101 protein-coding genes, 3 tRNA genes and 3 rRNA genes (2 of these 107 cut by a window edge) are annotated in these 115,343 nt (G+C 69.6%); 53 read left to right on the forward strand and 54 right to left on the reverse strand.

What is annotated here, in order from left to right; genetic code table 11:
- Positions 1-246 carry the 3' end of a DUF885 domain-containing protein gene (locus CLT68_RS05420; protein WP_088950624.1) on the forward strand. It extends 1,425 nt beyond the left edge of the window, so the window shows 246 of its 1,671 coding nt (coding positions 1,426-1,671); the start codon falls outside the window, past its left edge; it ends in the stop codon at positions 244-246.
- 73 nt (positions 247-319) lie between these two features.
- Here CLT68_RS05420 and CLT68_RS05425 read toward each other — a convergent pair whose 3' ends face one another.
- Both CLT68_RS05425 and CLT68_RS05430 read right to left on the reverse strand, forming a co-directional pair.
- On the reverse strand, positions 320-1,966 hold the full coding sequence (locus CLT68_RS05425) for a DUF6114 domain-containing protein (protein WP_099849249.1): 1,647 nt from the start codon (positions 1,964-1,966) through the stop codon (positions 320-322).
- A gap of 77 nt (positions 1,967-2,043) precedes the next feature.
- Positions 2,044-2,658, reverse strand: a complete 615-nt coding sequence (locus tag CLT68_RS05430) for a DUF6230 family protein (protein ID WP_099849250.1) — start codon at positions 2,656-2,658, stop codon at positions 2,044-2,046.
- A 400-nt stretch (positions 2,659-3,058) separates the two neighbouring features.
- Between CLT68_RS05430 and CLT68_RS05435 the strand changes: the two genes are divergently transcribed.
- Positions 3,059-3,823 carry a class I SAM-dependent methyltransferase gene (locus CLT68_RS05435; protein ID WP_099849252.1) on the forward strand — a complete coding sequence of 255 codons (765 nt, stop codon included), beginning with the start codon at positions 3,059-3,061 and terminating at the stop codon, positions 3,821-3,823.
- 52 nt (positions 3,824-3,875) lie between these two features.
- On the opposite strand, the gene pgfA is transcribed toward CLT68_RS05435, so the two are convergent.
- Positions 3,876-5,081: a cell envelope lipid trafficking protein PgfA gene (gene pgfA / locus CLT68_RS05440; RefSeq protein WP_099849254.1), complete on the reverse strand. Its 1,206-nt coding sequence runs from the start codon at positions 5,079-5,081 to the stop codon at positions 3,876-3,878.
- Positions 5,082-5,193: 112 nt separating this feature from the next.
- Between pgfA and CLT68_RS05445 the strand changes: the two genes are divergently transcribed.
- Both CLT68_RS05445 and CLT68_RS05450 read left to right on the forward strand, forming a co-directional pair.
- Positions 5,194-6,459 carry an acyltransferase family protein gene (locus CLT68_RS05445; RefSeq protein ID WP_099849256.1) on the forward strand — a complete coding sequence of 422 codons (1,266 nt, stop codon included), beginning with the start codon at positions 5,194-5,196 and terminating at the stop codon, positions 6,457-6,459.
- Between the two features lie 116 nt (positions 6,460-6,575).
- Positions 6,576-7,754, forward strand: coding sequence for a glycosyltransferase family 4 protein (locus CLT68_RS05450; protein WP_099856819.1), 1,179 nt, complete (start codon positions 6,576-6,578; stop codon positions 7,752-7,754).
- Here the strand turns inward: CLT68_RS05450 and CLT68_RS05455 are convergent.
- Genes CLT68_RS05455 through CLT68_RS05465 form a run of 3 tightly spaced genes read right to left on the reverse strand, consistent with a single transcriptional unit; the run spans position 7,739 to position 11,556 of the window.
- Positions 7,739-7,933 carry a hypothetical protein gene (locus CLT68_RS05455; RefSeq protein WP_030328187.1) on the reverse strand — a complete coding sequence of 65 codons (195 nt, stop codon included), beginning with the start codon at positions 7,931-7,933 and terminating at the stop codon, positions 7,739-7,741. The genes CLT68_RS05450 and CLT68_RS05455 overlap by 16 nt on opposite strands.
- Positions 7,934-7,968: 35 nt before the next feature.
- A complete protein-coding gene (locus CLT68_RS05460; protein ID WP_099849258.1) occupies positions 7,969-9,678 on the reverse strand; it encodes an MmpA family trehalose lipid delivery protein in 1,710 nt (569 codons plus the stop codon).
- Complete coding sequence (locus tag CLT68_RS05465; RefSeq protein ID WP_486482413.1) at positions 9,679-11,556, reverse strand: hypothetical protein; 1,878 nt, start codon at positions 11,554-11,556, stop codon at positions 9,679-9,681.
- Positions 11,557-11,723: 167 nt separating this feature from the next.
- Here CLT68_RS05465 and CLT68_RS05470 point away from each other — a divergent pair, with 167 nt between their 5' ends.
- A complete protein-coding gene (locus tag CLT68_RS05470) occupies positions 11,724-16,052 on the forward strand; it encodes an alpha-(1->3)-arabinofuranosyltransferase (protein ID WP_099849261.1) in 4,329 nt (1,442 codons plus the stop codon).
- Positions 16,049-17,290, forward strand: coding sequence for a polysaccharide biosynthesis protein (locus CLT68_RS05475; protein ID WP_099849263.1), 1,242 nt, complete (start codon positions 16,049-16,051; stop codon positions 17,288-17,290). Before CLT68_RS05470 ends, CLT68_RS05475 begins: the two co-directional genes overlap by 4 nt.
- On the opposite strand, the gene nudC is transcribed toward CLT68_RS05475, so the two are convergent.
- Positions 17,287-18,204, reverse strand: a complete 918-nt coding sequence (nudC, locus tag CLT68_RS05480) for an NAD(+) diphosphatase (RefSeq protein ID WP_486482080.1) — start codon at positions 18,202-18,204, stop codon at positions 17,287-17,289. The two genes, CLT68_RS05475 and nudC, sit on opposite strands and share 4 nt — an antisense overlap.
- A gap of 181 nt (positions 18,205-18,385) precedes the next feature.
- Here nudC and CLT68_RS05485 point away from each other — a divergent pair, with 181 nt between their 5' ends.
- Positions 18,386-20,206: a VanW family protein gene (locus CLT68_RS05485; RefSeq protein ID WP_099849264.1), complete on the forward strand. Its 1,821-nt coding sequence runs from the start codon at positions 18,386-18,388 to the stop codon at positions 20,204-20,206.
- 492 nt (positions 20,207-20,698) lie between these two features.
- Here the strand turns inward: CLT68_RS05485 and rrf are convergent.
- The 4 genes from rrf to CLT68_RS05505 form a co-directional block, all read right to left on the reverse strand.
- A 5S ribosomal RNA gene (gene rrf, locus CLT68_RS05490) occupies positions 20,699-20,815 on the reverse strand.
- Positions 20,816-20,906: 91 nt separating this feature from the next.
- Positions 20,907-24,017: ribosomal RNA gene (locus tag CLT68_RS05495) — 23S ribosomal RNA — on the reverse strand.
- 382 nt (positions 24,018-24,399) lie between these two features.
- Positions 24,400-25,916 (reverse strand): 16S ribosomal RNA (locus CLT68_RS05500).
- The 16S, 23S and 5S rRNA genes sit together here, the layout of an rRNA operon.
- A 712-nt stretch (positions 25,917-26,628) precedes the next feature.
- Positions 26,629-26,883, reverse strand: a complete 255-nt coding sequence (locus CLT68_RS05505; protein ID WP_099849266.1) for an SCO4848 family membrane protein — start codon at positions 26,881-26,883, stop codon at positions 26,629-26,631.
- A 146-nt stretch (positions 26,884-27,029) separates the two neighbouring features.
- Between CLT68_RS05505 and CLT68_RS05510 the strand changes: the two genes are divergently transcribed.
- From CLT68_RS05510 to CLT68_RS05535, 6 genes are all read left to right on the forward strand, one after another.
- Positions 27,030-27,500, forward strand: a complete 471-nt coding sequence (locus CLT68_RS05510; protein ID WP_099849268.1) for a PRC-barrel domain-containing protein — start codon at positions 27,030-27,032, stop codon at positions 27,498-27,500.
- A 272-nt stretch (positions 27,501-27,772) separates the two neighbouring features.
- Positions 27,773-28,831 carry a tryptophan--tRNA ligase gene (trpS, locus tag CLT68_RS05515; protein ID WP_099849270.1) on the forward strand — a complete coding sequence of 353 codons (1,059 nt, stop codon included), beginning with the start codon at positions 27,773-27,775 and terminating at the stop codon, positions 28,829-28,831.
- A gap of 59 nt (positions 28,832-28,890) precedes the next feature.
- Positions 28,891-30,090, forward strand: coding sequence for a low temperature requirement protein A (locus tag CLT68_RS05520; protein WP_099849272.1), 1,200 nt, complete (start codon positions 28,891-28,893; stop codon positions 30,088-30,090).
- A 100-nt stretch (positions 30,091-30,190) separates the two neighbouring features.
- Positions 30,191-30,547: a YciI family protein gene (locus tag CLT68_RS05525; protein WP_099849273.1), complete on the forward strand. Its 357-nt coding sequence runs from the start codon at positions 30,191-30,193 to the stop codon at positions 30,545-30,547.
- Between the two features lie 2 nt (positions 30,548-30,549).
- A complete protein-coding gene (locus CLT68_RS05530; protein WP_099849275.1) occupies positions 30,550-31,806 on the forward strand; it encodes a sigma-70 family RNA polymerase sigma factor in 1,257 nt (418 codons plus the stop codon).
- A 39-nt stretch (positions 31,807-31,845) separates the two neighbouring features.
- Entirely contained in the window at positions 31,846-32,436 is a 591-nt protein-coding gene (locus tag CLT68_RS05535) for an HAD family hydrolase (RefSeq protein ID WP_099849277.1), read from the forward strand.
- A 4-nt stretch (positions 32,437-32,440) separates the two neighbouring features.
- On the opposite strand, the gene CLT68_RS05540 is transcribed toward CLT68_RS05535, so the two are convergent.
- Complete coding sequence (locus CLT68_RS05540; RefSeq protein WP_199176992.1) at positions 32,441-33,412, reverse strand: NADP-dependent oxidoreductase; 972 nt, start codon at positions 33,410-33,412, stop codon at positions 32,441-32,443.
- A 225-nt stretch (positions 33,413-33,637) separates the two neighbouring features.
- On the opposite strand from CLT68_RS05540, the gene CLT68_RS05545 reads away from it, so the two are divergent.
- A complete protein-coding gene (locus CLT68_RS05545) occupies positions 33,638-34,333 on the forward strand; it encodes a YoaK family protein (RefSeq protein WP_099849281.1) in 696 nt (231 codons plus the stop codon).
- A 12-nt stretch (positions 34,334-34,345) separates the two neighbouring features.
- Here CLT68_RS05545 and CLT68_RS05550 read toward each other — a convergent pair whose 3' ends face one another.
- The 3 genes from CLT68_RS05550 to CLT68_RS05560 all read right to left on the reverse strand — a co-directional run bounded on the left by CLT68_RS05550 (position 34,346) and on the right by CLT68_RS05560 (position 39,004).
- The gene (locus tag CLT68_RS05550) at positions 34,346-35,413 is read right to left on the reverse strand and encodes a WxL protein peptidoglycan domain-containing protein (protein ID WP_099849283.1); all 1,068 of its coding nucleotides are present in this window, start codon (positions 35,411-35,413) and stop codon (positions 34,346-34,348) included.
- 90 nt (positions 35,414-35,503) lie between these two features.
- Positions 35,504-37,477 carry a purple acid phosphatase family protein gene (locus tag CLT68_RS05555; protein ID WP_099849285.1) on the reverse strand — a complete coding sequence of 658 codons (1,974 nt, stop codon included), beginning with the start codon at positions 37,475-37,477 and terminating at the stop codon, positions 35,504-35,506.
- 144 nt (positions 37,478-37,621) lie between these two features.
- Positions 37,622-39,004, reverse strand: a complete 1,383-nt coding sequence (locus CLT68_RS05560; protein ID WP_486482081.1) for a HupE/UreJ family protein — start codon at positions 39,002-39,004, stop codon at positions 37,622-37,624.
- A gap of 17 nt (positions 39,005-39,021) precedes the next feature.
- Between CLT68_RS05560 and CLT68_RS05565 the strand changes: the two genes are divergently transcribed.
- Positions 39,022-39,684 (forward strand): type 1 periplasmic-binding domain-containing protein, encoded by a 663-nt coding sequence (locus CLT68_RS05565; RefSeq protein ID WP_088950647.1) that lies wholly within the window; start codon positions 39,022-39,024, stop codon positions 39,682-39,684.
- A gap of 53 nt (positions 39,685-39,737) precedes the next feature.
- Here the strand turns inward: CLT68_RS05565 and CLT68_RS05570 are convergent, their stop codons facing one another.
- On the reverse strand, positions 39,738-41,405 hold the full coding sequence (locus CLT68_RS05570) for a glucuronyl esterase domain-containing protein (RefSeq protein ID WP_099849289.1): 1,668 nt from the start codon (positions 41,403-41,405) through the stop codon (positions 39,738-39,740).
- A 501-nt stretch (positions 41,406-41,906) separates the two neighbouring features.
- On the reverse strand, positions 41,907-42,662 hold the full coding sequence (locus tag CLT68_RS05575; protein WP_099849290.1) for an SDR family oxidoreductase: 756 nt from the start codon (positions 42,660-42,662) through the stop codon (positions 41,907-41,909).
- Between the two features lie 344 nt (positions 42,663-43,006).
- Here CLT68_RS05575 and CLT68_RS05580 point away from each other — a divergent pair, with 344 nt between their 5' ends.
- The 8 genes from CLT68_RS05580 (at position 43,007) to CLT68_RS05615 (ending at position 49,956) form a co-directional block, all read left to right on the forward strand.
- The gene (locus tag CLT68_RS05580) at positions 43,007-44,494 is read left to right on the forward strand and encodes a DHA2 family efflux MFS transporter permease subunit (RefSeq protein WP_099849292.1); all 1,488 of its coding nucleotides are present in this window, start codon (positions 43,007-43,009) and stop codon (positions 44,492-44,494) included.
- A gap of 116 nt (positions 44,495-44,610) precedes the next feature.
- Complete coding sequence (locus CLT68_RS05585) at positions 44,611-45,210, forward strand: class I SAM-dependent methyltransferase (protein WP_099849294.1); 600 nt, start codon at positions 44,611-44,613, stop codon at positions 45,208-45,210.
- A gap of 153 nt (positions 45,211-45,363) precedes the next feature.
- Positions 45,364-45,699: a hypothetical protein gene (locus CLT68_RS05590; RefSeq protein WP_088950652.1), complete on the forward strand. Its 336-nt coding sequence runs from the start codon at positions 45,364-45,366 to the stop codon at positions 45,697-45,699.
- Positions 45,700-45,720: 21 nt separating this feature from the next.
- Positions 45,721-46,026 carry a pore-forming ESAT-6 family protein gene (locus CLT68_RS05595; protein WP_088950653.1) on the forward strand — a complete coding sequence of 102 codons (306 nt, stop codon included), beginning with the start codon at positions 45,721-45,723 and terminating at the stop codon, positions 46,024-46,026.
- A 37-nt stretch (positions 46,027-46,063) separates the two neighbouring features.
- Positions 46,064-46,423: a DUF6507 family protein gene (locus CLT68_RS05600; RefSeq protein WP_088950654.1), complete on the forward strand. Its 360-nt coding sequence runs from the start codon at positions 46,064-46,066 to the stop codon at positions 46,421-46,423.
- Entirely contained in the window at positions 46,420-48,828 is a 2,409-nt protein-coding gene (locus CLT68_RS05605) for a hypothetical protein (protein ID WP_099849296.1), read from the forward strand. Before CLT68_RS05600 ends, CLT68_RS05605 begins: the two co-directional genes overlap by 4 nt.
- Positions 48,825-49,520 carry a hypothetical protein gene (locus CLT68_RS05610; RefSeq protein ID WP_099849297.1) on the forward strand — a complete coding sequence of 232 codons (696 nt, stop codon included), beginning with the start codon at positions 48,825-48,827 and terminating at the stop codon, positions 49,518-49,520. The genes CLT68_RS05605 and CLT68_RS05610 overlap by 4 nt, the downstream gene beginning before the upstream one ends.
- A gap of 100 nt (positions 49,521-49,620) precedes the next feature.
- Complete coding sequence (locus tag CLT68_RS05615) at positions 49,621-49,956, forward strand: hypothetical protein (RefSeq protein ID WP_099849299.1); 336 nt, start codon at positions 49,621-49,623, stop codon at positions 49,954-49,956.
- 39 nt (positions 49,957-49,995) lie between these two features.
- On the opposite strand, the gene CLT68_RS05620 is transcribed toward CLT68_RS05615, so the two are convergent.
- On the reverse strand, positions 49,996-50,331 hold the full coding sequence (locus CLT68_RS05620) for a hypothetical protein (RefSeq protein WP_143743132.1): 336 nt from the start codon (positions 50,329-50,331) through the stop codon (positions 49,996-49,998).
- Between the two features lie 72 nt (positions 50,332-50,403).
- Positions 50,404-51,111 carry a DUF899 family protein gene (locus CLT68_RS05625; protein WP_099849302.1) on the reverse strand — a complete coding sequence of 236 codons (708 nt, stop codon included), beginning with the start codon at positions 51,109-51,111 and terminating at the stop codon, positions 50,404-50,406.
- 136 nt (positions 51,112-51,247) lie between these two features.
- Here CLT68_RS05625 and CLT68_RS05630 point away from each other — a divergent pair, with 136 nt between their 5' ends.
- The gene (locus CLT68_RS05630) at positions 51,248-52,177 is read left to right on the forward strand and encodes an RNA polymerase subunit sigma-70 (protein ID WP_099849304.1); all 930 of its coding nucleotides are present in this window, start codon (positions 51,248-51,250) and stop codon (positions 52,175-52,177) included.
- Positions 52,178-52,263: 86 nt separating this feature from the next.
- Here CLT68_RS05630 and CLT68_RS05635 read toward each other — a convergent pair whose 3' ends face one another.
- From CLT68_RS05635 to CLT68_RS05665, 7 genes are all read right to left on the reverse strand, one after another.
- A complete protein-coding gene (locus CLT68_RS05635) occupies positions 52,264-53,229 on the reverse strand; it encodes a DUF6177 family protein (protein WP_199176993.1) in 966 nt (321 codons plus the stop codon).
- Positions 53,226-53,585: a hypothetical protein gene (locus tag CLT68_RS05640; protein ID WP_099849307.1), complete on the reverse strand. Its 360-nt coding sequence runs from the start codon at positions 53,583-53,585 to the stop codon at positions 53,226-53,228. Before CLT68_RS05640 ends, CLT68_RS05635 begins: the two co-directional genes overlap by 4 nt.
- Complete coding sequence (gene eccCa, locus CLT68_RS05645) at positions 53,585-57,544, reverse strand: type VII secretion protein EccCa (RefSeq protein ID WP_099849308.1); 3,960 nt, start codon at positions 57,542-57,544, stop codon at positions 53,585-53,587. The genes CLT68_RS05640 and eccCa overlap by 1 nt, the downstream gene beginning before the upstream one ends.
- Before the next feature lie 15 nt (positions 57,545-57,559).
- Positions 57,560-58,363 (reverse strand): nucleotide-binding protein, encoded by an 804-nt coding sequence (locus tag CLT68_RS05650; protein WP_199176994.1) that lies wholly within the window; start codon positions 58,361-58,363, stop codon positions 57,560-57,562.
- Between the two features lie 295 nt (positions 58,364-58,658).
- Positions 58,659-59,984: a type VII secretion integral membrane protein EccD gene (eccD, locus tag CLT68_RS05655; RefSeq protein WP_099849311.1), complete on the reverse strand. Its 1,326-nt coding sequence runs from the start codon at positions 59,982-59,984 to the stop codon at positions 58,659-58,661.
- Entirely contained in the window at positions 59,981-60,235 is a 255-nt protein-coding gene (locus tag CLT68_RS05660) for a hypothetical protein (protein WP_088950666.1), read from the reverse strand. Before CLT68_RS05660 ends, eccD begins: the two co-directional genes overlap by 4 nt.
- 155 nt (positions 60,236-60,390) lie before the next feature.
- Positions 60,391-61,932, reverse strand: a complete 1,542-nt coding sequence (locus tag CLT68_RS05665) for a non-reducing end alpha-L-arabinofuranosidase family hydrolase (RefSeq protein WP_099849313.1) — start codon at positions 61,930-61,932, stop codon at positions 60,391-60,393.
- A 638-nt stretch (positions 61,933-62,570) separates the two neighbouring features.
- On the opposite strand from CLT68_RS05665, the gene CLT68_RS05670 reads away from it, so the two are divergent.
- Positions 62,571-63,338 carry a class I SAM-dependent methyltransferase gene (locus tag CLT68_RS05670; RefSeq protein ID WP_099849315.1) on the forward strand — a complete coding sequence of 256 codons (768 nt, stop codon included), beginning with the start codon at positions 62,571-62,573 and terminating at the stop codon, positions 63,336-63,338.
- 9 nt (positions 63,339-63,347) lie between these two features.
- Here the strand turns inward: CLT68_RS05670 and CLT68_RS05675 are convergent, their stop codons facing one another.
- The 5 genes from CLT68_RS05675 to CLT68_RS05695 all read right to left on the reverse strand — a co-directional run bounded on the left by CLT68_RS05675 (position 63,348) and on the right by CLT68_RS05695 (position 66,867).
- Complete coding sequence (locus tag CLT68_RS05675) at positions 63,348-64,565, reverse strand: MFS transporter (RefSeq protein WP_486482082.1); 1,218 nt, start codon at positions 64,563-64,565, stop codon at positions 63,348-63,350.
- 201 nt (positions 64,566-64,766) lie between these two features.
- Complete coding sequence (locus CLT68_RS05680; RefSeq protein ID WP_143743133.1) at positions 64,767-64,964, reverse strand: hypothetical protein; 198 nt, start codon at positions 64,962-64,964, stop codon at positions 64,767-64,769.
- Between the two features lie 27 nt (positions 64,965-64,991).
- Positions 64,992-65,381 (reverse strand): hypothetical protein, encoded by a 390-nt coding sequence (locus CLT68_RS05685; RefSeq protein WP_099849320.1) that lies wholly within the window; start codon positions 65,379-65,381, stop codon positions 64,992-64,994.
- 140 nt (positions 65,382-65,521) lie between these two features.
- Positions 65,522-66,022, reverse strand: a complete 501-nt coding sequence (locus CLT68_RS05690; RefSeq protein WP_486482083.1) for an anthrone oxygenase family protein — start codon at positions 66,020-66,022, stop codon at positions 65,522-65,524.
- Complete coding sequence (locus tag CLT68_RS05695; RefSeq protein WP_099849321.1) at positions 66,019-66,867, reverse strand: NAD(P)H-binding protein; 849 nt, start codon at positions 66,865-66,867, stop codon at positions 66,019-66,021. The genes CLT68_RS05690 and CLT68_RS05695 overlap by 4 nt, the downstream gene beginning before the upstream one ends.
- A 72-nt stretch (positions 66,868-66,939) precedes the next feature.
- Here CLT68_RS05695 and CLT68_RS05700 point away from each other — a divergent pair, with 72 nt between their 5' ends.
- The 4 genes from CLT68_RS05700 (at position 66,940) to CLT68_RS05715 (ending at position 70,820) form a co-directional block, all read left to right on the forward strand.
- Entirely contained in the window at positions 66,940-67,878 is a 939-nt protein-coding gene (locus tag CLT68_RS05700; protein WP_099849322.1) for an AraC family transcriptional regulator, read from the forward strand.
- Between the two features lie 91 nt (positions 67,879-67,969).
- Complete coding sequence (locus tag CLT68_RS05705; RefSeq protein ID WP_099849323.1) at positions 67,970-68,440, forward strand: TspO/MBR family protein; 471 nt, start codon at positions 67,970-67,972, stop codon at positions 68,438-68,440.
- Positions 68,441-69,352: 912 nt separating this feature from the next.
- Positions 69,353-70,102, forward strand: coding sequence for a helix-turn-helix domain-containing protein (locus CLT68_RS05710; RefSeq protein WP_486482084.1), 750 nt, complete (start codon positions 69,353-69,355; stop codon positions 70,100-70,102).
- A gap of 58 nt (positions 70,103-70,160) precedes the next feature.
- Positions 70,161-70,820: a dihydrofolate reductase family protein gene (locus CLT68_RS05715; protein ID WP_099849324.1), complete on the forward strand. Its 660-nt coding sequence runs from the start codon at positions 70,161-70,163 to the stop codon at positions 70,818-70,820.
- Between the two features lie 79 nt (positions 70,821-70,899).
- Here CLT68_RS05715 and CLT68_RS05720 read toward each other — a convergent pair whose 3' ends face one another.
- Positions 70,900-71,511 (reverse strand): TetR/AcrR family transcriptional regulator, encoded by a 612-nt coding sequence (locus tag CLT68_RS05720; protein ID WP_099849325.1) that lies wholly within the window; start codon positions 71,509-71,511, stop codon positions 70,900-70,902.
- A 211-nt stretch (positions 71,512-71,722) separates the two neighbouring features.
- Here CLT68_RS05720 and CLT68_RS05725 point away from each other — a divergent pair, with 211 nt between their 5' ends.
- From CLT68_RS05725 to CLT68_RS05735, 3 genes are read left to right on the forward strand one after another with little or no spacing between them, the layout of a single operon-like run.
- Positions 71,723-72,325, forward strand: coding sequence for an NAD(P)-binding domain-containing protein (locus CLT68_RS05725; protein ID WP_099849327.1), 603 nt, complete (start codon positions 71,723-71,725; stop codon positions 72,323-72,325).
- Between the two features lie 26 nt (positions 72,326-72,351).
- Positions 72,352-73,332, forward strand: a complete 981-nt coding sequence (locus CLT68_RS05730) for an alcohol dehydrogenase catalytic domain-containing protein (protein WP_099849328.1) — start codon at positions 72,352-72,354, stop codon at positions 73,330-73,332.
- A 34-nt stretch (positions 73,333-73,366) separates the two neighbouring features.
- The gene (locus CLT68_RS05735) at positions 73,367-74,275 is read left to right on the forward strand and encodes an NmrA family NAD(P)-binding protein (RefSeq protein ID WP_099849330.1); all 909 of its coding nucleotides are present in this window, start codon (positions 73,367-73,369) and stop codon (positions 74,273-74,275) included.
- Between the two features lie 77 nt (positions 74,276-74,352).
- On the opposite strand, the gene CLT68_RS05740 is transcribed toward CLT68_RS05735, so the two are convergent.
- Positions 74,353-74,428: transfer RNA gene (locus CLT68_RS05740), tRNA-Arg, on the reverse strand.
- Positions 74,429-74,463: 35 nt separating this feature from the next.
- Positions 74,464-74,554 (reverse strand) — tRNA-Ser (locus CLT68_RS05745).
- Positions 74,555-74,699: 145 nt separating this feature from the next.
- Between CLT68_RS05745 and CLT68_RS33665 the strand changes: the two genes are divergently transcribed.
- Positions 74,700-76,040 (forward strand): hypothetical protein, encoded by a 1,341-nt coding sequence (locus tag CLT68_RS33665; protein WP_486482085.1) that lies wholly within the window; start codon positions 74,700-74,702, stop codon positions 76,038-76,040.
- A 4-nt stretch (positions 76,041-76,044) separates the two neighbouring features.
- Here the strand turns inward: CLT68_RS33665 and CLT68_RS05755 are convergent, their stop codons facing one another.
- A complete protein-coding gene (locus CLT68_RS05755) occupies positions 76,045-76,815 on the reverse strand; it encodes a CPBP family intramembrane glutamic endopeptidase (RefSeq protein ID WP_088950679.1) in 771 nt (256 codons plus the stop codon).
- A gap of 145 nt (positions 76,816-76,960) precedes the next feature.
- Between CLT68_RS05755 and CLT68_RS05760 the strand changes: the two genes are divergently transcribed.
- A complete protein-coding gene (locus CLT68_RS05760) occupies positions 76,961-78,076 on the forward strand; it encodes a globin domain-containing protein (protein ID WP_099849332.1) in 1,116 nt (371 codons plus the stop codon).
- Positions 78,077-78,144: 68 nt separating this feature from the next.
- On the opposite strand, the gene CLT68_RS05765 is transcribed toward CLT68_RS05760, so the two are convergent.
- Positions 78,145-79,674 (reverse strand): peptide deformylase, encoded by a 1,530-nt coding sequence (locus CLT68_RS05765; RefSeq protein WP_099849334.1) that lies wholly within the window; start codon positions 79,672-79,674, stop codon positions 78,145-78,147.
- 331 nt (positions 79,675-80,005) lie between these two features.
- Between CLT68_RS05765 and CLT68_RS05770 the strand changes: the two genes are divergently transcribed.
- Complete coding sequence (locus CLT68_RS05770) at positions 80,006-80,782, forward strand: hypothetical protein (RefSeq protein WP_099856829.1); 777 nt, start codon at positions 80,006-80,008, stop codon at positions 80,780-80,782.
- 6 nt (positions 80,783-80,788) lie between these two features.
- On the opposite strand, the gene CLT68_RS05775 is transcribed toward CLT68_RS05770, so the two are convergent.
- The gene (locus CLT68_RS05775; protein WP_486482086.1) at positions 80,789-82,618 is read right to left on the reverse strand and encodes a DUF6311 domain-containing protein; all 1,830 of its coding nucleotides are present in this window, start codon (positions 82,616-82,618) and stop codon (positions 80,789-80,791) included.
- Positions 82,619-82,831: 213 nt separating this feature from the next.
- On the opposite strand from CLT68_RS05775, the gene CLT68_RS05780 reads away from it, so the two are divergent.
- Positions 82,832-83,542, forward strand: a complete 711-nt coding sequence (locus CLT68_RS05780) for a class I SAM-dependent methyltransferase (protein WP_088950682.1) — start codon at positions 82,832-82,834, stop codon at positions 83,540-83,542.
- A gap of 63 nt (positions 83,543-83,605) precedes the next feature.
- Here the strand turns inward: CLT68_RS05780 and CLT68_RS05785 are convergent, their stop codons facing one another.
- On the reverse strand, positions 83,606-84,148 hold the full coding sequence (locus CLT68_RS05785; protein ID WP_099849336.1) for a YbhB/YbcL family Raf kinase inhibitor-like protein: 543 nt from the start codon (positions 84,146-84,148) through the stop codon (positions 83,606-83,608).
- Positions 84,149-84,291: 143 nt separating this feature from the next.
- Here CLT68_RS05785 and CLT68_RS32800 point away from each other — a divergent pair, with 143 nt between their 5' ends.
- Positions 84,292-84,447 carry a hypothetical protein gene (locus CLT68_RS32800; protein ID WP_158240864.1) on the forward strand — a complete coding sequence of 52 codons (156 nt, stop codon included), beginning with the start codon at positions 84,292-84,294 and terminating at the stop codon, positions 84,445-84,447.
- A 51-nt stretch (positions 84,448-84,498) separates the two neighbouring features.
- Entirely contained in the window at positions 84,499-85,683 is a 1,185-nt protein-coding gene (locus CLT68_RS05790) for a low temperature requirement protein A (RefSeq protein WP_099849337.1), read from the forward strand.
- A 92-nt stretch (positions 85,684-85,775) separates the two neighbouring features.
- Here CLT68_RS05790 and CLT68_RS05795 read toward each other — a convergent pair.
- Positions 85,776-85,865, reverse strand: a tRNA-Ser gene (locus CLT68_RS05795).
- 163 nt (positions 85,866-86,028) lie between these two features.
- Between CLT68_RS05795 and CLT68_RS05800 the strand changes: the two genes are divergently transcribed.
- Positions 86,029-87,003, forward strand: coding sequence for an NAD(P)H-quinone oxidoreductase (locus CLT68_RS05800; protein WP_099849339.1), 975 nt, complete (start codon positions 86,029-86,031; stop codon positions 87,001-87,003).
- A 10-nt stretch (positions 87,004-87,013) separates the two neighbouring features.
- On the opposite strand, the gene soxR is transcribed toward CLT68_RS05800, so the two are convergent.
- Positions 87,014-87,487, reverse strand: a complete 474-nt coding sequence (gene soxR / locus CLT68_RS05805; protein WP_088950686.1) for a redox-sensitive transcriptional activator SoxR — start codon at positions 87,485-87,487, stop codon at positions 87,014-87,016.
- A 47-nt stretch (positions 87,488-87,534) separates the two neighbouring features.
- Between soxR and CLT68_RS05810 the strand changes: the two genes are divergently transcribed.
- Both CLT68_RS05810 and CLT68_RS05815 read left to right on the forward strand, forming a co-directional pair.
- Positions 87,535-88,230: a hypothetical protein gene (locus tag CLT68_RS05810; RefSeq protein ID WP_099849341.1), complete on the forward strand. Its 696-nt coding sequence runs from the start codon at positions 87,535-87,537 to the stop codon at positions 88,228-88,230.
- 5 nt (positions 88,231-88,235) lie between these two features.
- Complete coding sequence (locus tag CLT68_RS05815; protein ID WP_088952087.1) at positions 88,236-89,129, forward strand: transketolase family protein; 894 nt, start codon at positions 88,236-88,238, stop codon at positions 89,127-89,129.
- Here the strand turns inward: CLT68_RS05815 and CLT68_RS05820 are convergent.
- On the reverse strand, positions 89,115-89,822 hold the full coding sequence (locus CLT68_RS05820; protein WP_088952086.1) for a glycosyltransferase family 2 protein: 708 nt from the start codon (positions 89,820-89,822) through the stop codon (positions 89,115-89,117). The genes CLT68_RS05815 and CLT68_RS05820 overlap by 15 nt on opposite strands.
- A 126-nt stretch (positions 89,823-89,948) precedes the next feature.
- On the opposite strand from CLT68_RS05820, the gene CLT68_RS05825 reads away from it, so the two are divergent.
- Both CLT68_RS05825 and CLT68_RS05830 read left to right on the forward strand, forming a co-directional pair.
- Entirely contained in the window at positions 89,949-92,207 is a 2,259-nt protein-coding gene (locus CLT68_RS05825) for a phospholipid carrier-dependent glycosyltransferase (RefSeq protein ID WP_199176995.1), read from the forward strand.
- Positions 92,208-92,371: 164 nt separating this feature from the next.
- Entirely contained in the window at positions 92,372-93,973 is a 1,602-nt protein-coding gene (locus CLT68_RS05830; RefSeq protein WP_099849343.1) for a ricin-type beta-trefoil lectin domain protein, read from the forward strand.
- A 39-nt stretch (positions 93,974-94,012) separates the two neighbouring features.
- On the opposite strand, the gene CLT68_RS05835 is transcribed toward CLT68_RS05830, so the two are convergent.
- From CLT68_RS05835 to CLT68_RS05860, 6 genes are all read right to left on the reverse strand, one after another.
- Positions 94,013-94,612, reverse strand: coding sequence for a hypothetical protein (locus tag CLT68_RS05835; protein WP_099849344.1), 600 nt, complete (start codon positions 94,610-94,612; stop codon positions 94,013-94,015).
- Between the two features lie 55 nt (positions 94,613-94,667).
- Positions 94,668-96,134 (reverse strand): sensor histidine kinase, encoded by a 1,467-nt coding sequence (locus tag CLT68_RS05840; RefSeq protein WP_486482087.1) that lies wholly within the window; start codon positions 96,132-96,134, stop codon positions 94,668-94,670.
- Positions 96,127-96,819: a response regulator transcription factor gene (locus tag CLT68_RS05845; RefSeq protein ID WP_099849348.1), complete on the reverse strand. Its 693-nt coding sequence runs from the start codon at positions 96,817-96,819 to the stop codon at positions 96,127-96,129. The genes CLT68_RS05840 and CLT68_RS05845 overlap by 8 nt, the downstream gene beginning before the upstream one ends.
- 85 nt (positions 96,820-96,904) lie before the next feature.
- Positions 96,905-97,417 carry a hypothetical protein gene (locus tag CLT68_RS05850; protein ID WP_088950692.1) on the reverse strand — a complete coding sequence of 171 codons (513 nt, stop codon included), beginning with the start codon at positions 97,415-97,417 and terminating at the stop codon, positions 96,905-96,907.
- A 111-nt stretch (positions 97,418-97,528) separates the two neighbouring features.
- Complete coding sequence (locus CLT68_RS05855; protein WP_099849349.1) at positions 97,529-98,542, reverse strand: phosphotransferase; 1,014 nt, start codon at positions 98,540-98,542, stop codon at positions 97,529-97,531.
- A 56-nt stretch (positions 98,543-98,598) separates the two neighbouring features.
- On the reverse strand, positions 98,599-99,771 hold the full coding sequence (locus CLT68_RS05860; RefSeq protein WP_088950694.1) for a thiolase family protein: 1,173 nt from the start codon (positions 99,769-99,771) through the stop codon (positions 98,599-98,601).
- 76 nt (positions 99,772-99,847) lie between these two features.
- On the opposite strand from CLT68_RS05860, the gene CLT68_RS05865 reads away from it, so the two are divergent.
- Complete coding sequence (locus CLT68_RS05865; RefSeq protein WP_099849350.1) at positions 99,848-100,312, forward strand: PH domain-containing protein; 465 nt, start codon at positions 99,848-99,850, stop codon at positions 100,310-100,312.
- A gap of 4 nt (positions 100,313-100,316) precedes the next feature.
- Here the strand turns inward: CLT68_RS05865 and CLT68_RS05870 are convergent, their stop codons facing one another.
- Both CLT68_RS05870 and CLT68_RS05875 read right to left on the reverse strand, forming a co-directional pair.
- A complete protein-coding gene (locus CLT68_RS05870; protein ID WP_099849352.1) occupies positions 100,317-101,228 on the reverse strand; it encodes a rhomboid family intramembrane serine protease in 912 nt (303 codons plus the stop codon).
- Between the two features lie 100 nt (positions 101,229-101,328).
- Complete coding sequence (locus CLT68_RS05875; protein WP_088950697.1) at positions 101,329-101,859, reverse strand: peptidylprolyl isomerase; 531 nt, start codon at positions 101,857-101,859, stop codon at positions 101,329-101,331.
- An 84-nt stretch (positions 101,860-101,943) separates the two neighbouring features.
- On the opposite strand from CLT68_RS05875, the gene CLT68_RS05880 reads away from it, so the two are divergent.
- Complete coding sequence (locus CLT68_RS05880; protein ID WP_099849354.1) at positions 101,944-102,756, forward strand: hypothetical protein; 813 nt, start codon at positions 101,944-101,946, stop codon at positions 102,754-102,756.
- Positions 102,757-102,859: 103 nt separating this feature from the next.
- On the opposite strand, the gene corA is transcribed toward CLT68_RS05880, so the two are convergent.
- The 4 genes from corA to CLT68_RS05900 all read right to left on the reverse strand — a co-directional run bounded on the left by corA (position 102,860) and on the right by CLT68_RS05900 (position 106,490).
- Positions 102,860-104,005, reverse strand: a complete 1,146-nt coding sequence (corA, locus tag CLT68_RS05885; protein WP_099849355.1) for a magnesium/cobalt transporter CorA — start codon at positions 104,003-104,005, stop codon at positions 102,860-102,862.
- Between the two features lie 323 nt (positions 104,006-104,328).
- Complete coding sequence (locus tag CLT68_RS05890; protein WP_088950700.1) at positions 104,329-105,423, reverse strand: aminotransferase-like domain-containing protein; 1,095 nt, start codon at positions 105,421-105,423, stop codon at positions 104,329-104,331.
- 106 nt (positions 105,424-105,529) lie between these two features.
- Complete coding sequence (locus CLT68_RS05895) at positions 105,530-105,988, reverse strand: ester cyclase (protein ID WP_099849357.1); 459 nt, start codon at positions 105,986-105,988, stop codon at positions 105,530-105,532.
- A 106-nt stretch (positions 105,989-106,094) separates the two neighbouring features.
- On the reverse strand, positions 106,095-106,490 hold the full coding sequence (locus CLT68_RS05900) for a CBS domain-containing protein (RefSeq protein ID WP_088950701.1): 396 nt from the start codon (positions 106,488-106,490) through the stop codon (positions 106,095-106,097).
- Positions 106,491-106,603: 113 nt separating this feature from the next.
- Here CLT68_RS05900 and CLT68_RS05905 point away from each other — a divergent pair, with 113 nt between their 5' ends.
- The 5 genes from CLT68_RS05905 (at position 106,604) to CLT68_RS05925 (ending at position 110,380) form a co-directional block, all read left to right on the forward strand.
- Positions 106,604-107,053 (forward strand): NUDIX hydrolase, encoded by a 450-nt coding sequence (locus CLT68_RS05905; RefSeq protein ID WP_172862130.1) that lies wholly within the window; start codon positions 106,604-106,606, stop codon positions 107,051-107,053.
- Positions 107,050-107,817, forward strand: coding sequence for a hypothetical protein (locus CLT68_RS05910; RefSeq protein WP_099849359.1), 768 nt, complete (start codon positions 107,050-107,052; stop codon positions 107,815-107,817). Before CLT68_RS05905 ends, CLT68_RS05910 begins: the two co-directional genes overlap by 4 nt.
- Before the next feature lie 79 nt (positions 107,818-107,896).
- The gene (locus CLT68_RS05915; protein WP_088950704.1) at positions 107,897-108,628 is read left to right on the forward strand and encodes a phosphocholine cytidylyltransferase family protein; all 732 of its coding nucleotides are present in this window, start codon (positions 107,897-107,899) and stop codon (positions 108,626-108,628) included.
- Entirely contained in the window at positions 108,616-109,683 is a 1,068-nt protein-coding gene (locus tag CLT68_RS05920; RefSeq protein ID WP_099849361.1) for an iron-containing alcohol dehydrogenase family protein, read from the forward strand. Before CLT68_RS05915 ends, CLT68_RS05920 begins: the two co-directional genes overlap by 13 nt.
- Complete coding sequence (locus CLT68_RS05925) at positions 109,658-110,380, forward strand: CDP-alcohol phosphatidyltransferase family protein (RefSeq protein ID WP_088950706.1); 723 nt, start codon at positions 109,658-109,660, stop codon at positions 110,378-110,380. Before CLT68_RS05920 ends, CLT68_RS05925 begins: the two co-directional genes overlap by 26 nt.
- A gap of 340 nt (positions 110,381-110,720) precedes the next feature.
- Here the strand turns inward: CLT68_RS05925 and CLT68_RS05930 are convergent, their stop codons facing one another.
- Positions 110,721-111,992 carry a glycosyltransferase gene (locus CLT68_RS05930; RefSeq protein ID WP_099849362.1) on the reverse strand — a complete coding sequence of 424 codons (1,272 nt, stop codon included), beginning with the start codon at positions 111,990-111,992 and terminating at the stop codon, positions 110,721-110,723.
- Positions 111,993-112,156: 164 nt separating this feature from the next.
- On the opposite strand from CLT68_RS05930, the gene CLT68_RS05935 reads away from it, so the two are divergent.
- The 3 genes from CLT68_RS05935 to CLT68_RS05945 all read left to right on the forward strand — a co-directional run.
- Positions 112,157-113,017 (forward strand): Fpg/Nei family DNA glycosylase, encoded by an 861-nt coding sequence (locus CLT68_RS05935; RefSeq protein WP_088950708.1) that lies wholly within the window; start codon positions 112,157-112,159, stop codon positions 113,015-113,017.
- Between the two features lie 264 nt (positions 113,018-113,281).
- Positions 113,282-114,853, forward strand: a complete 1,572-nt coding sequence (locus tag CLT68_RS05940) for a sugar transferase (RefSeq protein ID WP_199177208.1) — start codon at positions 113,282-113,284, stop codon at positions 114,851-114,853.
- Positions 114,854-114,891: 38 nt separating this feature from the next.
- A protein-coding gene (locus CLT68_RS05945; RefSeq protein WP_099849366.1) for a histidine kinase crosses the window boundary here: on the forward strand, positions 114,892-115,343 show its beginning. 775 nt of this gene lie beyond the right edge of the window; only the first 452 of its 1,227 coding nucleotides appear in the window; it begins with the start codon at positions 114,892-114,894; its stop codon lies beyond the right edge, outside the window.

Genomic DNA, 115,343 nt, shown 5'->3' on the forward strand with positions numbered 1-115,343 from the left:
TGGGAGTTCATGCGGGCGCACTGCCGGGTGCCGGACGAGAACCTGCGCTTCGAGCTGAACCGCTACCTGGGTTGGCCGGGGCAGGCCCCGTCGTACAAGGTCGGTGAGCGGATCTGGCTCCAGGCCCGCGAGGACGCCAAGGCCCGCAAGGGCGCGGATTTCGACCTTCGCGAGTTCCACCGGCAGGCGTTGGACCTGGGCGCGCTGGGCCTCGACCCGCTGCGCCGGGCGCTGGCCCGGCTCTGAGCCGCTGACGGTTCCGGGTGCTGGCGGTACGAACGAGCCGCAGCACCCGGAGCCATCGGGGCGGATGTGTCGTTCAGCCGAGGGCAAGCGCCAACGACGGCCGGGCGGTCAGCGTGTCACTGGTGACGTACGCCAGGTCCATGACCGGGTCGGTGAACGTGATCGAGATCGGCAGGGTGACCGGGATCCCGTCCGGCAACGGCAGGTCCGGCGTCAGGGTGAGCTTGATGCCGAGCAGCTTGCCGACGAACCGGGTGGAGTAGAAGGCCACGTCACCGCGGACGGTCAGCCGGTCGGTCTTGTACCGCTGGGTGCGCCCGTCGGGGCCGTCGGCGACCAGCAGGAAGTCGTCGGTCACCGCCTCCCGCATGCTGAACTTCAGCACCTTGAGGCTGCCCTTCTCGGTCTGCAGCTCGGTGGTCCCGTCGAACCGCAGCCCGGTCATGGTGACCTTGGAACCGGTGAGCTTGGACGGGGTCTGGCCCACCATTGGCAGACTCGGGTCGGCGGCGATGCGGGGCAGCGGTTTGCCCGGCTCCGCTTTGTCTGGCTTGTCGGGTGTCGTGGCCCCGGGCTTGCCCGACCCGCCCGGTTTCGGTGACGGGCAGGCCGTGGAGCCGGGACGGGCCGTCGGCGTGACTGTCGGCTTCGCCGACGCGCTGGCGGTCGGGGTAGCCGACGGCGTCGCTGTCTTCTCGCTGCGTCCACCGGTGAACAGGTCCCCGATGCCGTCCAGGATGTCGGTGATGATGTTGCCGTCCCGCTCCGGGCTGGCGCTCGGTGTCGGGGTCGGCGTCCCGGTGGGAGTGGTGGGGCTGGGCGACGGCGTGACGGAGCGGGACGGGCTCGGGCAGGCGGTCGCGGCGGGCCGGGTCGGCGCTGCCTGCACCGCTCTGGGCTGGGTGGCCAGGCCGGCCGCAGCGAGGCCCAGCACCAGCAGCGCAACTCCGAACACCCGCGGATCAGCGGAACGTCCCGGCCACTCGGGGGGTGCGCCCGCGTCGGTCGCGCCGCCCGCCGGGCGATCCACCCGTTCGTCGGCCGCGTCGGCCTGCTCGACTCCGATCCGCTCCGTGTCGACCCGCTCGACTCCGATCCGCTCCGTGTCGAGCCGCTCGACTCCGCTCTGTTCGGCGTGGCCCTGACCCGCGTCCGCCTGACCCGCGTCCGCCTGATCCGCGTCCGCCTGATCCGCGTCCGCCTGATCCGCGCCAGGCTGATCCGCCTCCGCCTGGCCCGCATCGACCTGGTCGGCGAGGGGCAGGTCGGTGTCGGACAGATCGGTGTCGGACAGATCGGTGTCGGACAGGTCGGCGGCGGCTGGCGCGGGTCGGATCGGGGTCCAGGCGAACGCGAGCGCGCTGCCGACGATGCCGAGCAGCAGACCGACGAAGAAGCCGCCGAGGTTGAGCCCGATCAGCGAGTAGACCGTTGTGACCGCCGCGACGACCGAGTAGAACAGCCGCTGCGCCGGGCTCAACCAGAGCAGCAGGGCGCAGGTCACCAGGATGACCGGGATCAGGAGCGAGAGCAGACCGGTGGCTCCGCTGTGGAAGCTCAGGCCGTTGATCGTCATCCGGGTGGAGGCGAACATCGCCACCCCGGCCAGGGCGATGAAGAGGCCACCCCAGAACGGTCGGCTCCGCTGCCAGCGGCGGAAGGTCTGCCACGCCTGGGCCGTGCCGCCGGGCCGGGTGTGGGACGCGTTGGCGGTTGTCACGTACTCCTCCTGGCGGAGCGGGGACGGGGACGGGGACGTGGCCTGCGGTGGTCGGCCACCGCGGGCCCCGGCTCACCTCAGAAGCACTCCTTGCCCTTGGCGTCGTCGCCCACGTTGACCTTCAACCGGAGTCCGACCAGGTTGAAGGTGGCCGCCGTGGTGTACCGGGACACCTGCTGCAGGTTCGTGATGGTGACGTGGTCGGAGTTCTGGCCGAACGAACCCTTCTGCGCCGTCGCGTTCAGGTCGGTCGCGTCCCGGCCAATCTTGATGTTGGTGAACGTCGCGTTGCCGTCGAGCGAGTCCATGGCGATCAGCAGGTCCTTGGCCCGGGCAGGCTCCTTGCCCTCACCGGCGTTGATGGTGAGAACCACAGGCAGGCCAGGCAGGTCAGAGCGGATGGACTGGCAGAGGTTGTAGAGCTCTGCGCTGCTGATCTCGGCGACGGCGATCGGGTGGGTCCTGCCGTCCTCACCCTTCTCGCGCACGACGCCGCCGTACTGCTTGAAGCCGTCGCCCTCAAGGCGGGCCGCGCCGATCTTGAACGTCTGCCCGGACACGGTGACGTCGGACGCGATGGCGCCGGTCGACATGCCGAACAGGATGGCGCCGACTGCGGCGGTGGCGGGGACCGCCATGGCGACGAACCGCCGCCACCGGGTACGACCCTGATCCTCAAACCGATCCTGCACGGGTTCCTCCTCAGGAAGCCGGTCCCGGACTGGCGGCCCCGCACCGGGCCCGTCATGTGTTACCGGCGGGTAACGATCGAGCCTGATCGTGCACCCGTTGCGGCGCGGCTCACAACCCCCTGGCCATCCAGCGGCAACACGAGGGCGACTCAACAGCAGGCCGCCGTCACGAATCGTGGAATTATCGGTGTGGACAGAAACCTCGGTAGGCGACAAAGGCGACATAGCCATGCCCCCCAACAACGGAGAGTGGCAGGGCATCGATGAATTACAATTAGGTAACGGATGTAAAGCACGCAATCGCGGAGAGCCGTTCGGCTCCTCCCTCTCGTCCGAACATCCAGGCGATCCCGGAAACAGCGGGACCCCACCGGACGGCCGGAGGTCCTAGGGTTTCGACGTGCAACTGAACGACGTGCGACGCGACTGGACCAAGCTCGGAGCTGAAGATCCGCTCTGGGCCGTACTCGTTGAGCCCGGCAAACGCGGCGGACGGTGGGACGTGGAGGAGTTCCTGGCCACGGGCCGCACCGACGTCGAGGGGACGTCCGGCCAACTTCGCCAACTCGGCCTGCCCACCCGCTGGGAGCGGGTGCTCGACTTCGGCTGCGGCGTCGGGCGACTGTCTCAGGCACTCGCCCCACACGCGGACGAGGTCGTCGGTGTGGACATAGCTCCGACCATGCTGGAGGCCGCCCGGCGACTCAACCGGAGCGCCGAGAACATCCGGTTCGTCCTCAACGACGCACCGGACCTGAGCCAGTTTCCCGACGGCCACTTCGACCTGGTCTACAGCGCCCTGGTGTTGCAACACCTGCCGCGCCCCGCCATCGATCACTATCTGGCCGAGTTCCTGCGCGTGTTGCGGCCAGGCGGCATTGCCGTCCTGGGGCTGCCAACCGAGCCGGGGCGTACGGCCAGGGGCATCGTCTGGCATCTGGCGCCGTCTCGCCTGATCAGCTGGGCACAGTGCCACCTGCTCAATTATCCGGCGCCGATGAAAATGACTGTCGTGCCACACGCCGACATGGTGCGGCTCATGGCCGCACATGGCGGGGACATCGTCGGGCAGTGGCGCGATCTGCTGTACAGCGAAGACTGGGTCTGCATGCGGTACGCGGTACGCCGCGCAGGGCATCCGAGGCAGGAGCCGCTCCACGACTGAGGGGTGGGCCGCATCGCGGCCCACCCCTCAGTCGTGCTTCCTGTCGTACCCGTTAGCGCTGCTCCACCTCGCCGTGCGCCGGGCGCTGGGCCGGCACCGTCGGGTCCTCGGACTTCCAGTTCGTCGACGCCGGCGGGATCTCGTCGGTCAGTGGACCGCCTGCGGGCTCGGTCCTGGGCTGCTCGGCGGTTTCCGCGTCGCGCACCGGTTCCTGGTCCACCCGGGTCTGAGTCGGGTCGGCACCGGGTGCCACAGCCGGGTCGGCGCGGTGCCGAGCGGCACCGTCGTTGGTCCGCGTCACCAGCCATACGCCGACGACCAGGGCGATCAGACCAAGGACACCGGCGGCGATCGGGCCCCAGAAACTGATCAGGCCGATCTTGAAGCGGTTGTCCTTGACCGTCTCGACACTGCGGCTGACCGTGTCGTCGTTGTAGTTGAAGTCCGCGTCGAGCAGCACCGTGGCGGTGCCGGTGTCTGGGCGCAGCTCCTTGTTCTGCTGTTCCCGGACGTTCACGTAGGAGCCCGTCACCGGGTCGATCCAGAGCGTACGGGTGTTGCTGTAGACGATCTGGCCGCTGGTGGCGCCGGGGGCGAACCGGCCCAGAAGCGGCTTGAGGCTCGCCTCCGGGGTGTTCAGCACCTCGTTCTCGATCCGCTGCTCGAAGCGGTACGCCTCGATGCCCTTGATCTTTTCCGTGCCGATGAACTTCGCCGGGACGGCCCGCTTCAGGTCACGGTCGAAAACCTGGTAGTCCCGCTTGCCGGTGCCGAACGGGAACTTGTAGATCTGGCCGGAGTAATTCACGTTCCCGACCGGAGTCTGCTCCGCGCCGCTCTCGTTGAGCCACTGCTCCTTCCACGGGGCGGCCGCACCGGAGATCCGGTAGAGGGCCAACTCGGTGCTGTACTGGCTGACCACGTCCGGGGTGTCGGCACGCCTGACCGTCTGGTAGACGTCCCAGATCACCGCGTCGCCCTTGAGTTCCTTGGGTAGCCGGTCCCTCGTGTCGTCCGGCTGAGGAATGACCTCGACGCTGGAGACGAGGTCACCTTGCAGGACCTCGATGCTCACCGACTCGCCGACGCGAGTGATCTTCAGGAACTTGGCGTTCTTTGCCTCCGCGACGGACGTCGTTGGTTCAAGATCATAAGGGAGCTTGGTCACGGAGGGGGCCACATAGAACGGCAGCCCAGCCGCGAAGACCAGCAACAAAACACCGAGCCCGAATAGCGCGGCGCCCACGCGAAGCTTCACTCATCCTCCTGTAACCTGCCGCCCTACGACCTGTTGTCCGGGGCACCCGATCCTTAACATGGCGGGAGGTTACTCCCCGGTCACCTTCGAAAGCGACCCCCTGGATGTCCAGATGTCCACAGCCGCCGCGCCAATAGTTCCGCAGACTTCGGTAACCGATCGACTCCCCGCCCTCGATGCGCTGCGAGCAATCGGCGCCGTGGCGGTCGTCGGTCACCACGTCGGGTTCCAGACCGCCGCCACCATGAACACCACGTGGGGCGGCTGGCTGGCCCGGCTCGACGTCGGCGTTGCCATCTTCTTCGTGCTCTCCGGATTCCTGTTGTTCCGACCGTGGGCCCTGAACGCCGCGACGGGACAGGCCCGACCGCGGGCCGGGCGGTACCTCTGGCGGCGGGCCCTACGAATCCTGCCGGCCTACTGGCTGGCCGTGCTGGTCTGCCTGTTCGTCCTGCCGCAGAATCGGCCGGCGTCCGCCGGTGACTGGATTCGCCACCTCACCTTCACCCAGATCTACGGGCCTGGCCAGTTGCGCTCCGGGCTCAGCCAGACCTGGAGTCTCGCCACCGAAGTCGCGTTCTACCTGATCCTGCCGCTGGTCGCCGTGCTCGCTGTTGGTCGGTCATGGCGTCCCGTCCGAACCGTCGTGATCGTCTGCGGGGGTTTGTTGGTGACCGCGGGATGGCTCGCCCTGATGGGGATCGGCTGGCTCGACAACGGCCTGCACACCATGTGGCTCCCCTCGTACGCGGCCTGGTTCGGCGCAGGGATGGCCCTGGCGGCGGCGCACGTCGCCCTGCGCACCGGGACCGCGCCCGCCGTATTCCGCGTCCTGGACGACCTCGCCTCCGCGCCGATTGCCTGCTGGGCAGCGGCGGTCGGGCTGATGGCGATCGCGACGACGCCCATCGCCGGACCCCGCGACCTCGCCGGTCCGACAGCCGCCGAGTTCGCGGTCAAGCTGGCCCTGTACCTCGCGATCGCGTCGCTGATCCTGATCCCGGTGGCCTTCGGCGGGCCAACGCGGGTGAAGGAGGCCTTCGGTGCCCAGTCCGCCCGATGGCTCGGCACCGTCTCGTACGGACTGTTCCTGTGGCACCCGCTGGTCATCGAACTCATCTACCTGATCGACGACCGACCGCTCTTCACCGGCGGGCTGTTCAACATCTTCGTACTCACCATGGTCTTCGGCCTGGTGTACGCCGCCGTCAGCTACTACGGCGTCGAGCGGCCCCTGCAGGTCCTCGGATCGCAGCGTCGGAACCGACGGGCCGGGCGCGGGCAGGCATCCGATACGCCCGCCGTCGATGTGGCCGCACCGGCCCGCACGGCGCCGACAGTCCCGGCGGGTACGCCGACGCCCACGGTCGGCGCGTAGCGCAGCCGATCAGCGCTGCCCCACCTGGGCATTGCCGGGCCGGCACCCCAACCCCTAGTGTGACGCGCGTCCCTAAATTACTTGAGAGTAGGGTTCGCGTGGAGCGTCGCTTCGGCATGCCCGGACACGTGCTGTTCCTCAACTGGCGAGACACCCGTAACCCCGAGGGTGGCGGTTCCGAGGTGTACGTGGAACGGATCGCCGCCGAGTTGGTGGCGCGCGGTTTCCGCGCCACCCTCTTCTGCGCCGCCCACAGCGAGGCACCCGGCGACGAGATCAACGAGGCGGGCGTCCGGCTGGTGCGGCGCGGCGGCAGACACACCGTCTACCTCTGGGCGGCGCTCAGCTACCTGGTCGGCGCGCTGGGCGTGGGCCCGCTGTCAAACCGTCGGGGCGGCCGGCCCGACATCCTGGTCGACGTCTGCAACGGATTGCCGTTCCTCTCCCCGCTGTGGGCACGGCGACCGGTGGTCAAGCTGATCCACCACGTGCATCGCGAGCAGTGGCCGGTGGTCCTTCCGCGGTGGGCCGCCCGGTTCGGCTGGTGGGTCGAGTCGTCGCTCGCCGTACGCGTCTACCGGCGGTGCCGGTACGTCACCGTCTCCGAGGCCACCCGCCGAGAGTTGGCCGTGCTGGGCGTACCGCCGGAGCAGGTCGCCGTGGTGCACAACGGCACCCCGGCGCTGCCCCGCACCGACGCCGAGCGGGCGCCGTTCCCGCTTCTGGTGACGCTGAATCGGCTGGTGCCACACAAGCGGGTCGAGGTGGCGTTGCGGGCGGTCGCGGCCCTCGCCGACGAGCTGCCCCAGCTGCGGCTGGTCGTCGCCGGCCAGGGCTGGTGGGAGTCGCACCTGCGCGAGCTTGCCGCGGAGCTGGACATCACCGAGCGGGTGGATTTCCGGGGCTTCGTGACGGAGGAGGAGAAAGCGGCTCTGCTCGCCTCCGCCTGGGTTGCCCTGACCCCGTCACTGAAGGAGGGCTGGGGTCTGACGATTGTCGAGGCGGGTTCCGCGGGCACGCCAACGGTCGCGTTCCGGGAAGCGGGTGGAGTCGCCGAAGCTGTCGTCGACGGGCGCACCGGCCTGCTGGCCGACGACATCGACGATTACCTGGCGAAGGTGCGCACGCTTCTGCACGAAGACGAAATGCGGCGAGAGATGGGGGCGCAGGCCCGGAAGCACGCGGCGAGCTTCACCTGGCAGGCCGCGGGTGGGCACTTCGCGGACCTGCTCAACGGTGTGGAGTCGCCCCGCCCAGTGCAGCAGCGGGGCGAGCCGTCCTACCTGTCGCCGTAGACCTCGGGGGCGTACGGGTCCTTCTTTCCGGCACGCTTGGCCGCTTCCGAAACACTCTTGGCCTCGTTGGCCGCCTCTTTGTCGGTGGCGGTCGCGGCGGCCGAGAGCCCGCCAAGGGCCAGGATCCCCAGCAACGCCGCCACCATGCCGGAGACGACCAGGGTCAGAGCTCTACGCATGCCAATCCTCCAATGGCGAGACGTGCGAGCGGACGTTACCACGCGGTAGGGCGCCGGTGTAGTGCCGAAATGGCAGCAGCCATAACCACCAGAAGGGCAGCGACGAGCGCCATCACGACTGCCCACGCGCCATGTCCAGGGGGGTCCGATTCAGGATGAACAGCGGGATTTCGGTAGAGAGTGAGAAACGGTCCCTCGTGGACGGTTTCGAGATCACGAAGGGTCGCCGGGCCGACCTCGCTGGGCCCTTGGTGCTGCACCACCACCCAGCGCACGCCGGTGGCCGAGACGGGCCGCCCTTCGGCCAACACCCGGCGCACCTCGCGGATCCGTGGATTCTCCCCGGCCACCGCGACATCGCCGACCCGGAGTGTGTCGTCGGTCAGCACCGTCCCCGGCAGATAGCGCGGCAATGGATCCAGGACGACACGTCCCGGGTTCCACGGGAAGGCCCGGTAGGCGGACAGCGGCAGCGCGAGGATCTCCCCCGGCTCGCCGGCCACCCGCTCGGCGACCGCCTGCCAGTCCGCCGGATAGCTCACCGGACGAAGCCGGCCGGCACCGCCGTAGGCGAGGTCCGGCATGACGGCCACCGGCAGGAGCAGCAGGCCGACCAGAACCACCCCCGCCACCTCCCGGTCGATCCTGGCCACCAGCCGCTCGGCGCCCAACGCGACACACACCACCAGCAGCAGGGCGTACGGGGCCAGGAACTTCTGGCCGTCTCGAAGCAGCCCCGCGCCCGGCAGGTGCACCACCGCCCAACGCAGCGCGGCGGCCCCGCCGGGGAGCACCCCGAGGGCAGCGAGGAGGAAGGCGATCCCGGCGAGCACCGCCAGCCGCACCGCCGTACCCGGGGACAGCCGGCGCCGCAGCAGGCCGGCACCGACACCGGCCAGGATCAGCAGGATCAGGGTCGCCAGCGGCACCAGCGGTGCCGCGCGACTGGAGGGAGTCGCCTGTGCGCTCCAGACGCCACCCGTACCCGCGAGCGCCACCAGCGGGCCAGCCCAATTCTCCGAACGCGCCGCGAACGCCGCCACCCCCGCCGAATCGGATGACCCGCCAGCACCGGTGACCAGGGCGGCGGTCACCCAGGGGGCGTTGAGTAACGCGACGCCGCCCACCACGAGCGCCGACCGGCGAAGGCGCGTCCGGTCCGACACCAGCAGGATCACCGTGCCCAACGCGATCAACCCGCCGGTCGGGGTGATCGCGGCGGGAGCGGCGGCGAGAACCACCCGAGCGAGCGCGCCATCACGACCCGCCCGCAGGTCCAGCGCCGCCCGGACCAACCAGGGCAGCGCGGCGTACGCGAGCAGCAGCCCCCACTGTCCGATCAGCAGCCGCTCGGCAAGGTAGGGCGTCCACGCGTACGCCACCGCGGCGAGCAACCGGACCGCGAGCCGTTCGGTCGGCACCAGACGGCCGGCGCCGACCGCGGCCAGGAGAACCGCCCCACCGAGCGCCACCCGCTGCACCGCCCAGCCCGGCACGAGCTGGGTCACCAGGGACATCACTGCGTCCATCGGCACCGCCCGGGGCAGAGTCTGCGCCGGGGCGACGAGATCCCAACTCAGCGGCTGCCGGGGTACGAACACCATGTCGTACAGCAGCGCGTAGCCGGGTGCCGCAAGCGGGGCCAGCACCAGCACCGTGACGACCGCCGCAACGGCGTACAGCGGCAGCGTGTCGCGCACCCACCGCGCCGGCGGGGCGCCGACGCCGGTGGTCTGCTCAACCATTCACGGTGCCGGCACCGCGCGGCCGACGGTGATCAGTTGGGTGCACACCCTGACCTCCGAGGTGCTCACGGTGACCTCGACGGCGTCCCCAGCCCCCTCCAGCAGGAAGAACACGTCGTTCAGCCCGCGCTTCAGAGTGATTACCCGGACGGCGTCCCCGAGACGGAAGATTGCCGTCGAGTCGCCCGAACTGACGTAGCCGAAATGGACCGCGTACGGCCACTCCTCCAGGTACCCGTCCAACGGGATTCGGGCGGGCCGACCACCCTCCGCCAGGTGCCCGCAGCCGGGCACCGTCCCCGGCACGATCTTCCGCCCCTGCACCACGACCGGACGGATCCGGCCGAAGTCGTCGAACATGAACGGTTTCTCGGCCTCCGCCACGAAGGTGGGCCGACGCTCGGCCGGGCGGAAGAAGTGCGACTGGAGATTGTCCGGCCAGAAGTAGCCGGCGATGACGCGGTCCGGGACGGTGGTTTCCAGGAAGACGGTGCCCGGCGCAGCGGCGGCAAGCTCGATCTGCGTCGTCGCGAGGTAGTCCCGCCCGTACTTGGTGCTCCAGTTGTCCCCGAAACGGGCCGTGCTCCACAGAGTGCCCACCCCGATGGTGGCCAGGACGACAATTATCGAGACCAGGCCGACCGCGAAGGCACCCGGCTCCCGCAGAACGGTCGGCACCGGCCACGCGGACACGTCGTCCTCATCGGCGTCCTTCGTCCCCAACAGGGCCGCGCCGACACAGATCGCGGCGACCAGCACCACGTCGGCGACGTACCGGGGGATGATGCCCACCAACGTGCCGAGCGGCCCACCGAGGCGGGTCACGGCGAAGAGCGCGGCGACCAGCCCGAGGTAGCACGCGAGCAGCAGCCAGGCCCGCCGGGCCGACGGGCGCCGCCGCGCGGTGATCACGATGAGAGCCCCCAGCACCGCCCAGGACAGCCACTTGGCGATGTCGTACGGGTTCACGGCCGGAGGACCGTCACCGGCGTACGCCCAACGCCAGGGGCCTCCGAGCAGACCCGGAACGACGGTTTCGCCGACCAGGTCACCGAGGAATTTGAGGACCTGACCGATGGATGTGGGTTCGTCCAGCTCGCGGGCGGGACGGGTCAGATAGAACGCCAGGTACGCCCCGGACAGCGCACCGAGCGCCAGCCACGCCGGCCAGTGTCGGCGGACCGTCGTCACCAGGCTGCGCCAGGCACCACCCGACGTGAAGAGAAAGACGGTCAGCAGGAACAGCAGCGGCACGATCAGCAGGGACTTGGTGTCGAAGAGCAGGCCGAACACCACCCACAGGACGACCGCCACGAGGTGCCGCAGTCGACCGGTCCGCACGTACCAGACCTGGGCCGTCGCCGCCATGACCAGGGCCAACTGCATCGGCAGCACGAGCAGCCCGACCAGCCACAGCGAGGAGACCTCAAGCGTCAGCGGGCTGAACACGAACAGGCACAGCGGGATGAGCAGCCCCCAGCCTGGCCGGAGCAGATGGCGCAGCAACCGGTAGACGGCGAACCCGGTCGCCGCCTGGCCGACCGCCAGCAGAAGCACCCAGGGCCAGGTGACAAAGCCCGCCACCCGCACCATCGCCCACGCCACCAGCAGGCCGCCGGGCATGAGGTGGTTGTTGAAGGTACGCAGGAGGTAGTCCGCGTCCAGCCGGGTGTCGAGAACCTGGGCAGCAATGACGAACTCGTCCTGCGAGAACCAGCCACGGGTGGCGAGGCCGGCGCGCCAGGCGACGGACACGACGATGAGGGCGAACGCTACCGCGCGGACACGGTCGGCACGGAACCATCGCCCGATCGGCCCCGGCCGGTCGCCCTCGGACGCGACGCCTTCCGGATGCGTCTCGACCTCAGCTTCTGGCATTGACATGGTCGGCAGCCTGCCACACGCTTACACGCCGTGGGGGTGGCCGTTCTCCCGATAACGCCACCGCAGCACCCCTGGTGGCCCGTCCGTGCCCGACCCGGATAACGTCGCGCGACGGTCGTCGGTTGCAGGTGCGCGTCCGGCTGGCGAAGACAGGAGCCGAAATGCGTGCAGAGGTGACCAATGATGCCGCTCCGGGGTCCAGCCGTGCCCGGCACACGGCCCGACGGTTTCGGCACCTGACCATTTGCATCGCTCTCACCGCCCTCGCCTTTCAGCAGGCCCCGGGTCTGGTCGTCCCCGACACCAAGATCGACCTGAGCGTCAACCCCGCCGGGTGGCTGCTCCGCTCGCTGCACCTCTGGGACCCCACCGGCACGTTCGGTCAGCTACAGAACCAGGCGTACGGATATCTCTGGCCGATGGGCCCGTTCTTCCTGCTCGGATCGGAACTCGGCCTCGCGCCGTGGGTGGTCCAGCGGCTGTGGTGGGCGCTGATCTTCTGTGTCGCCTACCTGGGAGTGGTAAGGCTGTCGGGCAGGCTGGGCATCGGCACACCCGCCGGACGCATGATCGCCGGTGTCGCCTTCGCGCTGTCACCCCGCATCCTCACCCAGCTCGGCTGGGCCTCGGTGGAGTCCTGGCCCAGCGCCATCGCCCCCTGGGTGCTCATCCCGCTGGTGGGCCTCGCCCGCGGCACCCCCCTGCGGCGCGCCGTCGCCGGGTCGGCCGTCGCCGTCGCCTGCGCCGGTGGAGTCAACGCCACAGCCGTGGCCGCGGTTGTGCCACTCGCCCTGCTCTGGCTCGCCACCCTCCAGCCCTTACGCCGCCGCGTCACCGCCATCGCCGCCTGGTGTGGCGCGGTGGCGCTGGCCACGGCGTGGTGGTTGGTTCCGCTGCTGGTTCTGGGGCGGTACAGCCCGCCCTTCCTGGACTACATCGAGACCGCCCGGAACACGACCAGCGTCACCGACGCGGTGACGACGCTCCGCGGCGCCTCCTACTGGCTCGCCTACGTGGCCTCCCCGTTCGGGCCGAACCTTCCGGCCGGCGCACGACTCGCCAACGAGGCGCTACTGGTCGCCGCGACCCTGGTGGTCGCCGCCCTCGGTGTCCTCGGGCTGTCCCGACGCGGGATGCCGCACCGCCGGTTCCTCATCACCGGTCTGGTGCTGGGCGCCGCGCTCGTCGGTCTGGGGCACGTCGGTGACCTGCCGAACCTCCTCGCCGGCCCTCAGCGGGAGTTCCTCGACGGCGTCGGTGCCCCCCTGCGCAACGTGCACAAGTTCGACGTCCTGCTCCGCCTGCCCCTGGCCCTGGGCATGGCGCACCTGATCGGCCTGGCCGTCCGCGCGGCACGCACCGCGCCCGAGCAGCACCGCCCACGAACGGTCGCACGGGCCTGGCTCACGGCCGGCGTGGCCATGGTCGCCGTGACGGCGGTTGCCACGCCCGCGCTCGCCGGCGGTCTCGCCACGCCAGGCGGCGTCAAGGCGGTGCCCGGCTACTGGCATGAGGCCACCGACTGGCTCGACGCGAACACCGGGCGCGGGCGGGTACTCGTCGTACCCGGGGCGCGCTTCCCCTCGTACGACTGGGGCAACACCACCGATGAGATGACCCAGCCGCTGCTGAACAGCCGGTGGGCGGTACGCAACTCCATCCCCTTCACCCCACCGACCACGATCCGGCTGCTGGACGCGATCGAGTCGACACTCGCCACCGGCGCCGGCTCGACCGGGCTGGCCGACCTGCTCGCCCGGTCCGGGATCAGCCACGTCCTGTTCCGCGCCGACCTTGACCACGGCCGCTCCGACACGGCCCGCCCGGCAGTGGTCCGCCAGGCACTGGATCGCTCACCCGGGTTGACCCGCGTCACCTCCTTCGGCCCCCTGCGCGGCGGGCCGTCGTCCCAGGACGAGTTCCGCGACCAAGGGCTCGACGTGTCCGTCCGGGCATTGGAGGTCTACCGGGTCGACCGGCCAGTCGAGCCGGTGGTCGCATACGACCGTGACGACGTGAGCACCGTGGTGGGAGGCCCCGAATCGCTCCTCGACCTCGCCGCGGCAGGGCAGCTCGGCGCGGCGCCAACGGTCCTGGCGGGCGACGCGGCGGCTGCCGGCGTTGCCGGCCCGGTCGCGATGACCGACGGGCTGCGCAGGCGGGACGTGTCGTTCGGCCGATCGCGCGACAACGCCTCCCAGACTCTCACCGCCGATGACACCTTCGAGGTGACGGCACCCGCTCACGACTACCTGCCCGAGTGGGGGGCGCAGCAGTTGACCGTCGCCCGTTTCGAGGGCATCAGCGCGATTCGCGCGTCGACCGCCCGTTCGCAGGTGGACTCCCCCGGCGGCGCCCGCCCTGAGCACCAGCCTTACGCGGCGATGGACGGCAAACCCGAAACCTCCTGGCAGTCCGCGCCGTACTCGCCCAGCGACCGCCAGTGGGTCGAGGTTGGTCTCGCCAACCCGACACGGGTCACCCGGGTCGAGGTTTGGTTCGACCTGAAGGCCGACACCCTGCCCACGACGGTGACCGTCACCGCCGGGTACGAGAGCCGCACCGTCGAACAGTTCAGCGATCACATGGTCTTCGAACTGCCCGGCGTCCATGTCACCCGCGCGGTCCAGATCTCGATCGACGACACTTACGACCTCCGCCCGCTCGGTAACGGATCGGTGGGCATCGCCGAGATCAAGATTCCCGGCGTCCAGACGAGCCGGACCCTTGTCCTTCCCGCCGCACCGGCCACCGATCGGCCGGCGACCGTCGTCGTGTCGGCGGCGCCCACCACGCCGGCCTGCTTCTCCGTCGACGGCCATCCTCGCTGCTCCACCGACGCCGTACGCGGTTCTGAGGACGCCTCCACCATCGACCGGACCCTCACCCTGCCCGCCGCCGGCACGTACGACGCCAAGCTGTGGGCGCGGCCGACGGCCGGCCCGGATCTGGACAACGTCCTCGACAAGCTGGTGGCCGACGCACAGCCGCTGCGCCTCACCGCGCAGGTCACCGCCTCATCAACGGCCGTTGCCGACCCGACCGGTCGGGCCGGCGCGGCGTTCGACGGGGACCCGACCACCAGCTGGTCACCGGCGGTCAGCGACGAGGCACCGATCCTTCGCCTCAAGTGGCTCAAGCCGCAGACCATCACCGGGCTCCGGTTCTCCGTAGACGACGAAACAGCCGCCACCCGCCTCGGAAGTGTGCGGGTGGTCGGCGACGGCGGTTTCCGAAGCAGCCTGCTCGGCGACGACGGGCTCCTTCGCCTGGACCCGCCGATGCGGACCGACGAAATCACCATTCAGTTCCTCGACAAGCCGTCCGCCACCAGCACGGACCCGTACAAGCTGCGGTTGCCGGAAAAGCTGCCCGTCGCGGTCGGCGAGGTGACCGTGCTGCCCGGAGCGCCCATCGTCAAATCGCGCCTCGACGCACCCGTGACACTGGCCTGCGGGTCGGGTCCGACGCTGCAGATCGGCGCGTCCCGGGTGACCACCACGCTCCGCGGCACACTCCGCGACCTGCTCGAACTGCGCGAGATGCCGGTCGAACCATGCGGGCGGGCCACGCCCCGACAGCTTGACCTGGGTCGCGGCGAGCACCGCCTCGTGACCACACCGAGCAATCTCTCCTCGCCGACTCGGGTCGCCCTGGTGCCGCGGACGTCCACGCCGACCCCGGCGGCGGTCGCCAGCGCCATCGAGGTCGGCTCCTGGGCAGCCACCGAACGACGCGTACGGGTGGCCGGCCACCCCGTCGACCGCGTACTCGCCGTGCGGGAGAACACCAACACGGGCTGGGAGGCGACCATCGGCGGGCGGACGCTGAAGCCGCTGGTGGTGGACGGATGGCAGCAGGGCTGGATTCTTCCCGCCGGCACCTCCGGGGAGGTGGTACTCCGCTTCGCCCCGGACACGACCTACCGAGCGGGCCTTCTGCTCGGCGGCATCCTGCTGGCGGTGGTGGTCCTCCTCGCGGTGCTGCCCGCCCGGCAGCCCACCGCGCGCACCTCGTCGACCGCCGTACCGCGAGGCCGTCGTCGGGTCACCCGATCCCTGCCGCTGCTGGCCGTCGGCGCCGCCGCGCTGGTGCTGTCGAGCGGACTCATCGGCGGCCTGTTGGTCGCGGCTGGCTTCATGCTGGCGGTACCCGGCCCTCGCCGCCTGCCCTGGACAGCCGACCCACGCCGGGCCAGGACGATCAGACGGGCCGTCGAGACGTGGCTCCCCGGCGCGCTCGTCCTGCTCGCCGGGTGGGCCTACCTCGAGTCGACGCAACGGAACACCAACGCCCTGCTGCAACTCGCGATCGTCGTCGCCCTGGGCGCTCTCTGGCTTTCCACCGCCGCCCGGCGACGACCCGTACGCCGAGTCACGCCGACTCCGGCGGCCCCAGCCGTTCCGGCGGAACCGGATCCGGCGGTCGCGGAGGCACCGATGCGGAACACGACCGACGGGCACCACCCGGCCCTGTCCGACATCACGTGAGCGCCCGGCGACCCGGCCGTCCGGAGGAGACCGCGGAGCCGGAGCCGACCGGCGGACGGGCCAACGGACTGGGCGCGGCGGGAGTCGGTGTCACCCTGGCCGGCGTCCTCGTCAACGGCCTGGCCTACCTGGTTCCGGTGTTGGCCGCCCGGCGGCTCGACCCGGCCGACCTCAGCGCACTCGCAACCGCCCTCGGCCTGGTGGCCATCGTCAGCGTGCCAGGGCTCGGTCTGCAACTGGCCGTCGCCGTGCACCACGCCCGGCACGGAACCTCCGACACCCGGCGGCTCACCGCAGTCACGGCCGCCGTGTGCGCCGGGAGCCTCATCGCGGCGACGCCACTGCTGGTCGCCGCTCTTGACCTCCCGGTCGAGGTGCCCGCACTGCTGGCGGTCACCACGGCGGCGATCGTGCTCTCCGCCCGCTCCCTGGGGGAGTTGCAGGGCAGCCAGCGCTTCCTGCGACTCGCCACCGGGATGGCCCTGCTCGCCGTGGGCCGCTACGGCGGCGTGATCGCCGGGCTGCTGCTCGGCGCGGGACTGACCGGAGCGCTGGCAGTCGGCGCGCTGACCGTGGCGCTCGCTCCGGCGGTGCTGGCCCGACTCGCCCGCGCACCCGGACGACCGTCCACCGCACCACGGCTGACCACCGCTCAGGTGGTCGCCGGCTGCGGCGCGACCCTGGCGATGCTCGTCGTCTCCTACGCCGATCTGCTCCTGGCCCGGCAACTACTTCCCCCGTCGGGTTCCGCGGCGTACTCGGTCGGCACGGTCCTGAGCAAGGGCGCGCTCTGGGCACCCCAGGTTGCCGCCGTCCTCGCCCTGCCGCGTCTCGCCCGCGGTGACCGCCGCAGCCGCACGGTGGCGCTCACGGTGACGGGTACCTGCGGCCTGGTGCTGGTGCTCGCGTCGACCCTCGCCGGAGGGCTGGCCTTCCGCCTCGCCGGTGGACCCGTCTACGCCCACCTCGGCCGGTACGCGCCGCTCTTCGCTGCGATCGGCGCGCTCTACGCGGTGGTGTTCGTGTTACTCAACGACCGCCTCGCAGCCGGTGCGCGGTGGGCCGCGGCACCGCTGTGGGTGGGCACGGCCGGCCTGGTGACCGTCGCGGCGACGATACGGCCACGCACCGTCGCCGATCTCCTCCTCGCGGCTCTGGGCACCGCCATCGTCACCACTCTGATCATGGCGGTGACCGCCCGTCGACCAACCGGAGCACCAGCGATCGGGCCGGGCTAGCTCTCCACGAGCCAGTCACTCAGAAGGCGGTGGTCGATGGCGTCCACCCGACCGAGGCTCCGGCCGGAGGCCATCCGGTCCCGCAGCTCAGCCCTGGTGAACCAACGCGCCTCCAGCAACTCCTCGCCGTCGACGCGCACCTCCTCGGACGTGGCGGTGGCCCGGAAGCCCACCATCAGGCCGGCAGGGAACGGCCACGCCTGCGACCCCTGGTAGGTCACCTCGGTGACGGTCACGCCCGCCTCCTCGGCCATCTCCCGACGGACCGCGTCCTCCAGGCTCTCGCCGACCTCGACGAACCCGGCCAGCGTCGAGTACGCGTCCTCCGGCGCACCCGCGTGCCTGGCCAGCAGACACCGCCCCGGTGGGCCGGGCGCCTCGATCAACACGATGACCGCCGGTTCGATCCGGGGAAACAGGATCCGCCCGCACTCACCGCCGGTGCAGGTCCGCAGGTGCCCGCCCCCACCGGCGACGGCCGCCGCACCGCAGGTCCCGCAGTACCGCTGCTGCCGGTGCCAGTGCAGCAACCCCCTGCCGTACGCCTGGACGGCCGCGTCGCCTGGTTTCAGGCGCCCGACCATTGTCCGTACGTCGACGGACCGCGTCGCACCGGCCATCTCGACGGCGGCCCGCTCGGGAAGCCCGGACAGGTCAGCGGCGAACACGGCCGCGTCCCCGTCGAGCCCCAGGAAGACGGTCTCACCGGCGGCGGACCGGACGAGCGACGCGCGCTCGGCGGTGAGCCGGACCGGCCCGTCCCCGTCGACGAGACAGCGGTCCCGCCACATGGGCAGCACCACCGTGGTCGGCTCGGTGAGCAGCGCACTCATCCGGGCCGGATCGGTGCGCAACGGGCCCGCCCGGTCCAGCCAGCCGCCCCCGTACGCCAACACCCGTTCCGCTGTGTCCACCCGGTCACCGTGCCACGTCTGCGCTTCGACACCGGCAGCACCCCCGGGCCAGCGCGACACGCCGGGAGACACGCGGTAGCTGGGTCTGGTGGGCGTAGCCGCCAAGGACGGCCGCGCATTCGTTACCGTAGGTGCCTCCGGGAGGGGAAACTCCCGCGGCACCCTGGCGATCGAGGTTGCAGTGACGCTGTACGGCGAAAAGAGTCCACCCGCCGACGACCGGCCCACCGTGCAGGTCACCGCGGTCACCTGGCCGGACGACGGACCGGCGGCCGGGCCGGCGCCCGTCCCTGGCAAGCCGGAGGGCGGCCCGCGCCGCCCCGGCCGGATGCGGATGCTGCTCGCCGCTGGCGTCACCGGTGGTGTGTTCGCTGCTGTCGCGGGTGCCGGCGCCTGGGCGTACGCCGGGGACGTTCCCCGCGGCACCAGCGTGCTCGGCACTGAGCTGGGCGGCCGGAGCCGCGCGGACGCCGACCGGGAGTTGCGGGCGGAGCTGGAGCGGCGGGCGGCAGCGCTCGCCAAACCGCTGACGGTCACCGTCGACGGACGCACCGCCGAGATCAACCCGGCCGACGTGGGGCTCGCCGTCGACGTGCCGGCGACCGTCGCGGCAGCGGCTGAGGCCGACGCGCACCCGGTCAGCCGGCTGGTCGGCTCCCGCACTGTCGAACCGGTGGTCACCGTCGACGCGGGCCGGCTGGACGACGCGCTCCGCAAGGTGCTCGGCGACCAGGCCCAGGGCATGACGATGCCGGCGATCAGCTACCAGGGCACCACGCCGAAGGTGGTGCAGCCCAAACCGGGGTTGGCCCTGGATCCGCAGCGGTCCGCCGAGGTGGTCCGTGCCGCCTGGCTGGCCGGAAACCCGGTCACCGTGCCCCTGGTGGAGAGCCACCCGGCGACCACGCCGGAGGAGTTGGACAAGCTGGTCACCGAGCTGGCGAAGCCGGCGGTCGCCGCGCCGGTCACCCTGCGCACCGACAAGGGTTCGGTGAAGGTCCCGCCCGCCGCCATCGCGAAGAGCCTGCGGTTCACCGCCGACAAGACCGGCAAGCTGACGCCGTCGGTGGACGTCAAGCGGCTGCGGGCGGCGCTCGGCGATGACCTGAACGCTGTCGAGGTCCCGGCGAAGGACGCCACCGTGACCATCGCCGGTGGCCGTCCCACCATCACCGAAGGGCGTTCCGGCCAGCAGCTGGACACGGCGACCCTGGGCACCGAGCTGCTGGCGGTGCTGCCGAAGTCGGAGGGTCGTGAGGTGACCGGCGAGCTGAAGCCGACGCCACCGGAGCTGACCGCGGAGAAGCTGACCAGCCTGGGCATCAAGGAGCGGGTGTCCACCTTCACCACCCGATTCACCGGTGGTCTGGCCTCGTCGCGTAGCCAGAACATCGCCACCATCGCCAAGGACGTGGACGGCACGGTCGTCCTACCCGGAAAGACGTTCTCCCTGAACGGTCACACCGGCGAACGCGGTTACGCACAGGGCTACCGGGACGCCCCGGTCATCCTGAACGGCAAACTGGTGCCGGGCGTCGGCGGTGGCACCTCACAGTTCACCACCACGCTGTTCAACGCGACCTACTACGCCGGGTTGGAGGACGTCGAGCACAAGCCGCACTCGTACTGGTTCGACAGGTACCCGGCGGTCATCGAGTCGACGATCTTCTGGCCGGACCTGGACTTCAAGTTCCGCAACAACACCGATTACGGCGTTCTGATCGACACCTCGTACACGTCGAGCACGATCACGGTGTCGATCTGGAGCACGAAGATCTACGACAGCGTGAAGACGGAGTACGGGCCGCGTCGCAACATCACCACGCCGAAGCTGATCCACCTGGAGCCCGGCCCCTCGTGCATCGCGACCAACGGCATCAACGGCTTCACGCAGGACGCCTTCCGGGTCATCAAGAAGGGTGGCGCGGTGGTCAAGCGGGAGAAGTTCACCTGGCGCTACGACGCGGAGCCCCGCTACGTCTGCGGGCCGAAGCCCTCCTGACGCCTCACCTGCTCTGAGGTTCCGCCGAGCCTGACGTCTCGCCCGCTGAGGTCTCGCCCGCTGAGGTCTCGCCCGCTGAGGTCTCGTCCGCGCTGAGGTCTTACTCGCCGGCGTCACGGCCCTGGCCGTGGCGCCGGCCACCCTGCGGGCGGCATCGGCACCACCCCGTGCGTCCTGCACTCGGATCTCGGCACTCGGATCTCGGCACGGAACCGGTGTGCGGCGGGATGCCACATCTCCTCGAACGGCCCATGACCTAACCACCGATACCGCGCCGAAGCACCCGGGACGCCAGCCACCACAGGATCCTCAGGATCGCTGCCAGGCCGCGAGGACGTTGACCGACTCAGGACACCGAAACCGCGGTATCCGGGGGCCTGATACCCCGATTTCACGAAAACCGAGTCGATCATCGGCCGCGAGACCACGCAAAACCATGGGGGAAACGCAGAAAGGGCCACCCGGTAACGGGTGACCCTTTCTGGAAAGATTGTCCGGCGGCGTCCTACTCTCCCACACCCTCACGAGTGCAGTACCATCGGCGCTGGAGGGCTTAGCTTCCGGGTTCGGAATGTAACCGGGCGTTTCCCCTCCGCCATGACCGCCGTAACTCTATCGACATGTCAAACAACACCAACACCAACATGTGTGGTCTGTTGTTCGTTTATCGAGAGTTGCACAGTGGACGCGTAGCAGCTTAGTAGTCAAGTCCTCGGCCTATTAGTACCGGTCAACTGAACCCGTTACCGGGCTTACATTTCCGGCCTATCAACCCAGTCGTCTAGCTGGGGGCCTTACCCCACCAAGGTGGGTGGGATACCTCATCTTGAAGCAGGCTTCCCGCTTAGATGCTTTCAGCGGTTATCCCTTCCGAACGTAGCTAACCAGCCGTGCCCTTGGCAGGACAACTGGCACACCAGAGGTTCGTCCGTCCCGGTCCTCTCGTACTAGGGACAGCCCTTCTCAAGTATCCTACGCGCACGGCGGATAGGGACCGAACTGTCTCACGACGTTCTAAACCCAGCTCGCGTACCGCTTTAATGGGCGAACAGCCCAACCCTTGGGACCTGCTACAGCCCCAGGATGCGACGAGCCGACATCGAGGTGCCAAACCATCCCGTCGATATGGACTCTTGGGGAAGATCAGCCTGTTATCCCCGGGGTACCTTTTATCCGTTGAGCGACACCGCTTCCACTCGCAAGTGCCGGATCACTAGTCCCGACTTTCGTCCCTGCTCGACCTGTCAGTCTCACAGTCAAGCTCCCTTGTGTACTTGCACTCAACACCTGATTGCCAACCAGGCTGAGGGAACCTTTGGGCGCCTCCGTTACCTTTTAGGAGGCAACCGCCCCAGTTAAACTACCCACCAGACACTGTCCCTGAACCGGATAACGGTCCGAAGTTAGATACCCAAATCAACCAGAGTGGTATTTCAAGATTGCCTCCACCCATACTGGCGTATGGACTTCACCGGCTCCCACCTATCCTACACAAGCTAATTCGAGTACCAATGTCAAGCTATAGTAAAGGTCCCGGGGTCTTTCCGTCCTGCCGCGCGTAACGAGCATCTTTACTCGTACTGCAATTTCGCCGGGCCTGTGGTTGAGACAGTGGGGAAGTCGTTACGCCATTCGTGCAGGTCGGAACTTACCCGACAAGGAATTTCGCTACCTTAGGATGGTTATAGTTACCACCGCCGTTTACTGGCGCTTAAGTTCTCCGCTTCGCCCCGAAGAGCTAACAGGTCCCCTTAACGTTCCAGCACCGGGCAGGCGTCAGTCCATATACATCGAATTACTTCTTCGCATGGACCTGTGTTTTTAGTAAACAGTCGCTTCCCCCTGCTCTCTGCGGCCATACAACGCTCCACCCGCGCGGGGCTTCACGTCTCCGGCCCCCCTTCTCCCTAAGTTACGGGGGCAATTTGCCGAGTTCCTTAACCACAGTTCGCCCGATCGCCTCGGTATTCTCTACCTGACCACCTGTGTCGGTTTGGGGTACGGGCCGCTAAGAACTCGCTAGAGGCTTTTCTCGGCAGCATAGGATCACTGACTTCACCTGAATCGGCTCGGCATCACGTCTCAGCCTTAAATGTGTTGCGGATTTGCCTACAACACGGCCTACACGCTTACCCCGGCACAACCACCGGCCGGGCTCAGCTACCTTCCTGCGTCACCCCATCGCTTGACTACTACCCATCAGGTTCCCAGCCTCCCCGACATCCGTCCGAAGACATCAGTCAGTTCAGGTGGTTAGCACAACGAGGTTCATCAGGGACGCTCTTTCGCGGGTACGGGAATATCAACCCGTTGTCCATCGACTACGCCTCTCGGCCTCGCCTTAGGTCCCGACTCACCCAGGGCGGATTAGCCTGGCCCTGGAACCCTTGGTCATCCGGCGGAAGGGTTTCTCACCCTTCTTTCGCTACTCATGCCTGCATTCTCACTCGTGCCGCGTCCACAACTGGGTCACCCCGCTGCTTCACTCGCGGCACGACGCTCCCCTACCCATCCACACACCTGCACAAGGAATCAAGTCCAAGCGAGGTTAAAATGTGAATGCCACAGCTTCGGCGGTGTGCTTGAGCCCCGCTACATTGTCGGCGCGGAACCACTTGACCAGTGAGCTATTACGCACTCTTTAAAGGGTGGCTGCTTCTAAGCCAACCTCCTGGTTGTCTATGCGACCCCACATCCTTTTCCACTTAGCACACGCTTAGGGGCCTTAGCTGGTGATCTGGGCTGTTTCCCTCTCGACTACGAAGCTTATCCCCCGCAGTCTCACTGCCGCGCTCTCACTTACCGGCATTCGGAGTTTGGCTGATTTCGGTAAGCTTGTGGGCCCCCTAGACCATCCAGTGCTCTACCTCCGGCAAGAAACACGCGACGCTGCACCTAAATGCATTTCGGGGAGAACCAGCTATCACGGAGTTTGATTGGCCTTTCACCCCTAACCACAGGTCATCCCCCAATTTTTCAACATTGGTGGGTTCGGCCCTCCACGCGGTCTTACCCGCGCTTCAGCCTGCCCATGGCTAGATCACTCCGCTTCGGGTCTAGGACACGCGACTGAATCGCCCTATTCAGACTCGCTTTCGCTACGGCTCCCCCACACGGGTTAACCTCGCCACATGCCACTAACTCGCAGGCTCATTCTTCAAAAGGCACGCCGTCACCCCGCAAGGCTCCGACGGATTGTAGGCGAACGGTTTCAGGTACTATTTCACTCCCCTCCCGGGGTACTTTTCACCATTCCCTCACGGTACTTGTCCGCTATCGGTCACCAGGAAGTATTTAGGCTTACCAGGTGGTCCTGGCAGATTCACGGCAGATTTCAGGGGTCCGCCGCTACTCGGGAACACCCACAGAAGGTCAGCAACTTTCACCTACCGGACTTTCACCGTCTACGGTCAGCCATTCCAGACTGTTCGACTAGCCACTAACTTTGTAACTTCTCGAACAAGTGTCAGCTTGTTCAGCAGGGTCCCACAACCCCGACCACGCAACCCCTGACAGGTATCACACGCAGCCGGTTTAGCCTCGATCCGCTTTCGCTCGCCACTACTCACGGAATCACTAAATTGTTTTCTCTTCCTACGGGTACTGAGATGTTTCACTTCCCCGCGTTCCCTCCACACACCCTATGTGTTCAGGTGTGGGTGACACCACATGACTGGTGCCAGGTTTCCCCATTCGGACACCCTGGGATCACAGCTTGGTTGACAGCTCCCCCAGGCCTATCGCGGCCTCCCACGTCCTTCATCGGCTCCTGGTGCCAAGGCATTCACCGTTCGCCCTTGACAACTTGACCACAAAGATGCTCGCGTCCACTGTGCAATTCTCAACAAACGACCAACCCACAACCCGATCCGCCCCACACCAAACCCAGCCCTTCAGGACCAGCGGTATGTGGGGCCAGGCCATGCCTGGCAGACTCCCAGCCCCCACACCGGAGGGCTGGCCAAGTCTCTGAAACAACAACCAATGGTTGTTCCTTCAGGACCCAACAGGGTGCTCACATTCTCCCCCAGCCGCACCAACAGCAACCATTCCCACCACCGAAGTGGCTGTACTAGGCGCCGCCGGCCGTTGCCAGGGCAAAACTTGCCAGTGTCTCCGCCATCTGAGCACCCCACCACCACAGTCGGGCAGTGCGGGCTCCTTACCGACTTTCGTCGGAAGGTGCTCCTTAGAAAGGAGGTGATCCAGCCGCACCTTCCGGTACGGCTACCTTGTTACGACTTCGTCCCAATCGCCAGCCCCACCTTCGACGGCTCCCTCCCACAAGGGGTTGGGCCACCGGCTTCGGGTGTTGCCGACTTTCGTGACGTGACGGGCGGTGTGTACAAGGCCCGGGAACGTATTCACCGCAGCGTTGCTGATCTGCGATTACTAGCGACTCCGACTTCACGGGGTCGAGTTGCAGACCCCGATCCGAACTGAGACCGGCTTTTTGGGATTCGCTCCACCTCGCGGTATCGCAGCCCATTGTACCGGCCATTGTAGCATGCGTGAAGCCCTGGACATAAGGGGCATGATGACTTGACGTCATCCCCACCTTCCTCCGAGTTGACCCCGGCAGTCTTCGATGAGTCCCCGCCATAACGCGCTGGCAACATCGAACGAGGGTTGCGCTCGTTGCGGGACTTAACCCAACATCTCACGACACGAGCTGACGACAGCCATGCACCACCTGTGACCGCCCCCGAAGGACCTCACATCTCTGTGAGTTTTGCGGCCATGTCAAACCCAGGTAAGGTTCTTCGCGTTGCATCGAATTAATCCGCATGCTCCGCCGCTTGTGCGGGCCCCCGTCAATTCCTTTGAGTTTTAGCCTTGCGGCCGTACTCCCCAGGCGGGGCGCTTAATGCGTTAGCTGCGGCACAGGAAACCGGAGAGGTCCCCCACACCTAGCGCCCAACGTTTACAGCGTGGACTACCAGGGTATCTAATCCTGTTCGCTCCCCACGCTTTCGCTCCTCAGCGTCAGTATCGGCCCAGAGACCCGCCTTCGCCACCGGTGTTCCTCCTGATATCTGCGCATTTCACCGCTACACCAGGAATTCCAGTCTCCCCTACCGAACTCTAGCCTGCCCGTATCGACCGCAGGCTTGGGGTTGAGCCCCAAGTTTTCACGGTCGACGCGACAAGCCGCCTACGAGCTCTTTACGCCCAATAAATCCGGACAACGCTCGCACCCTACGTCTTACCGCGGCTGCTGGCACGTAGTTGGCCGGTGCTTCTTCTGCAGGTACCGTCACTCTCGCTTCGTCCCTGCTGAAAGAGGTTTACAACCCGAAGGCCGTCATCCCTCACGCGGCGTCGCTGCATCAGGCTTCCGCCCATTGTGCAATATTCCCCACTGCTGCCTCCCGTAGGAGTCTGGGCCGTGTCTCAGTCCCAGTGTGGCCGGTCGCCCTCTCAGGCCGGCTACCCGTCGTCGCCTTGGTAGGCCATCACCCCACCAACAAGCTGATAGGCCGCGAGCCCATCCCAAGCCGAAAAACTTTCCACCCCCAGCCATGCGGCCGGAAGTCCTATTCGGTATTAGCCCCCGTTTCCGAGGGTTATCCCAAAGCTTGGGGCAGGTTGCTCACGTGTTACTCACCCGTTCGCCGCTCGAGTACCCCGAAGGGCCTTTCCGCTCGACTTGCATGTGTTAAGCACGCCGCCAGCGTTCGTCCTGAGCCAGGATCAAACTCTCCAACAAAAAATTAGTTGAACAGCATCCTGACAACAAACAAATGTTGCCAAAGGAAATCCCAACCAGCCAGCAAAAACTGACCAGTCCGGGGTATAAATCATAATTGGCACTGGCTTTACAAGCACCCTGTTGAGTTCTCAAAGAACAACCACACACCGACCAGAAGCCCCACCTCAGCGGAACCCCAACCGGGGCTTTTCGTTCTGTGTCCCCGCCGCTCTCGCGCCGGGCACTTTTACTACGTTACCTCACCGTCTTCGCCGTGTCAAACCGTGTGTCCCGGTCTGTCATGCTTCGTACGGGTTGGCACCGGCGCACTCACGCAGCAGCGGACCGCTGCGTCAGGTCGTCGGATTTGGCAGAACCGGCCGCTGCGGTTTCCCGCAGTCTCGCCCGGTGCCCTGCCGGTCGTGAACCTTACCCGGTCGGCTTCGCCGCACCAAATCCGCCTCGCGGCCGATCCGGCAAGCCCCGCCCGGACCGTGTCCCGCAGGAGCGAACCCCTGCTTGACCCGGTTGCCAACTCGTTCCGGGCCCTCAGGACTTCGTCCCGTTTGCCCCGTTCGCGCTGACAGAGAGAAAGTTACGCGTCCCCGGGTTTGATCGTCAAATCCACGGGTAGCGGCGCGCGTCACATTCGCGTCGTCGACCGATAGCCGAGCTCGGACCGAGGCCCGATCCGTTCTGCGACAGCCGCTGTCACCGGGAGGCGGGCAGGTCAGGCCGATTGCCGCCGACGAGCGGCGAACCAGGCGCGGATGCCGAGGACACCGACCGTCGTGCCGATGGCGAGAGAGGCCGCGATCAGCAGTGCGTGCACCCACAGGAAGCTGGTGGCGGCGCCGTCGGCGACAGTGCCGGACGCCCAGGACCGGGGGTCCTGCCAGATGGCGATCGCGAACCTCGGCCAGATCACCCAGGTCCAGATCCCGACCCCGACCAGGAAGACAGCCCAACCTCGCGACAGCACCATGGCAGCCGAGTATGCCAGCGCACCTGTTCACCTGGCCTATCAGCACAGACACGCAAGCACTGGGGGCGACCCGGTCTGTTTCCGACGGCAGCGGGATGGGCACTTCGAAACAGGACAGCTGAGGACCGTCCCCCCGGAGGTGCCCCATGCAACCCTCGATCTTCAATCCCTGGGCCTGGCGTGACCCGTCCGCCCTGGCCGGCGGATACACGCAGACCACCCCCTCGGTCACCCCGCCCGACGACCAGGACGGCGGGCACGACGGTCCGGACGCTCCCGGCCCCGGCACGCCTGTGGACCTGGTGGGCTACCAGGTCCAGGCGAGTGACGGGCGGATCGGCACCATCGACGAGGCGAGCAACGAGGCGGATGCCGGCTACCTGGTGGTGGACACCGGGCCCTGGATCTTCGGCCAGAAGGTGCTGCTGCCCGCCGGCACTGTGGAGCGGGTGGATCACCAGGAACGCGTCGTGCACGTCGACCGGACCAAGGAACAGATCAAGGACGCACCGCCGTTCGATGCGGATCCGGCCGACCCGGAATACCGGGAGCGCGTCGGCAGCTACTACGCCGGCGGTCACCTTCCCCCGCCCGGGGCTGTCCCGCGGGTAATGTGAGGCCGTGGTCCGGATGGGCAGCTGCGCGTCGGAGGCGGTCGACAAGGTCGACGGCCTCCCGCTCGGTGCGGTGCCCAGGATCCCGACCAGCTCCGGCGACGGCCGTGAGCAACTTCTGAACGTCCTCCGTGCCGGTGGTCTGCGATACCGCGCCGGCGCGCGATGGCGGACGGCTCGCTGAGCCGATCCCGCTGACCGAGGGGGCCTGAACATCGGCCCCACTCGGCGCGCGCCCACGCGTCACCAACCTCGGATACGAGAGGCACCCCACCATGTCCGTCGCACGAATGCTCACCGGCGACCGGCCCACCGGCCGCCTTCATCTCGGTCACTACGTCGGCAGCATCGCCAACCGGGTGCGGCTGCACCGACGCTACGAGAGCTTCTTCATCATCGCCGACCTGCACATGCTCACCACGCGCAACCGCCGCGAGGACATCGACCAGGTCTCCGGCAACGCCCGGGAGATGGTCACCGACATCCTCGCCGCCGGCGTCGAGCCGGAGAGCGCCACGTTCTACCTCCAGTCGGCCATCCCGGAGGTCGGCGACCTCAACACCCTCCTACAGAACCTGGTGACCGTCCCCCGGCTGGAACGGGTGCCGTCGCTCAAGGACATGGCCCGCGACGCTGGCAAGGAGGAGATGCCGTACGGGCTGCTGGGTTATCCGGTGCTCCAGGCCGCGGACATCCTCTGCGTGAAGGGCGAGGTGGTCCCGGTCGGTCGGGACAACGCCGCGCACGTCGAGGTGACCCGGGAGATCGCGCGCCGGTTCAACCATCTCTACGGGCCGGTCTTCCCGGTGCCCGAGCTGATCCCGGCGGACACACCGAGCCTGGTGGGCACCGACGGCGCGGCCAAGATGAGCAAGAGCCGGGGCAACTCGATCGCGCTCTCCGACGATGCCGCCACCGTGCGTCGGAAGGTGCTCGGCATGTACACCGATCCCAGCCGGGTACGGGCCGACGTGCCGGGCACGGTGGAGGGCAACCCGGTGTTCGCGTACCACGGGGTCTTCAATCCGGACCGCGACGAGGTTGCCGACCTGGCCCGGCGTTACCGGGCCGGGCAGGTGGGTGATGTGGAGGTCAAGGAACGGCTCGTGGCCGCGCTGGAAGGGTTCCTGGCGCCGATCCGGCAGCGCCGGGCCGAGATCGAGGCCGACCGGGGGTTGGTCGACCGGCTGATCGTCGAGGGCACCGAGCGGACCCGCCTGGAGGTACGCCAGACCTTGATCGAGGTACGCCGGGCGATGGGGCTGACCGGCGCGTACCAGCAGGTGCGGCGGCGGGCCGAGCGGAGCCGGCGGCGGACCGACGCCTCGGCCTGAGGTCGGCGCCCGGCGGGAAGAGCGGATGAACCCGCGACCGACCTGGGCAGAATGCCAGGATGAGGGGGATTTTCGACGAGCGTCCGGTGCGGGCTGCGGAGACGCACCGGACCACGATGTTCGAAATCTTCTTCGACCTGGTCTTCGTCTTCGCGCTCACCCGGGTCATCACGTTCATGGCCGGGTCGCCGACCGCGCTGACCCTGGCTCAGGGGCTGCTCCTCCTCCTGCTGCTGCTCTACTCCTGGGGGCCGTACACCTGGGTGGGAAACCTGGTCCGCGCGGACGTCGGCCTGGTCCGCGCGGCGACCCTGGTCGCAATGGCGGCGATCTTCGTGGTCGCGCTGGTGCTGCCGGACGCGTGGAAACAGGGTCCGGGGTTCCTGGACGCCCCGCTTGCCCTCACCCTGGCCTACGTGGTCGGCCGGGCGGTGCAGCTCGTGGTCCTGTTCTGGGTGAGCGCGACGAACCCGCCACTGCGCTCGACGCTGCGCTTCTTCACCGTGCCGGTGGTGCTGGCGTGGCTCCCGCTGGTCGGCGGCGCGCTGCTCGGCGGCGCGGCTCAGACGGCGCTCTGGACGGTCGCGCTGCTGGTGGACATCGGCGGCGCCCGGATCGCCTCTGCCTTCCGTCCGTGGCAACTGCGCAGCGTGGACCACTTCACCGAGCGGTTCGGCCTGGTGCTCATCATCGCGCTGGGCGAGTCGCTGATCTCCGCCGGTGCGGGGCCACGGACGATGGCACCCGTCGGTGCGGCGGTGGTGGCCGCGCTGCTCGGCCTCACCAGCACTGTCTGCCTGTGGTGGCTCTACTTCGAGCGGCTGGCGCCCGCCGCGAGGAAGGCCGTCAGCGATGTGCCGGATGAGCGACGGGCCGGCGTGGCCGGCGACGCGTACGGCATCGGGCACTCACCGCTGATCATCGGTGCGATCTACGTCGCGCTCGGCATCGAGGAGGTGATCAGCCAACTCAGCGAGGAGTCCGGTCATTCCGACCCGCTGGGCTGGGAAGCGGCCACCGCGCTCTACGGTGGCGCAGCCGTCTACCTGATCAGCAGGCTCGTGTTCCGCCGGCTGACCGTGCGCGTCGTCCACCCGACGCAGGTCGTCGCCGCGCTCCTGCCTCTGGCCCTGCTGCCGATCGGCCGGTCCCTGCCTCCGCTGGCGGCGCTCGCCCTGCTGACCGTCTTCCTGATCGGGGTCACCTGGTTCGAGCGGTGGGTCGATCAACACGACTGGGCACAGCCGCGCCACGCGTGAACTCCGGCCCGGAAAAAACCTGACGTGCCGTGTCGACATCCCCGTGGGTCGTTCGTCGTCATGCTGTACGGCGACACGCCGCACCGAGAGGAGCCGAAACATGAAGTACATGCTGCTGTTCATGAGCCCCATGGTCGACGGTGAGGTCGTCGACAACGGGTGCAGTTTCGAGGACTGGATCCGCTACGACCGGGAGATGAAGGACGCCGGGGTCTGGGTCTCCGGGCACCCCTTGCAGGACCTGACCACCTGCACGACAGTGCAGGTGGGCCCGGATGGCGAGCGCACGATCACCGACGGGCCGTTCGCCGAGACCCGCGAGCTGCTCGGCGGGTACGACGTCATCGACGTGCCGGACCTCGACGCCGCGCTGGACTGGGCGGCCCGCAGTCCCGGGGCCATCGGCACCGGGTCGGTCCAGGTCCGTCCGATCTTCGAGATCGACATGCAGGCCTGACCGTGCCGGACGAGAGGGCAGCAGTCGGGTCGTCCGTGGAGGCGGTGTTCCGGGAGGAACGCGGCCGACTGCTCGCCTCGCTCGTGCGCCGCTTCGGTGACCTCGACCTGGCCGAGGAGGTCGCCTCCGAGGCCATCGAGGCGGCCCTGGTGCACTGGCCGACCGACGGCGTCCCGAGCCGGCCGGGTGCCTGGCTGCTCACCACGGCGCGGCGTCGAGCCGTGGACCGGCTGCGTCGCGACCGGGTGCTGGCGACGCGGCTCGCCGTCCTCCGGGCGGAGGCCGAGCGGGCCGACCACGCCCCACCCGCGGACGCGGACCGTGACCTGCCCGACGACCGGCTGGCACTCTTCTTCACCTGCGCACACCCGGCCCTGGCCGCGCAGGACCGGGGAGCACTCACCCTGCGGTTCCTCGCCGGCCTCACCACGGCCGAGGTCGCGCGGGCCTTCCTCGTGCCACCGGCGACCATGGCCCAACGGCTGGTCCGGGCCAAGCGCAAGATCCGGGACGCCCGCATCCCGTTCCGGGTGCCTGGCGACGACGAGCTGCCCGGTCGACTGCCCACAGTGCTTCAGGCCGTCTACTCGGTCTTCACCGAGGGGTACGCCGCCAGCTCCGGCCCGGATCTGCAACGGATCGACCTGGCCGAGGAGGCCATCCGGCTGGGCCGGATCCTGCGTCGGCTGCTGCCCGCGGAGCGGGAGGTCGCCGGGCTGCTCGGCCTGATGCTGCTCGTCCATGCCCGACGTGACGCGCGTACCGGGCCGGATGGCGCCATGGTCCTTCTCGACGACCAGGATCGCGGACGCTGGGATCGCCCCATGATCGAGGAGGGGCGGGAGCTGGTGGTGGTCGCGCTGACCGGCCCGGAGCCCGGCCCGTACGGCGTGCAGGCCGCCATCGCCGCGCTGCACGACGAGGCCGCCGACGTGGCCAGCACCGACTGGCCGCAGGTGGTGGCCCTCTACGACGTCCTACTCAGCCTGGTGCCCTCACCGGTCGTCGCGCTGAACCGGGCCGCCGCGGTGGCGATGCGGGACGGGCCGGAGGCGGGGCTCGCCCTGCTCGACGAGTTGGCCGACGAGCCGCGGCTGCGCGGCCACCATCCCTATCCGGCGGCGCGGGCCGACCTGCTGCGCCGCCTCGGCAGATACGACGAGGCCGCGGCGGCGTACCGCAGCGCGTTGGCGCTGGTCGGCACGGAACCGGAGCGAGCGTTCCTGCTCCGCCAGCTGGAAGCCGTCACGAGCCCGTGAGCGGAGCTCGATGGCCGGCGCGCGCTGTACCCTTCCCCGGTGACTCTGCCTCTGCCTCCCGGTGAGTTCGCCGCGTACCTGTTCGACTGCGACGGCACGATCGTCGACTCGATGCCGCTGCACTACGTGGCCTGGCAGCGGGCTCTGGGCGAGTGGGGCTGCGAGTTCCCGGAGGACCTCTTCTACGCCTGGGGCGGCCGGCCGACGGCCGACATCATCGTCGCCCTCAACGAGCAGCAGGGTCTGAGCATGCCGGTGGCGACGGTCGTCGAGCGCCGGGAGAGCTACTACGAGGAGCTGCTGCCGCAGCTCGCGGCCGTGCCCGAGGTGCTGGCGCACATCCACGACGCGCACCGGCGGGTCCCGTTCGCCGTCGTCTCCGGCAGCACCCGCGCCTCGGTCACCGCCTCCCTCGACGCGCTCGGTCTGCTGGACCGGTTCGACGTGCTGGTCTGCGCCGACGACTACACGCGGGCCAAGCCCGACCCGCAGGCATTCCTGCTCGCGGCGGAACACCTCGGCGTAGCGCCCGAGTCGTGCCTGGTCTTCGAGGACACCGACCTGGGCATCCAGGCCGCGACCGCGGCCGGCATGGCATCGGTACGCGTGCCGCAACAGCGCATGCCCTGAGGTCTCAGGCCACCGTCAGCAGGAGCTTGCCGGCGTAGGAGGTCTCCAGGCGCTGGTGCGCGTCCCGCACCTTGCCCAGCGGGAACTTCTCCGCGACGTGCACCACGAAAGGCCCGGCCTCGATGAGTTCGTTGAGGCGCTGCAACTGTCGAGGGCTCGATTCGCCGTCGTAGGCCCGCACCGTGACGCCCGGCCGTTCCTGCGGCTCCGGCCGCACCCCGTGGGCGAACGCGACAACCCCGCCGTCGGCCAGCGCCTCGGTGAGCCGGTCGAGGGTCGCACCGCCGGCCATCGCCAGGATGGCCTTCACCCCGTCCGGCGCCGCGTCCCGGATCCGAGCCAGCACGTCGGTCATGTCGCCGTGGCCGTCGAGGGAAACGTCGGCGCCGAGCCGGGTCACCAGGGCGACGCCGTCCGCACCGGATGCCACGGCGATCACGTTCAGTCCCTGCCGTTTGGCCAGCTGCACGGCCAGGTGTCCCTGACCGCCGCTCGCGCCGAAGATCAGCAACCAGTCGCCGGCCGACAGGCTGACGGTGTCGAGCCCGGCCAGCGCGGTCAGCGCGTCGGTGGACATGGCGCCGGCGTGCTCCGCCGGCACGCCATCGGGCACCCTGGCCGCGTACTGCGCCTTGACTGCCGCGTACTCGGCGTAGAAGCCGCCCTTCGGCCGGGTGGTGGCGGAGACGTAGACCAGGTCGCCGACAGCGACGTTGGACACCTTGCTGCCGGCCGAGATGACGGTGCCGGCACCGTCGGAGCCGGGCACGATCGGAAGGGCAGAGCCCTCCGGTACGAGCACACCCTGCCGCTCGTACACGTCCCACACCCCCACGCCGGCGCTCCAGACCTTGATCAGCACCTCGTCGTCGGCGATCTCGGGGATCGGCAACTTGCGGAGGGTGATCACCTCCGGCCCACCGAAATCGTCCAGGGCCGCGGCCTGCATCCGCTCTGGCACATCCCCGTCAACCATGTGGATTCTCCTCCCGTGCCGGCGTCACCGTCGCAGCATGCCGGCTCGGGGACAGACGTGACCCCGGTGCCGGGTGCCGTTCACCCACAAGGGCGACCGTCCGCTCGCGGGGTTCCCCGACGGGCGTAGTCGGGACGGGCGTGGGAATGGCTGCGTGCCCGGAGGCGGCCGACGAGGGGCGGGCGCGGCCGTCGCGCCGGAACGCAACCGACCGGAAGGAGCACCGTGCGCGCTCCTTCGACGCGGGCCACGGCCTGGCTCCTGGTGACGTTGGCCGCGGCTTCCGGCTGTATCGACGTGATCTGCCTGACCAGGCTCAACGGGTACTTCGCCAGCGTGGTCACCGGCAACCTGGTGCACTTCGGCCACGCGCTCGCCACGGCGGACGCCCGCTCGTTGATGGGTGCCGTGGTGGCGGTCGGTGGTTACGCGGTGGGGGTGGCAGCCGCCACGCTGCCGCTGCGTCGCACCCCACCGGGGTGGAACGGCCGTACCGCCGTGGTGACCTCGGCGGAGGCGGTCCTGCTGCTCGGTTTCACCGTGGGCTGGTTCGCCTGCTCGGCCCGTCCCGGGTACGGCTTCGGGCTGGTGCTGCTGGGGATGGCCGCCGTGTCGAGCGGCATCCAGAGCGTGATCACCGTAGGTGCCGGTGTGAAGGGCGCGTCGACCACCTATCTGACCGGCTCGCTGACCGAGCTGGTCCGACGTCGCATCGTCGACCCGCACCGGTTCGCCGACGTGGGTGGCGTCGGCCGATTGGCCGGGCTGGTGCTCGGCGCCGCGCTCGGCACGGTGCTGCTGCGCACCGCCCCTACCTGGGCACCGGCGCTGGCGGCGGTGCTGGTGATCGCGGTGATCGCGGTCGCCGTCGGTCTGACCCGCCGCGCGAGCGCCGCCGGCGACCACCGCCAGCGGCGCTGACGACAGCTGGGATCAGGACGTCTGCGGCTCCTGGCCGCGCAGCGCCTGCGCTACGGCGTCGCGCACCCGGGCGTCCTCGCGCACCTTGCGCTGCGTCCGGTTGCGGCGCCGATACAGGTACGCCCCGACGAGCGCGGCGACCAGGACGACGAGCGCCAGCACCAACGTCCACGGCAGGGCCCAGCCGTGCGCGGTGACCGTGACCGGCTTGAGTGAGGTGGTGGAGCCCGACGCGTCGGTGAGCAGCGGCGTGAGGGTCGCGGTCGCGGCCAGCGAGATGGCAGGGGCGACGCCGTGCACGGGCACCGTCACGTTCCAGCTCTCACCCGGAAGCAGCTCCGGCGGCGCGGCGATGTCCCTGGCCCGTACCCGAAGCAACCCGAACGGGCCCGAGACCGACACCGCCTGCTGCCCGGACAGGGCGGCGTTGCCGACGTTGTGCACCTTGTAGGTGATGGTGGCGTCGCCCTTGCCGAACGGGTTGGCCGAGCCGGCGTACGTCACGTGCAGGTCCTCGATCGCGAGGTTCGGCTTCAGCTCACCGCCGACCCGCAACTTGATCCGGATGCCGAGGCGCCGGTCGACGTTGATGCCCTCGGCCTGGTCGGCCTGCGTGAGCGCGGTGAGGATGCCGCCGACGTAATCACCGGGCGTGGCGTTGTCCGGAACGCCGATCGTGAAGGGGACCTGCGCGGTCTTCCCGGGCTGGATCACGACACTGTCGGCTTTCGCCTTCACCCAGGCACCGACCGCGATGGACTTCTTGTCCTTGGTGAGCAGGTCGAGCTGGCCCGCGTCGGTCGTGAAGCCGTCGGCTGCGTACACGGCCAGGGTCAGCGGCGACGGGCCGCGGTTGGCCACGACCATGGCGTCCTCGACGGCGCCACCGGGATTGACGTTGTAGCTGTAGCTGGACCGGGCTTCGCCGTAGCCGTTGGAGGCCGTCCGGACCGTCCAGGCGACGTTGCCGTCCGCCGCCGAGGCGGGGCCGGCACCGACACCGACGGCCGCGACGGCGGCGAGCAGGGAGAGCGCGGTGGTACGAAGGACTGTCTTCCAGCGCGTTACGGACGGATACATGTCGGTTCCTTGAGGTGATCTTGGGAGGGGTGGCACATGGGTGGCGGGGCAGGCCCCGAAGGTGCCTACCCCGCCGAGTGGAACGTCCGGTCAGCTGCTCAGGGCAGTGATCGTGAGGGTGGTGCGGTAGCTGCCCTTCGCGATGCTGTCCGGGATCTTCAGGTCCAGGTCAGCGCCGAGCTTGGCACCGCCCCGGGGGTGCCCCTGCGCGGCCGCGCCGAGCCCGCTGGAGACCGAGAGGCCCTTGCCCTGGTCGTCGTAGGACGACAGGATCGGCGCCCCGGCCTCGGCGCCCGCGCCGCCGTCGAGCACGTACGGGGTCCAGCCCAGGTAGGAGCCGGAGAACTTCTTCTCGGCGTCCTGGAAGTCGCCGACGTTGGCCGAGATCGACCACGGGGCGAGCGAGCGGCGGCTGTCCGAGACGAGGATCGGGTTGATCTTGCCGGTCGCCTCGAAGAAGGTGCCGTCGCGCTCCTGCGCGGTACCCAGGTCGACCAGACGGTTGTAGCCGTCGATCGTCCAGCCGAACTCGCCCGGAGCCGGGTTCGGCACGTTGACCTGGATGGCCTGGCCGTCACCCTGGAACGGGTGCACCGTCACGTTGTCGACGATCGAGCCAACCGGCTGGCCGTCCGGGGTGTTGACGCAGGAGAGGCCCTTCTCCACCGCCGCGTTCGGCGCCGCGCAGGTGCCGCTGCGGACGTTCGCGAGGACCAGCTTGTCGCCGCGGACCTGCACCTTGACGTAGCTGCGGACGTGCTCCTGGTTCTGCACGGAGTTGTACCAGTACTTGTTCGGGTCCAGCGGGTCCGGGCCGTTGCCGCGGATGCCGGTGCCGGTGTTGTCCGGCTTCTTGATGTCGTAGTACTTCGAGCCGGAGGCCGAGTTGGCCGTCACGTAGATGACGCCACCCGGGCCGGGGAACACGTCGGCGGAACCCGGCTTCTCGGCCGGGTTCTCCTTCTGGCCGTTCTTGATGGAGTAGCTGCGGGTGTAGCTGTGGTCGTGGCCCTGGAGCACCATGTCGACGCCGAGGTTGGAGAACGCGGTGGTGAAGTCCTCCCGCCGCTGCTTGTTGTCGGTGTCGGTCGCGTGGCTGGCCGGCGAGTAGATGGAGTGGTGGTAGACCAGCACCTTCCACTTGGCCTCGGAGCCGTGCTTGTTGATGACGTCGGTGACGTACGCGACGTGCGCCGCGTCGCCGCCGGCGGAGCCGTCCGCCGGGTTGACGTAGCTGTTGCTGTTCAGGTCGATGAACAGCACGTCCTTGTGGATGAACCAGTAGTCGCCGCCGGACCGCGTCGCCTGGTCCCCGTTGTAGTACGCAGACGAGCGGTCGGTGTTCGGGGTGAAGTGGTGCTGCTCGTACGACTTGCCACCGACGTCGTGGTTGCCGATGGTGGCCACGAGGGGGATCTGGCGCAGCTGGTCGGGGGCCAGGAACGAGGTCCACTGCCCCTCGTCGTTGGCGCTCTCGACGTGGTCGCCGGCGGACACCAGCAGCTCGGCGTTCGGGTTGGCCGCGGTGGCCACCTTCAGGGTGTCCTCCCAGCCGGCCTGGTCCTTCAGCCGGTCGCCGGAGGAGCCGATCTGGGGGTCGCCGAAGAACAGGAAGTCGTAGTCGCCCTCGAAGTCCTGCGTCTTGAAGGCGTACGTCGGGGACCAGCTGCCCTCGGCGCCGACCCGGTACGAGTAGGCCGTCTTCTCGCGCAGGTTGCTGATCGTGGCGTGCCGGTTGAAGCCGGTGGTGGAGGTGTTCGCCGCACCGACGGCGTCGAAGCTGACCGCGCCGGCCGGGAACTCACCGTTGACGATCTCGGCGGTCGGGGCGAGCTGGATCTTCTGCGCGGTGTCGGCCGAGGAATACCAGCTCACGATGCGCTGGGTCTCGTTGGCGCCGACGCCGAGGACCACGCTGCTGATCGTGGTGGACTCGGCCGCACTCGCGGTGGCCAGCAGGCCACTGCCGAGGGCCGCGCCCATTCCCAGGAAGCCGGCTGCGACCCCGGCCACCAGACTCCGCCGCACGAGCCCGGAGGCCCGTGTCGAGGTCTTCAATGTCATCGACATTGTTCCCTTTTCAAATAGAGGAATGGATTGTGCCTTCACCCCACGCTGGGGAAGCAGATCCACGCTTTCGCCGCCTGATGAACCAACCATGAACGTGATCTTGCGAAAGACTGCACTTCACGAACTACTTAGCTCTACTCATGATCCAGAAATGCGCTGGACAAACCAGACCAGCCCCATAATGGACACGCCCGCAGAAACAACCCCGGTCGCCCAGAGGCCGGCTTTCGGCGCACGGCGGCGCAGCACGAACAGCAGCGGAAAGACGGCGGCGATAATCGTCAACTGAACGACCTCGATGCCGACGTTGAACACCAGCAGCGACCACAGCAGGGTCCACGACCACGCCTCGTCGATGCCCAACGCGCCGGCGAAGCCCAGACCGTGCACCAGGCCGAAGCAGAACACCACCCCGAGGCGGATCCAGCCCGCTCGGTCGAGGCTGAAGTGACCGGCCCCGGCCGTATCCAGGTCGGCCGCGTGCGCACCGCGCTGCCAGATCCCCCACAGGTGCCAGCCGGCGACGACGGCGATCGACAACGCGATGACCGGCTCCACGATCGCCGCCGGCACCTCGACCAGGCCGAGCGCGGCGAGCATGAACGTCACCGAGTGCGCCAGGGTGAAGCTGGTGGCCGCGAGCACGATCTCCCGGAGCCGCCGCGACCCCGCGATCAACGCCAGCAGGAACAGGATGTGGTCGATCCCGGTCAGCAGATGCTCGGCGCCCAGGAGGAAGAACTCGCCGAACCGCTCGTACCAGGCCTGCCCGGTGGAGAAGGTCGGGTGGTCGGCGTCGAGCGCCGCACTGCCCGACCGGCCGTCGATCTCGTACGTGACGATCGTCTTGGTGTCCTTGACGTAGCCCTCGCCATCGGGGAAGAGACCGCTGCGCACCTCGTGCTCGTCGCCCCGCTCAGGGCAGGTCCAGTCCAGCAGCAGATCCGCGTACGGCACGCCCTCGCGCTCGCCGATCGACGCGTCGCCCACCTCCGCCGGTCGGCAGGCCGCGCTCCCCGACGTGACCGAGAAGCGGTCGGCGACGTACGCGAGGACCGTCGAGGCATGGCTCTTCAGGGCCGCCGCCTGGGCGGTGGTGTCACCCGCCTCGAACGCGGCCGTTCCCGCCTGGAAGAGCGGATCGGCGTCAGCGGAATCGGCGGCGGACACCACGAGAAGGTCGTATTCGAGCTTCAACGCCGTACGGATGTGACCCTCGTCTCCGGCGGATATTTTCGCGTACACGGTCGACGAAAAGCCGTGCGCGGACGCGGTTCCGGCGCCCAGAAAAGGAATCACCGCTGCGACGATCCCGACAGCGGCGACGATTACGGTACGGCGGACGCGCCCTGACATGCGACTCCCTCGGTTGGCCAGTGCACGTTGCACGGCGCGGGTGAACACCAGCCCGCGGGCCGACGAACCGCCGGAAAACAAAGACCCCGAGCGCCCACCCACGGATAGTTGGCGCCCAGAATTGCGATAGGAATAGGAAGACGTACGCGCGTTTTCCGCCACCACCCGAAAGGACGATCGCCTTGCGCCCCCCGCTCCGGGCCGTTGCCATGCTGGCCGCGACCGTCGCCCTGATCACCGGCTGCGACTCCGGCGACGACTGGTCACAGCCACACCCCGAGCCCGCCGCCATCGGCACTCTCGGCCCAGGATTCGTCGCCCCCTCCACCACACCCGCTCCGGAGGCGACGATCACGCCGCAGCCGGGCTCCTGGGACGGCGTCCACCCGCCGAAGGACTACCGGGTGGTGTTGCTGACCTCCGGGGACGACGACCCGACCAAGGTCCTCGTGACAGCCGTCAAGGAGTGGGCCGACGACGAGCACGTCGACCTCCGGACGATCGTCGTCGGCACTGCGCACGACGCCGTCTCCAGCATCGCCAAGGCCATGGAGATGGGCCCGGACCTCATCGTCGGCGCCGGCAACGACCTCATCGACCCCCTCGCGCTGGTCACCCCGAGCCACCTGGACGAGAAGTTCCTGGTGGTGGGCGCGGAACTGGCCGAGCCCACCCACAACGTCACAGCGGTCGACTGGGACGGCGCGTCGTTCCGCGGGGAGGGGCTGGGCGCGTCCTCGACGTACGACCCGAAGTCGTTCACGGCCGAGCGCTGCGCGGCCGCCATCCGGGCCGGCGTGGCCGCGGTCCTCAACGACCTGACCGGGATCGTCGTCTGGCTCTGACGCTCAGCAGGGCCCGGCGCGGAGGTGTGCGGCCTCCGCACCGGGCCCGCGGATCAGGTCGCCGAGCAGGTGGGAGTCATTCCCGCACCGGTGCCGGTGCCCTGGAAGCCGAACTCGGTCGACTGACCGGGGGCGATGGCGCCGTTGTAGGCGACATTGGTGAACTGGACAGTGCCGGTGGTGCCGCTCCGATCGGCACCCCAGATGTTGGTGATACTGGCGCCCGACGGCAGGGTCATGGTGACCGTCCAGCGGTTGACCGGCGTGGATCCGGCAGTCACCCGGACCGTGGCGACGAAACCGCCCGTCCACTGGTTGATCGACGCCGTCGCCGCACAGCCACCACCGGTCGGAGGCGGCGTGGTCGGAGGCGGCGTGGTTGGGGGCGGCGTGGTTGGGGGCGGCTCGGTCGGAGGGGGTGTCGTCGGGGGCGGGGTGGTCGGGCCATCAGCCAGGACCGGCGTCTGCCAGTCCCGCCAGTCGGCCAACCGGCCGAGCGCCCTGCTCGAAATCCGGATCACCCCCGGCTCGTTCCCCGTCTTCAACAGGAACTTCCGGATGCTGTTCTGCAGAGGGCCCCGCCACTCGGGGCGGTTGGCGCAGTGGGTGCCGTCCTGGACGTCGGACCAGTAGGTGATGTTGTCGCCGGCACCGAGCGCCCGGTAGACCTCCGCGCCACCCAGGGCGGCCACACTCGCCGACCGGGGACCGAGGTTGGCGATGTGCGGGTTGTCCATGATGAACAGCCCTCGTGGCGCCACCATGGCGACCATCTCGTGCGTGTCCACCGGGAGCCTGTTCGGGCTGCCGGTGAAGGACCCGAACGCGTCACCCAGCCACGGCTGCTCCCCGTACGCGCTGCTCAGGCTCTGGGCACCCTCCCCCGGGATGCCCCGGAAGATGGGAACGCCAGCGCTGCCCGACTCGATCGGCATGGTCAGGGCGATGCGCTGGTCGAACACACCGATCGCGAAGGCGCCCTTGCCGTATCGCGAGCAACCGGTGACACCCATCGCGTCGGCCTTGAGGATGCCGTTGCCGGACTGCTCGACGACGTCGATGATCCGGCTCACGCCCCAACCCCAGGCGGCGAGCAGACCGGTGCTGCTCGATGCGCCGTAGATGCTGTAGAACGCGCCCTGCTTGTTGTTGCGGGGCGTGCCCTCACGGCCGACGACCATGGGGTCGTAGCTGATGACGGCGGCGCCGGCGGCCTTGATGGTGGCCGTGTCCGCGCCGAACCCGCCGACGACCACGACGGCCGGGAACGGGCCGGTGCCGCTGGGCAGCTCGACGCGCGCCGAGAAGCTGGCGCTCCTGCCGTTGTGCGACACGTTCACGGTGACGGTGCTGTTCGAGACCGTGCCCGTGACGGTGGCTGGCTTTGCCGGCTTGTCGCCGAAGACGAACTTCTCCGCCAACTCCTTGATCTCGGCCCGACGGCAGCGCCAGTCGGACCTGGAGGTGATGGTCTGGCCGTTCAGCTTCTTGAACGGATCGGGAAGTTTGGCGTTGGTGGGCAGCGAGCCCAGGTCCGGCAGACCGGACACCGCGCAGTCGGCGCCCTCGTCCTCCACTGCTGCGGCGGCCATGATGCCGGTGGCGGCGTGTGCCGTTGTCGTCCTTGTTGTTACCGATACCGATCCGGCGATCGTGAGCGCTGCTACCGCCAGCGCGACGACCGCCGAACGGATCCCAGAGCGGCCCGAGCTGATGATCATCAGGCTCTCCTTCCGAGTGCGGTGGTGGTGAAGGGAAGGAACGAAACGTGATCGATGATCACGAATGCCAGCCACGTCAAGTCTGGGTCCGGCTATCGGAAAGTGTCAATATCTGAGCCGAAAGTTTCGGCCTTTCCGGCCCACAGCCGTCGCCCGTGGGGGTGCAGATGTGCGCAGCCCATGGCACACGGGTCAAGGCCGGCAGCGGGTCGGAGCTGCCGGCACCGGAGTTCACGCTTCGCCAACGGGGCATCGAAACGTTTCGGTAAAAGTGCGCCCCCGTCGGCTCAGCTCGTCTCGCTGCGATTGACGGCCACCGACACCGCCGGCAACACGGTCACGGAGACGATCCAGCGGGCCTACCGGATCGCCTGAGACACTGCCCGGTCCGGGGTGGCGGCCGCTTGAGCCGCCGCCCCGGACCGGACCTCAGTGCCTCAGTGCCTCAGTGCCTCAGTGCCTCAGTACCTCAGTACCTCAGTACCTCAGTGCCTCGGTGCTTCAGGCGGTGAGGGCCCCATCGATGGCGATGGACGCGCCGCTGATGAAGGTGGCCTCGTCGCTGAGCAGGAACGTGGTCAGCGCGGCCACCTCGTCGGAGGTGCCGGCCCGTCCAGTCGGCTGCACCGACAGGTAGCGCTCCGCGGTCGACGGGGCCTGATTCACCACGTTCTGCCACAGTGGAGTGTCGATAAGGCCGGTGACCAGGGCGTTGACCCGCACGCCGGAGCGCGCCACGTCGAGGGCCGCCGAGCGCGTCAAACCGATGACCCCGTGCTTCGACGCGTTGTACGCGGCCTGGGTCGCGTCACCCTTCACACCGGACACGGAGGCGTTGTTGACGATCGCGCCACCGCCGGAGGCGATGATTGCTGGCAGTTCGTACTTGAGGCCGTAGAACACGCTGGTCAGGTTGAGGGCCAGCGACCGGTGCCAGTCGGCACTGTCGGCGTCGCGGACACTGGCCATCGGGCCACCGCCGGCGTTGTTGAACGCGCCGTCCAGTCGCCCGAACTCCGACACCGCGCTGTCGACGAGCCGCGCCATCTCCTCCTCGACCGTCACGTCGGTGGGCACGAACAGCGCGTTGCCGCCCACCTTCCTGATCTGCGCGACCACCTCCTCGCCCCGGTCCTTGTCCCGGGCGCCGATGACGACGCTGGCACCTTCGGTGGCCGCCCGCTGCGCGAACGCCAGGCCCATGCCCTGCGTGCCGCCGGTCACGACCAGCACCTTTGCTTCCAACCGTCCGGACATCTCGTCTCACATTCACTCGACTGGTCAGCCGCCGCGCGGCTCGGGATCGAAGATCGCGGGTTGCCGGCGATCGAATGTGTCCGGCCGGCCCGCAGGACTCCACGAGGCGGAACGCTAGCCTTTTCTGGAACGGTCGACAAAGTAACGCCACTCACAGGTTCGGGGTTGAGGTGCTGAAATCAGGCGTGGCCGGCCCACTCCTAGCGCTCAAATCCCTCCAGGCGCGGTTGACTGACCACCTCAGCCCCCTGTAATCGGAGGCACATTCTGTGGCGGTCGTTCCACAACCTCGTTAGCGTTGGGCGGGTTGCGCAAATACCCGTAAACCGCCCTTAAGGAATGTCATGCCCACACGTCACGCCGCCCCGCAGTCCCAGCGGTGGAAGGCACTGCTGTTCATCTCCATCGCTCAACTGATGGTGGTGCTCGACGGGGCCGTCATGAACATCGCGCTCCCCTCGGCGCAGCAGTCGCTGCACTTCACGGACGGGAGCAGGCAGTGGGTGGTCACCGCGTACGGTCTGGCCTTCGGCGGTCTGCTGCTGGTCGGTGGCCGGATCGGTGACATGGTCGGGCGCAAGCGCGTCTTCCTGATCGCACTGGCCGGGTTCGCGATCGCCTCGGCGATCGGCGGCCTGGCGGTCAACGCCGCGATGCTGCTGACCGCGAGGGCGTTGCAGGGTGTGTTCGCGGCCCTGCTCGCGCCGGCCGCGCTCGCGTTGCTCTCCCTGTCCTTTCCGCAGCCGAGGGAACGGGCGAAGGCCTTCGGCGTGTTCAGCGCGGTCTCGATCGCCGGTGGAGCGGTCGGTCTGATCGTCGGTGGTCTGCTCACCCAGTACCTGAACTGGCGTTTCTCGATGTTCGTCCTCGTCCCGGTGGCGATCATCGGGATCCTGGGCGGCAGTCGCACCGTCCACGACGACGGGGAGCGTCACCGTTCCCGGCTCGACCTTCCCGGCGTGGTGCTGGCCAGCCTCGGACTCGTCGGCCTGGTCTACGGCTTCGGCGTCGCCGAGAGCCGCGGATGGTCGTCGAGCGTGACCATCGGATCGTTCACCGCGGGCGTGCTGCTGCTGGCGGCCTTCATCCTGGTGCAGACGCGAGTCACGTCCCCGCTGCTGCCGATGCGCGTCCTGACCGAACGCAACCGGGCCGCCGCGTACCTCTCGGTCGGCCTTGCCATCGTCAGCATGTTCGGGATGTTCCTCCTGCTCAGCTACTACTTCCAGCAGGTCAAGGGTTGGTCGCCGGTGCTGGCGGGCCTGGCGTTCATGCCGATGGCGGTGGCGCAGGCCATCGGGGCCACGCAGATCGGCGCCCGGCTGGCGCACCGGACGGCCCCCAGGCCGATCATGGTCAGCGGCTACCTCGTCACAGCGGTCGGTCTCGTGCTGCTCGCCCTGCTCGACGCGGACAGCGCCTTCCTGGAGATCGCGTTCGCCGAAGCGGTGATCGGGCTCGGCATCGGCACCGCGTTCATGCCCGCGATGAGCATTTCCACCCACGGCGTCGAACCCAGGGACGCCGGGGTCGCCTCCGCGATGATCAGCTCGTCGCAGCAGGTCGGTGGCTCGATCGGCACCGCACTGCTCAACACCATCGCGACCAGTTCGGCCGCCACCTATCTGGTGTCGCACGGCGGCCCAGCGGCCCAGGCCCACGAGAGGAACCAGGCGCTGATGCACGGCTACTCGGGCGCGTACTGGACCGCCGTCGGTTTCGTGGCGGCGGCAGCTCTGGTCTCCGCGGTCATGGTGAACGCCGGCGCCCCGAAGCACGCTCCGGCGTCAGCCGACGTCCTGCCGGACATCGCGCCCTTACCCGCGCACTGATCGGCGCGACTCCGCGTGCCGGACGCGCCACCGGTGATCGAGGACACGGTGCACCGACGCGTCCGGCAGGGTGGAATCAGATGTGTGAGCAGAGCTGGCACCACGGGTGACGCGTTGTGAAGCGCACTCTGCCCATCCACCATCCGGCTTCCGCCACCGGCGATGGCGCCTCCTCGCCGGACGAGCCGGCGCGGCCGACGACCGCCCACCGGCAGCGCTGGGCGATCCAGACGATGGCTGTCGCATCCGACGACAAGGTGCTGGAGATCGGATGCGGTCGGGGAGCCGCCGTTTCTCTGGTCGCCAGCCGACTCACGACCGGCCGGATCGTCGCCATCGATCGGGCCGCGACGATGGTGCGAATTGCCACCAAACGGAACATGGCCCATATCAACGCCGGCCGAGCTGAAATTCAATGTGTCGGATTCGAGTCGGCGGACTTCGATTCGCTCCGTTTCGACAAGATCTTCGCAGTGAACGTCAGCATCTTCTGGCTGGGCGACGCAACACAGCAGATCGAACGGATGCGGAGCCTGCTGACGCCTGGTGGGCGGCTCTACGTGTTCGGCGAACGGCCCACAGCCGCACATGCCACCGCGAACCTCACCTCGACCACGATGCTGCTCGAAGCCCACGGGTTCGCGACAACCACAGCAAGCGCCACTCGCGGTAAGAGCCAGGTGCTCACCTGTGTGAGCGGTGCACCAACCAACTGAGTCGTGCATCTGCGGATGCGGTGTGGCCATCTTCGGTGCCCGCCGAGGCCACCGCTATTTGATCTATCGCGGTCGGTGGATGTCCAACCGGGTGGCGCGGGTGACGTAGCATTGACCGCGAACGTTATTCATCCCGGCACGGGGAGGAGCGGCATGAAGTTCGACATGGGAGCGCAGACTCTCGGCAGCCTCACCAAGCAGACCCAGGGTTCGTCTGATGATCTCGGCAGCCTGATCAAGCAGTTGATCGCTGCCGCTGAGCCGCTGCAGGGCAACTTCAACGGTGCCGGGCGGGTGGCATTCGATTCGTTCAAGGCCAACGCCGATTCGATCACCGCCTCTCTCAATTCCGCGCTGGGCGCGATTCTGGGCGGGCAGGGCGGAATGGATTCCGCGTTCGGCCAGGGTGACACCGAGATGGCCGACAACGCGTCGTCGGCGGCGGGCACCGCCAACTTCGACGCGGCCAGGTTCTCGAGCAGCCGCTGATTCCCGGGGGAGTGACAGGTTATGAGCACAGATCGACGCAGCTTTGACGTGGGCACCTCGCAGCAGGTCCAGAGCGACCTCGCCGGGATCATCGCCCGGCTGGAGGCCGTGATCTCGCAGCGCAGCGCCGACGTGTCGGCCGCGATGGCCGACTTCCAGGCCGACGGCGTCTCCGAGGAATACCGGACCGTCGAGGATCGGTGGAACCGCGCCGCCGGCGAGGTGCGCACGATCATCGATCTGGTCAAGACCACGATGGTCAAGAACGACGAGACGGCGACGACCACGCTGTCCAAGGCGCGCACGGCGGTGCAGTCCATCGGCTGAGTCGTTTTCCATCGAGTGTTGACGAGGGAGCACAAGCGTGAGCGCCTGGGATATCTCCCCCGGTGGAGTGCGCGACGTCCTGAATCGCACCCATGCCGCGGCCGCCCCGTTCGAGGGGCAGATGACCAAGTTCAACTCGGCGCTGGAGGGTTCCGCCGTCCAGTCGAGTTCGGAGATCGTCGGCCAGGCACTTCAGGGCTTCGTTGAGTCGATCAAAACGGACCTCGAGTTCGTGTTCACTCGCACGGGGGCGTGCATGAATGCGGCGGCACAGGCGACCAACGCCTACGTCCAGGGTGATCTGGACATGGCCGCCAACGCGCAACGCAGTGCCTCGGCGGCACCCGACCCCTCGGCGACGATGCCGGGGCCGGGCCGTGGGGCGGTGCCGCGATGATCAATCCCGGGGAGATCCCCCAGATCCCCGGCAACATGGAGCAGTTGGCCACCCACGCACAGACGATCAAGACGACCGGTGTCGACTTTGCCAACACCGGTCAGACGATCGACACCACCTGGCAGGGGTTGGCCGCGGTCTACGAGGCACCCGAGGCAGCACAACTGTTCGCCGCCTCCGGTCCGATACGCACCGTGTCGGCCTCGGTCGGTGAGGACGTCCAAGCCGTCGGCACCGCCCTGGCCACGTACGCCAGCGAGGTCAAGGAGATCAAGGCCCAACTCGCGGCACTGAAGGGCCAGGCGGAGCAGTTCGTCGAGTCGACAAAGGACGACGACGACTGGCGCGAGGACGAGGGCAAGGTCAACCAGCACAACGGCCTGATCTCTGCGGTGAACACGCAGGTCGCGGCGTTCTTCGAGGCGCAGCGCAAGTGCGCCAACACAATCAACGCCCTGTACGGGGGCCGCCAGTACCGCGCCGACAACGCTGACGGCCGAGCCGACGACGGCGAGTACGGCTTCAACGCCGACACGCTCAACGCCGCGGCCGGCGAGGACGGCGCCCTGCCCTGGGGCAGCAACGAGGAGCACGACCGCGGGTTCCTCGGTGACGTGGGCGCGTTCTTCGGTGGCATCGGTGAAGGCTTCGTCACCATGCTCGAAGACCTCGGCGGGCTGATCGGCCGCGACCCGACGACCGGCGAATGGAGCTGGGGCACCGCCGGCCAGTCATGGTTGGGCCTCGGCAAGTTCGTCTGGGCGGTCTCCATCTACATCAACCCGGTCACCATCGTGATCGACCAGACGGTCGGCATGCCGTTCCTGGAGAAGCGCGAGGCGGGCAACCTTCTCCTCAACGCCGGCAAGAGCATCATCGCCTACGACATGTGGAGTGAGGACAAGTCGAGGGCCGGCGGCCTCGCCACGTTCAACATCGTCTCCGCCGTCATCGGCACCAAGGGGGCCGGCTCCGGCGTACGCGGCGCAGGTGCCGCGGTCAACAGCATCCGGGGCAGCGCGACCGCCGCCCGAATCGGCGCCGGGCTGGTCCGCGCCGGCAACTGGCTCGACAACCTGCCCACGGTCGGCGAGGTCGCCATCAACTTCGCCAAGAAGTTCGACATCCAGATTCCGCAGATCGGGCCCCTGCCCGCCATTGCCGGCGACGTGCCGGTCGGACGCGGCTTCGACGTCGAGATGCCGAACGACCGCGGCGGCAACCCGATGAACATGGACGCTGGCAACGGCCCCGGCAACACACCCGGTGGGCGCACCCCGGGAGAGTCGACAACCGGCAACCTCCCCGGCGACAACACACCCGTCCGTAGCGGGCCGGAAGACACGCCACCCGTGCGGAACATGCCGGAAGACAACACGCCGCCGGGCAACCTGCCGGAGGACAACACGCCTCCCGGCAACCTGCCGGAGGACACCACACCGGGCAACGTCCCGGACGACACGACGCCGGGCAATGTTCCCGACGACACCACCCCCGGCAACGTCCCGAACGACACCACGCCCGGCAACGTCCCCGACGACACCACGCCGGGCGGGGGAAGCCCGGACCGAGGGCGGGATCTCACCCCGGCCGAGCAGCAGCGGTTCGTCGATCAGGCCGAGCGTCTGGGTCCTGCAGCGCGGGCCCAGGTGGAGAACCTGCTCGCCCGTACCGACCTGCCGGACGGTATGGCCAACCAGGCCGTCCGGGACTTCATGGACCTTCAGGACTCCGGTCGGCTGGCGGGAAGCGCCGACCGGCAGGGAGACATCTTCCGCGACATGCTCGACAACCTCAGCGGGGACCGCTCCGCCTTCGATGGCGCGGCGACGGAGTTGCGTGCCGCGAACGATGTGATCCAGAGCGGCGACCTGGCCCCGGGCAGCAGGATCGGTCTGAATGTCGTCGCCGGCGAACGGGTCAACCTGGGCAACGGCACGGTCGTCGACACCGGTCGCATCCCCGAAGCCGATCTCGTCTACCAGACCGCTGACGGCAATGTGCATGTGGTCGAGGTCAAGGCCACCGCGCAGACCGTGGCCAACAAGTTCCGATCCGACCCCGCCCAGTTGGAGCGCATGCTCGACTGGCGTGACGGCGCGCCGGGGCGGGAGGTGAGCATCCGGGTCGGCACCGACGAGGGTTGGACGGGGCTCTTCAGTCGCGCTGGCAACAACCCGCCGCAAATGGCGATCGAACGGCTCGCCGACCAGAACGTACCGATTACGATCGGCGGGCGTACCTTGTCGGGTGAGCAGTTGGCCGCGCTGCACCAGGCGGTGGAACGGGCTGCGGCCGACCCGGCGCACCCGATGAAGAAGCCGGCTGCCTGGTTCGGCGAGCACCTGCCCAACCTCGACGCGGCACGTGACTTCCTCAGGCCCTACGGAGTTGATTTCCTGTGACCGGTCCCTGGGTTGCCCCCGAATTGCTGGCCGCCCTGCCACTTCCGTGGCGGCTGGCGGATCCCGTCGAGCGTGGCAAGGCGACACGAGAGCTGTTGCCCGACCCACAGCAGCGGGCTGAAGCCCTACAGGCGTTGGAGATGTGTCTCGCCTACCTGGTGGACGTCAGGGACCGTTACGGCGACGAGACCGACTGGGGGCTTCCCAAGGAGTTCTTCGACGACTATTGGTTCATCCTCTACGCGGGGCTCAAGCAATCGATGCCGACCCTCGCCGACGTCACGCCCGAGAGGGTGCGCGACTGGGCCGAGGCGTACCTGGACCCGGAGGACGTCTTCGGTGCCACCTGGACGACGCCACCGGACGAGGTCGTTGACAGCATCGGTCGGTCGTGGGTCTTCTTCATCGTGCAAGGGGCGACGGAGAGTCTGGTTCGATGGCTCCGCGGCGTTGGGCCTGAGCATCTGGACGATTGGGAGCGGGTCCGAGTGGTCGACCTGCTCAAGGAAGCCACTCCTCGTCTGCAGTGGCGTCTGACGATCATCACCATCCCGACGATTCTTGATCTCGGGGGCCCCGACCAGAAGAGCTACTTCGATCGACTGGCCAACGACCAGGGCCTGCACGAGAAGACCCGCGCCGAGGCGGACAGTGTGAGCTCGTTCATCGACCGCGCACACGAGCCGATCTAGGGCCGTCGCGAGTGCGGCGGCCACCCTCGAGACGGTGTCGGCCCCTGGTCCTGTGCCGTGGTCACGACGGCTCGGGATCCGTCACCCCCGGAGTAGACACATGCGAGTCGAGTACGACGACGTTGAAATCGAGGACGACCTGCGGGTGACCCACCAGGGCGAACTCTTCACCGGCGAGGTGGTTGAACGCTCACCACAGGGCCAGGTCATCGCCGTCACCACGTACTTCAAGGGCATGGAGGACGGCCTCTCCGCCGAGTGGTACCCGAGTGGCGAGCGCAAGGCTGAGGGCAGCGCGCACTATGGCATAGCTGTCGGCGTCCACGAGGAGTGGCACCGCAACGGCAACCCCGCCGCCCGTGTCGAGTTCGACGACCAGGGCAAGCTGATCAGCCGCCAGCGCTGGGCCGAGGACGGCACCCCGATCAAGAACTAGTACTCCAACGTCATTTGATCTGCCGACTGGCTTGCTCGCCTAGCTCATGAAGAAGATCATGGCCGCGAGGCTTGCCCCCATGGCCAGGTGCTCCCAACGGAGCAGGTCCGTGATCGGTCGATTGCGCAGCCGGACGAGTGCGGTCGCCATCCAGCAGAAGTAAGCCGCCGTGGCGACGCGTAGCAACACGAGCGCCGGGTCATGGCCGGTGACGGTGCCGTGGTCCGTCCGGGGCCCGACGGTCATCTGGTGGGCAGCCATCGACTCGCCGTGTTGATGCATCAGCACGGCGAGCGCCATGAGCACGGCCCCGGCCATACGGTGCCACTCCAGCTCCGGGCCGCGCTCGGTCGGACCGCCGACGACGATTGCCACCGCCAAGGCCAGGAGCAGCAGCAGGCGGAGACTGCGGCCGACCCGAGCATGATCATCTCGATCATCAGGACGTCATCGCGGTGCGACGCCGGGGCGTGACCATTGCGCGGTGGGGCGGCCGTTGAGACGCCACGGGTGCCCCGTGACCCGCGGCCAGCCTTCAGGCGAGTTTTCCCAGTTCTCCTGCCGGCCGTACACCGTGAGGTCCAGGGCGTGGTAGGTGGTCATCAACGCCTCCACTCCCCGCCCGGTGGTCCAGTAGGTCTCGTAGACCTTGTCGCCGTCGCGCAGGTAGCACGCGATGAACCCGAAGTCACGACCGTCGGCCAGAGCCGGGTCGGAGTCTTTCGCCGAATACCAGGGGAACCTGTAGCCCATGAACTCCGCGAACGGGGCACTTTCGTCGTAGGGACCCTCGCAGAACACGGCGTAGGTGACGTCCCGAGCGTGCAGGTAGTCCAGCATCTGCATGTGACAGGTCGAGAAGGTGCACCCCTCACACTGATGCTCGTGCGGTTTACCGTCGTGCCACATGTGGAAGTAGGCGATGAGCATCCGGCGGCCCTCGAACACCTCCACCAGTGGGGTGTCCCCGCCTGAGCCCCGCACCGTCACCGTCGGCATCAAGGTCATCGGCAGCTGACGACGAGCGGCTGCGATCGCGTCTCCTTCGCGGGTATGGGCCTTCTCCCGGACCAGCAGTTCGTCGCGCTCGCGCAGCCACGTCTCCCGGTCGACGACCGGGGGCGCGGCGGCGCTGGACGCGGGGGTTGCCGTCATGGCTATCTCCTTCGTGGAATGGGGATCGGTCACAGATACCGACGACCGAGTCGGCGATCGTCATCGGTGACCGATGACGGATGGGTCCGCGGTCGTCAGTACGGTTGTGAGGACCAGTCAGCCCCGGGGAGATCACATGTCCGACTCGCCTGATGAGCAGGCGGTCTGGCTGCAGCGCGCCTTCGACGAGCACCGGCGTGAGCTACACGTCCACTGCTACCGCCTCGCCGGGAACGTCACCGACGCGGAGGACCTGGTGCAGGAGACCTTCCTGCGTGCCTGGCGGGCTCGCGACCGCTTCGAGGGTCGGGCGTCGGCGCGCACCTGGTTCTACCGGATCGCCACGAACGTCTTCCTCGACAGCCGCAAGGCAGCCGGTCACCGGACGGTACCGTACGGTAATCCGCTGGAGTGGTCCACCGAGCTCGGTCCCTATCCCGACGCCCTGCTGGCCGACGATCCGCAGACCGGTCTCGCCGCTCGGGAGACCGTCGAGCTGGCCGTGATCGCAGCGCTCATGTACCTGCCGCCGCGGCAGCGGGCGGCCTTCGTGCTGCGCGACGTCTACGGCTGGACGCCGCAGGAGATCGCCGCCGCGCTCGACACCGCCGTAGCGGCCGTCAACAGCCTCCTCCAGCGGGCCCGCCACACCCTCCGGCGGCGCGCTCCGTCGGACCCGAAGGACTGGCGCCGCCCGCAGCTCACCAGTGAGGACGAAGAGATCCTGCGCCGCTACGCCAACGCGAAGGACCCGGAGGCTTTCCGGGCACTGCTCGCCGAGGACGTACGGATCACGATGCCGCCCGAGCCGCCGGTCGTCGGGATCGACGCGGCCGCGGAGTTCCTCGGCCGACCGCTCGACTGGCGTACGTTCCCCACCTCGGCCAACGGGCGCCCGGCACTGATCAACTATCTCCGCCGGCCCGGCAGCCCGCACTACGAGGCGTTGGTCGTCGACGTACTCCGGATCGAGAACGGGAAGATCGTAGAGAGCAACGCCTTCATCGGTGCCCGTCACGTCGCCGCCTTCAGCATGCCCGCCACGCTCGACATCGAAGCCAAGTGACGTTGGAGTACCAGGCGGCGGAGAGCTGAGCAGGTGATGCTGACAAGCAGTCGGCGAAGAATCTCGCGCAACGGCTCGTCGATCCCTCAGCCGGTGCCCTGGCGGTCGGTACGCAGGCCGTACCTGCGCAGCACTGCCGAAAGATTCTCGTACGGGGCGCCCGGCCCGCTGTCCAACCTGTACCACCAGGATCGCCGCGCGCCCCTGCCGAGCGCCCGGCCCGGAATCACCTCGGGCTCCGAGTCGAGCGCCTGTTCCTGACGGCCGACCAGGATGCCCCACGGCAGCGCGGGAAGGCTCGGCGTGCTGGACCGGACTCCGCCGGACCGGCCCGGGTGCACGGCCACGATCATGCTGCGGACGGTCGACGCCAGCTTCTCGGCGAGTGCCTCGATCGTCGCCTCGTCAACAGCCGACAGTGGGGGGCCGGCCAGCCGGAGTTGTTCGCGGACGCCGACGTCGACCCGCTCGACAGTGAGGACACCGAGCAGCGCCGACCGGTTGTCGCCGCCGACGATCGCCACGCTGGTCGGTGCCGGTGCGCGCGTACGACAGAAGGACGTGAGGTCGCGACGCGACCACGTCTCGGTCACCGGCTCGGCGACGCCCCACCCGGCCGGGTCGTTGCCGGTGAGAGCGCGCACGGCGGCCTCGGTGCTGGCGCCGAGGTCCAGGGCCTCGGTGGCCGGGTGCAGCGTGACGATCTGGATCTCCAGGCCGCCGGTCCACGGTTCGGAGGCCGGCAGCGCGCCGGCGTCCTGGGAGCCGTTGGCCGACGAGAAGCGGTGGCCGTCCCACTGCAGCGGCAGGCCGGTGAGCCCGTCGCGGTACTGGTCGCCGGCGCGCACCACCCACTGCCCCTGTGCCTGCGCGAGCATCACCTCGACCGGGTACGTGATGACGCCGTCGGCCGGAGTGACGAGCTGGAGCATCAACCCGTTGCGGACCGCGTCGGCAGCGGCTTCGGCGAGCCAGGGCGACAGGCCGACCACCGTACGGTGCTGGTGCAGGACGACGGCCTTGTCGCTGATCGTGTCGGTCGTCCCCGTCATCGGTCCGCCCATGTCAGCCCTCCCGTTATCGATACGAGCGCGGCGGTGAAGCGGCGGGTCACGTCGGCGGCCCGCGGGTCGCCGTCGGGTGCCCGGCTCTCCACCCACCAGACGCGGCCGTCGAAGGAGTCGTCGAGCGTGACCCCGAGCAGCCGCTCCGCCTCCCCCGGCACCTGCACCAGTCGCGCGGTCTCGACGGTCAGCAGCAGCCGCCCGTCGCCGGGGTCGAACAACTGCACCAGCCCGGCCGAGTCGACAGTGTCCATCTTGAGGTCGGACCCGACCGCGAGCAGGGCGCCGAGCATCGCGGCAGCGTCGGGCTCGGCGCGGCACAGGGCCACCGTGTCGTACGTCATCAGTGCTCCTTGGTGTCGCCGAGGTATGCGGTCTGGGTCATGCGTGGGGGGTGCCCGGGGCGGATGAGCTGCCCGCGCCCCACCGGTAGGACCATCGGCCGTACGCCAGTGAACAGTTGCCCCTCCGTCCGGTCACCGGACATGAGCAGGCCCAGGCAGCCGGCCTCGCGAACGGCCAGCGGGAACGGCTCGAACAGGCCACGTGAGGCGCCGGACACCCGGCGGGTCATCACGACGTGCAGCCCGGTGTCGCGCCCGGCCGCCACGTACGGGACGAACGCGCCGAGCGGTTGGCTGGCCGACGCGGCGAGGATGTCGTAGTCGTCGATGAGCAGCACGATCCGTGGACGTGCCGCCTCGGACGGCTGCCTCTTCGCCAGCTCCTTGCACACCGCCGCAGACAACTGCTGGGCGAGTGTCGCGTTGGTGGCGTAACCACCGAGGTAGGACTCCGGCACCACGTCGGCGAGCCCCCGACGCGGATCGAACACGGCGAACACCAGCTCGTCGGAGGTGAACTGCCCCATCAACTCCTCGGCCACCAGCCGCAGCAGGTTCGTCTTGCCGGTCCGGGGATCGCCGAGGACGAGGAGGTGCTGGTCGCGGCCGAAGAGGTCGAGCACGGCAGGGGTGAAGTCGCTCTCGAACCGACCGAACGGCACCACCCCGTGCCCGGCCGGCGTGCCGGCGAGGTCGGCCACCGGCAGCACCGCGGGCAGCACCCGGACGGGTGGCGGCACGGGCCCCGACCACGATCCTCGTACCGACTGCACGGCCGCGACCAGGCCGGCGTTCGACGGGTCGGGTTGGCCGTCCAGGCGCGGAAGGGCAACCTGGGCGAACAGCTTGCCGCTGGTCAGCGCCCGGCCGGCCTGGTCCGCCGGGATGCCCCGGGCCAGCCTGCCGTCAATGCTGGACTCGGCGGGCTCGGTGAGCCGCAGCTCGATCCGGTTGGCGAAGGCGACCTGCTGCGCGGCGCGCACCTCGTTCCACCGCCGGGCGGTGCCGATGACGTGGATGCCGTAGCGGCCACCCCGGGCGAGCAGGTCGTGCACCTTGGTTTCGAGGCTCTCGAACTCGGCGTTGAGCTGGCCGTACCCGTCGATCAACAGCACCACGTCGACGCAGCCGACCTCCGCGCGTACGCGCTCGTCGGCGGCACGCAGGTCGTTGATCGTGTCGAACTGGTGCTGGGTGTAGATGCGCTGACGTTGCGCGAGCATCGCGTGCACCTCGTCGACGGTGCGGCGAATGCGCTCGCGGTCCTCTCGACTGGCGACGCCGCCGACGTGGGGCAGCTCGGCCAGGCCGGCCAACCCGTTGCCCAGCAGGTCGATGCCGTAGATCCCGACGTCGGTCGGACGGTAGGTGGTGGCCAGACCCAACGCCAGGGTGCGCAGCGCTGTCGTCTTGCCGGTGCCGGGTCCACCAAGCACGAGGGCGTTGCCCCCGCCCACGGCCAGGTCGATGAGCCAGGGGCCCTGCCACTGGCGGGCCGGGTCGTCGAGGCGGCCCAGCGGCACCGGCAGCCCGGTGGCGGCCTGCTCGACGATGTCCAGGCGGAGCCCGTCCGGGGTGCTGCGGATCCCACCGGCCGCCTGGTCGAGGGTGAGCGCGGCCGGCAGCGGTGGTAGCCAGATGGCCTGGACACGCTGGTCGCTCATCGACATCTGCTCCACCACTGTCGACAGCAGCGTCGGGCCGGTGGTGCGTCTGGTCGCCTTCGGCTCCTCGGGTGCGTCGTCATCGGTGTCCCGGCGGACGGTGCCGAACACCGGCATGGGCTTCGCCAACGGGCCGACGATCGGGGCGAGCTCTGCTTCACCGCCGTCGGTGAGCGGGCCGGACACGTAGGCGGCCTTGAACCGCTGGTAGATCGAGACGTCGACCTTCAGATACCCGCTGCCGGGCAACGGCGGCAACTGGAACGCGTCGACCGTGTCGAGAACGGTGCGCGACTCCATCTCGGTGAGCGTGCGCAGCCCGAGGCGGTAGGCCAGGTAGTTCTCCAGGCCGCGCATCTTGCCCTGCTCGACCCGCTGGCTGGACAGCAGCAGGTGCACCCCGATGGACCGGCCGATCCGCCCGATCCGGAGGAACAGGTCGATGAACTCCGACTTGGCGGCGAGCAGCTCGCCGAACTCGTCGATGAGCACGAGCAGATGCGGCAGCGGTGGGAGGGTGCTGCGCTCGCCCTGCACCGCGCGGAGCAGGTGGTACTCGACGATGTCGGTGACCTTGCCCGCGTCGGCGAGCAACTGCTGGCGGCGCTGCACCTCGCCGTCGAGGCTGGTGTACATCCGTTCCACCAGCGCGGCGTCGGCGACCAGGTTGGTGATCAGGCCGGAGACGTGCGGCATCTCGGCGAACGGTGCGAACGTCGCACCACCCTTGTAGTCGACGAGCACCATCGCCAACCGGTCGGGCGGGTGGCTCGCCGCCAGGGCGAGCACGAGCGTCCGCAACAGCTCACTCTTGCCCGACCCGGTGGCACCGACGCACAACCCGTGCGGACCCATCCCGAGCTGCGCGGACTCCTTGAGGTCGAGCAGCACCGGGCGTCCCACCGGGTCGACCCCGATCGGTACGCGCAGGAAGTCGCGCTCGCCCCGCGGCCGCCACAGCGTGGCGAGGTCCAGGTTCGTGGGATCGGACAGCCCCAGCAGATCCTGGAAGTCCGCCGGCGGGGTGCCCGTGCCGTCGTCGTAGGAGTCGGCCGACAGCCGCAGCGGCGCGATCCCCCGGGCGAGGCCCTCGACGAGCGGCACCGGCACCTCGTCGACAGTGCCGGCCACGGTCATCGGCGGCGACGCGGTGAGGTCCTCCAGGACGAGTGAGCTGCCGTCGATGGTGATCCGCCGGGAGATGTCGCCGGGCTCGTGCAGCCGGTCGGCGAGCAGGTGCACGACTGTGACACCGAGGCTCCCGAGGCCCACGAACTGGTCGGGGCTCGCCAACCCGCGTGCGACCTCGCCGTGGGCATCGTCGATGACCAGCAACCTCGACCGCGTACGGGCCTCGGCGCGCCCGGCGTTGTGGCGGAAGGACTTGAGCGCGTTGGTGGCCCGCTCCTCCAGGTCCACGGCGAGCAGCTCGGCGAGCGTCTCGGGGGCGGTGACCAGCAGCGGAGTCGGGCCACTCGGGCCGATCGACGACCGGTCGAGCAGGTGCGGCAGCCAGCGCGCCCACTGCCAGGTCACCGCCCGCTCCGGGGTGGTGACGATCGCGAGCGTCACGTCGTCGGGGGCGTGGAACGCGGCGACCTGGACGAGGATGGCGCTGGCGAGGGCGACCACCTCCTGGTGGTCCGGTGAGATCACGCTGACATCGCCGGCGCAGTCCAGGTCGACCCGCAGCGGCAGCCCCGGCGTCAGTTCGAAGCGGCGCATCAGCGAGTGGGCCTCGTGGCGCATGAACGGGTCGAGGGGGTTGGTCGGTGTGCTCTGCTCGCGCAGTTGGATCGGCCGGACGGGCAGCGCGCCCATGCCGACCCGTACCCGCAGGAAGTCGATGTCCGCGCGGCGGCGCTCCCACAACCGCGCCGGGCTGCGCACGACGTCGAGCAGTCGACTGACCGGCGGGTCGAGCACTGTCGCCTGCTCCTGGAGGCGCTGCTCGTCCTCGCGCAGTTGCTCGCGTAGCTCTTCCAGGTAGTCCTGGTACCGCTCGCGCTGGACCCGGCGCTGCCGACCGGCCTTGCCGAGCTGGGTGAGGTACATCGCCCCGGCAGCGGCCAGCGCGACGACCATGACCACCGCACCCAACGCCGCGAAGCCGGAGCCGCGCATGAACATCATCATGCTCATCGCCACGCCCGCGCCGGCCATCGGCAGCAGCGCCTGGAGCCCCACCGCGGATCGGCCGTCGGGCAGCTGCGGTGGTGCGTCCAACACGAGCGGGTCCATGGTGGACGCCGGGCGGGCCATCCGGGTGGGGCGGTGCACCATGCGCGTCGACATCGGGGCGTCCTCCGCTTACATCCGCCTGGCCGCAGCCAGGGCGAACGCGGCCGCGCGGGTCGCCTCGACGAGCGTCGCCTCACCGATCCGCGACGGCGTGATGAGTGCGCCGGCAGCCAGGTGACGGTCGTAGGGCAACACCACCACCGGTACGGCTGTCTGCTCGATCAGCTCGCGCGCGGCGTCGTCGACGAGGGCGGCCCGGCCGTCGGGGTTGCTGGAGTTCAGGACGACCACCACACGTGCCAGCCACGACCCGTACCCGCCCTCGATGATCCGCCGCAGTGCCTGGTAGGTGGCCCGGACCCCGTCCGGCGTCGCCGCGGCGACGAGCACCACCGAGTGCGCGTCGGACATGGCCGCCGCCGCGGTCCGCGACTCCAGGCCAGGTGGGCAGTCGACGACGGCGACAGCGAAGAGGCGCGACAGTGACCGCGTCACCTCGCTGCACAGGGTCGGGTTGGCGGTGCCGCTCGGCAGCACCCACAGGCCCGTGCCGGTGCGCGGAAGGAACGGTTCGAGCGCGCGGAGATCACCGCCCCGTGCCCCGATCAGGTCGGGTGCCAGCCGGTCCAGGGGCGGTTCGCTCGGCACGCCGAGCCGCCAGGTCAGCGAGCCCTCGTACGGGTCGGCGTCGGCGGCGAGCACGGGATCGGACCGGCGCGCCGCGAAGACCGATGCCAGCACCGCCGCCACCGTGGTCTTTCCTGCCCCACCGTGCACGGAGGCCACCGCGATCCGCCGGCCGGTGTGCACCGGCACCTGCACCTCGGCGGCGAGGTCGGCGAGCGCCCGGGTCGCCCGGCTGCTGGTGAACATTCGGCTGGCGCTGCGCCACATTCGCCGCAGTGGCGGATCGCCGGCACGGATCCGCCGGACGATCGACAGGTCGTTCGGCTCCGACCCCGCCGGATCGCCAGGTGCCCGGGGCGTCGGTGCCGGTCGGGGGGGCTGCGCGGGCTGCGGCGGTGCCTGCGGTGCCGACGCCGGCTGTCGAGGAGCGGCAGCGGGGGTGGTCGAGCTGTCCTGCACCCGCCGCTGTGGTGGGTACGGTCCGTGCCCTCCGGAGTGGGTCGGGCCGGGCACCGGTGGAGCGCTCATGCCACCGCCTCAATCAGAACGTGGTGAGAAGTCGCGAGTAGAGCCCGAACACCCCGACCGCAACGGGCACCAGTGCCGTCACGGTCAACGCCTCGGCGCGGTCGGCGTACTGCCGGGCTCGGGCCAGCGCGTGCGGTGGCGGCCGGTACGCCAGGATCACGAGGGCCACCGCGCAGACGGCCAGCGCCGTGAGCGCCGGACCCCACCACGCGTCGGGCGTGTCCCGCACCCAGCGCGTCAGCAGGCCGCCCACGATCACCAGAGCACCGGTCACCAGCCCCACCACCTCGACTGCCAGCGGGAACGCACGCATCCGCAGCAGCAGAGCGCTCGCCACCAGGGCCGCCAGCACCAGCGCCCACGGGCCCGCCGCGGCCGCCAGGACGAGGCCGCCGAGCGTCGCCGACGTCGCCGTCGCCACGGCGGCCACGGCCAGCCCGCGGTGCGCGGAGTCGACAGCGGCCTCCACCGTCACGCGACTCACCAGCTCGTCGTTGCTCCGGCGGTCGTCGAGGCGGGTGAGCCCGGACGCGATCATCGCGATCCGGGGCAGAAGCCCCAGCATTCCGACGGCCACGATCGTCAGCACCGCCGCGACACGCACGGCAGGCATGTCCAGCGCCAGCGGTACGCCCCAACCAGCCACCAGGGCCAGCACCGTCCCGCCACCGAGGACGCCGGCGCGACGGTTGCCCGTCACCGTGCCCACGGCGAGCACGACGCAGCCGACGCCGGCAGCCCAGAGGGCCCAGCGCAAGGTCTGCCCGTTCGTCAGCCCGGGCACCATGCTCATCGCCATCGCGGCACCGCTGAGCAGCACCGCCATCCCGACGGCCCGCTTGGCCACCAGCCCGACGAGGAGGCCGGACAGCGCGATCACGCCGCCGATCGCGCTCACCAGCGCGGCCCCCAGTCGCGGGGCGGCGAGCACGGCCGCCATCGTGGCGGCGAGCAGGCACACGGCGGTGGCGGTCCACATCCGGGCGGCAACGCCCCAGCGGCCGTACCTCCGGGAAAGGTCGTCGCCGACCTCGTCGGCGACGTCGTGCACGATCGCCGCCGGCGGCGCCTCGGAGATCGGGTCGACCCGTAGCATCGCGCCGTCCGGGACGGCCGCCTGTCGCAGGCTGCCGGCCGGATCGAGCACCGTGCCGTCGAGGGTGCTGATCTGGTATCCCCGTGAATCGTCCATCGGTCGGTGGCCGACCATGGCGACGATCTCGGGCAGGAGGAGGCCGAGCGGTTCGTCGGCCGGCAGCACCAGGTCGATGCGTCGACGCGCGCCGGCCAGGGTCACCCGGCTGAGCTGGCCTGCGGCGGGCGACTGTGCCTGGGTCATCGCGTGCCCTCCGACTGGACCGTCGGAGGGTTGCGGGCCTTCTGCTGATCGGCGATGACGTCCTTGAGGAAGGACCAGCCCACACACCCGGCGCAGGCCACGGCCGCCAACACGAGCCCGATCCGCAGCCACCTGAACCCGTCACCCGTGGCACGGACCCGGCGCTGCCGGCCCCACAGCAGCAGCTCACGCATCCGGGCGCGGCGGACCGCGACCGACTCGATGAGCTGGGTGTCGTATTCACGAGCCACGGGCCGATTCTATCCACGCCCGCTAATCCGAAGGGGGTGTCGATCGTGTGCGGTGCAGCGCCCAACAGGCTGTTTCTCGTGAACGGGCCCGCGACGGAATGTCCGTCGCGGGCCCGCCTTTCACGGATCAGCGTTGCAGGGTCACCAGGCCCGGCTCATCGCTGCAGGGTCAGCAGACCCGGCCGGTACGGCAGGAGGCCGTAGTCGACGCCGTTGGAACTGGGGGAACGACCCTGGTAGAGCAGTTGCAGGTTGCAGGCGTTGACCGTCATCGTCTGGTCGGCGTTGGTGCGCAGCAGCTCGCCGTGGCTGATGTCGTTGGTCCAGGTGGCGCCGCTGTTGGCCTTGCCGGCGAAGGGGTTGCTCTCGCTGGCGGCCTGCGGCGTCCATGAACCGCCGAGGCTGGTGGCCGTGAACGAGCGGAAGTAGCGGCCCTGCGAGCCGATCGCCTCGACGATCATGAGGTACTTGTTCAGACCCTGGAGCTTGTAGACCTGCGGGGCCTCGAACAGGTTGTTCGTGGTGTCGCTCATGATGGTCGTGTAGCTACTGCCGAAGCTGCCCGGGAAGTTCCCGATCGGCATGCTGGCCCGGTAGATCTTGCCGTTGTCCCCGGCGAAGAACAGGTACATGTTCGTACCGTCGCCGATGAGAGCCTGATCGATCGGGCCGGTGCCGGAACCGGTGATGCTTCCGGTGAACAGCGTCTGCGCCGCGGACCAACCGTTCGGGTTGGTCGGGTCGGTCGAGGTCCGGTAGGAGAACGCCGGCCCACCCCACTGGTAGGCGAGCACCCAGATGTTCTTCGGCGCGAAGTAGAACAACGACGGCGCCACAGTCCCCGAGTTCATCGCGTTCTGACTGGCCGAGGCCATCTGCGAGTAGTTCGTGAACAGGCCGAAGTTCATCGAACCCCAGCTGGACCCGAAGTCGTGCGTGGTGGCGTAGACGAGCTGCTGGCCGTTGAACGGAGCAACAGTGAAGTCCTTGAGCGACACCCAACCCGACCTCGGGTTGGCCAACACCCCGGTGGAGGACCACCGGTACGTCGAGGGAAGGTCGCACGTGCCACCCGGCGGCGGAGTCGTCGGAGGCGGCGTGGTGGGGTTGCCGCCACCGTCGACGCGGACGAGCTGCCACTGCTGGTTCGCGCCGTTCCAGTCGTCGTACTGCACGATGTTGCCGCCGTCTGCGGTCGAGGCGCCCTGCACCTCCATCACCTTGTTGCTGTTGCGGTTGATCAGCCGGACGTAGCCGCTGTCCGAGTCGGCCAACCGGAACTGCTGGTTGGTGCTGTTGTTGTCAGTCCACTGCACGATGCTGGCGCCGTTGGCCGTCGAGAAGCCCGAGACGTCCAGCACCTTGCCGGACAGCCGGGACTTCAACCGGTAGTTGCCACTCCCGGAGTCGACGAACTGCCACTGCTGCTGGTTGCCGTTGTTGCGGGCCCACTGGGTGATCCGGGCGCCGTCATTCGTGGCCAGGTTGTAGACGTCCAGGGCCTTGCCGCTGTTGCGGTTGACCAACACGTACCACGCGGTCGTGTCGACCGTCGCCGCGGCGGCGGGTGACGACACCACTGCTGCGGCGACACCGCCGACCATCACCGCCATCGCGCCAGCAGCGAGAACTCGGGGCAACCACCATCGCCGCCGCGCCGGCGGCGCGATCGATGGAGACCTATCAAGGGCAGACATGATCCTCCTTCAATGACCAAGAGCCGAGCGGCCTGCCCGGAGATGGGCGCACCGCGACGCGTGGCCGGGCACATGCGTCGTAGTAGTTAGCGCTAACAAGACTTCTGCATGCCCTGGCGCACGCCTGATTCGAGGTCGACGAAGCAGGCTCGCCCGGTAAGCCAAAGGTGTCGTCGTCCTTAAGCATCGACTGTGAGCGATAACATGACGTTCGTCAAGTCGTAACTTGCTGGGAACATCGGTCGATGGCGCACGGTGATCCTTGGACGTGATCACCTTCCGCAGACACCACCCCTTGCCTCCGACCCGGACGCCACTCGGACCCTTGAGCAAGGCCCCTCGTGCGCGCTAACATCGACGGCTGCCCATGACGCGGAACGCCCGCCGCAGCGCGGGCGGCCGAATCGACCAGACCCGCATCAGGATCCAGAACACCCCCGAAGCCCTCGACTGTCGCCTGGGCTCGGCTCGGTGACGCCTGCCCCGTACGCCCGGTTGCCGGTAGCGCGTGAGCCGCGCACGGCCAAGCCCAGGCGCGGAGGCACCTTGTGGTGTTATGTGCCGCCGAATATCGTCCCGATGTATCGGCGATATATCGAGGCGGCACTATTCGGCCGCCGTTGGATCCGGGAGGTGCGATGAGGTCGATCGACTACGACACGGAGCAGCACCAGGACTACGCGCGAGGCCGGGCACTCGCCCAGCAGCAACTGCGCGAATGGATCGGGGCCTTCGAAGCGGTACTGCCCGATCGGCGTCCGCTCACGGGGCTCGACGTCGGGTCGGGGACCGGCAGGTTCACACCCGCGCTGGCGGAGGCGTTCGGGCCGGTCACCGGCGTCGAGCCATCGGTCCGGATGCGCGAGGTCGCACAGACGCAACCCCAGCACCCGGACGTGCGGTATCTGGCCGGCGCCGCCGAGGACCTGCCGGTGCCGTCCAACAGCGTCGACTACGCACTCATGTTCCTGTCCTGGCACCACGTCCAGGACAAGCCCCGGGCAACCCGGGAGCTGACCAGGGTGATCAGGCCCGGCGGCCGGCTGCTGCTGCGGGCGAACTTCAGCGACCACCATCCCCGGCCGTGGTGGCTGGCGCACTTCCCCAACGGGTACGAGGCGGACGCTGCCCTGTTTCAGCCACTGCACGAGGTCATCGCGATGTTCACGTCCCTCGGCTGGCGCGTCGCCAGCTTCGACACTGTCACCGAGCCGTCCTCCGGCACCTACGGCGACATGCTCGAACGGCTGCGCCTGCGTACTCTCTCGTTCTTCGCGCAGCTCAGCCCCGACGACCTGGAGGTCGGCTTCCGCCGGTTGGAGGAGGCCGTCGCCGCGGCCCCCGGCGCACCGGCACCCGTGTTCGCCGAGCCGCTGCTCACCCTCGAACACTCCAACGACTACTAGGTGCGCATGTCAGGCGGTTGCTGGGGCGTCTCTGCGGTCCGTTGCGGCGCCATCGGGCAGGGCGGAGCGGATCACGAGCGGACCGCGACGTCCCAACGCCCACACGGCGAGCGCGAAGCAGCAGAGCGCCGTACCCGTGATCGTGACCGCTGCCCAGCCACCCACGGACCAGAGCGTGGTCGCGACGGCGGAGCCGACAGCTGCGCCGATGAAGTTGCTGACGGCCAACGCAGTGTTGAGCCGGCTGCGGGCTTCGTGGGAGAGGGCGAACAGCCGCGCCCGATTGAGGAGGGCCTGCGTCTGGAGGGCAACGTCGATCATGACGATCACGGTGATGAGAAGGACGACGGACCGACCGGCGAACACCGCGACGACGAAGGCACACAGGGCCAGCACCCAGGCCACACCGGTGGCCGGCAACGACCAGCCGCGGTCGTGCAGACGACCGCCGCGCAGGCCGGAGAGGACACCAGCGAGCCCAGCCAACCCGAACAACCCGATCACCGGCGCCGGATACCGGAACGGTGGGCCGCTGAGCAGGAACGTCAGCGCCGTCCAGAACAGCGAGAACGCGGCGAAGCCGGTGGCGGCCAGGACCAGCGTCCATCGAGCCGCTCGCTCACGCATGACCACCGCGCCGACCGAGACGAGAAGCTGTGGGTACGGCATGCGCGTCCGCGGTGCCAGCGGCGGAATCGCGCGGTAGAGCAGGACCGCGAGCAGCACGGCGACGGCTGCGGCGAGGACGAAGATCGCACGCCACCCCGCGGCCTCGGCGACGAACCCGCTGATGGTGCGGGAGGCCAGGATCCCGGTGAGGGTCCCGGACCCGACGGTGCCGACCACCCGGCCACGGTCGGCAGCACCGGCAAGATCACCGGCGAGCGGCGTGAGGACCTGCCCGGAAATCGTCGTCACGCCGAGCAGGCCGAGTGCGAGCAGGAGTACGCCCATCGACGGCGCCAGCGCGCACAGCAACAGTGCGGCCGCCGAGGCCAACAGCATCAACGGGACGAACCGACGACGGTCGAGGACATCGCCGAGCGGCACGAGCAGCAGCACGCCGACGGCGTACCCGACCTGCGTCGCGGTGACGAGCCAGCCGGCCGTCGCGGTCGCGGTGTGCAGGTCGCCTGCGATGAAGCCCAGCAGCGGCTGCGCCCAGTACAGGTTGCCGATGGCCACTCCCGCCGCCACCGCGAACAGGAACGTCAGTCGTCTGCTCATCTGCGACGGCGCTGCCATGCGGCTACTCCCGTCCCGGTCAGCCAGATGTCGGCGGCGGGTGGCCCCAGAACTCTGCCTTCCACCCATTACTGCCGGCGGCGACCGGATATCACCGTACGCGCCTGAGTGACAGCTCATGATCGCCGTTCGCGACCATGTCCCTGACCGCTGAGAGCATGTTTCGAACCCCGGGGCTCTGAATCACCACAGATCGGGGCAGGTGAAGTAGCTGCCGTCGAGGCATTCTCCGGTCACCCGCCACCTGTCCATGATTCGCCCAAGCTCGGCATAGGTCAGAAAGGTGGCCGACCAGTTCGTCCCGTCCAAGAGCGTGACCCAACCGTCGGCGTTCTCGATCGCCTCAGGAGAGTTATCGCCCAACTCCACTTCGAGGAGCAAATCATCTTCTCTGATCTGCTGACGTCCTCAGCTGGGCCTTTTCCCGAAGTACGGTTGCACGGTCCGCGCCAACTTACGCGGAATCGAACGAAGAGTTTCGACGGTCGCAGCATCAGTGAACCCGGTGGTCGTCTGCCAGTCCACACCGGAACCAGAAAGATCGCTGATAAAGACCACCTCAACCGCGAGAAGCATGCGCGCCCAGTCTGACGGAGCCAGCGGAGCATCATTCGCCAGCGCTGACCGGAAGGACCCGGACCTTCTCAGCAGATCGGCCTTTGAGTCGAACCCCATGCCGAAGGCCAGTTCGTCGCTGCACTGCCCGGGGCCTCCCCACTCCGCGAGCGCTCGCCGCAACAGGGTGACTTCACCCGGAGCCAGTAGGTCACTCGGGGCAACTGCCGCTTCAGGTGTCATGTCGGTTCGTCTCCCCGATACACATCCATTGATCCTTCGCCGCCGGTGCTGTCGGCGGGCGCATCGTACGGATGCGAGATTGGCGACCGTGGGCGCGGACCCCGCGAGGTCTGTGAAGCCCTCACCCCGTTGCAAAAGCATCATCCGGTGGCGCGACCATAGACGACCAGAGCCCAGGAGAGGCAGCCGAAGGCGGCCGTGCTGGCCAGCGCGCGGACGATGTTCCAGGTGACCCAGCTCGATTCGAAGTGCGCGCGTACGGCTGCGAGATCAGCGATGTGGCCGGGATCGCCGGCCGACGCCAGCTTGTCGTTGAGCGGGACGTTGACGGCGGTGGTGACGACGAACATCGCCAGGTACAGGGTGAGCCCGACGATGATCCACGGCAGCGCCGGACGGCCGTCTCCGCGCCAGGCCAGGAGAGCCGAGACTGCGGCGAACACCAGTGCGCCCAGGAAGCCCAGCATGAACCAGCCGTTGACGATGGCCACGTTGATCCGCTGCATCACGCCGACGAACGTCTGGTCGTCGGCCGTTCTGAGTGCGGGCATGACCGCGTAGGCGAAGGCGGCGAACAGCCCCGCCATGAGTCCGCTGGTGATGGTGGCGGCGATCAGCGACACCTGCTGCGCAACTCTCACGATGTCTGTCCCTTGTCCCAGACGCCGGTGGCGGCGGTGTCGGTGGCGTAGTCGGCGAAGTCGCGGGGCGGTCGACCCAGGGCGCGCTGGACCCCGTCGCCCAGATGGGAGTTGCGCCCGTCCAGCACGGTCGTGAACAGGTACATCAGCAGCTCCACGACCCCGGGCGGCGTGCCCTCCGCAGTGAGCGCCGTCGCGTAGTCGTCGGGGGGCACCTGAACGAAATCGATACGGCGGCCCGTCGCTGCGGAGATCTCGGCGATCGCCTCAGGAAAGGTGAGCAGCCGGGGACCGGTCAGCTCGTAGACCTGCCCTGCGTGCCCGTCCTCGATCAAGGCCGCCACGGCCACCTCGGCGATGTCGTCGACGTCCACGAACGGCTCGGGCACGTTCCCCACCGGCAGGACGACCTCGCCGCCCAGCACCGGCTCCAGCAGATAGTCCTCGCTGAAGTTCTGGCTGAACCAGCTGGACCGCAGGATCGTCCACTCGACCCCGGCCGACTGGACGAGTCTCTCGCTGGCCCGTGCCTCGTCCTCACCGCGACCGGACAGCAGCACCAGCCGGGAGACCCCGGACGCCACCGCAAGCTCAGTGAACGCCCCGACCGTCTCGGGCGCGCCCGGCACCGCCAGGTCCGGGTAGTAGGACACATACACCGATCCGACCCCCTGAAGCACCGGCGCCCAGGTCGCCCGGTCCGCCCAGTCGAACGGCTCGGCAGCGGAGCGGGAACCGGCCCGAACAGGCACTCCGCTCCCCTGCAGCCGCTCGACGATTCGGCGGCCGGTCTTGCCGGTTCCACCGAGTACCAGGACCGTCTTCCGCTCTCGTTCCTTCGTCATAGGGATCATTGAAATGCAGCGGGGTGAGAGTGTGGATAGCCAAAGCTCGCGAATCTGTGTGTAATCGTCTACGTGGACGCAGTCGCCAGTCTCCTCAACGGACCCCGAGCCCAGGGCGCGTTCCTCCTCCGCTCGATCCTGACCCCGCCCTGGTCGATGCGGATCAAGGACCAGGCGCCACTCACCCTGGTGGCCATGGTCCACGGGGACGCCTGGGTCCTCGCCGACGAGAGTGGCGCCGTACGCCTCGGTCCCGGCGACCTGGCGATCATTCGCGGCCCCGACCCGTACACGGTCGCCGACGACCCGGCCACGGCGCCGCAGGTCATCATTCATCCGGGCCAGCTCTGCACGACCCCGGACGGGCAGGAACTGCCCGAGATGATGGAGCTGGGCGTACGCACCTGGGGCAACAGCCCGGACGGCCCGACGATGCTGCTCACCGGCACCTACACGATGCGGGGCGAGGTCAGCCAGCGACTCCTGAGCGCACTACCACCGCTGTTGGTGGTCGCGGGCCACTCCTGGGACTCCCCGTTGGTCCCGCTGCTGGCCGCCGAGATCGTCAAGGACGACCCGGGGCAGGAAGCGGTCCTCGACCGGTTGCTCGACCTGCTGCTCATCGCCGCGCTGCGCGAGTGGTTCGCCCGACCTGCGGCCAGAGCCCCCGGCTGGTACAGAGCGCACAGTGATCCGATCGTCGGCCGGGCTCTGCAGATGCTCCACAACAACCCGGCCCAACCCTGGACCGTCGCTTCGCTGGCCGCCAAGACGGGGGTCTCCCGGGCGGCGCTGGCCCGCCGCTTCACCGCGCTCGTCGGCGAACCGCCCATGTCGTACCTCACCGAGTGGCGGCTGGCCCTGGCAGCCGATCTGCTCCGTGAGCCAGGAGCCACAGTCGGCGCCGTCGCCCGGCACGTCGGCTACGGCAGTTCCTTCGCCCTGAGCACGGCCTTCAAACGCATCCGCGGTGTCAGCCCGCGAGAACACCGACTGGCTGCCGGACAGTAGCGGGCATCGGCATCGAGACGGCGCTGCCAGTCGGATGTTGAGTCGGTAACCGGGCGCGGTTGATCCGTCGCAGGCCGGGTAGCTGAACGTCATGCGACTACCAACCCTGGTCAAGACCGCAGCGGCGGTCACCGTGACGGCCGCCGCAGGAGCGACGGTCACCGACGCTTCCTCGCGCTGGTACCAGCGGCTCCGCAAGCCGACCTGGCAACCCCCACCCGTGGCGTTCCCGCTGGCATGGACGCCGCTCTACGCGCTGATCGCAGTGGCCGGCGCCCGTGTGCTGGACCGCACCAGCGAAGCCGACCGCGCCGCGTTCACCCGCGCCTACGCACTCAACCTGGCCCTCAACTTCGGGTGGAGCGCGCTGTTCTTCAAGGCCCAGAAGCCTGCCGTCGCGCTGGCCGAAATCGCCGCGCTCAACGCCTCCAACTTCGTGCTGCTTCGCCGCGCCTCGCGTTCTGACCGCGTCGCGGCCGCCGCACTGGCCCCGTACGCCGCGTGGACTATTTTCGCCACCGCCCTCAACGGTGCCATCGTCCGTCTCAACACCAACAGGTGAGGCCGTGGCTAGCAGATCCCTCAACATCGCGGGATGGCATCGAGTTGCCGAACGGTTTCGGTACGGCGGGACTAGGTCCCCTGACGGGACGTGCTTGAACGGCGGGACTATCAGAGTCCGCCGGCGGCCCACTCAGCTAGCCGGCGCGTCATCGATTCCAGCCGCTGTCGGAACTCGTCGCGCATCTGCTGCTCCTGCGCTGCGTGTACACCCGCCGGAACATCTGCCCAGAACTCCTGAGTCAGACGGCATGAGTCAGGGCCGAGCGCCTCGATGGTGAGTGCGCTCCAGCTAGGACACCAGGAGGTAAGGCTACGGGTAACTGCGCGACGGCCGGGATCAAGCTCAGTCACCTCGTGCAGGACACCCATTCGGCCGCCTGGGGTCCGCTCTACGAAAGCCTGGATTTCGCCGACTCCCTCCCGACCTGGGAGAGCCACGGCTACCTCCGCCTCAAAGAGCTTGAGAGAAGATGCCGGGTCCCACATGAACGAAAAGGCCGCTTCCGCGCTCCGTGGTAGGTCAACGGCGGCTATCTCTCTTACCTGAACGGGCCTGGTTGTCACTCTGACCATGCGTAGACGTGTGAGCATGCGGCATCGTCTCAGGTGTTCGTGAGAGGCGAGGGGCGGAGGCTGGCGGCTAGGGCTGACTCGGCAGTTCCCTGCCCTCTGGGGCTGCCGGTACGCGCGGTGTTGTCGCGCAGGGGGCCCTCGCGCCCGGCCCGGACCCGATTGGCCCAGCCTTGAGCATGCCCTGGTACGTCCCCGGCGATCTGCGCGACCGGCTTCCCCGCCTCCTCGACGATTCGGACAGGCTCCCTCCCGGAACTCCGGGCGTACTTCTTGCGCTTCTGAAGGTTGTCGGTCCTGATTGTCGACGTCGCTAGCCTCAGGAGGGAATCTCGGCAGTTTGAAGACGCAGGAGGCCGTGGCGTTGCGGTTCGAGCATCGCGACACCGACATCGACGTGAACCTCGTCGACCGCGTGTGGCGCACCCGCTCCTCTGACGCCGAGGAGACGATGACGTCCGCAGCACGCACCTGCTGGCATCTGATCCTCTCGCGGGCGCAGGGACGCCTACTCGCCAGCCTGCGCGGGCCGGAAACGAGGGCGACTACGGCACCGGTCCCGCCGGGCACCGAGTTCCTCGGGGTCCGGTTCGCATTCGGCGCGGTTCTTCGGCCGCATCCTGCAGCCTCGATCGTCGATGGGTACGTGCCGTTCCCAGTGACGGAATCGGGCAGGATCGTCATCGGCGGCGAAAGCTGGGAGGCGCCGACGTTCGAGAACGTCGAGCATTTGGTCCGGCGATTGCAGGACGCGGGTCTGCTGGTGCGATCGCAACTCGGGGACGAGGAGCAAATCGCCGAGCATCCCGAAGCCAGCCCGACCGAGCGAACCCTGCAGCGTCGCTACCGAGCGATCATCGGACTGTCGCAAACCGCCGTTAGGCAGATCGACCGCGCGAACGCCGCAGCCACGATGCTGCGCAACGGCCTTGACTGGCGCACAGTCGTCGAGACGTTGGGGTACTTCGACCAAGCCCACCTCGCGCATGCGCTGCGTCGGTACGTCGGGTGCACCGCAGGCGAGCTGCAGGCGGGCCACTTTGCCGCGATGTCGTTCCTGTACAAGACGCACCCTGGGCCCGGCAGTTAGCGTCCGTCTGCCAACCAGCCCTGACGGCTGTCCGCAACCCAGAACTTGAAGGAAAATCGTGCTACTCAGCGTCAACATCTTCGTCAGTCTCGACGGCGTCATGCAAGGACCCGGAACTCCCGACGAGGACCGCTCCGGCGGCTTCGACCGCGGCGGGTGGCTCGTTCCGCACGCCTCGACGCACACCAACGAAATCGTCGAGAGCTGGTTCCGTGAGGCCGACGCGTTCCTCTTCGGCCGCACCAGCTTCGGCCTGCTCGGCGGGTACTGGCCGAAGGTCACCGAACCTGACAACCTGATTGCCGCCAAGCTCAACACGCTGCCAAAGTATGTCGTCAGCTCTACGCTGACCGACGATGAAGCCGATTGGAACCCGACGACGGTCCTACGCGGTGACCCGGCCGACGAGGTACGCCGCCTCAAGGAGCTTCCCGGCAAGGAGCTCCAGGTTCACGGAAGCTGGAAACTCGTGCAGACGCTGCACCGGGCAGGACTCGTCGATGTCTACCGGCTACTTCAATACCCGGTCATCGTCGGCACAGGAAAGCGTCTGTTCCCGGACGGATCGACGCCCGCGACGTTCGCAACCGTCGACGAGAGCTCGCGCGTACTGCCCGGCGGCGTCGTCTCGCTGACCCTCGACCCCACGAGCCTCGGCGCGATCTCCGCAGGCGCGTACACGGTCGACGAAGGGCGCTCGGCGACGGTCCTCGACTGACAACGGTGCCCGACCGGCTTCGAGGGAGCGCGGAACGGTTGCTGGTTGCCGCACTCAACAGCACCGACTGAGAGGCCGTTCAAACCTGCTTGAGCCGAGAGTTGTTCGCCTTGAGGATCTCGTCCGCCAGGGCGGGGGAGGACCTGACGACCGCTCGCGAGACGACGAGCGCGCCGACCATCTGGCTGAACAGAGCAATGGCCTGCTCGCGGGCCTGTTCGGCATCCAGGTGAGTGCCGGACTGACTGGCGTTCTCAAGCACCATCTCTGTGATGACACTGAAGAAGCCCTCGAGCCCGTGCTGGTACTCGGATTGGGCCGCGACGCCTTCACGTCCGACGTCCGTGACCAACGCGGCGGACGCGCAGCCGATTTCGGGTTGGTCACGGTGCTCGACGGCCAGGTACTGGTCGAAGATGTGATCCAGGGCCGCCCGGGCCGAGCCGGGATGTTCTTCGCGGATGCCGGCCAGGTTGCCGAGGGAGCTGCCGAAGCCCTGCCGGATGACTTCCAGGGCGAGCTCATCCTTGGAGCCGAAGTGATTGTAGAAGCCGCCGTGCGTCATCTCGGCGGCCTTCATCAGCTCGGCGATGCCGATCCCGTTGACGCCGTGGGTCCGGAACCCCCGGCCTGCGGCCTCGATGATTTTGTCGTGGTTGAGCTTCTTCCGCTCCGGCGTGAGGCGGGGCACGTGAGTCTCCTTCCCGGGCGGGTGGCGCACCCGAGCCACTGCTGAACAGGGCCGACGCCACCCGAACCTTCGATGATACCCATCATCAATGACGCCCGTCACGTCGGCACCCACCTTGACAGGTAACGATGTCAACCATCATTATTCTTTTTGATGACGGTTGTCATCGTAAGAGGCCTCAAGGGGTCTCCGCAACGGACAGAGGTTGGGTATGGACGTGGGAACGATCGGGGCGGGTACCGTCGCGCAGGCCATCGCCAGCCACCTCGTGGCTGCGGGCCACCGCGTGATGCTGAGCAACAGCCGCGGGCCGGCGTCGCTGAACGAGGTCGTGGCCGCATTAGGGCCGCTGGCCAGCGCCGGAACGGTCGCCCAAGCCGCGGCAGCCGACATGGTGTTCCTCGCCGTCCGGTGGAGCGATGTACCGACTGCGCTGGCCGGTGTGCCCGCCTGGAAAGGGCGCATCCTGGTGGACGCCACCAATCACATCGTAGGTCAGACGCCCGCCGACCTCGCCGATCTCGGCGACGAGACCAGCAGCGAGATTGTCGCCCGCCACGCCCCCGGCGCGCGGGTGGTGAAGGCCTTCAGCACCTTGTATGGGCAGTACATCGCGGCTGATCCCCAGCACGCCGAGGGCCGTCAGCTCCTCTTCTGCGCCGGAGATGACACCGAGGCGAAAACGCTCGTCCAGCAGACGTTCGAAGCCGTCGGCTTCGCGCCGGTAGACGCGGGGCCGTTGCGCGAAGGCGGCCGTCTCATGCAGGTCGGAACGGGTCCGCTCTCTGCTCTGCACGCTCTCAAACAGGACTGACCCCCAACATCCGACAGGAGTATCCAGTGAAGGCACTGGCCTATGAGAAGGCCCACCCGCTCGAAGAGTTCGCCCTGAAGCTCACGGATACGGACGAACCGCAGATGCGTGAGAGCGATCTGCTGATCGAGGTTCGGGCCGTGGGCGTCAACCCGGGCGAGGCGTCCGTCCGAAAGCTGCGCAGTGCACCCCCGGGTGGGCGGGTCATCCTCGGCTGGGAGTTCGCCGGAGTGGTGGCCAGGACAGGATCGGCGACGCAGGGATTCGCCGTCGGCGACTGCGTCATGGGGACCGGAGACGTCACCCGGGACGGCTGCTGGGCCGAACGCCTGGCCGTTGACCACCGGGTCGTCGCCCGGATTCCGGATCAGCTCTCCTTCGCCGATGCCGCCTCCTTGCCGATCGGCGGCCTCACCGCCTCCGAAGCCTTGTTCCGGGACCAGGACGGCCTGCCCACTGGTGTCGAGAACGTCCTGGTGGTAGGCGGCGCCGGAGGCGTGGGTTCGCTGGCGACGCAACTGCTCAAGAGCAAGACCTCCGCCCTGGTGCTCAGCACGGCTTCCCGGCCTGACTCCCGCGAGTGGTGCACGGCCATGGGGGCCGACCTGGTGCTCGACCACACAGCGGACGTCGCCGGCCAGCTGCGGAACGCGGGCGTCGACCGGATCGATCTGGTGCTCTCCACCAAGGGAACCGCCGCCAACATCGGCTGGATCGCCGACGTCCTGCGGCCGTTCGGCCATGTGGCAACCACCGACCTCACCGGCACCACCGACATCGAGCCCCTGATCCAAAAATCCGTTTCCCTGCACGTGGAGATGGTTTTCAGCCGTGTCATCGCCGGCCACGACCTCCATCGCCAAGGTCAGATTCTTGCCGATCTGGCGGGCCAGGTACGTCCCATCGTGACGACGCACCTGCACGGTCTCACTGCGGATTCCATGCGGGAAGCTCACCGGCTGGCCGAAAGCGGACGCACCATCGGCAAAACCGTCATCAGCTTCTGAACACCCGACCGAACTACAGAAAAGGAATGGACACATGGAAAAGCTGCTCGTCACTGGAGCCACGGGAAATCTCGGCCGCCTGACCCTGCAACTCCTCCTTGAACGCCTGCCCGCCGAGCAACTGGCCGGGCTTTCCCGCAGCCCCGACCGGGCAGCCGATCTGACTGAGCGTGGTGTGGACATCCGCCAGGGCGACTACTTCGACCATGCCTCGCTCGTACGGGCCTTCGACGGCGTGGACAAGCTCCTGCTCGTTTCGGCGGTGGCCTTCACCGATCGAAACACCCAGCACTACAACGCCATCACGGCCGCGAAGCAGGCCGGTGTTAAGCATGTGATCTACACGGCGATCCAGCGCGACGAGGACCTCGGCATCAATCAGGTGGGCGTCACCGAGTCCGACGTCTTTACGGAGCAGACCCTGCGTGCCTCCGGACTGACCTACACCATCCTGCGTAACCCGATCTACCTCGACTATCTGGAGCAATACCTCGCGGCCGACGTGTACGAGAAGGGCCTGCGAGTTCCCCCCGGCGAGGGCACTATGGCGCCCGCGTTGCTGCGCGACCTCGCAGCAGGCAACGTGGCCGTGCTCACCCAGGCCGGCCACGAGAACAAGACCTACACGCTCAACGGCAGCCAAGCGGCGTCGTACCGGGACATCGCCGCCACATTGAGCGATATCCACGGCCAGCCGGTCCCCTACCTGCCCGTCCCGGTTGAAGAATTCCTCGAAAGTTACCTCCAGAAGGACGTTCCCGGCCCGGTCGCCGAGTTCCTGACGGCCTGGGTCGCAGGTGTCGGCCTCGGATCGTTCAGCAAGCACACCGACGATCTGGAGCGGCTGATCGGGTACCGGCCCACCGGCTACCGCGAATTCCTCGAGAAGAACTACCCCGCGGTTGGTCCGGGAACGACGAATGAGCCGGCGCGCAGCGCATGATCGCCCAGACCAGCTCGGAGCCTCGCCCCATACGAAAGCAGGCAATATAGCCGGTTGGCTATATTCCCCTGCTTAAGTGGTGCGCCCGAAGGGACTCGAACCCCTAACCTTCTGATCCGTAGTCAGATGCTCTATCCATTGAGCTACGGGCGCTCGTGCTCAGCCAGTGTACACACCTGACTTTCGCGCGGAGACTCCGGGATTCGAACCCGGGAGGGGCTTTAAGACCCCAACCGCATTAGCAGTGCGGCGCCATAGACCAGACTAGGCGAAGTCTCCCTGGTGGCCCGTAGACCACCGCGCCCGAGGATACAGGTCGCCACCCACCGGGAGCAAAACGACTTCCGGGGTGCGCCCACCGGGACCGCCCGCCCTCGTGTTTCACCGCTGTGCGGCGGCGTGATCGGGACTACGCTCCATCGATATGCAGGAGCAGCCGCCCAGCGAGCCGACCCGTCGAGAGCCTGCTGAAAGAGCGCGTCGGCGCTCCCCGCGGGCCACCTTCACGCCGCCGACTGCCGCCGAGCAGCCCGCCGAGACGGCGACGCCGCCGCCAGCCGCTCCGGCGAGCCAGCGCCCTCGCCGGGCGAAGCCCGCCCCGGCGGTGCTGTTCCAACCCCCGGATCCGGACCGGCCGCTGCCCCGACAGCCCAGGCGCGCCCCGACCAGCGACGCGGGCGCCGAGCAGCCACAGCCGGCGACCGGCGACGCGAACGGCGACCGACCAGCTCCCCCGAGCGTCGACGCGAGCACCAGCCAGCCAGACCCGGCGAACACCGAGCAGCCACGCCCGGCGACCCCCGACCAGCCACGCCCTGGGACCGACGACCACCCGAGCCCGCAGGCCGCCACGGCAGCCACCGACCCACCACGACAAGCAGCACGCGTCGAGCCGAAGGCCCGGACCACCCCCGTTCGCAAGGCCGCCCGGAAGAAGGCAGCCGAGACCACCGTCGAGGTGACCCCGACCACACCGGCGCCGCGCAAGCGCGCCGCCAGTCCCGCCAAACGCACGGCATCCCCCCGTAAGAGCACCACGCCGAGGAAGGCCGTCCCCGAGCCCGCAGCCGAGCAGCACACGCCGCTGGCATCTCCCGCCGAGCAGCAGGTCGAGCCCGCTGTGGCGCGTACCCCGGAATCGGAGCTGCGGGCGGTCGCAGCGCGCGTGCTCGACCACCCGGGCTTCGCGCCGGAGCTGTTGGCTCTGGCGGCCGTGCGGGCGCTCGGGCCCGGCGCGGCCGACTGGGCCGGGCGGTTGCGTGCCCGGTATCCGGACGCGCCGGCGGACGGCCTGGCCCGGTTGGCCACCCGGCGGTTCGTCCGCTCGGCGGGCGCGGGTGGGGCGACGGCGGCCCTGGCCGGGTTCTTCGCGCCGCTGGCCGAGCTGACATCGGTGCTGTGGACGCACGCCAACCTGGTGCTGCACCTGGCCGCGGCGTACGGCAGGGATCCGGCGCATCCCGACCGGGCCGTCGAGCTGCTGGTCCTCACCCAGGTGCACCCGGACGCGGCGAGCGCGGAGGCGGCCCTGGCTGCCGCGCAAGCGGCGGGCGACCCGGTCGAGGGGGCCTGGCCGCGGGCTGCGGAGGCCGCCTGGCGGCTGGCCGCCCCGCTCACGGCGCAGGCCGGTGGCTGGGTGGCGTTGCGGCTGGTGGCCCGGCTGCTGCCGGGCGCGGCGGTGCTGGCGGCGGCGCTGGGTGACGCGGCGGCGGCCGACCGGCTCGCGTCCCGAGCGGTGGCCGTCTACCGGCCCGACCGGCGCTGAATCGTCAGAGCCAGTCGAACCACTCCCGGGGCAGCAGCGCGTAGCCGACGAAGGCGACCACGTCGAGCAGGGTGTGCGCGATGATCAGCGGCATCACCCGCCGGGTGCGCAGGTAGAACAGGCTGAACACCACGCCCATCACCGCGTTGCCGACGAACGCGCCGAAGCCCTGGTAGAGGTGATACGAGCCGCGCAGCAGGGCGCTGGCCGCGATGATCGCGGCGAGCCGCCACTGGAGCTGGCGAAGCCTGGTGACCAGGTAGCCGACCACGATCACCTCCTCCAGCACGGCGTTCTGCACGGCCGCGAGGATCAGCACCGGGACCGTCCACCAGACCTGCGGGAGTGCCGCCGGCACCAGCGTGGCGTTGATGCCGAGTTGGGCCGCCACCCAGAACAGGGCCAGCCCGGGCAGGCCGATCAGCGCCGCCAGGCCGGCACCACGGGCCAGGTCCTGACCGGGCCGCCGCGCGTCCAGGCCGAGCGCCCGTGCCGGGTCGCCGGGGTCCCGGGTGAGCAGGTGTACGGCGAGCAGCACCGGAAGCAGCGCGAAGACGATGCCGAGCAACTGGTAGGTGAGGTCCAGCCAGGGTCGGCTCGACGCCGAGGTGTTCAGCGAGGCGGTCTGCTTGGAGAGCGGACCCTCGGCGGTCAGCTTCGCGATGATCGAGACCACCGCGTAGACCGCTGACTGGCCGAGGGAGAGGCCGAGGACCAGCAGCGTCTCGGTGCCCAGCAGTCGGCGGGACACCGGGCGGGTCAGCTCAACGGTCACCGCACCACTCTGCCCGACAGGCGGCACCCGGGGCACGACCGACCGGCCAGCATGAGCCGATCGCACATTCTGTGCGACCAGTCGACACTCTCCGTGGAGATTCTATGGGCGCCCGATCCGCTGCCGTCTGGAGAAGGAGCGCCCCGTGGACAACCTCGCGCGGTTGCTGAAGGAGAGCTGGACCCTGGTCGAGGACGACCGGGCCCGGCTGAGCGGGCACTTCTACGCCCGGTTGTTCCTGCTCGACCCCGCCCTGCGGCAACTCTTCCCGGTGCAGATGACCGGCCAGGGCGACCGCCTGCTGGAAGCGATCATCGCGGCCATCCACACGGTCGACGACCCGGAGAGCTTCGACGAGTTCCTCCGGGCGCTGGGCCGCGACCACCGCAAGTACCACGTCGATGACCGGCACTACGCGACGATGGGAGTCGCCTTGCTGGACGCGCTGCGCAGCACCGCCGGCGACGGCTGGAACCTGGAGTACGACCAGGCGTGGCGCGAGGCGTACGCCGCGATCGCCGCCCTGATGGTGGCCGGGGCGGCGGCCGACGACGGCCCGCCGTTCTGGCACGCCGAGGTGCTGACCCACCAGCGGTACGGCCCGGACACCGCCGTGCTGACCTGCCGGGCGTTGCAGCATCCGCTGCGCTGGAAGGCTGGCCAGTACGTGAGCCTGGAGGTGCCGCGCCACCACCCCCGGGTGTGGCGGAACTACTCGGTGGCGAACGCCCCGAACGACGACAACGTGCTGGAGTTCCACGTGCGGTCGCCGGGTGCCGGCTGGGTTTCCGGTGCGCTGGTGCGTCGGGTGCGACCGGGCGAGCTGCTCCGCCTCGCGGCGCCGATGGGGTCGATGACCCTGGACCGCTCCTCGGAACGGGACATCCTCTGCGTGGCCGGCGGGGTCGGCCTGGCGCCGATCAAGGCCCTGGTGGAGGAGCTGGCCAGCTACAACCGGACCCGCTGGGTGCACGTCTTCTACGGCGCCCGGCAGGCGGGGGACCTGTACGGCCTGGCCGGCTTGCAGGAGCTGGTGGCCGTACACCCGTGGTTGTCGGTCACCCCGGCGTGCAGTGAGGACCCGGACTTCGACGGTGAGCAGGGCGACATCGCGGACGTGGTGGCCCGCTACGGCCCGTGGACCACGCACGACTGCTTCGTCTCCGGCTCGGCCCGGATGGTCCGGTCCACCCTGCGGGTGCTCGCCGCGGACGACGTGCCGCCGCCGCAGATCCGCTACGACACCTTCGGTGACCTCTAGACGTTCCTCCCCCCACACCGGGGCGCGTGCCCCTGCCCCCTGGGGCACGCGCCCCGGTCCCTCGTTGGTCAGTAGCGCCAGGGGTGCCCGGTCTCGCGGTATTCCTCCACCGGCACCAACGGCACGCCGGGCGCCATCCGGTCGACGTAGAGCCGCCCCTCCAGGTGGTCGATCTCGTGGGCGACCAGCCGGGCCATGCCGAACTCGAACGAGGTGATGACCCGGCTGCCGTCCCACTGGGCGTGCTCCACGTCCAGTCGGAGCGGCCGGGGCACCAGACCCCGGAAGTCGAAGAAGGAGAGGCAGCCCTCGTACTGCTCGTCGGTGTCCGGGTCGGCGTCGACCACCCGGGGGTTGAGCAGCACGACCGGCTCCGCCGAGCGATCCGGCGGCCGGACCACGGCCACCGCCCGGTCGATGCCGAGCTGCGGGGCGGCCACCCCCACCCCCTTGCTGAACGGGTGCAGCTCGTCGAGCCGGGCCAGGGCCGTGACGAGCCGGTCGACCAGGTCCCGGGCAACCGGCTCCTCCACGGGCAGGTCGAACGGCCGGACGCGTCGGCGGAGCAGGTCGGCGCCGCGTTGCACGATGCCGAGCCCGCGCATCCGGTCGCTGGGCCGGACCCGGACGCCGCCGGGGCCGCTGTCGGGTTCGGTCTCCGGTCGGGCGCGGAAGCGCCACTGCATCCGGTAGCGGGCGTTCAGCGGCGGGTCGTCGGTCTGCCAGTCGTAGATCGCCCGGTCGCCCTCGTCGTGCCGTTGCGGGGCCGTCCGCAGCGGGCCCTCCTCCGCGGAGAGGGAGGTTTCCACGCCCCAGACCTGCGGGTCGAGCCTCACCGGCAGGTCCAGGCGTACGGCGAGCTGCCGGGTGGGCAGCCGGACGGCGCGTTGGAACCAGGGGCCCCACTTCTCGTGCCCGACGCTGTACGCGTACTCGATGGTGGCCCGGTCGCCCGGGTAGAGCGGGAAGCGCCGCTCCCCGTTCTCGAAGAGCAGCCAAATCTCCTTGAACGCGTCCCGATCGTGTTTGGCCCGCCAGTGCATCGGCTCCGGGTCGCCGCCGCCGTCGTCCCTGCGGGCCTGCAGTTGCAGCTCGGCGAACGTGAGCGGGTGCTCCCGGTGGTGCCGGTTGGAGCGGCCGGGGTCGTTCGGGTAGCGGTCGACGGCGACCCTGGCCAGGTAACGGGTGACGGGCTCGGTGCCGGCGTTGTACAGCTCGCGGTGGATCACGCACCGGTAGCCCTCATCGGTGTGGGTGAGGGAGGCGAGTTCGCGCTCCACGACGAGGCCGGTGCCCGGCGGCAGCCACTGACCGGGCAGGTACGGCTCCCGGTGTGGTTGACCGGCGCGGGCGTGCCGCAGGTCGTCGTACTCCCGGAAGCGCTGCCAGATCGCGCCGCTGGCCTCCAGGACGGCCTCGGCGCGGCGGGCGAAGTCCTCGGTCGGACGGTGCCGGCGCCCCTCGACGTGACTCACGTAGGACGGGTCGAACCCCATCAGGACGGCCAGTTGCTTCTTGGACAGCCCTCGCCCGGTCCGTTGCCGGGCGAGCTCGGCCGCGAAGGAGTCGGCAGCCCGTTCGAGGGGTGAGGTCGTCATCAGCTTCCTCGTGGCCGGGGCTATAAGTTTCACGTTCTGTGCGCGAGCACACACGCATCTGGCACCTTGCCGACACACTTCTTGACAATCCACCGACAAACGTCGATCCTCTGGCAGCGTTTCCCCGTGTTGACGCCGGGTAGTACGCGAGGCACGGAGCGCTGTTCCCGCCGGAAGATCGGCGTGACCTGGGCCTCCCGATTTGACCAAGGTGAGGCTTCCCTTAGACCAGAGGGCATGGTTAGGCTAGCCTTAGCTCAGGACGGCACTGGTCGTCCGCCGAGGTTCGCTCCTCGGTCACGCGGACGGGGGACCTCAGGTGACAGCGGTGCTGCCGAGGCGCGACGCCACCGCCACGCCACTCGCCCCCGTCACCGCGGCGCTCCGCGCCATGTTCGGCACCGACGATCTTCCCGGGCTCGCCCGGGGCCTGGTGGTCGAAGACGAGCTCGGCTGGTCGCCCGCCACCACCCTGATCGACGGCAGTCGGCTGCCAGAGCTGCTGAACGGGGCCGCCGTCCGCTGGGGCGGCACCCCGCACGCCTGCGCCGCGCTGGCCTGGAAGTCGTACAGCTACTGGACCGCACTGCCGGTCGTGCTCGGCTGGGCCTCCGCCCGGCGGGTGCCGCTGCTCGACCCGGCCGACGTGCTGATCCACTTCGAGGACCACCGGCAGCTGCTCACCATGGGCCTGCGCCGTGGCATCACCGTGGCGGTGCTGCCGAACGACCCGCTGGCGCTCGCCGGCCTGCCTGAGGTGCGGGTCGTCGCCGACGAGGCGGAGCTGCTGGGCGCACTGCGCGCCTCCCTGCTCGACGCCCACCTGGCACCGCTCATCACGGCGATCCAGTCAGAGGTGCGGGTGGGCACCCGGACGCTGCTCGGCTCGGTCGCCTCCGGCATCGCACACGGCATCCTGCGGGCCGCCGACAACCTGCCCGGCTCCACGGTGCAGAGCATCGACACCCTGCTCGGCGCACTCGACCTGGCCGATCTGATCGAGCTGGTGCCAGGGCCGACCGGCGAGCCGAGCGTGCAGCGGCGCACCTGCTGCCTCGCCTTCACCCTGCCGCGACCGAAGGTCTGCCAGGGCTGCTGCGTCCGCTAGTGGGATTCAGTCGGTCAACGGCCGTACGTCCCACACCCACGCACCGCCGGTGAAGACCGGCTGGATCCCGGTCAGCTCGGTCATCCCCCGACGCAGCGCGGCCTCGTGCTCCTGCGGCCCGAGGATGACCACGCCGGCCCGCCAGAACCGCAGGTCGTCGACCGCCTTGACCCGGGCCTGCGGGGTGATCGGCGGCACCGCCCCGGTGCGTCGGATGGTGGAGAAGAAGCTGCTGGTGGGGCGCGGCGTGGCACCGAACAGGGCGACCTTGGGAGGGTCGGCGTTCGGACGGGTGTCCGGGCCCAGGAAGTAGCCACGAGCCAGCGGCATGTCCAGCCGGGTCTCGGCGGACCAGCGCAGCGGCTCCGCGTAGGTGGTGTCCGGCAACGGCAGGGTCACCACACTGCGCCCACCGGTCACGTAGGGACGCCAGGCCCCACTGGTCACGAAGGTGGGCACCGGGTCCAGATGGGCCACGGGCAGCGGAGTGGGCACGATCGGCAACAGGGCCATCACGAACACCGTGGCGGTGACGAAGCGGATCTGCCCGCGGGCGGCCGGGTGCGAGCGGGCCAGCTCGTGGGCGCGTTGCGCACCGAAGGCGAGCAGCAGCCCGACGATCGGGGTGATCGCCAACGCCCACCGCGTCGGCACGACCGAGTGCAGGATGGGCAGGTTCTCCAGCGCCGCCCAGGGACCGGGCACACCCGTACCCCGGTTGTCGAAGCGGACCTCGCGGCCCAACGAGAGCACCGCGAAGAGCAACCCGAGCCCGGCCAGCGCGAGCACCACCACCGAGCGGCGCATCCACCACACCAGGGCGATCACCAGCACCACCAGCGCCCAACCGAAGAAGCTGTTCTCCTCGGTCGGGTTCTTGGCCAGACCGGCGGCGGTGCGCGGGCTGCCGGCGAGTGACTCCCGGGAGTACGCGACGAACGAGGCGAGGTCGCTGGAGTAGCCACGGATCAGACGGGACAACCCGGAGTACGCGCCCGGCCCGAAGAACTGCACGTAGAGCGGGTACGCGAGCAGCAGCCCGGCGACCCCGGCGGCGACGGCAAGACCGGCGAGGAAGGGCCGGATCCGCGATCGCAGCTCCGGGCGGCCCAGGGCGAGCACGCCGACGACCACGCCGAGCCCGATCGCGGTCATCAGCAGGATCTCCAGGTTGAGGAAGGCCTGCCAGACGATCACGAGCGCGAGGAGGACCCCGTTGCGCAGCCAACGGCCCGGTTCACCGAGTCGCAGCGTGCGCCAGATGATCAATGGCACGACGAACTGCGACACGATGTTCGGGTGCCCGTTGGCGTGCGACACCATGGCGGGCGCGTACGCGCAGAAGCCGGCGCCCAGCCACGCGGGCCCCCGGGTGCCGATCAGGACCCGGGAGAGCAGGAAGTACCAGGCTGTGGCGGTGGCAATCATGCCGAGGGTGAGAAAGACCAGGAATGCCGCCCGAGGCCCGAACAGCAGAGTGATCGGGGTCAACGGCAATGAAATGGATAATACGGACGTATTAGCCATCAGATTCACGCCGTCCGGGACGTTCATCTGGTCGGAATGGAATGGATATGCAAAATGCGTCACGACTCGCGCACCGTGCGCCATCATCCATTCGAACTGCGACTGATCTGACTGGTTGTCCCGCACATCACTGCCCGGGTCCAACCAGAGCCGACCGGTGACCCAGAAGCCGAGCACCACGAAGCTCAGCACGGCGGCCAGATCGGCCCACTTCCCGCTGCGGGAGGGCCGAGCATCACCAGAGGCCCTCTGCGCCGACGACGCGGCGGCCGGACCGTCGCTGGGCACGTCCGGTTCGGGAGTAGTCATGACAATTCATAGGGTAGCCAGGGCCTGGCGCTGCCGTGACATGTTTCGGGGTACTGCCGTACTATGTGCCGGGTTCGCCGACCGCCGATCACGAACCCACCCCCCGACCACAATTCGGCCACCCCCGATGCCCCGATTCTTCTGCCGTCCCAGCGGATGATTCACTCTGTCGGTCCAGGCACGGGTCGAGTTCATATCGTGAGGAATCGACGCATGGCAGAAATCACTGGGGATCAGCGCGTGCAGTCCGAGGTCCTGGAAGGCCTGGCCACCGCTGTCAACCACCGTCGCTGGTTCATCGAACTGGCCGTGCCGTACCTCGGCGACGACCCGATCGAGATCGGCAGCGGCCTCGGTGACTATGCCCTGGAATGGTCGCAGCGGCTGCCCCGGTTCACCGCCACCGAGGCCGACCCGGACCGGCTGCTGCAGCTCAAGGAGCGCCTCGCCGAGCGGCCGAACATCGACGTCCGGCAGATGCTGCTGCCGCACGAGGACGGGGGCGACTACAGCTCCGCGGTCTCGTACAACGTCCTGGAGCACATCGAGGACCACGTGGGGGCGCTGCGCAGCATGCGCGACCTGGTCCGACCCGGCGGCGCCGTGATCATCATCGTGCCGGCATTCCAGTTCGCGATGGGGCCGGCCGACATCGCCACCGGGCACGTCCGCCGCTACACGAAGAAGACGCTCCAGGCGGCGATGACCGAGGCCGGACTGACCGTCGAGAAGATCCACTACGCCAACGCGCTGGGTCTGATCGGTTACTTCATGGCCACCAAGGTCTTCCGGCTGATGCCAAAGGAGGGCCCGATGGTGAAGGTGTACGACACCGTCGTCCTGCCCGCCACCAAGGCCGCCGAGCAGCTCGTCCGGCCCCCGTTCGGGCAGTCCGTCTTCGCGGTGGCCCGCGTTCCGTCCTGACCCGCCACCCCCGGCGATCTTGCACTCTGTTTCGCCATCACGTGCAAGATCGCGGGGTACGGATCACTCCTTGATCTGGTACGTCGGGCGGATCACCGCTCGGGCCAGGGTGTGGAACGTGAGGTTGAAGCCGACGTAGGCGGGCGTGGCGTCCGGGGTCAGGTCCAGCCGGTCGACGTCCACGGCGTGCACCGCGAAGACGTACCGGTGCGGGCGGTCACCGGCCGGCGGAGCCGCACCGCCATAGCCCTGCTGGCCGTAGTCGTTGCGGACCGAGAACGCCCCGCCGAGGTCGGTGCCCGCCGCGCCGCCGGCGCCGCTGGGCAACTGCGTTACGTCGACCGGCACGTTCACCAGCACCCAGTGCCAGAAACCGCTGCCGGTCGGCGCGTCGGGGTCGTAGCAGGTCACCGCGAAACTCTTCGTCTCGGCGGGGAAATCCGACCAGGTCAGCTGCGGCGAGACGTTGTCACCCCCGGTGCTGTCATGCGCGTGCCGGGCGTCCATCGGCTCGCCGTTCTGCACGTCGTCACTCGTCAGCGTGAACGAGGGCAGCCTCGGCAGCAGCTCGTACGGGTCCGGGGCAATCGGTCGTTCCAGGGTCATCGGGACGCGTCCTTCCGGTGTGCGGAGTTACCAGCCCCTTCTTACCCCGCCGCAGCCCCTCCAACGACCGGAAGTACGCGCTCACCGAGGGTGGTTTGCCAGAGCTACCGTTGAGGTCGGGCAACGTTCCTCAGGGGGACACCGTGGCCGGCATCTGGCGGGACTTCGTGGCAGCGGTCTTCACCGCGTTCCGCCGCCGGGACGAGCAGGCCATCGCCGAGGAACGCCGACGCGCGGTGGAGCGACTGGCCGAGGAGACGATCCGCGAGGCCCGACGGCCCACAAACCCGCCGGAGTGACCGGGACACCGGGTGCCGGACTACCACCGGGCAACCGGTGAAGATGACCTGATGGGGCGGATCCTCCGGTCGCGGCCGGTGGCGACCGCGGAGACACACCGAACCACCCTGTTCGAGATCTTCTTCGATCTGGTGTTCGTCTTCGGGCTCATCCGGGTCACCACGTTCATGAGCGAGCGGCCGTCGCCGGTGGCCCTCACGCAGGGATTTCTCGTACTCCTGCTGCTGTGGATCTCCTGGGTGGTCTACTCCTGGTTGGGCAACCACGTCCGCATCGACCTCGGGTTGATCCGTGCCGGTGTGACGGTCTCGATGGCGGCGGTCTTCCTCGTCGCCCTGGTCATCCCCGACGCCTGGGCGACCGGGCCGGGCACGATGAGCCAACGACTGATCCTGGTGCTGGCCTACGTCACACTTCGGGTTATCGCTCTCGCCCTCTTCCACTGGGCTGCGGCGGGCAACCGACAGCTGCGCAGGACCATCCGTGTCTATGCCCTCTCGACCGTGCTGTCCTGGATCCCCTTCGTCCTCGGCGCCGTGTTCGGCGGCACCGCACAGCTCCTGCTCTGGGCGGCGGCCCTCACGATCGACCTGGGCGGCGGGGTGGTGTCTTCGGTGCTGAGCGGGTGGCCGGTACGCAGTCCCGGCCACTTCGCGGAGCGCCACAGTCTCCTGGTCATCATTGCGCTCGGCGAGTCCCTGATCTCGGTCGGCGCCGGCGTCGGGGTACAGCGGATTCGTGGACCGATCCTGTTGGCCGCGATCCTCACGCTGGCCGTCACGGTGTGCCTGTACTGGCTGTACTCCTCCACCGCGATCGCCGCTGGCCAAGCCTTGACGATGGAGTCCGGGTTACAACGGGCCCACGTCGGCGCCAACGCCTACACCCTCGCCCACTTCCCGCTGCTCGCCGGGACCATCTACGTGGCGCTGGGAGTCGAGCAGGTCCTCGCCGGTCTGGCGCACGACGAGTCCCACGGCGCCTCGGAGTGGATGCCAGCGATCGCGCTGTTCGGTGGGACCGCCCTGTTCCTCGCGGGCCGGGCGACGTTTCTGGGCCTCAGCGTCCGCTGCGTACGACCGAGGCAGTTCGTCGCTCCCGTCGCGGCGCTGCTGGTACTTCCCGCCGGCCGCTATCTGCCCGGCCTGGCCGCTCTCGGCCTGCTCACCGCGCTCCTCGTCGCGCTTCTCAGCTACGAGGCGTGGACCAGGCGTGGTGCCGCTGGCAACGACTGACCAGCACTCGACTTTCAGGAAAGCGAGGCATCCGGGCAGCCCGGACACCCCGATTTCATGGAAACCGAGTCGATCAGCGATCGCGAGCGTCGTGGCGGAGGGTGTGGGATTCGAACCCACGAAGACATCGCTGCCTTACCGGTTTTCAAGACCAGCGCCATCGGCCACTAGGCGAACCCTCCTGGGCCGCCACCCGCAGGCGTACGGCCACGCATAGTCTGCCACGGCTCCCGTCGGGCGGCCCGGCGTCCCTCCCCGAATGCGCCGGCCAGGCGGTCCGCCGCGTCCACAGTGGGCTGGAGGGTGCACCTGCGGTGCCGGGCGAGATCGGGTAAGACTGACTCCATGAAGGCGATCACCATCCCGCAGCCCGGTGGACCCGAAGCGCTGGTCTGGGCCGAGGTGCCCGACCCGGAGCCGGGCCCCGGCGAGGTGATCGTGGATGTGCGGGCCAGCGGGGTCAACCGCGCTGACCTGCTGCAACGGCAGGGGCACTATCCACCACCGCCGGGCGCGTCCGCGTACCCCGGGTTGGAATGCTCTGGGGTGATCACCGAGGTCGGTTCGGAGGTCGCCGGGTGGGCGGTCGGGCAGCAGGTCTGCGCGCTGCTGTCCGGCGGCGGGTACGCCGAGCGGGTCGCGGTCCCCGCCGGGCAGTTGCTGCCGGTGCCGGCCTGCGACTCGGTGGACGCCGCAGGGCTGCCCGAGGTGGCCTGCACGGTCTGGTCGAACCTGGTCCAGGTGGGTCGGCTCAGCGCGGGCGACACGCTGCTGGTGCACGGCGGGGGCAGTGGGATCGGCACCTTCGCGGTCCAGCTCGGGGCGGCCCTCGGCGCGACCGTCGTGACCACCGCCCGGGCGGCCAAGCACTCCCGACTGCGTGAGCTGGGCGCGTCGCACCCGATCGACTACCGCGAGCAGGACTTCGTGGAGGAGGTCCGGCGGGTCACCGACGGTCGCGGCGCGGACGTGATCCTGGACATCATGGGCGCGTCCTACCTGGGCCGGAACGTCTCCGCGCTGGCGACCGGCGGTCGGCTGGTGGTGATCGGCATGCAGGGTGGGCGCAAGGCTGAGCTGGATCTCGGCGCACTGCTGACGAAGCGGGCGACCGTCGCCGCGACCTCCCTACGGTCTCGGCCGATCGCGGAGAAGGCGGAGATCGTCCAGGGCGTACGGGACGAGGTGTGGCCGTTGATCGAGGCGGGCCGGGTCCGGCCGGTGGTGGACCGGCGGCTGCCGATGACCGAGGCGGCCGAGGCGCACCGGCTCGTCGAGTCGAACGATCACTTCGGCAAGGTCCTGCTCACCCTCGGGTGAGCAGCCGGCGTCAGGCGGGCGAGCCCGCCGGTGTCGGATCGTCGGCCGGTCGGGGCAGCACCAGCCGGGCGCCCGGGCCCTCGCCGGCCAGCGCGTCCCCGGGGTTGTTGAGCGTGCAGCGCTGCAACGACAGGCAGCCGCAGCCGATGCAGCCGTCCAGGTCGTCGCGGAGCTTGGTGAGCAGCCGGATCCGCTCGTCCAGCCGGCTCCGCCAGCTCGCGGAGAGCCGCGCCCAGTCCTGTGGGCTGGGCGTACGGGCTTCGGGGAGCGAGTCCAGTGCCGCGCGGATCTCATCGAGGGAGACGCCGACCTGTTGGGAGATCCGGATGAAGGCCACCCGCCGCAACTCGGCGCGGGCGTACCGGCGCTGGTTGCCGCCGGTCCGATCGGCGCGGATCAGCCCCAGTCGCTCGTAGTAGCGCAGCGCCGACGGCGCCACACCCGAGCGGACCGACAGCTCGCCGATCGTCAGTAGATCCTGCATCACCAGGTCCTTGAGTTGAAGTCCACTTCAACTTACACAGTAGTGGCATGACAACCACAGTGACCACCAACACCGGCTCCCGGCTTCCCGGGCTGATCCGACGACTGACCGGCGACGAGAAGCACGCGCCGAGCGCGCACTCGACCATCGACGTGCTCCAGGTGCTCTACGACCGGGTGCTGCGGGTCACCCCCGACACCACCGACGACCCGGAACGCGACAGGTTCCTGCTCTCCAAGGGCCACGGACCGGCCGCCTACTACGCGGTGCTCGCCGCGCACGGCTTCATCCCGGAAGCCTGGCTCGACGACCTGGCCGGGCCGGCGAGCCGACTCGGCCATCATCCGGACCGGCTACTGGTCCCCGGAGTCGAGATCGGTTCCGGCTCGCTCGGGCACGGGCTCGGGCTGGCCGTCGGCAGCGCCCTCGGCCTACGGGCCCAGGGGCTGCTCAAACCCCGGGTGTACGTGTTGCTCGGCGACGCCGAACTGGACGAGGGCTCCAACCACGAGGCGATCGCGTACGCCGGTGCCACCGGCCTGGCGAACCTCACCGCGATCGTGGTCGACAACTCGTCGGCCACCCACGGCTGGGCGGGCGGCATCGCCAGCCGGTTCACCGTCAACGGCTGGACCGCCGACACCGTCGACGGCCGCAACCACACCGACCTGTACGTGGCGCTGACCGGGCACCGGCCGGGACGGCCGCACCTCGTCGTCGCCCACGTCGAGAACAAGGGATGACCGCCATGCGTGACGCCTTCATCGACGCCACCACCGCGCTGCTCGACGACGACCCGCGCACCGCAATCGTGCTGGCCGACATCTCGGCCACCCAGTTCGCGCCGGCCGGCACCCGCCACCCGGACCGGGTGTTCAATGTCGGCATCCGGGAGCAGCTGATGATCGGGGTGGCCGGCGGGCTCGCCCTGACCGGGCTTCGCCCGATCGTGCACTCCTACGCGACGTTCCTGGTGGACCGGGCGTACGAGCAGATCAAGCTGGATCTGGACCACCAGGGCGTGGGCGCGGTCATGGTCAGCATCGGAGCATCGTTCGACGGGTCGGCTGAGGGCCGGACCCACCAGTCGCCCGGCGACGTGGCGCTCTTCGACTCGTTGGGCGACGGCTGGACGGTGCGGGTGCCCGGCCACCCCGACGAGGTCGCACCGCTGCTGCGCGAGGCCGCGATCACCGACGATCCGGTCTACCTGCGGCTGAGCGAGCAACGCAACGCCCGGGCGCACCCGGACGCCGACCGGTTGCGGGTGATCCGGCAGGGTGGGACGAACGCGCCGCTCGTGCTGGCTGTCGGGCCGATGCTCGATCCCACCCTGGCAGCGACCGAGGGTATGGCCGTGACAGTCGCGTACACCCACACTCCCCGGCCATTCGACACGTCCGGGCTGCGGGCGCTCGCCGCGACCGAGGTGGTGCTGGTCGAGCCGTACCTGTCAGGAACGTCGAGCGCGGTCGTCAGCCGGGCCATGGCGGAGGTGCCGCATCGGCTGCTCGCCCTCGGGGTGGATCAGACCGACCTACGCCGATACGGAGATCCGGCCGACCACGCCCGGTGGCACGGCCTGGATGCCGACGGTCTGCGCCGGTCGATCAGTGCGTTTCTGGGATCAGCGCGCGGGTGACGCGGTGGAACGGCGGCGGGCGCGTTCGCGGCCGAGGATCCAGATCGCCTCGACGCCGTCCTTCCAGGTGATCTTCTTGCCCTCTTCCCGGCCACGAGCCCGGTAGCTGATCGGCACCTCGTAGGGGCGGATCCGGCGACGCAGCAGCTTGCCGGTCACCTCGGCCTCCATGCCGAAGCCGCGCGAGCGCACCTCGAGCGACCGGTAGAGCGCCACCGGCATCAGCTTGAAGCAGGTCTCCAGGTCGCCGATGTACGAGTTGAACAGCACGTTGGCCGCCATCGTGACGCCCTTGTTGCCCATCACGTACCAGAAGCTGTAGGCGCTGTGGCTGCCGAAGGTGCGATTGCCGTAGACGACAGTGGCCCGTCCGTCGAGCACCGGGTCGAGCAGCTTGGGGATGTCCTGCGGGTCGTACTCCAGGTCGGCGTCGAGGATGACCATGTAGTCGCCCTCCGCGCTGTCGACCGCCGTCTTGATGGCGGCACCCTTACCGGCGTTGCGCTGGTGGGTGATGACACGCAGACGTGCGTCGTCGGCACGGCCGAGGACCTCGCCGGTGCCGTCCCGGCTGCCGTCGTCGACGACGACCAACTCGATCTCGCAGGGATAGTCAACCGCCAACGCCTGCTTGAGGGCATCCGCGATGCGTTCTTCCTCGTTGTAGACCGGCATGAGGATCGAGAGCTTCAAGGGAATCTCCACGGTGGCGGCAACACGTCGGGGCACAGCCTAGCCTGGCTGGTTGACCTTCGATATGCCGCCACCATCGGGGCCGTCGGCGTGGCTAGCGCAGACGAATGGTGTTTACTACCCGCCATGTCGGCTGGCGGCTCTCTGCTCGCGGCGGTTCCCGCCGCCGGGGCGCTCCTGCTCACCGTCGCGATGAGGCCGCGCGAGGTCGGCGCGGTCGCGCCTCTACGGCTCGCCGTGGTGCGCGCCGCGCTGCTCACCGGCGTGTACGCGGTGCTCGTCGTCGAACTTCTCGGCGCGTTGCACGCGCTGACCCGGCCGGCCTTCGCCGCCGCGTGGCTGCTCTTCCTGGCCGCCGCCGCGACAGCAGCCGATCTGCGGCAGCGACGCGCGACCCGTACCGCGCCGACGCTCACCGCCGCACCGCGACCGGTGCCGGTCGGTGCCGTGGTGTCCGGCGGCAGCGCCGGCCCGCCGGCCGCCGTCGAGCGCGGTGCGACCGGGCCCGACCCCACGCCGACCCGCGCCGTCCGGGCACCGTCCGGCCTGCTCGCCGTGGCCCTCGACGCCTGGCGTACGGCGGGACGCGGCGAGCGGCTGCTCGTCGGCGCGATCGGCGGACTGGTCCTGCTGGAACTGCTGGTCGCGCTGCTGGCCGAGCCGAACAACTTCGACTCACAGACCTATCACCTGCCGAAGGTGGAGCACTGGGTGGCTCAGGGTGACCTGGACTTCTGGCCCACCGCCATCCACCGGCAGGTGACCATCCCGCCCGGAGCCGAATACCTGCTGTTGCACCTTCGCCTCCTCACCGGCGGAGACCACCTGTACAACCTGGTGCAGTGGGCGGCCGGAGTGCTCTGCCTCCTGGTGGTCGCACGGATCACCGCGCAGCTCGGCGGCAGCCGGCGGGCCCAACTGCTCACCGCGTTCGTGTTGGCGACCACGCCGATGGTGGTGCTCCAGGCGACCAGCACGCAGACCGACCTGGTCTGCGCGGCGTGGGTGACCTGCGCGGCGACCCTCGTGCTGGACGGGCTGCGTCGGCGGACAGGCTGGGGCACGGTGCTCGGGTTGGGGGTGGCCACCGGTCTGACCGCGGTGACCAAGACCAGTGGTCTGATCGCGGTCGGTCCGCTGCTGCTGCTCTGGGGGTTGGCCCAGCTCCGGCTGGCGCTGGCCGCGAGCACGGCGACGCCCGGCCCGACAGCCGCCGGCGCGGCACCACCCAACCCGACGGCCGGCGCGGCATCGCCCGGCCCGACGGCGGCCGGCGAGGATCGGCGGCCTCGGCCGGTCGGCGGGCTGACCCGCACGGTCGGCGCCGCGGTGTTGATCCTGCTGGTCGCGGCCGTGGTGGTCGGCCCGTTCCTGGCCCGGGTGACCGCCGAGTTCGGGCACCCGCTGGGGCCGCCCCGGCTGCGCGAGTCGATCCCGATGGAACGGCACGACCCGCCGTCGATCCTGGTCAACGCTCTGCGGATCGGGCACACCGCGTTCGACACGCCGCTGGCGCCCCTGCGCCGGGCCGGAGCCGAGGCGATCATCGACGGAGCGGGCGCGATCGGGGTCGACCCGCAGGACCGTGCGATCACCTTCGGTCGGGAGATCTTTCCGGAGCCGGCCTGGTATCCGGACGAGGACCGGGTGGCGTTCCCCCTGACCGGGGCGCTGGTGTTGATCGGTGCGGTCGTCGCACTCGCCCGTCCCCGCCGGATCGATCCCGAGCAGGCCGGGCCGGTGCGCGCGTACGCGGTGGTGGTGTTGGCCGCCGTCCTGTTGCACACCTCGATGATCAAGTGGCAGCCGTGGGGCAACCGGCTGATCCTCTACGCCGTGGTGCTGGCCGTGCCGCTGGCCGGGCTCTGGCTCGACGCGCTCTTCCGCCGCCGCCGCGCCAACCCGGGTCGGCAAGGAGCCCGGCGGTCGGTGGCCGCACTGACGGCGGTCACCGTGCTGGCCACCTCGGCGCTGGCCGGTGTGCTCGCGCTGTCGTACGGCTTTCCGCGACGGCTGGTCGGTGCCGGTTCGGTCTTCACCACCTCGGACTGGGACACCCGGTTCCTGCGGCGTCCGCAGTGGGCCGACGAGTTCCGCTGGGCGGCCACGGCGGTCCGCGACAGCGGTGCCGGACGGATCGGGCTGGTGCAGCAGAACGACAACTGGGAGTACCCGTGGTGGCTGCTGCTCCGGCAGCCGGACGGGGGTTCGCCGGACCTGGTGGCGTTGCAGTCGGTGCTGCCGGAGCGACCGCCGGCGGACCCTGCCTCGGTCGACGCGATCGTCTGCACCGGCAGTCGTCCGGCCTGCACGAAGCTGGTCCCGGCCGGCTGGTGGCTGGAGTTCCGCGGCTACGTCGGCTATGCCCTGCCGCCGGGCCGCTGACCCGGCGGTCCGCTTCGGCGCATCTCGATCGCCCGGATAGTCCGATCCGGGCGGTTCTGCAGCCTGCGCGCAAGGATCCGAGACGCATTCACATCCATTGGTCCGCACGTTACCTTCTGGTAACTCAGTCGACGTCCCGCGACTGAGCCGAAAGGAGTGCGTCGATGCCTGCAATCCCCGCCAGGCCCGAACGCGCGACCCGACGACGGGCCATCACCGTCGCCGTGGCCGTCGCCGCCCTCGTCCTACCGATGCTCGCCGGACCGGCCACCCCCGCCACCGCCGCCGACCGTCCAACCGTCCAACCACTCCCTGCCAACCTCGAGGCCATCCGGGCCGCCGAGGCCACCGCCCTCTACGGCACCCCCGCGATCCGCCCGATCGAGCAACGCCGCACCGCGCTGATCACCATGGGCGACAGCCAGATCTCCGGTGAGGGGGTCGGCAACTACGTGCCCGGCACCCACCAGGACGGCAACTGGTGCGACCGCTCGTTCGACCAGGCGGTGTTCCGCACCGGCATCCCGTCGGACGCGAGATACAACATCGCCTGCTCCGGTGCCACCCCGTGGAACCTCATCGCCGGCGGCCCGACCCAGCACAACGAGCTGAACCAGGGCGACTACCTGGGCATCAAGGCGCGCAACACGCACGTGAAGCTGATCTGGGTGGTGGTCGGCGCGAACGGCGACGGCACCATCCAGTTCGGCCCGGTCGCCACCGACTGCGCGATCAGCCGGGTCTTCCTCCAGGGCAACTGCTACCCCGACTACACCGACCAGTGGACGATCCGCACCGACGGCAGCCGCCGGGCGGTTGCGGACGCCCTCACCGACATCCGGCAGACCATGACCAGGGCCGGCTACCTGCGCACGGACTACGAGCTGGTGCTCATGTCGTACCCGAGCCCGGCCAGCCCGGACGTGGAGGACAACCCGAACTTCCCCGGCTGGTACTCCGGCGGCTGCCTGCTCTACCTGGCCGACGCCGCGTTCGCCCGCAACAAGGCGGTGCCGCTGTTCGAGTCGGCGCTGCGCGCGGCGGCCACCCAGACCGGCACCCGCTACCTGGACGCCAGCCGGCTCTTCCACGGCCACGAGGTGTGCACCGACAACACCTCGGTCCGCGGCCTCAACATCGAGATCGGGATCTGGAACGAGAACGCCGCCCGGCAGTCGTTCCACCCCAACGCCCGCGGGCACGGCATGTTCGCCCAGTGCATCACCCAGCTCTGGAACTCCGGACAGAACCAGGCCACCTGCGTCGACCCGGCCAGCACCGGCGCTGGCGTGCTCTACCCGGGCCTGATGCAGTTCAAGCAGTTGCGCAACCCTGCCACCAACACCTGCGTCGACGGTAAGGGTTACGACTCCCGCAACGGCACCGCGCAGCAGTCGTACGGCTGCCACGGCGGGCGCAACCAGGGCTTCTGGTACGACTCGGCCAAGCGGTCACTGCACTCGGAGCTGTCCCACGACCGTTGCCTCGACGTCGCTGGCGCATCGATGACGGCCGGCACGGCGGTCAACATCTACGACTGCAACGGCACTGCCGCCCAGCAGTTCACCTTCGTCGGCAACCAGATCAAGCCGGCTGCCGCCAGCAACCTCTGCGTGGCGTTCGACAGCCCGTCGTCGGGCGCTCCCCGGCTGCGGTTGGCCACCTGCTCCACCAGCGCCCGGCAGCAGTGGTCGTTCGAGGCCCGTACCGCCGCCAACCCGGTCGGCTACGGTCACGACGACTTCATCGGCTCCCGCGTCTACTGACGGAAGGAGGGGCCCCTGATCGACTCAGGGGCCCCTCGCTCACTTCGTGCGGGGGATGAGGACGAGTCGCGCCACGCCCTTGTCGCCGTCCTTCGCGCCGGCGACGCCGAGCGTCGCGCCGACCTTCACCTCGCTCGGCTGCACTGTGGCGCGCCGCTCGACGACCCGCAGGTCCGCGCCGAAGGTCCAGGTCATGGTGAAGCCGTCGGTGGACTTGACGGTCATCGAGTCGCCGTCGATCGCGGTCACCTCACCGCGCTGCACGGCGACGGTCTGCGTACCGCCGTCCTTCGTCTTCACGACCGCCTCACCGTGCAGGGTGTTCTTCCGCAGCAGCACCCGGGCCTGGCGGCGCTTGCGCCACTCCTCGCCGCGCTTCTCCCGGGCCTTGTCCCTGGCGGTGGGGGAGGCACCCGGCGTCGGGGCGGCCGGCGCGGCGACGGTCCGCACGTCCAGGTCGTCGGCGTCGAAGCCCATCGCGGTCAGCGCCTGACCCTCCACGCCCATCGCGGCGGCGACCTCGACGGCGGCCTCCCGGGCGGGCTGGCTGGCCACCTCGGCCGCACCGCAGCCGCTGACGCCCAGCGTGACCGCCGCGAGCAGTGCCGTGGTGCCGGTGGCGAATCCCCAACGTGGCATGACGTTCCTCTCGTCCGTGGAGCCCTCAGCATCTCCGTCGAGGACGAGCGGAGCGTCAGGCCGATGTTCGAGCCAGGTAAGGATCGCCGGGCAGTCGAACCGTGAAGGCGGCGCCGCCCTCCGGCGCGTGCCCGGCGGCGATCTCTCCGCCCAGCCGGCGGACCAGGCCGGCGGCCAGCGCCAACCCCAGCCCGCTGCCCACCTTGCGCACGCCCCGGTAACGCTGGTGCAGTGCCCCGCGTTCGAACGCCACCGCCAGGTCGTCGTCGGTGAAGCCGGGCCCGCCGTCCCGGACCTCCAGCTCACCGCCGGAGGCCGGGTCCGCACCCGCCGCCCGGACCGCGAGCACCACCGGCGACCCCGGGGGTACGACCCGCAGCGCGTTCTCCAGCAACCCGTCCAGCACCTGCCGGATCCGCCCCGGATCGGTGTACGCGGGCACCGGCTGACCTGGCGTCTCCAACCGGAACGGCACGCCCACCGCCGCGCACCGGCCGGACCAGGTCGGCTCCGCGTCCACGGCCAACTGGGTGAGGTCCACCGGCACCGGTTCGAGCGGGAAGTCGGCGGCCTCCAGCCGGGCCAGCGCCAGCAGGTCCCCGATCAGCCGGTCCAGGTGTTGGGCCTCAGCCAGCATCGTCCGACCGGTGTCGACGGTGTCGTCCGCGCCGAGCACCCCGTCGGCGAGCGCTTCGGCGTACCCCCGGATCGCGGTCAGCGGGGTGCGCAGCTCGTGCGAGACGGACAGCAGGAACTCCCGCTGCCGCCCCTCACTGGTGGCCAGCGCACCGGCCAGACCGTTCAACGCCTCGGCCAGGTCGGCGACCTCGTCCGGTGACTCGACCGGCACCCGGACGGCGCGGTCGCCGGCGCGTAGCCGGGCGGCTGCGGTGGCCGCGACGCGGATCGGCCGGGCCAGCCGGCGGGCCAGCAGCAACCCGGCCACCACCCCGGCGGCCAACCCGGCCAGCAGCGGCAACCAGAGGCTCAGCAGCACCCGGGCCCACAACCCGTTCGCCGAGGGGCGGGAGAGCACCACCCCGTTGCCGTTGGGGAGCGCCCGGCCCTCGACCAGGGCACGTTCGCGGTTGACGACGCGCCGGACCGACACGTTGCGCCCCTGCCCGATCCGCTGCACCACCCGAGGTGGCAGGCCCGGCCGGTCGACCGCTCCGCGCCGGATCAGGTACGCGTCGATGCCCTGGTTGCGCAGTTGCTGGATGAGCCGCTCCTCGTCGGCGCTGCGACCCCGGTCCAGGCGGGTGCGCAGCACCTCGGCCGCGAGCCGGGCCTGCGCGGCGAGCGCCTCCTGGTCGCGCCGCTCCGCGCCACGGATCGCCAACGGCACCGCCACGATCGCGGTGACCAGCACCGACACCAGCGCCACCGCGCAGGTGACCAGCACCGCACGGGCGGTGAGCGTACGGCCGAGGCCGCCACGTCGAGGTGCGGCGGGTGGGGAGGTGCCGACCACCCGCAGCGACATGGTCGGCGACCCGGCGCGCCCGGATTGGTCAGGCATCGACCGCGTACCCGACGCCTCGGTGGGTCCGGATCACGCTGGCCAGGCCGAGCTTCGCCCGCACCTGGGCGACGTGCACGTCGACTGTGCGGGTGCCGGCGTGCGCCGCGTACCCCCAGACCCCGGCCAGCAGCTCCTCCCGGGTGAAGACCCGACCGGGCCGGGCCATCAGATGGGCCAGCAGGTCGAACTCGGTGGAGGTGAGCTGCACCGGTGCGCCTGCGGCGGTGACCGTTCGGCGGGCCGGGTCGAGCGTCACCGGGCCGACGACGCGCTGCCGGTCCGCGCCCTCCGGGCCGCCAGCGGAGCGACGCAGCACCGCGCGCACCCGGGCGACCAGTTCGCGGGGGCTGAACGGCTTGGTCACGTAGTCGTCGGCGCCCAACTCCAGGCCGACGATCCGATCGACCTCGTCGTCGCGGGCGGTGAGGAAGATGACCGGGGTCCAGTCGCCGGCCTCGCGCAGCTGGCGGCAGATCTCGGTGCCGGGCAGGCCCGGCAGGGCGATGTCCAGGACGCAGGCCACCGGGCGGATCCGGCGGGCGGCGCTCAGGCCGGCCGCACCGTCCCGTTCCAGGTGGACGCCGAAGCCGTCCCGGGTGAGATAGAGCCGGACCAGGTCGGCGATGGCCGGCTCGTCCTCGACCACGAGGACGAGCCCGCGGTGCGGCGGTTCGACGGTCACCGGCCCATGATTGCCGACCCGGTGGACCCGGCGCGATCGGTGCGTGTTCGAGTCAGGTAAAGGCGACGCAAAGCCCGGTCGGGCGTCAGCTCACCACGGCGGGGCGGAACGCGTTGGGCCGCGCGGCGGCCGGCGCGTCACCGATGGTGGCGAGGATGCGCTCACGGGGCACCCGCAGGCGGGTCCGAAAGGCATGGTTGAGCAGCGCGTCGAGCTGCCAGACCTGCTTCGGGTGACTCGTGCGGATCAGGAACCGCTCGCGGATCCCGTCGATCGCGGTGGCCGCCATCTCGACCGACTGGAGTCGCGGGTCCGGGCTCCAGGTGACGTTGCTCAGCTCGCGCAACTCGGTGTTGAGATGCAGGCGCAGACGGTGCAGTAGTCGGGTCTGCTGGGTGACCACCAGTCGACGGTGGGTGAGCAGCAGCAGATAGTCGCCGGTGACCGGGCGGTCGGGGCGGCTGCAACGGGTGACCAGGATGGTGGCGTCACCGGAGCCGACGCAGCGCCGGAAGACCGGCATGTGCCGGCTCACGGTCTGCACGGCCAGGCCAGCCTCGGCGGCGGCCGGAAGGAACGTTCGGGAGAAGACGTCCATGACCTGCCCAACGACGTCTTCGGCGGGGTGACGTGGGTCACGCGGGTTTTTTGGAAGTTCCACGCCGCAGGTCGCACTGCCTGTCCGACTTCCGACTTGGACGGATCGTGGTCAGGAGTCCGGTTGAAGGGGGCTTGCGGCGAACAGCTCCTCCAGCCAACCGGGGACCGCGTCGGCGTACTCGGCACGGGACTCGTCGACGGTGTCCAGGGCTCGCCGCCAGGACAGCGACCGGCTCACCGGCCCCAGGCCGATCGCGAGGTCGGCGGCCTCGACGAGGGTTGGGCGGTCGTACCGGTCGGTCCACGCCTCCAGGTAGGCGTCGCGCAGCCGCGCCAACCCCGTGTCGTCGGCCGCCAGCTTCTTCGCGTGCCGGATGGACCGCAAAGTCACCAGCAGCGTGCCGAACGGGTGCGCCACAGAGGCGTCGCCCCAGTCGAAGTAGCGGTAGCCGTCCGGGCCCGCGAAGACGTTGCCGTCGTGCAGGTCGTCGTGCTGGACGGTGACCGGGATGCCGATGTCGGCGAGCCGGCGGCACCGCTCGGCGTACGACGGCAGCTCCGCCCGTAGCCGCTCGTGCAGGTCAGGGCTGAGCCCGCCCTCGGCGCCGATCAGCAGCGACCCGCGATCGTCGAGGAGCTCGGCGAGGAGCCCTGCCAACACCTCGGGGCGGTGGTCCGGCACGCCCAGGGCGACCAGTTCGTCGGCGCGCGGCGCGGTGGTCAGTTGAAGCGCCGCGTACCCGGGTAGTGCCCGCTCCCAGTGCGCCAGATCGGGGTCGCGCGCCAGCACGTCACGCAACGACTCGCCGCCGTCGGGCAGCAGCGACCAGCCCTGCTCCGGGTCCACCGCGATCGGTGTGAGCACCCGTTCCGGTGTCAGCTCGGCGAGCGTCGCGATCAGGGCGGCCTCGTGCGCGGTGCCGGGGTTGTTGGCCTTGAACCAGACCGGGCCGTCGTCGGTGGGCACCCGCCAGACCAGAGACCACGGGCGCACCCGAGGCTCCACCAGACCCGTCACCCGCCGGCCGGCCCGGCTCAACCTCGTGTCGACCCAGGCCCGGGCCCGCACCTGCCACTGCTCACTGGACCAGTCGGGGGCACGCTCACCGGCGATCGTCGTCACGCTGGGCACCTTAGGCGGCCCTCCCGGGCCGGGGCGAGGCGTTTTCCCCAGCGGTGTCAGACCAGCTCGACGATGGTGGCGTTGGCCATTCCGCCGCCCTCGCACATGGTCTGCAGGCCGTAGCGGATCCCGTTGTCCCGCATGTGCTGGAGCATCGTGGTCATGATCCGGGCACCGGAGCCGCCGAGCGGGTGACCGAGTGCGATCGCCCCACCACGCGGGTTGAGCCGCTCCGGGTCCGCCTCGGTCTCGGCCAGCCAGGCCAGTGGCACCGGGGCGAACGCCTCGTTCACCTCGTACACACCGATCTCCTCGATGCCCAGCCCCGCGCGGCGCAGCGCCTTCGCGGTGGCCGGGATGGGGGCGGTGAGCATGGTGACCGGGTCGTCGGCGGCGACCACGGCGGTGTGGATCCGGGCAAGCGGCCGAAGGCCGTGCCGGCTGGCCCACTCGGAGGTCGTCACCGCGAGGGCCGCGGCGCCGTCGGAGATCTGGGACGCGGACCCGGCGGTCACCACGCCGTCGGCACGGAACGGCGTGGCCAGCTCGCCGAGCTTGGCCAGGGTCGTGTCCCGGCGGATGCCCTCGTCGGCGGCGAACTTGCCACCATCGCCGAGTGGCACCGGCGTGAGCTCCGGGTCGAACGCGCCAGCGTCCTGTGCAGCGGCTGCCTTCTCGTGGCTGGCCAGCGCGAACTCGTCGAGCTGGGTGCGCGAGAGGCGCCACCGCCGGGCGATCAGCTCGGCACCGACGCCCTGGTTGAACGGCAGTGGCGCGTCGTCGGCGAAGCCCTCGACACCCCGGTAACGGTCCCGGAGCTGGTCGCTGAACGGCATGCCGCCGGCCACACTGGAGCCCATCGGCACCCGGGTCATCGACTCCACCCCGCCGGCGACCACCAGGTCGGCCTGGCCGGAGAGCACCGTCGCGGCGGCGAAGTGCAGTGCCTGCTGGCTGGAGCCGCACTGCCGGTCCAGCGTCGTGCCGGGGACCGTCTCGGGCCAGCCGGCGGCGAGCACGCCGTTGCGGGCGATGTTCCACGACTGCTCGCCGACCTGGGACACGCAGCCCCAGAAGACGTCGTCGACCTGCGCCGGGTCGAGCCCGGTGCGCTCGGCGAGGGCGCGCAGCACGTGCGCCGAGAGATCGACCGGGTGGACGCCGGCGAGGCTGCCCTTGCGCCGCCCGACCGGGGTACGTACCGCGCCGACGATGACCGCGTCACTCATGTTTACTCCCCGGTAACTTGGGCTGTCCCGATCCTACGTCGTCCCAGGACCGACCGTCCGGCCCCACCACCACGAGATGCCGGAATCCGACGGCCGCTGGCATGCTGGGCGGGTGGATGAGATCACCGGGGCCCGGCAGTGGCGAGTGCCGTCGAGTCTGCCAGCGGCGAAGCTGGCCGGCGCTGTCCTGCTCGTCGCCCTCGGGCTGCTCTTCGCCGACGGCGACCCGGTCCGCCTGGTGGTGGCCGTCCTGGCCGCGGTCACGGTGGCCGTCTGGGCGGTACGCGACCTGGTCGTGCCGGTCCGGTTGACGGTGGACCCGGCGGGGCTCACCGTCATCCACGGGTTCGCGGGCCGGCGGCTGCTGCCCTGGTCGACGGTCGAGGCGATCACCGTCGACCGTCGGCCACGGTTGGGGCTGACCAGCGAGACCCTGGAGATCGACGCGGGCAACTCGCTGCACCTCTTCGGCCGCTACGACCTGGGAGCCACCCCGGAAGAGGTCGCCGTCGCACTGCGTGCCGCCCGCCCGAACCCCTGATCTGTCAGCCGAGCAGCTGGGCGGTCCGGAAGAGAACGAGCGCGAGCAGGACCACCAGGATGATCGCCGCGCCGGCGACCTGCACCAGCGTCCGCCGGCCACGCGGCGCGTACGCGAGCACCAACGCCATCAGCGCGCCGACGACCAGCCCACCGAGGTGCCCGGGGATCGAGATGCCCGGCACCGCCAGCGTGAACACCAGGTTGATCACCAGGATCGGGATGATCCGGGAGATGTCCCGACCCAGCTTGCGTTCGATGATGATCAGTGCGGCGAAGAGACCGAACACGGCTGTCGACGCCCCGACGGTGAAGGCCCGCGGGCTGCTGAACAGGTAGGCGGCCACGTTGCCGCCCAGACCGGCGATCAGGTAGAGCGCGGCGAAACGGACCCGCCCGAGGTTGGCCTCCAGCGACCGACCGAGCACCCACAACGCCCACATGTTGAGCAGCAGGTGCAGCACGCCGTAGTGCAGGAACATCGCGGTGACCAGCCTGTACCACTGGCCCTCGGCGATCCCACCGAGCGTGTAGTCGGACAGGTACGCCCGGCCGAGCACCGCACCCCACTCGGTCAGCGGCGTGCTGCCACCCATGAGGCCGCCGAAACCGGAGCCCCCCATCGCCGCGTCCCCACCCCGGGCCGAGGCGATGGAGAGCAGCAGGAGCAGCGCGTTCACCGCGATCAGGGTCTTCGTGACATAGCCGTGCCGGCCGGCCGTACCACCACCGAAGGCGGTACGCGCCGGCCGGACACTGCGACGACCCTCGTTGACGCACTCCGGGCACTGGTGCCCGACCGACGCATCGCGCATGCAGTCCGGACAGATCGGCCGGTCGCAGCGGCTGCACCGGACATAGGTCTCCCGGCCGGGATGCCGGTAGCAGACCGGGGTGGTCGGCGGAGACTCGCTCACCGGGCCGACCCTCCGTCCTCCGCCGCGCGAACCACCGGCGCAGGCCGGTGCGGTGCTCCGGAGCGCTCAATCATGCGAGCAAAGGTACCTCGCCCGTTGGTCAGGAAGCAGACCGCTCGATCTCGACCCGCTCGATGACGACGTCCTGGAGCGGACGGTCGCTCGGGCCGGTCGGGGTGCTGGCGATCGAGTCGACGACCTTCACCGACTGCTCGTCGGCGACCTGACCGAAGATGGTGTGCCGGTTGTTGAGGTGCGGCGTCGGCGACACGGTGATGAAGAACTGCGAACCGTTGGTGCCCGGTCCGGCGTTCGCCATCGCCAGCAGGTACGGCCGGTCGAAGCGCAGCTCCGGGTGGAACTCGTCCGCGAACTTGTAGCCCGGTCCGCCCCGGCCGGTGCCGGTCGGGTCGCCCATCTGGACCATGAATCCGCTGATCACGCGGTGCGAGATGGTGCCGTCGTAGTACGGCCCACTGCCCGGCTGACCGGTGCGCGGGTCGGTGTACTCCCGGTTGCCCTCAGCCAGGTCGATGAAGTTGCGGACCGTCTTCGGCGCGTGGTTCGGGAAGAGCTCCAGCCGGATCGGGCCAGCGTTGGTGTGCAGGGTGGCGTAGACAGCCTCGGCCACGGGTACTCCTCACTTGTTGGTCAGTTCCATGCGGATCCTCCCATGTGCCCGATCTGGCATCGCGGAGGCATCCGAAGGTGGAGGATGACGAAGGAACAACTCCCAGGAGGTAGGACCGTGTTTGGATTCGGGCGGCGTAAGTCCCAGGGGCAGCTCGCGAAGGCCGAGCTGAACCAGAGCATCAGCCACCTGATGCAGGCAGCCAACCACGCAGCCAAGGGCGCTGGCGCAACCGTCGGTCCGCGGGTCCAGGTGGCCCGGGGCTACGTGGCGCCGACCGCGGCGAAGGTGCGCGACCGCGCGTCGACCGGCTGGGGGACCACACTCACCACGCTGGCACCGCTGACCGCGGCGGCCCGTGACGGCGCCGCGCAGGCAGGGCCGCTGACCAGGAAGGCCAAGTCGAAGACCATGCGGATCACCGGTAAGAAGAAGCAGCCGCGTCGTCGCGGCTCGATGATGACCGGCCTGTTGGCAGCGGGTGTCGTCGCCGGCGTGGCCGGCGCGGTGGCCATGCGCCGTCGCCGCGAGCAGCAGGAGTGGGCCGAGTACGACCCGACCCGCACCCTGGAGCCGATGCGCGACGAGGTCGACTCGATCGAGGTGCGCACGCCGTCCGCCACCAAGGGGAGCGACGGGTCCGCGATGACCGGCGGGTCCGCCATGACCGGTACGGCGGGGATGACGGGTGCGGCGGGGATGACGGGTGCCGGCAGCTCGGCGGTGGCCGGCGGCAGCAGCGCCAGCACCACCGGCACGGCCAAGCAGACCAGCGTCCGGCCGACCGACAAGGTCCCCTCGGTCGCCGAGGGTGCCACGGACGTCTCCGGCCGGCCGACCGACGACCTCACCAAGGCACTGGGCAAGGACACGGCACGCACCAACGGCCGTCGCTGACCCAGCGACAAACGCATCGAGCGTCGGCGCAGCGGGGTCACCCCCGCTCGCCGGCGCTGTCGCGTGCCAGCGCTCGGCGTGCGCTCCGCGTCAGCGCGGGCGGTCAGAGCCAGCCGTTGCGGCGGAACCAGCGGTAGAGGGCCAACGAGATGCCGAGCATGATGGCCAGGACCACCGGGTAGCCGTACGTCATCTTCAGCTCGGGCATGTTGTCGAAGTTCATCCCGTAGATACCGGCGATGGCGGTCCACACCGCGGCGATACCGGCCCAGGCGGCGATCTTGCGCATGTCGTTGTTCTGGTCGACGGTGACCTGGGCGAGCCGCGCCTGGAGGATCGAGTTGAGCAGGTCGTCGTAGGAGTTGACCTGCTCCACGGTGCGGCTCAGGTGGTCCTGCACATCCCGGAAGTAGCGGCGGATCTCCTTGGGCACGTCCCGGTTGACCTGGGAGGTCAGCGTCATCAGCGGCCGCTGCAACGGCACCACCGCCCGCTTGAACTCCACCAGCTCCCGCTTCATCTGATAGATCCGCTGGATCCGCCCATGGCTGTGGCGGTCGAAGACCTCGGCCTCCAGCATGTCCAGGTCGTCCTCCAGTTGGTCGGCCACCTCCAGGTAGAGGTCGACCACCCGGTCGGTCACCCCGTACGCCACCGCCCACGGGCCCTGGAGCAGCAGATCCTCCTTGGTCTCCAGGTCGGCGCGGATCGGGGCGAGCCGGCAGGCGTCGCCGTGCCGGACGCTGATCACGAAGTTCGGGCCGATGAAGAGCATCACCTGCCCGGTCTCCACGACCTCGGAGTTCTCGGTCAGCTCGGCGTGCTCGCAGTACCTCGCGGTACGCAGCACCAGGAAGACGACATCGCCGAACCGCTCCAGCTTGGGGCGCTGCTCCGCCTTGACGGCGTCCTCGACGGCGAGTTCGTGCAGACCGTAGGTCTCCGCGATGGCGGTCATCTCGGCCAGTTCCGGTTGGTGCAGACCGAGCCAGACGAAGCCGTGCTCCTCGCGGCGGGCCGCCGCCAGGGCGTCCGCGTACGTCCACTCGCCGGGTTGCCGCTTGCCGTCGACGTACAGCGCGCAGTCGACCACCGAGCTGCGGTCGGTGCCGGTCGGGGTCGGCACGGGCGGCGATCCGTCGGCGTTGAGGATCCGGGTCATCGCCCGGACCGGGGAGGGCCAGGCCCGAGGTCGCAACACCCGACCGGGGGTGGACGACGTCCGGTCCCGCTCTGTGCGATCCGTCATCGCGTCACCTCCCACGCTCGGCTGCGGCTTGCAGGCTACGCCGACTGCGGTCGGGGACATGTGTGACGGCGGTCGCGTGGGGGTGGTGCCGGGTGGGCCGGGCCGCATCGGGGGGTGTGCGGGGACGACACGGCCCACCCGGCACCGGTGGGGGCGGGAGGTTGTGCTGCCGCGTCGTCCGAGATGGGGGCCGGCCCGGAGGCCGGGCGGTGATCTCCGCTACATCACGGGCGACGCTCGCAGCATTGTGGGCCGCCGGCCGCCCCGGACGGGAGTCCCGGGACGGCCAGCATCGTCGTTCTGTCAGGAACCCGACAGTTGGCTCAGGCGCGGACGGCCTCGACGGCCTCCGCGAGACGACGGACACCCTCGTCGATCCGGTCGGCGGTCACCGCCGAGAAGGCCAACCGGAGGGCGTGCTGCCCACCGTCCAGCACGAAGTCGCTGCCCTTGACCACGGCGACCCCACGCTCGGCGGCAGCAGGAGCGAGCCGGTCGACCAGCACGTCCTCCGGGAACTCCACCCAGAGGAAGTAGCCGCCGTCGGGCTCCACGAAGCGCGCCTGCGGCAGGTGCCGGCGCAACGACTCAGCGAGCACCTGGGCCCGCTCACCCAGCGCCGCGCGGACCGTCTCGATCGAGCGGTCGATGTCACCGGAGACGCAGAACTGATGCACGATCGCCTGCGACACCATGCCGGGCGAGATGTAGAGGCTGGTCGCGTTCTTGGCGATGTCGGCGATCAGGTCCGCCGGGCCAACCAGATAACCGACCCGGACACCCGGGCAGACCGTCTTGGTGAAGCTCGACGCGTGCACCACCACGTTGCGGGTGTCCAGCGAGAGCATCGACGGCAGCGCCTCGCCACGGAAGCGGATGTCCGCGTACGGGTCGTCCTCGAAGATCGTGAACTCGTACTCGGCGGCCAGGTCGAGCAACTCCCGACGCTTCCCCTCCGAGAGCGTCATGCCGGCCGGGTTCTGGTAGTTCGGGATCACGTGCGCGAGCCGGGGTCGGACCCCCGACTCCAGCAGCTTGCGCAGCTCGGCAGTGTCCAGGCCGTCCGGCTGGACCGAGATGCCGTGCAGCTCACTGCCCATCCGCTGGAGGTTGAGCAGCGTCCGGTCGTACGTCGGGCGTTCCACCACCACCGCGTCGCCCGGGCGGACCAGGTGGTCGAAGAGGAACGCGTCGGCCTGAAGCGACCCGTTGGTGACCAGCACCTGGTTGGCTTCCACCCCGTGCTTCTCGGCGATCCACTTTCGCAGCGGAAGGTAGCCGACGGAGGTGCCGTACGCCGTGACCCCCGCAGGGTCGGCGTCGAAGGCGCGGACGGCGGCGGCCTTGAGCCCCTCGACATCGACGATGTCCAGCGAGGGAGCCCCACGGGCAAAGGAGATCAACTGCTCGGCGGTCATGGATGTTGAGCGTACGGGCGGCGATGGGGGACGCGCGGACGGCACGGCGATGTCCGCATCCTGAGCCACCGGGACGGGTGACCCGACTCCACCGGTCAGCGACAGATCAGACCGGAAGGGCGAGCGCGTCGTGGTGCGCCGCCCGGGAAAGCCCCTCCAACTGCACGCCGAGCGCGTCGAGGAGCTGGCTCCAGTCGAAGTAGGAACGCCAGGCGGTGATCCGACCCTTGCGGGCCCGGACCACGTCGGCCACCTCCCAGCTCACCAGCCGCCCGGTGGGAGCGACGGTGCCGTACGGCGAATGCAGCGTGCCGGTGTGGGTGCCGGTCAGACGCAGCTCGACGGCGGCGCCACCGCCGGTGCGAACCGTGCCCAGCGGGTCGACCCGCAGGTCTCCGAAGGCCCCCGTCCAGGTGCGCAGGAGTGCGGGCAGCTCGATCGGACGGACCGTCACGCCCGGCATGGAGTAGAACGCCTCCGGGGCGTAGAGATCCGGTAGACGGGCCACGTCCCGACGCAGGAGCATGGCGTACTGCTGCTCGATCAGCCGCTCCGCGTCGCGCATCGGGACCTCCCCCGCGGGCCACGGCATCTCCGCGCCCGCGAGGAATCTCTACCCGTCTATCCGGGCACGCACACCTGCGCGGGCCGAGATTCCGGCTCCGGCCGGGTCAGGTCGTGGAGACGGCGGCCTGATCCTCCGCCCACACCCGCATGATGTCCCGCACGGAGATCACCCCGGCCACCTCCCGACCGTCCAGCACCACCAGGTGCCGGAACCCGCCCCGGGCCATCGCCGCGGCGGCCTCGGCCACCGTCCACTCCGGCCCCGCGTAGACCACGTCCCAGGTCAGGTGGGCACCGGTGCGTTCCACGTCACAGTCCAGGCCGGCGCCGATTGCCTTCAACACGTCGCGTTCGGTCATGATCCCGACGCCCTCGGAGTCCGGATCGATCACGACCGCCGACCCGACACCGCGGGCCGACATCATCCGGGCCGCCTGGCGGAGCGTGTGCTCCGGACCGACGACGAGGACCTGGCTGGACATCGCATCCCGTACCTGCATCACACATCACTCCCTTGGGACGGTGGCATTCGGTACCGACATGGTCGTCCGTGGATGTTTCCGGGACAAGACCGAGCCTCGGCGCAACAGCGGACGCTCGCTACTGTCGAGCGGTGTCCACCGAGCCCCTGCGCTGCGCCGGCGCGCTGATCGTCGACCACGACGGCCGCATCTTCTTTCAGCGCCGCTCACCCCAACGGCGCCTCTTCCCCAACTGCTGGGACATCGTCGGCGGCCACCTGGACCCCGGCGAGGACATCGACGAGGCGCTGCGCCGGGAGATCACCGAGGAGACCGGCTGGGTTCTCTCGCACGTCCTCGGCCAGGTGGGCGAGTACCGCTACGTCGGCGACGACGGCCTGGCCCGCATCGAGTACGACTTCCTGGTCCGCGTCGACGGCGACCTCGACCGCCCGAGGTTGGAGGCCGGCAAGCACACCGAATACCGCTGGCTGGCCGAGGACGAGGTGACAGTGCTCGACGAGCACCGCCACGTCAACGACGGGCTGATCCGGCGGATCGCGGAAGAGGGCTTCGCCGTCCTGCGGTCGATCGGTCTGTGAACACCGTCGAGCTGGCGCCGCACCGGTTCGCCGGGCTGCTCGCCCCGGCCGTGGACCGGGCCTTCCGCGCCGGCATGCTGGCCGGTCGCGACGGCGGCGGGGCCGTTCTGTCCCAGCGGTACGGAGGAGTGGCGGCGACCGGCTTCCTGGTCGACCTGCGCACCCGACTCGCGGCACCCGGTGGCACTGTCGACGGCCCCGGGTTCGCGGCCATCACCCGTTACCAGGACCCGGTCGCCTGCCGGCGGACGGTGGACAAGCAGGTGGCGTACGGGATGCTCCACCGCGGCCCCGACGGCACGCTCTCCGCCACCGAACGGGGAGCGGCCTTCCTCACCGAGCTGTACCAGGTGCACGCCGAGGTCACCGAGGAACTGTGGGCCGGGCACGGCGAACGGGTGTCACGGCTGGTGGCAGCCCTCGGCCGGCTGCTGTCGTACGCCCTGGTGCTGGCCGACGAGGCCGGTGACCGCGGCGGCTCCGCCTTCGCCGCGATGGCACCCCCGCACGAGCCGGACGGCATCCCGTCGGGCGTGCTGCTGCTCAACCGGCTCGGCACGTTGCGATACCACCGGGCCGACGCGCACGCCGCGGCCTGGGAAGCCGCCGGGCACACCGCATCGAGCGTCGCCGCCCTGCCGGCCGGCCCCGAGCGGACCGCCATCGAGCTGGAGACCGACCGACGGGCGGCCGGCCCGTACGCCGCTCTCGGCGCGGAGGAGCGACTGACGATGCTCGCCGACCTGGCGGCGTTGCCCGGCTGACCCGGTTGACCACAGCGGCCCGACCAAGCGGCGCTATCCTCCAGCGATGACGGGGAGCAGGACGAGGGAGGATGTCGCGATGATCGGAATGGTGCTCGCGGCCGGAGCGGGACGCCGGCTGCGCCCGTACACCGACACCCTGCCCAAGGCGTTGGTGCCGGTGGACGGCGAGACCACGATCCTGGACATCGCGCTGGGCAACCTCGCCGAGGTCGGGCTCACCGACGTCGTGATCGTGGTCGGCTACGCGGCGGACGCGGTCCGCGAGCGGCAGGCCGACCTGGAGAAGCGGTACGGGGTGACGATCACCCTGGTGCACAACGACAAGGCCGAGGAGTGGAACAACGCCTACTCGCTCTGGCTGGCCCGGGAATACTTCGCGCGCGGGGTGCTGCTGGTCAACGGGGACACCGTGCACCCGGTGAGTGTGGAGAAGACCCTGCTCGCCGAGCGTGGCCCGGGCATCCTGCTCGCAGTGGACACCCTCAAGCCGCTGGCCGAGGAGGAGATGAAGACCACCTTCGACGCCGCCGGTCAGCTCACCCGGATCACCAAGATCATGGACCCGGGCGAGGCGTACGGGGAGTACATCGGCGCCACGCTCATCGAGCCGCAGGTCGCCGACGCCCTCGCCGACGCGCTGGAGGCGACCTGGCGACGGGACCCGAACCTCTACTACGAGGACGGCTACCAGGAGTTCTCCGACCGGGGCGGGGAGGTGCGGGCGGCGCCGATCGGCGACGTCCCCTGGGTCGAGGTCGACAACCACGCCGACCTGGCCCGCGCGCGGGAGATCGCGTGCCGCTACTAGCTCGGAGCGTCCTCACCCCGCTGCACATCGACGTGCGACGCGGGGCGGTCGCCGACCTGGGCGCGATCCTGGCCGACGGGCGGATCTCCTCCGGGGGCGACGTCGCGGTGGTGGTCGGCCCCGGTCAGGGCGCCCAGATCGCGGAGTTGATCCGACCGTCGCTGCGCTCCGCGGACGTCTTCACCGTCTCCGGCGGGACGCTGGACGCCGCCGACGACCTGGGCGGCAAACTCCGCGCCCGGTCGTACGACGCGGTCGTCGGCATCGGCGGCGGCAAGACCATCGACGTGGCCAAGTACGCGGCCACCCGTCGGGGCCTCCCGATGGTGTCGGTGGCGACCAGCCTCGCCAACGACGGGATCGCCTCCCCGGTGGCCAGCCTGATCACCGACGGGATCAAGGGCTCCTACGGGGTCCACATCCCGATCGGGGTGATCGTCGACCTGGACTTCGTGGAGAGCGGCCCGGACCGGCACAACCGGGCCGGCATCGGCGACGTGATCAGCAACATCAGCGCGCTGGCCGACTGGGAGCTGTCCCGGCAGGTACGCGGTGAACCGGTCGACGGGCTGTCCGCCTCGCTCTCCCGAGCGGGCGCCGAGGCGGTGCTCAACCACCCGGGCGACATGAGCGACGATGCCTTCGTGATCGTCCTCGCCGAGGCGTTGATCTCCAGCGGCCTGGCGATGGCTGTCGACGGCACCAGCCGTCCGTGCAGCGGCGGCTGCCACGAGATCATGCACGCGGTCGACTCGCTCTTCCCCGGCACCGCCTCACACGGCGAGCTGGCCGGGCTGGGCGCGCTGTTCTGCACCTGGCTGCGCGGGGACCTGCGCCGGTTCGGGGAGATGTCGGCCTGCCTCGCCCGACACGGTCTGCCCCGGCTCCCCGCCGAGGTGGCGCTCACCGACGACCAGTTCGTCGAGGCGGTGCAGTTCGCGCCGCGTACCCGGCCGGACCGCTACACGATCCTGGAGCACCTGGCGCTGTCGCCTACCGAGACGCGGGAGCGGCTGGCAGACTACGCCGGTGCAATCCGCGACCAGCTTGGCTGACCCCCGTCCCACCGTCGCCGACTTCCACCGGGTGAACCGGGGCGGCGGCCTGTTCAGCGAGTCGATCAGCCAGTGGCTGGGCGCCGTCTTCGCGTTGGTCGCCCAGCGGCTCGGGTTGCGCCCCACCGCGTTGACCATCAGCAACCTGGTGCTCGGGCTGGCCACCTCGGTCACCGTCGTGGCGCTCGCCGGCCCGGTCGCCGACGGCGACGTACCGGCCTGGGCGGTCGGCCTGCTCGCCCTGATCGGCTGGCAGGTGGCGTACTCCCTGGACTGCGCCGACGGACAGCTGGCCCGGGTGACCGGCCAGGGCAGCGCGGCCGGCGCCCGGATCGACATCCTCTGCGACGTGGCCGCGCAGATCGCCCTGGTGGCCGCGCTCGCCGCGACCGCCGTGGCGCAGGAGCCCTCCACCCCGACCTGGCTGGTGGCGACCTTCGCGGGCACCTGGATGGTCAACCTGGTCACCTCGGTGATGCAGGCCGGCCCGAACGCCGCCAGCATGGTCACCTCGACCTCGCTGCCGGTCCGCGTGGTGAAGCTGATCCGCGACTACGGCGCGGTGATCTTCGTGGCCGCCCTGGTGCTGGCCGTGGCGCCCGCGCTGGTCCTCTGGGTGATGGTGGCGTTCACCATCGTCAACGGCGGCTTCCTGCTCGCCAGCATCGCCTTCTCCGCCCGCGCCTCCCTGCGCTGACCGCCACCGCCCAGAACGCGTCCGCACGCGCCACCCGCGCCGCTCGCCCGCACAGGCGCGCCCGCTCGCGCCGTTGGCCCGCTCGCCCTCACGCCCGCACGCCGCACGCCCTCACGCCCGCTCGCCCTCACGCCGCACGCCGCACGCCGCACGCCCGCAAGATCCACCCAACTTCCCCGAAGTTGCTGCCTCGGGCTCGCGGGAGACCCCAACATCCCTGATGTTGCGCGGATCTTGCCGGCAGATCCGCCCGCCCGCTTCTACGGTGCCGCGCGGCGCGCCCGGCGCGGTCCCAAGATCGTGCGGAAGCGTCAGGTGCAGGAGCGTCAGGTGCGGCGGTTCAGACGTGGTTGGGGTTGCGGGCTACGCCCGCGTAGATGTCGATGAGCTGCTTGGTGACCACGTCGGGGTGGAAGGTGCGCTCGTAGCGAGCGCGGGCGGTCAGCGCCAGCCCGGGGGCGCCGGCCCGAGCGACGGGCAGGGCGGCGGCGAGCGCGGCGGGCTCCGGTGCGACGACCCAGCCGGCATCGCCCAGACCGATCCCGTCCGGCATCGGCGACCCACCACCACCGCCGGCGACGGCGGAGGCGACCCGCGCCGGGCCGGTGCCGGCGGGCTCGTGCGGGGCGTCGGCTCCGACCAGGTAGGGGATGCCGCCCAACGCCGTGCCGAGCACCGGTCGGCCGCTGGCCAACGCCTCGATGATCACGGTCGGCAGTACGTCGTGCCACATGGAGGCGGCGATCACCACCGCACTCGCCTCGACGGCGGCCCGCACCCCGGCACGGTCGAGTTGACCGAGGTAGACGACGTCGGCCCGCTCGGCGGCGGCTGCCTCCACGAGCGGGCGCAGCTCGCCGTCGCCCGCCATGCGCAGCGTGCCCAGCGCACCCACCGGGTGCCGGCGCCAGGCGTCCAGCAGCAGGTCGACGCCCTTCTCCGGGGAGAGCCGGGCCATGTAGAGGAACCCGTCACCGAGCGGCGTCGGCCGGCCCGGGTCGGGCACCGAGTTCGGCTTCACCACGATCCGTTCGTCCGGTATGCCGTAGTCACGGAGGTGATCGGCGATCGCCGAGGTGAGCGCGACGTACCGGTCGACGGAGCGCCAGGTGCCCCGGTGCACGGCAAGGGTGGTCGCCATCAACGCGCTCTGGGCCGCCGAGTCGCGGTAGCAGCGGTGCTTGATCGCCGGCACACCCAGCGCCCGGCCCTTGCAGTCCTGGCAGATCACGCCGTCGCGGAAGTAGATCCCCGAGGAGCAGACCTGCCGGTAGTTGTGCACCGTCTGCACCACCGGCACGCCGTGGCGGTGCGCGGTCCGCACCACCCACGGCGACAGCAGGGGGTACGGGTTGTGCAGGTGCAGGACGTCCGGTCGGTGCTCGGTGAGCAGTCGGCTCAGGTCGTGCTGGGCGCGCGGCGCCCAGATCGGCGAGATCGGCAGCAGCGCCTTCGCCACCTTCGACATCGACGGGATCTCGTCCGAACTGCGGATGAACGGCAGCACCTCGACGCCGGCGGCGGTCAGTTGAGCGATCTCCGAGTCGACGATCGTGTTCTCGCCGGAGGGCTGTGCTTCCCGGTACCGGTTGTGCGCCACCACGATTTTCACGGAGCCTTGCCTTTCGTTCGCGGCCGTGCCGGCTTCTGCCCCCCGCCTGCGCGAAGGCTCGCAAGATCACGTCTGTGGGGCTCGCGGGCTCACGCCTCGCGCTCGCGACAGGGACTCGCGAGCTGATTCCGCACGCTCACCGGAAAGAAGGCTACCGTTGTGTCGTGCCCGAGCTACCGGAGGTTGAGGCGCTCGCGGGTTACCTGCGACAGCGCGCGGTGGGGCGGCGTGTCGACCGGCTGGAGATCGCCGCGATCAGCGCCCTGAAAACGTACGAACCGGCACCGACAGCGGTTGCCGGTCGAGCGGTGGTCGATGCCAGCCGGCACGGCAAGTTCCTCGACGTGCTCTTCGAGGGCGACCTGCACCTGGTGGTGCACCTGGCACGGGCTGGCTGGCTGCACTATCGGGAGGCGTTCCCGTCCACCACCCCGTTGCGTCCCGGCAAGGGCCCGATCGCGGTGCGCGTACGCCTCGACGACGGGTCCGGCTTCGACCTGACCGAGGCCGGCACCCAGAAGAAGCTGGCCGCGTACCTGGTCAACGACCTGGCGACGGTGCCCGGGGTGGCCAAGTTGGGCCCGGACGCGCTCTCCGCGGACCTGCCCACCTTCGCCGAGCGGCTGCGGAGCCGGCGGGGGCAGGTCAAGGGGGTGCTGACCGACCAGTCGGTGCTGTCCGGTGTGGGCAACGCATACTCCGACGAGATCCTGCACGCCGCGAAGCTGTCCCCGTTCGCGATCACCAACCGGCTCACCGACGACCAGATCGCCACCCTGCACGCGGCCACCCGGCAGGTCCTCGGTGACGCGGTCGAGCGGTCCCTCGGTCAGCGGGCGGCGGAGCTGAAGGGCGAGAAGCGGTCCGGGTTGAAGGTGCACGCCCGCACCGGGCTGCCCTGCCCGGTGTGCGGGGACACCGTGCGTGAGGTGTCGTTCGCCGATTCGAGCCTTCAGTACTGCGCGACGTGCCAGACCGGCGGCAAGCCGCTCGCTGACCGACGGTTGTCCCGTCTCGTACGGTGAGTAGCCCCACTTCGCGACTACGGAGCGGAATCGTCCTTACTGAGCGGAAGCTCCGGTCCGCCATTCTGGCCACGCGCGCATCCATCGGTATAGTGGCCCGGTCCCCGGCTTCTGAAATGGTGCGGAGCCGGCCAGATCCCGCCGGCACCATCGGTCGCCAATCTCCTTCGGGGCGGCGACCGGTCGGAGCCCGCGTGGGAGACTGGGACGGTGGGCGACCCGGGCCCTCACTGCGAGTGAGCGGCCCGTGTCATGCGGGAGGACATGGGTGAGGTGACGGCAAGCCTCCAGCGCCCGGTATCCAACGAAGGCCGGAGCAAACTCGTGCGGCACGTCGACAGCTTCGAGATCCAGCCGCCGACGCCGTCGTCACACAACGGCGTCCCCCGATCGGCGTGGACCAGGGCGCGACGTCGTGTCTCCCGTTGGCACCGCCCATACATCGCGATCCTGCTGCTGCTCGACTTCGGCGCGGCGGCGTTCGCCAGCTGGATCGCGATCCAGCTCTTCGACCAGGCCGCCTCCGGTTTCTCCGGCACCAAGCAGGACCCGACCTGGTTCCACACGGTGTCCTACCTGCTGCTCCCGCTCGGCTGGGTGGTCATTCTCTGGAGCAACCGGGCGTACGACAGGCGCTATCTGGGGCTCGGCCCGGACGAGTTCAAGCGGGTGATCCGGGCTGGGGTGACGGTCGCCGCGAGTGTCTCGTTCCTCGCCTTCGCCACCAAGACCGAGTTGTCCCGTTGGACGGTCGGCACGGCCCTGCTCGGGGCACTGCTGCTGATCCTCTGGGGCCGGTTCGTGGCCCGTTGGGCGCTGCACTACATCCGGCGGCGGGCCGGTCAGGCCGCGCATCGGATGGTGCTGGTCGGCACCCTGCCGGAGTGCCTGGAGGTCTACGCGGCGGTCACCCGCAACCCGAACGCCGGGCTGGTGCCCGTCGCCATCCACATCACCGACGGCTATGCGGCGGCCCGGGGCATGCCGACCCCGGTTCCGATCTACGCCGGTCGCGACGTTCTCGCCCTGGTCCGGGAGGTCGGTGGCGACACGATCGCCGTCTGTGGGTCGGCCAGCGCCGAGCCGGGCGAGCTGCGCCGGCTGGCCTGGCAGTTGGAGGGCTCCGGCGTCGACCTGGTGGTCGCACCGCAGTTGACCGACATCGCCGGCCCCCGGGTGCACATCCGGCCGATCGAGGGTCTGCCGCTGCTGCACGTCGAGGAACCGACCCTCTCCGGGCCGGCGCTGCTGGCCAAGAACCTGATGGACCGGGTCGCCGCCGGTCTCGGCCTGCTGCTGCTGATCCCGCTCTTCGCGGGCATCGCCGTGGCGATCACGATCTCCGACCGGGGTCCGGTCTTCTTCCGCCAGCCCCGGGTGGGGCACGAGGGGCGCACGTTTCGGGTGTGGAAGTTCCGGACCATGTACGTCGACGCCGAGGACCGGCTGGCCAGCCTTGTCGACCGCAACGAGACCGACGGCATGCTGTTCAAGATGAAGCAGGACCCGCGGGTCTTCCCGGTCGGTCGCTTCCTGCGAGCCACCTCGCTGGACGAGCTGCCGCAGCTGATCAACGTGCTCTGGGGTGAGATGTCGCTGGTCGGGCCCCGCCCGCTGCCGGCCGACGACGGCGACTTCCTGGGCGACGTGCGCCGCCGCCTGCTGGTCCGCCCCGGCATGACCGGGCTGTGGCAGGTCTCCGGCCGCTCCGACCTGTCCTGGGACGAGTCGGTCCGACTGGACCTCTACTACGTCGACAACTGGTCGCTGGCGTACGACCTCAGCATCCTGTGGCGCACCGTCGGCGTGGTGCTCGCCCGCAAGGGCGCGTACTAGGGCTTGGCGCGCAGCCCCGCAGGGGCAAGGATCGCTGCGTGGGTGCCAACCTCTCCGCCGTGGTCGGCGTCGTCTCGCTCGTCACCGCGCTGACCGCCGCCCTGTTCGCGGTGCTGCGTCTGCGGGCTCGCCGGGGCATCGCCACCGCCACCCAACGGGCCACCTACGAGGTGCTGCACACCGCCGGTCTGGCCGCCGAGCCGCTGCGAGCGGGGCTGAGCGAGACGGGCGCGGCGAAGGCCGTACGCCATCTGCGGGCTCTGGTGGGCGCGGCCGGGCTGGCGCTCGCCAACGCCGACCGGCTGCTGGCCCTCGACGGGCGCGGCACGCACCACGGCGAGCAACTGCTCGCGGCGGCCCAGCGGACGGTGGACACCGGCCGCTCTACGGTGCTCGGTGAGCAGGAGCTGCACTGCGACCGGGTCGACTGCCCGATCCGAGGGGCGGTGGTCGCGCCGTTGCAGGGGGCGGACGGCCGGGTGGTCGGCGC

Source organism: Micromonospora sp. CNZ299 (assembly GCF_002754415.1).

Coding starts and splice junctions, on each gene's coding strand:
- CLT68_RS05445 (WP_099849256.1), top strand. CDS start 5,194: ATGTCCACAGCCGCCGCGCCAATAGTTCCGCAGACTTCGGTAACCGAT.
- CLT68_RS05450 (WP_099856819.1), top strand. CDS start 6,576: ATGCCCGGACACGTGCTGTTCCTCAACTGGCGAGACACCCGTAACCCC.
- CLT68_RS05455 (WP_030328187.1), bottom strand. CDS start 7,933: ATGCGTAGAGCTCTGACCCTGGTCGTCTCCGGCATGGTGGCGGCGTTG.
- CLT68_RS05460 (WP_099849258.1), bottom strand. CDS start 9,678: ATGGTTGAGCAGACCACCGGCGTCGGCGCCCCGCCGGCGCGGTGGGTG.
- CLT68_RS05465 (WP_486482413.1), bottom strand. CDS start 11,556: ATGCCAGAAGCTGAGGTCGAGACGCATCCGGAAGGCGTCGCGTCCGAG.
- CLT68_RS05470 (WP_099849261.1), top strand. CDS start 11,724: ATGCGTGCAGAGGTGACCAATGATGCCGCTCCGGGGTCCAGCCGTGCC.
- CLT68_RS05505 (WP_099849266.1), bottom strand. CDS start 26,883: ATGGTGCTGTCGCGAGGTTGGGCTGTCTTCCTGGTCGGGGTCGGGATC.
- CLT68_RS05510 (WP_099849268.1), top strand. CDS start 27,030: ATGCAACCCTCGATCTTCAATCCCTGGGCCTGGCGTGACCCGTCCGCC.
- trpS (WP_099849270.1), top strand. CDS start 27,773: ATGTCCGTCGCACGAATGCTCACCGGCGACCGGCCCACCGGCCGCCTT.
- CLT68_RS05520 (WP_099849272.1), top strand. CDS start 28,891: ATGAGGGGGATTTTCGACGAGCGTCCGGTGCGGGCTGCGGAGACGCAC.
- CLT68_RS05525 (WP_099849273.1), top strand. CDS start 30,191: ATGAAGTACATGCTGCTGTTCATGAGCCCCATGGTCGACGGTGAGGTC.
- CLT68_RS05540 (WP_199176992.1), bottom strand. CDS start 33,412: ATGGTTGACGGGGATGTGCCAGAGCGGATGCAGGCCGCGGCCCTGGAC.
- CLT68_RS05550 (WP_099849283.1), bottom strand. CDS start 35,413: ATGTATCCGTCCGTAACGCGCTGGAAGACAGTCCTTCGTACCACCGCG.
- CLT68_RS05555 (WP_099849285.1), bottom strand. CDS start 37,477: ATGACATTGAAGACCTCGACACGGGCCTCCGGGCTCGTGCGGCGGAGT.
- CLT68_RS05570 (WP_099849289.1), bottom strand. CDS start 41,405: ATGATCATCAGCTCGGGCCGCTCTGGGATCCGTTCGGCGGTCGTCGCG.
- CLT68_RS05575 (WP_099849290.1), bottom strand. CDS start 42,662: ATGTCCGGACGGTTGGAAGCAAAGGTGCTGGTCGTGACCGGCGGCACG.
- CLT68_RS05580 (WP_099849292.1), top strand. CDS start 43,007: ATGCCCACACGTCACGCCGCCCCGCAGTCCCAGCGGTGGAAGGCACTG.
- CLT68_RS05590 (WP_088950652.1), top strand. CDS start 45,364: ATGAAGTTCGACATGGGAGCGCAGACTCTCGGCAGCCTCACCAAGCAG.
- CLT68_RS05595 (WP_088950653.1), top strand. CDS start 45,721: ATGAGCACAGATCGACGCAGCTTTGACGTGGGCACCTCGCAGCAGGTC.
- CLT68_RS05605 (WP_099849296.1), top strand. CDS start 46,420: ATGATCAATCCCGGGGAGATCCCCCAGATCCCCGGCAACATGGAGCAG.
- CLT68_RS05615 (WP_099849299.1), top strand. CDS start 49,621: ATGCGAGTCGAGTACGACGACGTTGAAATCGAGGACGACCTGCGGGTG.
- CLT68_RS05625 (WP_099849302.1), bottom strand. CDS start 51,111: ATGACGGCAACCCCCGCGTCCAGCGCCGCCGCGCCCCCGGTCGTCGAC.
- CLT68_RS05630 (WP_099849304.1), top strand. CDS start 51,248: ATGTCCGACTCGCCTGATGAGCAGGCGGTCTGGCTGCAGCGCGCCTTC.
- CLT68_RS05635 (WP_199176993.1), bottom strand. CDS start 53,229: ATGACGGGGACGACCGACACGATCAGCGACAAGGCCGTCGTCCTGCAC.
- CLT68_RS05640 (WP_099849307.1), bottom strand. CDS start 53,585: ATGACGTACGACACGGTGGCCCTGTGCCGCGCCGAGCCCGACGCTGCC.
- eccCa (WP_099849308.1), bottom strand. CDS start 57,544: ATGTCGACGCGCATGGTGCACCGCCCCACCCGGATGGCCCGCCCGGCG.
- CLT68_RS05650 (WP_199176994.1), bottom strand. CDS start 58,363: ATGTTCACCAGCAGCCGGGCGACCCGGGCGCTCGCCGACCTCGCCGCC.
- eccD (WP_099849311.1), bottom strand. CDS start 59,984: ATGACCCAGGCACAGTCGCCCGCCGCAGGCCAGCTCAGCCGGGTGACC.
- CLT68_RS05665 (WP_099849313.1), bottom strand. CDS start 61,932: ATGTCTGCCCTTGATAGGTCTCCATCGATCGCGCCGCCGGCGCGGCGG.
- CLT68_RS05670 (WP_099849315.1), top strand. CDS start 62,571: ATGAGGTCGATCGACTACGACACGGAGCAGCACCAGGACTACGCGCGA.
- CLT68_RS05675 (WP_486482082.1), bottom strand. CDS start 64,565: ATGAGCAGACGACTGACGTTCCTGTTCGCGGTGGCGGCGGGAGTGGCC.
- CLT68_RS05685 (WP_099849320.1), bottom strand. CDS start 65,381: ATGACACCTGAAGCGGCAGTTGCCCCGAGTGACCTACTGGCTCCGGGT.
- CLT68_RS05695 (WP_099849321.1), bottom strand. CDS start 66,867: ATGACGAAGGAACGAGAGCGGAAGACGGTCCTGGTACTCGGTGGAACC.
- CLT68_RS05705 (WP_099849323.1), top strand. CDS start 67,970: ATGCGACTACCAACCCTGGTCAAGACCGCAGCGGCGGTCACCGTGACG.
- CLT68_RS05725 (WP_099849327.1), top strand. CDS start 71,723: ATGGACGTGGGAACGATCGGGGCGGGTACCGTCGCGCAGGCCATCGCC.
- CLT68_RS05735 (WP_099849330.1), top strand. CDS start 73,367: ATGGAAAAGCTGCTCGTCACTGGAGCCACGGGAAATCTCGGCCGCCTG.
- CLT68_RS33665 (WP_486482085.1), top strand. CDS start 74,700: ATGCAGGAGCAGCCGCCCAGCGAGCCGACCCGTCGAGAGCCTGCTGAA.
- CLT68_RS05765 (WP_099849334.1), bottom strand. CDS start 79,674: ATGACGACCTCACCCCTCGAACGGGCTGCCGACTCCTTCGCGGCCGAG.
- CLT68_RS05775 (WP_486482086.1), bottom strand. CDS start 82,618: ATGACTACTCCCGAACCGGACGTGCCCAGCGACGGTCCGGCCGCCGCG.
- CLT68_RS05780 (WP_088950682.1), top strand. CDS start 82,832: ATGGCAGAAATCACTGGGGATCAGCGCGTGCAGTCCGAGGTCCTGGAA.
- CLT68_RS05785 (WP_099849336.1), bottom strand. CDS start 84,148: ATGACCCTGGAACGACCGATTGCCCCGGACCCGTACGAGCTGCTGCCG.
- CLT68_RS05790 (WP_099849337.1), top strand. CDS start 84,499: ATGGGGCGGATCCTCCGGTCGCGGCCGGTGGCGACCGCGGAGACACAC.
- CLT68_RS05800 (WP_099849339.1), top strand. CDS start 86,029: ATGAAGGCGATCACCATCCCGCAGCCCGGTGGACCCGAAGCGCTGGTC.
- soxR (WP_088950686.1), bottom strand. CDS start 87,487: ATGCAGGATCTACTGACGATCGGCGAGCTGTCGGTCCGCTCGGGTGTG.
- CLT68_RS05810 (WP_099849341.1), top strand. CDS start 87,535: ATGACAACCACAGTGACCACCAACACCGGCTCCCGGCTTCCCGGGCTG.
- CLT68_RS05815 (WP_088952087.1), top strand. CDS start 88,236: ATGCGTGACGCCTTCATCGACGCCACCACCGCGCTGCTCGACGACGAC.
- CLT68_RS05825 (WP_199176995.1), top strand. CDS start 89,949: ATGTCGGCTGGCGGCTCTCTGCTCGCGGCGGTTCCCGCCGCCGGGGCG.
- CLT68_RS05830 (WP_099849343.1), top strand. CDS start 92,372: ATGCCTGCAATCCCCGCCAGGCCCGAACGCGCGACCCGACGACGGGCC.
- CLT68_RS05835 (WP_099849344.1), bottom strand. CDS start 94,612: ATGCCACGTTGGGGATTCGCCACCGGCACCACGGCACTGCTCGCGGCG.
- CLT68_RS05840 (WP_486482087.1), bottom strand. CDS start 96,134: ATGCCTGACCAATCCGGGCGCGCCGGGTCGCCGACCATGTCGCTGCGG.
- CLT68_RS05850 (WP_088950692.1), bottom strand. CDS start 97,417: ATGGACGTCTTCTCCCGAACGTTCCTTCCGGCCGCCGCCGAGGCTGGC.
- CLT68_RS05860 (WP_088950694.1), bottom strand. CDS start 99,771: ATGAGTGACGCGGTCATCGTCGGCGCGGTACGTACCCCGGTCGGGCGG.
- CLT68_RS05865 (WP_099849350.1), top strand. CDS start 99,848: ATGCCGGAATCCGACGGCCGCTGGCATGCTGGGCGGGTGGATGAGATC.
- CLT68_RS05880 (WP_099849354.1), top strand. CDS start 101,944: ATGACGAAGGAACAACTCCCAGGAGGTAGGACCGTGTTTGGATTCGGG.
- corA (WP_099849355.1), bottom strand. CDS start 104,005: ATGACGGATCGCACAGAGCGGGACCGGACGTCGTCCACCCCCGGTCGG.
- CLT68_RS05890 (WP_088950700.1), bottom strand. CDS start 105,423: ATGACCGCCGAGCAGTTGATCTCCTTTGCCCGTGGGGCTCCCTCGCTG.
- CLT68_RS05895 (WP_099849357.1), bottom strand. CDS start 105,988: ATGCGCGACGCGGAGCGGCTGATCGAGCAGCAGTACGCCATGCTCCTG.
- CLT68_RS05900 (WP_088950701.1), bottom strand. CDS start 106,490: ATGCAGGTACGGGATGCGATGTCCAGCCAGGTCCTCGTCGTCGGTCCG.
- CLT68_RS05915 (WP_088950704.1), top strand. CDS start 107,897: ATGATCGGAATGGTGCTCGCGGCCGGAGCGGGACGCCGGCTGCGCCCG.
- CLT68_RS05940 (WP_199177208.1), top strand. CDS start 113,282: ATGGGTGAGGTGACGGCAAGCCTCCAGCGCCCGGTATCCAACGAAGGC.